This window comes from Candidatus Competibacter phosphatis, assembly GCF_012939995.1.
GTDB classification, from domain to species: Bacteria; Pseudomonadota; Gammaproteobacteria; order Competibacterales; family Competibacteraceae; genus Competibacter; species Competibacter phosphatis.
The window spans coordinates 1-101,308 of the sequence record NZ_SPMZ01000022.1 but is presented as its reverse complement, the minus strand read 5'-3'; the positions used below and the strand labels follow the sequence as shown (position 1 = coordinate 101,308).

The following is a 101,308-nucleotide window of genomic DNA, read 5'->3' as shown; positions in this document are numbered from 1 at the left end:
CAGCCGCCGCTGGTGTTCATTCAAGTGCCCGGCTATTAACTCGTAGCGTTGCTTAATCGGATTAGGCATCATGACGGCGCCCCTCTCCATTGATCGCCTCTAACTCATTAGACAATAAATTGTTTTTTATTTCCGGACAGACCCCAAGAACTGCGTATCCCAAAACACCTTACTGGGCTTGATGTTCCAATGGGCGCCGATGGCGGAACAGAGTTGGCGCAAGCTGGGCGGTTTCAAGCGCTTGCCCGAGGTGGTGCGAGGGGTTCGTTTCCAGGATGGCATCGCCGTCGTCGATCCACCCGGCAAAGCCGAGAACGCTCAGCAGAAAATCGCCGCTTGATTCAAACCGCTTATCCACCAGATTTGACTATGGCTCTTCCGTTCGGTCCATTCCGGTGGTCGAACAGTATTTTCACCGGAGGGAAACGCTGCTATTTGGATCAAAACCGGGGTTCGAAACGTGTCGACGCGTCAGCAATTGCGCAACGCGGTAAAAGTAGGTAGCGTACCGCGCTTCCCCACGGACAGCGATGACAATGCGACAACCCATCATGCGGATTGAATCCCCCCTGTGTTTGTATACCGACGTAGTGCCGCCCGAGTGGATCGACTACAACGGTCACATGAACGTCGCGTATTACGTCCTGGCATTCGACCATGCCACCGACGCGTTCATGGATTATCTGGGCATGGGGCAGAATTACCGCGACAGCCGACACTGCTCGGCTTTTGTCGTGGAAACCCATGTGAACTACCAACGTGAACTGGTGGCCGGCGATCCGATGCGGGTGACCACCCAACTGCTCGGTTTCGACAGCAAGCGCATTCACCACTTTCATCGTTTGTATCACGCCGATAAAGGGTTCGTCTCCGCCACCACCGAATTGATGGTGATCCACGTCGATATGACGGAACGGCACAGCATGGCGATGCCGCTGCCGGTATTGGATCGCTTGAGTGCATTGATGGCCGCTCATATCCAGTTGCCGCAGCCGCCGCAGTCGGGACGGGTGATGGGGGTGCGGGCCAAAACGCCGACCAGCCAACCCGGCACGCCGACGCTGCGTTGGCTGTCCCGATGACCGGCTTCAGGCACCCGCTCGGTTGATCGGTCAGCGCTCATTCAGTTTTTCTCGACTACGATGGTAAATAGCAGAATTATTCATCCATCTGAGGGGAGTGATGTCATGAATAGGGCGATACCTTCTTTATTGGCCGCAGTCATGTTCGGCGCACCGGCGGTGCTATGGGCCGGTCCGACGGCCGATGCGATGCTGGGCGGCGCGCTGGGCGGCGCATTGGGCGCGGGCGTGGGTTCCGAGTTGGGTGGGCGCGAAGGTGCGATCCTGGGCGGCGCGTTGGGTGGCGCGGCTGGAACCGCGATTACCACCAGACGTTACCGCCAGCCCGATGTCATCTATGTGGATCGGCCTGGCTATCGCGACTACGGTCCACCGCCTTACTATCGCCACCCTGGCCGGCACCGAGGGCACTACAAGCACCGCCACTATTACGATGATTGAGCGGGTGGTCGTTTCGGCCCGCCGAGAACAGCTTGGTGGAGTCGATTTTGGCTGTGCCGTGATGGTGAGCGTTCCGGCAGGTTCTGGAAGCGATTCCGCAACCATGACGGCAGGAATGGGTTTGGAGGGATTGCGCCGTTTGTCTCCGGCGTTCTAGCGCCGGCGTTCCGGGATTCCGGGGTAGCTGTCGGGTCGAAGGGAACGGCTCTGGCATTACCGGCCGAGTTGTGAGCGCCGGATCTGGAACGGGGTCTGAAGCGAAAAACTCAGGGTTGACGGCGGATTTTTTGTTATTCTCAAAACGTATCGAGCCCCCGTTTGCACCCAGAATCCTATCTTGACCGATTTTGCACAACGCGCCCTGCTGGCGGTAAAAAAACGTATGTGGCTGGCCTTGCCGCGACCGGAGGTCTGGCTGCCGGTTGCCGTGCGAGTGGTCAATGTCGTCCTGGTCATTTTGCTGGCCGGTTCCCTGGCGCAATTGACGCTGACTTTCCTATCCGGCCGGTTTTCGCCGGCGGTCCGGCCGGTGCCAGCGGGAGGCGCATCCACCGCCGAACCCGCAAGTTCCGCCGGGCAGATTGATTACAGCACCATCGCTGCCTGGCATCTGTTTGGACGGATGGAGGCGAGCCAGCCGGTGGTGGCGCCTCCACCCGTCATTCCGGCGACTCCGCTCGACCTACACTTGGCCGGCGTGTTTTTCATCGAGCAGGGCGATAGCAGGGCGCTGGCGCTGATCGCCGAAGGCAGCAATCTGGAGCGCGGCTATCGCATCGGCGACTCGTTGCCCGGTGGTGCCCGTCTGGAACAGATCCAGCGTGATCATGTGGTCGTGTCCCGCCAGGTCGGCAGGAAGTGCTTAATCTTCCCAAGCTGGGCACGGCTGCCCGCCCACCATCCCCCGTTCCGGAAGACCTGCCGCCCGTCGAGCCCATGCCCGAACCCGAACCTGAACCAGGGTCCGAACCCACCGGTGCTGGTGCGCCTCAAGTGATCGATGCGACCGCCGTGGCACAGCATCTGCGCGATGAGGCGGCGACTCGGCCGCAAGTCCTGGAAAATATCGCCTTCGCCAGCCCCTATGTGCAAAACGGCCAATTCATCGGGTTTCGACTGCGTCCGGGGCGGGACCGCGAGCTGATGCAGCGGCTTAACCTGAATAGCGGCGATGTGATTACCGAGGTCAACGGTACCCGCATCAACAATCCCATGCAGGGTTTCGCCATTTTGCGGGAAGTGTTGAGCGCCGATCGGATCAATGTGCGGGTGCTGCGCGGTGGCACCGAAATCCCCCTACTTTTTTCCCTGAACGGGCCAGTTCCCTGATAATCGGAGATTGGCGCCCAACGATCGGACCCCATAACGATGACGATGATCCACTGGCCCGACAGACCATCAATTTCCCGCAAGTGGCGCCCGCGCCGCAGGGTCCTGGGCGCGTTGCTGCTGGGCCTGTTGCTCACCGCGCTAGCGTGGGCCGCGCCAGTGACCTTGAACCTCAAGGATGCCGACATCAATGCCCTGGTCGAGAGTATGTCGGTGCTGACTGGCAAGAATTTCATCGTCGATCCGCGGGTCAAGGGCCGGGTGACGATTATTTCCGCCAAGCCGATGGACGAGAAGGAGCTTTACGAAGTATTTCTGGCGGTGCTGGGCGTGCATGGCTTCGCCGCTGTGCCCAGCGGCAAGGTGATCAAGATCGTGCCGGCGGCGGGGGCCAAGCAGGAAAGCATCCCCACCATCGATCAGCGGCAAGGTGTCGAGCCGGATCAGGTCGTTACCCGGGTCATCCAGGTTCAGAACGTTTCCGCCGCCCAGATCGTACCGATCCTGCGTCCGTTGATCCCGCCACAGGGACATCTGGCGGCTTACACCCCCACCAATGTCCTGATCGTTTCCGATAGTGCCGCCAATGTCGAACGTGTCGCCAGTATCATCAGCCGGATCGATCTGGCCAGCAACGAGGAAGTGGAGATCGTGGCATTGCGGCACGCCTCGGCCACCGAGGTGGTGCGAGTACTCACCGCCTTGGAACAGGGCAAGGCCCGCAACGATCCGGCCGCCACCGTCGGCACGCCGCCACGCATGGTAGCGGACGAGCGCACCAATAGCATTCTGTTGAGTGGGGACAAGCTGTCGCGGTTGCGGCTGCGGACCCTGATCGCCCACCTGGATACCCCGGTGGACAGCGGCGGTAATACCCAGGTTGTCTATCTGCGTTATGCCAAGGCCAAGGATCTGGTGACGGTCCTGCAAGGCGTCAGCAAGAATGTGAGCAGCGAAGCCGCGCGTAACGCGCCGGTGCCGGGTGGGCAAGCTGTGCCGCCGGGCGGGAGCAGTAGCGGAAGCAGCGCCAGCTTGGTGGATATCCAGGCCGACGAAACAACCAACTCGCTGGTCATCACTGCGCCGCCGGAGGCTATCCGTTCGATCCGTTCGGTGATCGCCCAACTGGATGTGCGCCGTGCCCAGGTGCTGGTGGAGGCGGTCATCGCCGAGATCTCCGCCGAAAAAGCGGCCGAATTGGGCGTGCAGTGGGTGATCGACGCCAGTTCGAATGGATTGGTCGGTTTCACTAATTTCGATGCTGGTACCTCCAGTCTGGCCAACATCATCGGGTTGGCGGCTCAAGCCGACAGCGGCGATTTAACCGCGATTTCGGCGGCGCGGATCCCGCAAGGGGCTCAGATTGCGGTGGGCGACTTCACCGGTAACAACCGCTTCGGTGCCCTGATCAGCGCCTTGGCCAAGGATGCCGATACCAATGTGTTGTCCACGCCGGTCGTGGTGACGCTGGACAACGAGGAGGCGGAAATCGTCGTCGGCCAGAACGTGCCCTTCGTGACCGGTACCTATACTACTTCGACCAGTAGTGGAAGCGACACGACTTCACAGGTTGGGAATCCATTTCAGACCATCCAGCGCCAGGACGTCGGTATCACCCTCAAGGTCAAGCCGCAGATCAACGAAGGCAACGCTGTCAAGCTGGAAATTGCTCAGGAAGTGTCCAACGTGGTGGCATCGGCCAACGCGGCGACCCAAGGACCGACCACCAACAAACGGGCCATCAAGACCAACGTCATGGTCGAGGATGGGCAGATTCTGGTTCTGGGCGGACTGATCGACGATCAGTTGACCGAGACCGCGCAGAAAGTGCCACTGCTGGGCGATATTCCGTTGTTGGGTAACCTGTTCCGCTACCGTAATACCTCCAAGCTCAAACGCAATCTGATGGTATTCCTGCATCCGGTGATCCTGCGAGACCCGGCACAGGGCAATCTGTATACCAGCAGTAAGTACAGCTATATCCGTCAGGAGCAACTGGCAGCACGCGATAAAGGCGTTTACCTGCTGCCCGACGTGCAATCGCCGGTGCTGAAACCTCAGGAGGAAGTGAAGGCGCAAGGGACGATTCTGAACACGGAGACGGAAAAACCGGCGCCGCCGCCGGTCGTCCCGCCCGCTGCGGAACCGGTGGACACCGGATTCAACAACCGATGAATGAGCCAGCCAGCGTCGAATCCCTGCCGGCTGACGTGGGTGAGACCTTGCCGGCTGGCGCGGGCGAGACCCTGGGCGAACATCCTTTGTTGCCTTACGCGTTTGCCAAGCGCCATGGCGTGTTGGTGGTGGACGAGGAGGATGGCAGGGTGACCGTCGCCTGCCGACAGGGTATCGGCACGCGCAGTTTGGTGGAACTACGCCGTTTTCTGAATACCCCCTTGCGGCCGGTGCTGGTGCCGGTCGAGCATTTCGAGCGGATGTTGCAGGACAGCTACGAAGGTGACAGCGACGGCGCGGCGCGCATGATGGAGGATCTCGGTGATGAGATGGACCTCAATCAGGTGGCGCAGAGCCTGCCCGAGCCGGAGGATTTGCTGGAAAGCGCCGACGACGCGCCGATCATCCGCTTGATCAATGCGCTGCTGACCGGAGCGATCAAGGAGAGCGCTTCGGATATCCACATCGAAGCATTCGAAAACCGGCTGCTGGTGCGGTTCCGGGTGGACGGCGTGTTGCGAGAGGCTCTGCAGCCGCCAAGGGCGCTGGGGCCGCTGCTGGTCTCTCGCGTCAAGGTCATGGCCCATCTTGATATCGCCGAAAAGCGTCTGCCGCAGGACGGGCGAATTTCGCTCAAGGTGGCCGGGCGACCGGTGGACGTGCGGGTCTCGACCCTGCCGACTGGTCATGGCGAACGGGTGGTGCTGCGCCTGCTGGACAAGCGCGAGGGCCGATTGGATTTGCGCCATCTGGGTATGCAGGCGCACGACGAATTGCGCCTGTTGAAGGTGATCCATCGCCCGCACGGCATCTTGCTGGTCACTGGCCCGACCGGTTCCGGCAAGACCACCACTCTCTACGCCGGCTTGACCCAGCTCAACGACCGCAAGCGCAATATCATGACCGTCGAGGACCCCATCGAGTATTACCTGGACGGAGTCAGCCAAACCCAGGTCAATACCAAGGTCGAGATGACCTTTGCCCGTGGCTTGCGCGCCATCCTGCGCCAGGACCCCGACGTGGTCATGGTCGGCGAAATCCGCGATCTGGAAACAGCCGAAATCGCGGTGCAGGCGTCGCTAACCGGTCATCTGGTGTTGTCCACCTTGCACACCAACAGCGCGGTCGGCGCCATCACCCGACTGCGCGATATGGGCGTGGAACCGTTTCTGTTGTCCTCATCACTGATTGGCGTGCTGGCTCAGCGCCTGGTACGCAAGCTGTGTCCACATTGCAAACAGCCGCATGTCGCCACTCCGGCCGATTGCGATGTGCTGTGCGTCGATCCCGCCGTGTTGCCGACGCTCTACGTTCCGGCCGGTTGCGGCCAGTGCAACCAGACCGGATTCCGGGGTCGCACCGGGATTTTCGAGTTGGTGGTGCTGGACGAGGCGATGCAAACCCTGATTCACGAGGGCAAGGGCGAGCAGGAAATGGAGCGCCATGCCCGCTTGTCCAGCCCCAGTATGCGCGACGATGGCCGCCGGCGAGTGCTGGCGGGCGATACCGCGTTATCGGAGTTGATTCGGGTGACCAAGGAGGACTAGGTGCCCGCTTTTCAGTACAGCGCACTCGACCTCAAAGGGCGTCAGCGCAAGGGTTTGATCGAAGCCGATACTCCCCGTTTAGCCCGGCAGGCGCTGCGCGAGCGGGGTCTGAACCCATTGGGCGTCGAGGAGGTGGCCAGTCGCGAGCGTCGGCGCGGTGGTCACTGGTGGAGCGGGCGGGTTCGGATCAGCGCCACCGATCTGGCCTTGATTACCCGGCAATTGGCGACTCTGGTCGGTTCCGGTTTGCCGCTGGAAGAAGCGCTGGGCGCGGTGGCTCAGCAGGCCGAGCGGGCACGCTTGAGCGGTTTACTGCTGGCGGTGCGCACCCGGGTGTTGGAAGGCCACACGTTGGCGACCGCGCTCGGCGATTTTCCGCAGGTATTCCCGGAGCTGTATCGGGCCACCGTCGCCGCCGGCGAGCAATCCGGCCATCTCGATGTGGTGTTCGAGCGGCTGGCCGATTACACCGAGGCCCGCCAGCAGATGCGCCAGAAGGTCGGGCTGGCGTTGTTCTACCCCTTGCTGCTGACCGGCGTCGCCATCCTGATCGTCGCCGGCTTGCTGACCTATGTGGTGCCACAGGTCGTGCAGGTGTTCGGCAGCCTCAACCAGCAGTTGCCGGCGCTGACCCGTGGCCTGATCGCCCTGAGCGATTTTCTGCGCCAGTATGGTTGGCTGATGTTGCTCGCGTTGGCGGCCGGCGTGGCTGGCTGGGTCTACGCGTTGCGTCGGGTCGGGTTCCGGCGGCGGGTACATCGCGTACTGTTGCGTTTGCCGCTGCTGGCGCGCTTGATCCGGGGGACCAATACCGCCCGCTTTGCCCGCACCTTCAGCATCCTGATGGCGAGCGGCGTGCCGGTGCTGGAGGCTTTGCGGATTTCCTCGCAGGTGCTCGGCAACCTGCCGATGCGGGAAGCGGTGGAGCAGGCGGCGGTGCGAGTCAAGGAAGGCGCCAGCCTGCACAAGGCGGTTAGCGCCAGTGGCTTTTTCCCGCCAATGACCGTGCAGCTCATTGCCAGCGGCGAGGCCAGCGGTCGCTTGGAGAGCATGCTGGAGCGGGCGGCAGTGCAGCAAGAGCGGGAGACCGAGACCTTGATCGCCGCGCTGCTGGGGATTTTCGAACCCATGCTGATTCTGGTCATGGGCGGCGTGGTGCTGGTGATCGTACTGGCGATTCTGCTGCCGATCTTCGATCTCAATCAACTGGTGCACTGAGCGGACGCCCGCAGCCCGTCGTAATCCAGGGTATAAGCACGGGCGAAGCCGCCGATAAAGCGGACCCGAACTGGGATCAGACGCAGCAGCAGAAAATCGCCGAACTCGAAGCGTGGCACCGAAGCCGGTAGCCGCTCCTGATAGCATAATGCCGCCGACGGGTAGTCCGGGTGGTCATGGGGAATGGTCGCGATTTCGCCTTGTATCGTTACCCGAGCCAGCGTCTGCGGATCTTCGTCGTCCCGTTCCGGTTCGCTGATCGTCAGCCCGGCGCGTGGGTGGGTCAGCAGATTGCGAGTGTGGGCGGACAGCGTGCTGAGGTGCAGCAGGAAACCGCTGCAATCCGGTTCCGGGACATAGGCGACCCAGGACGCATCCGGCCCATCTGGACCCTGAGTAGCGAGAGCCGCCCAGCGCCGGTCGCGAATCAGGGTTAGCATTAGGCGTTGTTCTTGGAGGTTCATCGGTCGCCACGCCCGCTCATGGTGCCGCCCAATCCACCGCGCGGTACTTCGGACTTCCCTGGCCTGTCTCCCATACCGGGGATAGCTCCCGCAGCCGGGTGACCGCCGCCGTTACCGCATCGATGGTGTAGTCGATTTCCTCGACAGTGGTGAAGCGGCCCAGACTGAAGCGGACCGCGCCACGCATCCGCATGGCATCGCAAGCCATCGCTCGCAGCACATGCGAGGGTTCGTGGCTGGCGGAGGTGCAAGCGGAGCCGGTGGCAAGGGCGATCTCCGGCAGGGCGTCCAGTAGTGCTTCGGCGGCAATACCGGCAAAGCTGACGTTGAGGATACCGGCCACGTTCCGCTCAGGATGGCCGTTCAGTTCGACATCACCCAACGCCGCCAATCCTTGCCACAGTCGGTCGCGCAGCCGCCGGATGCGGGCCTGTTCGGCTTCCATCTCGACGCGGGCGATCCGGCAGGCTTCCCCCATGGCGACAATCTGATGGACGGGTAGCGTGCCGGCCCGTAACCCGCGTTCCTGGCCACCGCCGTACAGCAGTGGCTCCAGCCGCACTCGAACCGGGCGTTGGCGCACGACCAACGCGCCGATGCCTTTGGGGCCGTACAACTTGTGCGCGCTGAGGCTCAATAGATCCACTGGCAGGGCTTGCAGATCGAGCGGCAGCTTGCCCGCGCTCTGGGATGCATCCACATGCAGCAGCGCGCCATGGTTTCGAACCAGCGCGCCGATGGTGGGCAGATCCTGCGCCACGCCGGTTTCGTTGTTGACATGCATCAGCGAGACCAGCACGGTGTCTGGCCGCAGCGCCGCCGCGACTCGTTCCAGCGGAAGCGACCCGTCCGAGTTCGGGTCGAGGTAGGTGATGGCGCAACCCTCGCGTTCCAACCGCCGGCAAACGTCAAGCACGGCCTTGTGTTCGGTCTTGCTGGTGACTAGATGTCGGCCCTTGCGGGCATAGGCACGCATGACGCCAAACAAAGCGAGGTTGTTGGCCTCGGTCGCGCCGGAAGTCCAAACGATTGCGCCGGGGTCGATGTCGAGCAGGGCGGCGACATGCGTCCGGGCGGTTTCGACCGCCCGGGCCGCCGTTCGACCGAAAGAGTGGGTGTTGGAAGAAGGGTTGCCGAAGATACCGTCCTGACCGAGATGCTGACTCAGGATGACGGCAACCCGCGGATCCGTTGGGGTGGTTGCCGCGTAATCCAGATAAACTGGCAGTCGCATTACGGCATGGGGAAGCCGATCAGGCTACGGCCGAAGCCGGCACTCGTTCGCTGGAGCGATCGCGTCGGCGCGAGCCATTTTGGCGGCGCACCACTTCGCAGACCGCCGGACGTTCGACGAATTGCGCCAGGGTGATGCCTTCCAGAAAGGTGAAAATCTGCCGGCTGAGGTCGGTCCACAATTCGTGCGTCAGGCAGCGCCGGCCTTCCTGGCAGTTCTCATGCCCGAAGCAGCGGGTGGTGTCCAGCCGTTCGTCGACCGCGCTGATGATGTCGGCGACCGTGACCTGATCGGGCGAACTCGCCAGCCGGTAACCGCCGCCCGGACCGCGCACGCCTTCCACCAGACTGCGCTTGCGCAGCTTGGCGAACAACTGCTCCAGATAGGACAGCGATATACCCTGGCATTGGGAAATCTCGGCCAGCGTGACCGGGCCATACTTGTCGTGAATGGCCAGATGCATCATGGCGGTAACCGCATAACGGCCTTTGGTCGACAGTTTCATAAGTATTACCCCGCAATTGGGCTGTACTGTGAAGTCAATTCCTGACTGTTGAGTAAGGAAACTATATTAACCTATCGGCCTAGTCAACTAATTTGGCAAAATAATGCCTTGGGTATTTCAGTAGATCATGGATATTTTAGACGAGGTGGGTGGATTACCCGGTAAATCGATGGCCCTGGCGCAGGCAGTAGGTGAGCCATTTAAAAAGAAAACGGTTGGTTTGCCAGCGAGCGTGAAGATGTGTGCTGTCCGCTTGGTGGTTGAGATGGAAGTCGGCAATGAAGGCAGCGCGATGCCGCAAGTGCGCGGCCATCACCTCGGCCATCCGTGCATCGTGATAGATCCGAATATGCAGATTGGGTTCGGCGGTGACCACGCCATCGTTTTGGCGAAATTGGTACGTTAAAATCAGGTCGCTGGTGTAGCGGCTACGCCCAATGATTCGTAAGTGCAAATCCAGGCCTCCGGCCACCCGCGAGGTACGCACGCTCGACGCGGGCGGCATGATCGGCAACAACCGGCGCAGGTTGATGTAGTTCCGCTCGTACAGGTCCATCAGTGCCGCAAAGCTGCCCGGCGTGTCGTGCGCGAGCAATCCGGTCCGGGGAGCGCGAAGCAGAATCATGAGCCTACACGCCGGGCAGAGGCAGGGATTCCAGGCGCCAGCCGGCCCTGTCGCAACACAGTACGCTGCCCTGTTCGTACCAGTCACCCAACACCGCCCGCCGCGCGGGCCGACCATCCAGTATCCATTGGTGAATGGCGGGTCGGTGGGTGTGACCGTGAATCAGATGGTCAACGCCATGCGTGCGCAGCGCGTGTTCCACCGCCATGGGGTTGACGTCGGTGATCTCGGTGCCTTTCGCTTGGGTGGCCTGCCGGCTGGTTTCCCGCAACTGGCTGGCCAGCATCCGCCGTTGCGCCAGCGGCCGCGCCAGCAGACCCGCCTGCCAGGCCGGATCGCGGACCTGGGCGCGAAACGCCTGGTATTCGACATCGTCGGTGCACAGCGTGTCGCCATGCAGCAGCAGCACGGCTTCGCCGACCAACTCGATTACCGCGCTTTCCGGTAATAGTTGGATTTGGCTCGCCGATGCGAAACCTTGGCCGACTAGAAAGTCCCGGTTGCCGTGCAGAAAGTAGGTCGGCACGCCGGATTCGACCAGTGCGCGCAGTGCGCCAGCGACGGTATGCCCAAGCTCCGCGTCGTCGTCATCGCCGATCCAGGCCTCGAACAAGTCGCCCAGGATATACAGGGCATCGGCCCGCCGAGCACGCCGTTCCAGAAAATCCAGGAACAGCGAGACGATGGTGGGCCGGCGCGGATCCAGGTGCAGGTCGGAGATGAACAGCGTGGCCATGAGATCTATTCGCCGACGACTTCGACTTTGGTGATCGTGATGTCCTCGGCTGGCACGTTTTGGTGGCCACGCCGATTGGTGGTCGGCGCGGCGACGATCGCATCGACCGCGTCCATGCCGGCCACAACCCGTCCGAACACGCAATAGCCCCAGCCTTGGCTGGTCGGACTGCGGTGGTCGAGGAAGTCGTTGTCCTTGACGTTGATGAAGAACTGGGCGGTGGCGGAGTGAGGGTCGCTGGTGCGCGCCATGGCAACGGTGCCCACCTGGTTTTTCAGGCCGTTTTCGGCTTCGTTGCGAATGGGAGCGCGAGTCGGCTTTTGACTCATGTCCGCTTCAAGGCCGCCGCCCTGAATCATGAAGTTGGGAATCACGCGATGAAACAAGGTGCCTTCGTAGAATCCGTCGCGGGCGTACTGCAAAAAGTTGGCGGTCGTGGCCGGAGCGTGGGCGTGATCGAGTTCGATGCTGATGATGCCGAATCGGGTATGCAGATTAACCATGATGGGTGCCTCACTGTTTGGTGGGTTCGGGCGCGGCGGACGGCGCGGGATCTGGGTTCGGCGTCGCGGGGGGACGATGTGGGCGTCGGGGCGGGTAGCAGCGTAACGGATTCGATGAGCACCGGGGTTACCGGTACGTCGCTGAATCGGCCGCCGGTGCCACCGGTGCCGGTGGGTACCTGACGGATCTTGTCCACCACGGCCATGCCGTCGATGACCTGACCGAACACCGTGTAGCCCCAACCTTGCGGAGTTGGGGCGCGGTGGTCAAGAAAGTCGTTGTCCTTGACGTTGATGAAGAACTGGGCGGTGGCGGAGTGGGGATCGCTGGTACGCGCCATGGCCACCGTGCCGCGCCGATTCTTGAGCCCGTTGTTGGCCTCGTTCGGCACCGGGGCGCGGGTCGGCTTCTGCTGGAAGTCGGGAGTAAAGCCGCCGCCCTGGATCATGAAGCCGTCGATGACCCGATGGAAGATCGTGCCGTTGTAGAAACCATCGCGGGCGTAGGCGAGAAAGTTTTCCACCGATTTCGGGGCCTTTTCGTCAGCCAGTTCCAGCGTGATGGGACCCATGCTGGTGTCCAGCCGGACTTGGGTGCCGGCTTGGGCGGCGGTGGCCAAGCCGAGAACGGCGGCGGCCACTAACGAAAGTCGTTTGTGCATGCGGTAATCGCCAAGTTGTGGGAATGACGGGGTCATGATAATCGGCTGGCCGGCATGCCGCCAGATTTGGCGGCTGTCGGCGCTTTCCGGTACCATGATTTCACTATGACCACCCAGACCGTCAAAACGCGCTTTGCGCCCAGTCCGACTGGTTACCTGCACTTGGGCAACATCCGCACGGCCCTGTTCAACGCACTGCTGGCCCGGCGCCAGAGCGGTCGGTTCGTGCTGCGGATCGAGGATACCGACCGGGAGCGCAGCCGCCCGGAATACATCGCGGCATTGTTGGACGATTTGCGTTGGTTGGGACTGGACTGGCAGGAAGGCGCGGGAGTCGGTGGTCCCCATGCGCCTTACGCCCAATCGGAGCGGACTGCGGTTTACGCCGAATACTACCAGCGACTGGATGCGGTCGGGCACGTTTATCCTTGCTTTTGCACCCCAGCGGAGCTGGCGCTGAGCCGCAAGGCGCAACAGTCCGCCGGTCAGCCGCCGCGCTATGCGGGTACCTGCGCCCATTTGAACGAAGTCGAACGGCGGGCACGATGGGAGCGGGGCTTGCAACCGACGCTGCGCTTCCGGGTGCCGCCGGGGCGGACGGTGGAATTCACCGATCTGGTGCGCGGCCCGCAGCGTTTCGCCAGCGACCACATTGGCGACTTCGTGATCCGCCGGGCCGACGGCGGCGCCCAATTTTTCTTCGTCAACGCCGTGGATGATTCCCTCATGGGAATTACTCATGTGCTACGCGGCGAAGACCATCTGACCAACACCCCGCGCCAATTGCTGTTGCTGGAAGCGTTGGGTTTGCCGGCTCCTGAGTACGGCCACATGGCCTTGATCGTCGGGGCCGCCGGTGGGCCGTTGTCCAAGCGCGAAGGCGACTTCAGCGTTCGCGAGTTGCGGGCCGCCGGCTATCTGCCGGAGGCCTTGTTGAACTATCTGGCCCGACTCGGCCATCGCTACGAGCACGATGAGTGGATGGAGCCAGCGGAACTGGCGGCCGGGTTTGCCGTGGCGCATCTGGGGCGCGCGCCAGCCCACTACGATGAGGCCCAATTGCTGCACTGGCAGACCGAGGTGGTGGGGCGCGCGGCGCCGGAACGATTGTGGACCTGGATGGGGTCGATGGTTCACGAACGGGTGCCGCCCGATCGACGGGAGGAATTCATCGCCGCGGTGCGGCCCAATACCCGCTTTCCCGCCGATGCCGTTTTCTGGGCGAACCGGCTGTTCGGTGGCGATTGGGCGCCGAGCGACGACAGCCGAACAGCGATCGCGGCGGCGGGGCCGGCGTTTTTTGCTCAGGCATTGGCCGTGTATGCCGAGTACGGCGCGGCCTATCGACCTTTGGTCGAAGACTTGAAGCGGCGCACCGGCGCAAAAGGGAAAGACCTGTTCATGCCGCTACGGGCGGCACTGACGGGCGAGACCCATGGTCCGGAATTGGCACGGGTTTTGGCCCTGCTGCCGCCTGATGTCGCGCGGCGGCGGTTGGAAGCCTGTTGTTGATTCTGGTGGATGTTTTCGGAGTGATCCCGTCTCGCTCTGTTCCGACCGACCTTAATATCGTCGAGATAACCGTTTATGTTGCAGATTTTCAACAGCCTGACCCGTCAAAAAAGAACCGTTTCACCCCATCGAGCCGGGCAAGGTGCGGATGTACGTGTGCGGCATGACCGTCTACGACTACTGTCATGTTGGTCACGCGCGGGTCATGGTGGTGTTCGACGTGGTATTGCGCTGGCTGCGGGCCAGGAGCTACGACGTAACCTACGTGCGCAACATCACCGATATCGACGATAAGATCATCCATCGTGCCCAAGAGAACGGCGAGGATTTTCACGCCCTGACCGATCGCTTCATCCAGGCCATGCATGAGGATCTGGAGGCGCTGGGCATCCTGCCGCCGACCCAGGAACCGCGCGCCACCGAAGCGATGGCCGACATGATCGCCATGATTCAAACCCTGCTGGACAAGGGTTTCGCCTATGTCGGCGCCACCGGTGACGTGTATTACGACGTGAGCCGGTTCGAGCGCTACGGGCAATTGGCCAACAAGAAGCTAGACGATTTGCGGTCGGGAGCGCGAATCGAAGTAGAAGAGGCCAAGAGCGATCCGCTGGACTTCGTGCTGTGGAAAGCCACCAAACCGGGTGAACCAAGTTGGAGCGCGCCGTGGGGCGCGGGCCGGCCCGGCTGGCATATCGAGTGCTCGGCGATGTCTACCCATTGCTTGGGCGAACATTTCGATATTCACGGCGGGGGCATGGACCTGAAATTTCCCCATCACGAGAACGAGATCGCCCAATCCGAGGCGGCCAGCGGTCATCGTTACGTTAATTTCTGGATGCATAACGGCTTCGTCCAGGTGAACGAAGAAAAAAATGTCCAAATCGTTGGGCAATTTTTTTTACCGTGCGCGAGGTATTGCAACGCTACCAACCGGAGGTGGTGAGGCTGTTCATTCTGGCGAGTCACTACCGGGGTCCGCTGAACTACGCCGACGAAAATCTGGACCATGCCAAGGCTTCGCTCAATCGGTTATACACCGCGCTCTATGATTTACCGATTATGGAGACTACAGTCTCCGAAGAATGGCGTGTTCGATTCGAACGAGCGATGGATGACGATTTCAATACGCCCGAGGCCCTCGCGGTGTTGTTCGAATTGGCTCGTGAAATCAATCGGCTGCGGACCGAGAATGAGATAGAGGCAGCACGGTTAGGTGTGACCTTGAAGCAGCTAGGTGGGATTTTGGGTTTATTGCAAGGTGATCCTGGAGAATTTCGTCAGGGAAAAACAGTTTATCTAACGGGCTCCGCGTATGTTGGTGTTACGGCTTCCGGTACCTTGTCAGTGGAAGAAGCCGTGGTTTCCGAAGAGAAAATTAATGCGTTGATTGACCAGCGTACCGCCGCGCGCAAGGCCCGGAACTGGGCGGAAGCGGATCGGGTTCGGAATGTGTTGCAGGAGGCTGGAGTCGTCCTGGAGGACACCCCGAAAGGAACGATCTGGCGGCGAAATTGAAGAAGCAGCTTGACGTCGACGCTAGCCAAAAATATAATTTCGAATCCTGCACGGAAACGCGGGTCGCCAATGTCGGCTGATCGCGAACGGGGTATAGCGCAGTCTGGTAGCGCACCTGCTTTGGGAGCAGGGGGTCGTGGGTTCGAATCCCTCTACCCCGACCATATACGGGCCGGGCGTCCTGTTAGGCTGTTTCCCCGCGGCAACGCGCCCGTAGCTCATGTGGATAGAGCATCAGCCTTCTAAGCTGAGGGTAGCAGGTTCGAGTCCTGCCGGGCGCGCCAAATCCCGGCGAGGTTAATGCGGATGCAATGGTGGGCGTAGCTCAGTTGGTAGAGCCCCGGATTGTGGATCCGGTCGTCGTGGGTTCGAGTCCCATCGTCCACCCCAATCGATCTTGGATTTTCGGGATGGCTTGTAATCCCGTTAAGGTTCTTCTGGGCCGTTAGCTCAATTGGTAGAGCAGTTGACTCTTAATCAATTGGTTGTAGGTTCGAGTCCTACACGGCCCACCATCTTTATTCAGACATCCAGCGTTGCCGCAGTCCCCGCGCCATCCCATGCCGAGCGAAAACCCGCTCCCTGTCTTGGGCGGCGTGTTGTCCTGTATACTCGTTGCCAGCGGCGGCAATCATGACGTTGGGCGGGGTTCTTTTCGCCGTTGTTCCACGGCAACGCTGTCTTCTCGCGAAAGTGGCGGAACTGGTAGACGCGCTGGATTTAGGTTCCAGTGGGGTAACCCGTGAGAGTTCGAGTCTCTCCTTTCGCACCATTCATCGCCGCGCGCCCGCGGAATGATTGCCCGATTTCTGTTTCTTGAAAAACAGGCAGCGGGTGGTGCGGGTGGCTCGCCCATATATCAACGATCAACAGATTTGAGGTGCATCGATGCAGGTTTCAGTTGAGAGGCTGAGCGATCTGGAGCGCCGGGTGACCGTGCAGGTCCCCGCCGAACGGCTCGCCAAGGAAATCCAGGAGCGCTTGCAGTCCCTGTCCCGGCGGGCCAAGGTGGATGGCTTCCGTCCCGGCAAGGTGCCGCTCAAGTTGATCAAGCAGATGTACGGTGACCAAGTACGGTATGAAGCCGTGAGCGAGGTGATGGAGCACAGCCTGCGCGAAGCGCTGCTTCAGGAAAAGCTGAGCCCCCTCGGCGGCCCGAAAGTCGAGCCAAAACCGCTGGAAGAAGGACAGGATCTCGAATATTGCGTCACCTTCGAAGTCATGCCCGAGTTTGAACTGGCTGGCTTTGAGAGTATTGCGGTCGAGCGACCGATGGCGGAGGTGACTGAACAAGATGTCGATCACATGATCGAAACCTTGCGCGAGCAGCGAGTGGCCTGGAATGCGGTGGAACGCTCGGCTCGCGAAGGCGATCGCGTTCGGATCGATTTTCTGGGGCGGATCGACGGCCAGGATTTTCCGGGTGGCAAGGGTGAAAACACCACCGTGGTGTTGGGCAAGGCGGCCATGCTCAAGGATTTCGAGGATCGGCTGGTGGGTCTGAGCGCGGGCGCGGAGACTGAGTTCGATATCGTGTTTCCAGACGATTATCACGTCGCGGACATGGCCGGCAAGACCGCTCGCTTCCAGGTCACGCTCCATGCGGTGGAAGAGGCCAGCCTGCCCGAGGTAAATGAGGCTTTTGCCGAAAGCTTCGATGTCAAGGAGGGAGGGATCGCCGGTCTCCGGCAATCGCTGCGCGACAACATGGAACGCGAGTTGCATGATGGCATCAAAGCCCGCATCAAACAACAAGTGATGCAGGGGCTGTTGGAAGCCAACGACATTCCGCTACCCCAGGCGTTGATTCAGTTTGAAATCGAGAATCTGGCCCGTCAGTTGCATTTCCCGACTGGTGGCGATGATGAAAAGATCCGCGAACTCAAGGTGCAATTGCTGGGATCCGAGGCACGCCGGCGGGTTGCTTTGGGCCTGCTGGTTTCCCAGCTAGCGACCGAGCAGGGGATCAAGGTCGATGACCAACGGGTCCAAGCTTATCTGCAATCGCTTGCCGCCACTTATCAGGAGCCGGCCGAGGTGCTGCGTTGGTACGGGCAGACACCCCAGGCGCTCGACGGGGTGCGCGCGCTGGTGCTTGAAGAGCAGATCGTGGACTGGTTACTCGAACGGGTGCGGGTGACCGATAAATCCAGCACTTTTGCCGAAATCATGGCGCCCGGCAAACCGGCCGGAAGCGTCGTTCAGGAGTCTTCCGAATGAGTGAAAAAGGCGCCTTCGCTGGCATTCAGGCCCTCAACCTCGTGCCGATGGTGGTGGAGCAAACCGCGCGCGGCGAACGGGCCTACGATATCTATTCCCGTTTGTTGAAGGAACGAGTGGTGTTCCTGGTTGGGGCGGTCGAGGATTACGCCGCCAATCTGGTGGTCGCGCAACTGCTGTTTCTCGAAGCCGACAATCCAGATAAGGATATCCATCTCTACATCAATTCGCCGGGTGGTTCGGTCAGTGCCGGCTTGGCGATTTACGATACCATGCAGTTCGTCAAACCGAGCGTCAGCACCATGTGCGTGGGCCAGGCGGCCAGCATGGGCGCGTTGCTGCTGGCCGGCGGTGCGCCAGGCAAGCGTTTTTGCTTGCCGCACTCGCGCGTTATGATTCATCAGCCGCTGGGCGGTTTTCAGGGGCAGGCCACCGATTTTGACATCCATGCCCGGGAAATTCTGCTGGTTCGAGACCGGCTCAACCGGATTCTGGCCAAACATACGGGTCAGCCCATTGAAAAGATCGCGGTCGATACCGACCGCGATAACTTCATGGGCGGCGCCGAGGCGGTTGAGTATGGTCTGATCGACGCGGTGCTGAACCAGCGTGTCCCGTTAAGCTGACGCAATTCGCGCGTGATTTCCGGCGTCGGGCCGACATCTTGACTTCGAGCCGCGATACCCGCGGTACCTATTGCGCGGTGAGTCACGGCATCCTATACGGATCCAACGATCGCGCGATGACGAGGAAGGCATTATGAGCAGAGATCGAAGTGACAGGAGCGACGACGACAAGCTGTTGTATTGTTCCTTTTGTGGCAAAAGTCAGCATGAGGTGCGCAAACTGATCGCGGGACCGAATGTGTTCATCTGCGACGAATGCGTTGAGTTGTGCAACGACATTATCCGCGAGGAGATGGAAGAGACGGCGCCCGCTGCCTCCAGCAAACTGCCTAAGCCACATGACATCAACCAAGTTCTCGATGAGTACGTCATCGGCCAGGAACGCGCCAAAAGGGTGCTTGCCGTCGCCGTCTACAACCATTACAAGCGGCTGGAGCTACAGCGTGCCGTCCGCGCCAAAAATACTGAAGTAGAAGTCACCAAGAGCAACATTCTGCTGATTGGCCCCACCGGTTCCGGCAAAACGCTGCTGGCCGAAACCCTGGCCCGGTTTCTGAACGTGCCGTTTACCATTGCCGATGCCACGACCCTGACCGAAGCGGGCTATGTCGGCGAAGACGTGGAAAACATCATTCAGAAGCTGCTGCAAAAATGCGACTACGATGTCGAGAAAGCCCAGACCGGCATCGTCTATATCGATGAGATCGACAAGATCTCGCGCAAGTCCGATAATCCCTCGATTACCCGCGACGTGTCGGGCGAAGGCGTGCAGCAAGCCTTGCTCAAGCTGATCGAGGGCACCATGGCTTCGGTACCGCCGCAGGGCGGGCGCAAGCACCCCCAGCAGGAATTTCTGCAGGTGGATACCACCAACATCCTGTTTATCTGCGGCGGTGCCTTCGCCGGGCTGGACAAGGTCATTCGCAGCCGCTCCGACAAGGGAGGCATCGGGTTTTCGGCGGAGGTCAAAAGCAAGGATGGCGGTAAGAACGTCGGCGAGGTACTGATGGAGGTGGAACCGGAAGATTTGATCAAGTACGGGCTGATTCCAGAGTTTGTCGGCCGGCTGCCGGTGGTCGCCACGTTGACCGAACTGGATGAAAACGCGCTGGTGCGGATCCTGACCGAACCCAAGAACGCCGTCGCTAAACAATTCAACAAATTGTTCGAGATGGAAGGCAGCGAGCTGGAGTTTCGTGAGGAGGCTTTGCGGGCGGTCGCTCGTAAGGCCATGGAACGCAAGACGGGCGCCCGTGGCCTGCGCACTATTCTGGAGCATATCTTGCTCGACACCATGTATGACTTGCCGAGCATGCAGAATGTCCGCAAAGTGGTGATCGACGACTCTGTGGTCGAAGGTCACGCCAAACCGTATTTCATCTACGAGAACATCGAGCGGCGCGCGGCCGCGCACGATTGATCCACCCTTGTTCCACTCCGGTCCGGCGTTCGCCGTCGGACCGGTTCGGTCGACCAGTTGTGCGCAACTTGGCATGGCTGGGTGCGATTTCGCTGTCAGACAACAAACTCGCTGCGTCCGGTCCGCTGGATCGCCCCGCCAATTTGCCCGGCTCAACCGCGGAGGGTCTGCCATGAAGCAGAACGAAACCACGCTCGATAGTTTGCCCGATCATGCGCCAATGCCGGTATTGCCGCTGCGCGATGTGGTGGTTTATCCCCACATGGTGATCCCGCTGTTCGTGGGCCGGGAAAAATCCATCCATGCGCTCGACCTGGCCATGCAGGGTAACAAGCGCATTGTCCTGGTGGCGCAAAAGAGCGCCGAGATGGACGACCCCCAAGCCGACGAGATCTACGCGATCGGGACGCTATCGAACGTCTTGCAACTGCTGCGACTGCCGGATGGTACGGTCAAGGTATTGGTGGAAGGCAGCCAGCGGGTGGGTATCCACCGCTTTACCGAAACGCAGGCCTGCTTCATCGCCGAGGTCTCGTTGCTGGAATCCGTGCTGGACGAGAGCGAATCGCAGGAAATCCAGGCGTTGGCGCGCTCGCTGCTCAGTACTTTCGACCAATATGTCAAGCTCAACAAAAAAAATCCCTGGCGAGGTGCTGACTTCCGTATCCGGCATTGATGATCCCAGCCGTTTGGCCGACACCATCGCCGCGCACATGGCGCTCAAGCTGGATGAAAAGCAAAAGGTGCTGGAAATACGGAACCTACGTGAGCGGCTGGAGCATCTGTTGGGTTTGGTGGAAGGCGAGATCGACATCCTCCAGGTCGAGAAGCGTATCCGTGGCCGCGTCAAGCAGCAGATGGAAAAAAAGCCAGCGCGAGTATTATCTGAACGAGCAGATGAAGGCGATTCAGAAGGAACTCGGCGATCTGGAAGACGCGCCCAACGAAATCGAGGAGCTGGCGCAACGCATCGAAAAGGCCGGGATGCCCAAGGACGCCAAGGCCAAGGTACAGGCGGAGCTGAACAAGCTGAAAATGATGTCGCCGATGTCGGCCGAAGCCACGGTGGTGCGCAACTATATCGACTGGCTGGTCAGCGTGCCCTGGAAAAAACGCACCAAGATTCACCATGATCTGAGCTTGGCCGAGGGCATTCTGGAAGCCGACCACTACGGCTTGGAGAAGGTCAAGGAACGCATTCTGGAATATCTGGCCGTGCAGCAACGCGCACGCAAGCTCAAGGGGCCGATTCTGTGTCTGGTCGGGCCGCCGGGCGTGGGCAAGACTTCGCTGGGGCGATCCATCGCCCGCGCCACCAATCGCAAGTTTGTGCGGATGTCGCTCGGCGGGGTGCGCGACGAGGCGGAAATTCGCGGCCACCGCCGCACCTACATCGGCTCGATGCCGGGCAAGATCGTCCAGAACCTAGCCAAGGTTGGCGTGCGTAACCCATTGTTTTTGTTCGACGAAATCGACAAGATGTCGATGGACTTCCGTGGCGATCCTTCATCGGCGCTGTTGGAGGTGCTGGACCCCGAGCAGAACAACACCTTTAACGACCACTACCTGGAAGTGGATTTCGATCTGTCGGACGTGATGTTCGTGGCGACCGCCAACTCGCTCAATATCCCGCCGCCGTTACTGGATCGCATGGAGGTGATTCGGATCCCGGGCTACACCGAGGACGAGAAGCTCAATATCGCAGCCCGCTATCTGGTGGCCAAACAGCTTGCCAACAACGGTTTGCGCAAGGAAGAACTGGAAATCGTCGAAGACGCCCTCCTCGATATCATTCGGTTCTATACCCGCGAAGCCGGTGTGCGCAATCTGGAACGAGAGATCGCCAAAATCTGTCGCAAGGTGGTCAAGGAAATTACCCTGAAACCGGCCGAGGGCAAGATCGTGGTCATGCCCGACATGCTGGACAAGTATTTGGGCGTGCGCCGGTTCCGCTACGGTTTGGCCGAGGAGCGGGATCAGGTCGGCCAGGTGACCGGATTGGCTTGGACCGAGGTCGGAGGGGAACTACTCAGTATCGAGGCGGTTCTGGTGCCGGGCAAAGGCAAGCTGATTCATACCGGACAATTGGGCGAAGTGATGCGGGAATCCATTCAAGCGGCGGTGACCGTGGTCCGCAGCCGCGCGGAGGAGCTGGGCGTCGATCCGGAATTCCATCAGAAATACGATCTGCACATTCATGTGCCGGAGGGAGCGACGCCCAAGGATGGCCCCAGCGCTGGTATCGGCATGTGCACGGCGCTGGTATCGGCGTTGACTCGGATTCCCGTGTGTTCCAGCGTGGCGATGACCGGCGAGATCACCCTGCGCGGCGAGGTTTTGCCGATCGGCGGACTCAAGGAGAAACTGTTGGCGGCGCACCGGGGTAGTATCGCGACGGTGCTGATTCCAGAAAACAATCGGAAGGATTTGGTGGAAATCCCGGAAAATATTTTGGCCAAACTCGATGTGCGGCCGGTCCGCTGGATCGACCAGGTGCTGGAAATCGCTCTGCGGTCTTTACCGGTCACTCAAGCCCCGGATGGAGCAGAGGAAACGGTGGCGTCGGCGGCGCCGGCCAAGGCTGGCAATGCCTTGGAAAACGTGCGTGCCCACTGAAATCGCTGGGCCAATTGACAGTGCTTCGAACGCCCTGTTATAAGGGCGAAATTACCATTATACGCTTGATACGGCTAGCGTGAGCCCTGCTCCGATACCGTACGGATCAAAAACGCACAAGACTGCACAGGAAGGGGGATCCATGAATAAGACTGAACTGATTGAAACCATCACCCAAGCGACCGATCTATCCAAAGTGGCGGCTGGCAAGGCGGTTGACGCCATGTTGGCGGCCATCGGTAAATCCCTGCAAGGCGGAGATAGCGTGGTATTGACGGGTTTCGGCACCTTCTCGGTGCGGGAACGTCCGGCCCGAACCGGGCACAATCCAAAAACCGGCGCGGCCATGGAGATCAAGGCCAGTAAGTCTCCGGTCTTCAAGGCTGGTAAAACTCTCAGGGACGCGATAAAATAGAAAGCCTTTTTTCGAGGGTGCTTAGCTCAGTTGGGAGAGCATCGCCCTTACAAGGCGAGGGTCGGGGGTTCAAACCCCTCAGCACCCACCAAGTTTGGATGCTGGAGCGGTAGTTCAGATGGTTAGAATACCGGCCTGTCACGCCGGGGGTCGCGGGTTCGAACCCCGTCCGCTCCGCCAGATTTACTGTATTCTCGTTGTATTTCGCCCGATTTGTCCCGTTTGGAGCGGTAGTTCAGATGGTTAGAATACCGGCCTGTCACGCCGGGGGTCGCGGGTTCGAGCCCCGTCCGCTCCGCCAAATGTCCAGGGGTGTCGTTCAGACACCCTTTTTTCATGGGCGCTCGCCGCGCGCCGACTCCGTTGCGTTCCGAGTGATCCGACCTGAAACCGGGTAACCGCCATGCTGCTACAGAAAATCCGCGACCACGCCCAAGGCTGGTTCGCCTACACCATCATCGGATTGCTGACCGTCCCGTTCGCTTTGTGGGGCATCAATCAATATTTCGAAGCCGGTGGACCCGCGGATGCCGCCGTGGTCGGTGGCAGCAAGATCTCTTTGCAGGAATTTCAGCGGACCTACCAGCAGCAACGCCAGCGTATGCAGGCCATGTTGGGGGGTAACGCCGATCCGGCCCTGCTGGAGGGAGCGCGCATCAAACAGCAGGTGCTGCGGCAATTGATCGACGAGCGGGTGTTGAACCAACTGGCCCACGATCAAGGGCTTCGCATTGGCGACCAGCAGTTGCACGATGCCTTGGTCGCGTTGCCGGTATTCGAGCAAAACGGTGGGTTCAACAACGATCTGTACGAGCGGCTATTGCGCAATCAGGGATATACCCCGGCGGCGTTCGAGGAAGGGATGCGGCAATCGCTGGCGACCGCCCAACTGCGTGATGGCGTCGTGGCGTCGGCCTTGGTCACTCCAGCCGAATTGACGCAAGTGATCGCCTTGCTCAAACAACAGCGCGACCTGCAATACACGACGCTGTCGCTGGAGAAATACCTGGCCGGAGCGAGCGTGGACGATGCGGCCATCCAGGATTATTTCGAGAAAAACAAGGACCGTTTCGTTAATCCCGAACAGGTGCAATTGCAATTCATCGAGCTGAAACTGGCGCAGATTGCCGAGGGCATCAAGATCAGCGAGGAAGAGTTGCGGACGAGCTACCAGGAGCAGATCGCCAAATATGGTCGGCCCGAGGAGCGCGCGGCTTCGCACGTTCTGGTCAAGCTGCCGCCGAATGCCGGCGAGGCCGAAGTGGAACAGGCCCGTACCAAGGTACAGCAGATTGCCGATAGCATTCACTCCAGTGCCAAGAGTTTCGATCAGGTTCTACAGGACGCGCAAGCCGATCAATCCGGCACGTTGGAAGGTGCCAACTTGGGTGTCATTACCCAGGGTATGTTTGCCAGTCCCGCGTTCGAAAATGCCTTGTACGCCATGAAGAAGCCTGGCGAAGTCAGCGACCCGGTGCGGATGCCGTCAGGGTTCCACATTATCCGCCTGGACAGCGTTACCCCAGCGCAGGTCAAATCGTTCGAGGAAGTGCGCGAGGAGGTGGCCAAGGAACTACGTCATCAACAGGCTGAGAACCGTTTTTACGAAATCAGCCAAACGCTGGCCAATCTGAGTTACGAACATCCCGATAGTCTGGAACCGGCGGCCAAGGCGCTGGATGTGCCGGTGCGGGAGAGCGGCTGGTTCAGTCGCCAAGGTGGGGAAGGGATCGCCGCCAACTCCAAGGTGGTTGACAGTGCGTTTGGCGAGGACGTGCTCAAACGCGGCCTGAACAGCGAACCGATCGAACTGGAGCCGGGGCATGTGGTGGTGGTTCGGGTGAAAGAGCACAAGGACACCACCCCACGTTCGCTGGAGGAATCGCGCGAGGATATCACCAAGCTGCTGCGCCAACAGCAAGCCCGCGAAGCCCTGGCCAAGAGTGTCGAGATGCTGAAGGCGCGCGCCGCCAAGGGCGAGCACTTGCAAACGCTGGCGGCGGAGTTTGGCGGCGAGTACAAAAATGCCGGTCTGGTGGGTCGCGATGCCGCCTCGGTGGACAGCACAATACTGGCCGCCGCGTTCCGCCTGCCGCAACCGCAAGCCGACCAGGTGGCGCTGGGTTCGACGGTACTGGCCAGCGGCGATCAGGCGGTGTTCGAAGTCGTGCGGGTGGTGCCCGGCCAACCGGATGCGCTGGCCGAGGGCGAGCGCAAGACGTTGGTGCAACAACTGGGACAGCAAACCGGGTCAGGGCAGTTCGAGCAACTGCTGGGCAGCCTGCGGGCCAAGACCAAGATTGTGGTTTATTCCGACCGGTTGTGAGCGGCCGGGTCCGAGCGGCGTGCCGGCCGCGCGTTTGGTCGGCGCGGCCGGCGGCGTGCTTATTCGAGAGCTCCCAGCGCGACGGTGTTGAAGCCGCCGTCCACGTACACGATCTCGCCGGTGATGCCGGAGGCCAGGTCGGAACAAAGGAATGCCGCCACATTGCCGACTTCCTCGATGGTGACGCATTTGCGCAAGGGCGCAACGTGCTCGAAGGTATCCAGCATCTTGCGGAAATTCTTGATGCCGGACGCCGCCAGGGTACGGATCGGCCCGGCGGAAATGGCATTGACCCGAATCCCTTCCGGTCCCAGCGTCTGCGCCAGATAGCGGACGTTGGCGTCCAGACTGGCCTTGGCCAAGCCCATGACGTTGTAGTTGGGCACCGCCCGCGCTCCACCCAGATAGGTCATGGCGATCAATGCGCCATTCCGTCCCCGCATCAACGGCCTGGCGGCCTTGGCCAGCGCCGCCAGGCTGTAGGAGCTGATGTCGTGGGCGATACGGAAGTTTTCGCGGCTGATCCCCTCCAGAAAATCGCCTTCCAGCGCTTCGCGCGGCGCGTAGGCGAGCGAATGAACGACGATATCCAGCCCGTCCCAGTGTTGTTGGAGCGTCTCGAATACCGCCGCGATTTCGGCATCGCTTTCCACGTCGCAGGGTAGCGTGATGGAACTGCCCAATTCCTCGGCCATCTTCTCGGCGCGGGGTTTCAGCTTGTCGTTCTGGTAGGTAAAGGCGAGTTCGGCACCTTCCCGGCGCATGGCTTGAGCGATGCCCCAGGCGATGGAACGGTTGCTGGCGACTCCCAGGATCAGGGCGCGTTTGCCGGCAAGAAAGCCCATAATGAACTCCTATGTGTTTTAAGTATCGTTTAGACGGGTCACTGAATTCGCGAACTGTAAAGGATATTGGATGACGCGCGCAAAATACCGTTGTCGCCACAGGCTGGCGGCTGGCTGGTTCGGCTGGGTCTGCGCCCTGCTCGCGACCGTTGCCGTCGGGGCACCGCTGCACGGCATCGCCCTGCACGGCCAACCGAAGTATGGGCCGAACTTCGAGCATTTCGATTACGTCAACCCCAGCGCCCCGAAGGGCGGCGAGGCGCGCTTCGCCGCCATCGGCAGCTTCGACACCTTCAATCCCTTCAACATCAAGGGTCAGCCGGCCGCCGGCATCGGCCAGTTGTTCGAAACGCTGTTGATCGGCAGCGCCGATGAGCCGTTCAGCGAGTATGGCCTGATCGCCGAGAGCGTGGAGATACCGGAAGATCGGAGTTCGGTGACGTTCAATCTGCGACCGCAGGCGAAGTTCCACGACGGCACGTCGATCACGGCGGACGACGTGTTGTTTTCCTTCGAAATCCTGAAGACCAAAGGCACGCCGCTCTATCGGTTCTATTACGCCAACGTCGCCAAGGTCGAAAAGCTGGGCGAACGGCAAGTGAAATTTACCTTTGCTCCCGGCGAGAATCGCGAATTGCCGCTGATTGTGGGCCAAATGCCGGTGCTTTCCGAGAAATACTGGCGGGATCGGGATTTTGCCGCGACGACGTTGGAGGTGCCGGTCGGCAGCGGTCCTTATCGAATCGAGCGTTTCGAGCCGGGGCGCTTCATCGTCTACCAACGCGATGAGAATTACTGGGGCAAGGATTTGGCGGTGAATCGAGGTATGCACAATATCGATCGGTTGCGTTACGACTACTACCGCGATGTCACGGTGGCATTGGAGGCATTCAAGGCCGGTTCCTACGATTTGCGAGTGGAAAACGTCGCCAAGCAGTGGGCGACCGGCTACGATTTTCCGGCGCTGGCCAAGGGCTTGGTGAAGAAGGAAACCTTCTCCAACCAAATGCCGTCGGGAATGCAGGGCTTTGTCTACAATCTGCGGCGGCCCTTGTTCCAGAATCCCAAGGTCCGCGAAGCGTTGGCCTACGCCTTCGATTTCGAATGGAGCAATCGGAACCTGTTCCACGACCAGTACAAGCGAACCCGCAGCTATTTCGACAACTCCGAACTGGCGGCGCGGGGCTTGCCGTCACCGGAGGAATTGGCGGTGCTGGAGCCGTTGCGCAAGGAGTTGCCGCCGGAAGTGTTCTCTGCGGTTTATGAGCCGCCAACCGCCAACGACGATGCCCAGCTCCGCGCCAATTTTCAGAAGGCGCTGCAACTGTTGCAAGAGGCCGGCTGGACCTTCCGCGACCGCAAGCTGGTCAACGCCAAGACCGGTGAGCCGTTCCGTTTCGAGCTGTTGATCGCGGAACCGACCTGGGAGCGAATCGCGTTGCCTTTCGCCCGCAATTTGGAGCGGCTGGGTATCGAAATGAGCGTGCGCTCGGTGGACTCTGCCCAGTACGAGAATCGAGAGCGAAGCTTTGATTTCGACATGATCGTGAACGTCTGGGGTCAATCGTTGTCGCCCGGCAACGAGCAGCGCGAGTTCTGGAGCAGCGCCGCCGCCGGTCAGCCGGGTAGTCGCAACATTGCCGGCCTGAAGAGTCCGGCGGTGGATGCGTTGGTGGATCAGGTGATCGCCGCCCCGGATCGCACCAGTCTGGTGACGCGAGTACGGGCGTTGGATCGGGCGTTGCAATGGAACTTTCTGGTCATTCCGCACTGGCATCTTCCCTACGCCCGAATCGCCTTTTGGGACAAGTTCGGCTATCCGTCGGTGACACCGTTGCAGGGTGTGCAATTGGATGCTTGGTGGATCGATCCCGCCAAGGCGGCGGCGCTGGCGGGAGGCGGCCAGACCGATAATCGGCCGTAATCGGGCATCGCTGTTACTTGGGAGCAGCCGTCATACGCTTTTTCAACACCGCCGGGCCGATCAAACCCGACTTGCACTATTGTCTGCCGCCACTGACCCGTTTCGATCTGGGTGAAGTGCTGCAACTGATCGAGCAGCAGAAATATTTCGTGTTGCACGCACCTCGCCAGACGGGAAAAACCTCCTGCTTGCTGGCATTGATGGAGTATCTCAACGCCTCCGGCCAGTACCGCTGTGTCTATGTCAATGTGGAAATCGCTCAGGCGGCGCGGGAAGATGTGGCGGGCGCGATGCAGGCGATTCTCAGCGAATTGGGTTCGTGGGCGCGCATCGTTCTGAACGACGAGTATCTCAACTCGGTTCGTACCCGCATTTTGGCCGACAGTGGTCCCTTCACGGCGTTGAGCGAGTTGTTAAAGCAGTGGGCGGCGCAGGATCGTCGTCCACTGGTGGTGCTGATCGACGAAATCGATGCGCTGGTGGGCGATACGCTCATTTCGGTGTTGCGGCAATTGCGGTCCGGCTATCCACAACGGCCGGGTCATTTCCCGCAGAGCATCGTGCTCTGCGGTGTGCGCGACGTGCGGGATTACCGTATTCACTCCAGCCGGGAAAAAGCCATCATCACCGGCGGCAGCGCGTTCAACATCAAGGCCGAGTCGTTGCGATTGGGCAATTTCAACCGCACGGAAATGGAGACGCTATATCGCGTTCACACCGAGGAGACCGGACAAATCTTCACCTCGGAGGCACTGCAACGGCTTTGGGAATTGAGCGGCGGACAACCCTGGCTGGTGAATGCCTTGGGTTACGAAACCTGTTTTCGCATGAAGGCGGGGCGGGATCGACAACAGCCGATTACGGCGGACTTGGTCGATACAGCCAAGGAAAATCTGATCTTGCGCCGGGACACCCATCTCGATCAACTGGCCGACAAGCTGCAAGAAGAGCGGGTGCGGCGAGTCATTGAACCGCTGTTGGCGGGTAATGATCTAGCCGTCGAGTTTCGTTCCGATGATGTCGCTTATACGCAAGATTTGGGGTTGATTCGGCAACAGGTGAACGGTCGAATTCAAATAGCGAATTGCATTTATCAGGAAGTGATCCCCCGAGAACTGGCTTGGAATATACAGTCGGGGATGAGCCAACAAACGCAATGGTACATCGACCCGGAAGGTCGCTTGGATATGTTCAAATTGCTGGGGGCTTTTCAAGAATTCTTCCGCGAACATTCCGAGCACTGGGTCGAACGATTTCAGTACAAGGAAGCCGGTCCGCAATTGTTGTTGCAGGCTTTTCTGCAGCGCATCGTCAACGGTGGCGGGCGGATCGAGCGGGAATACGGGCTAGGGCGAATGCGGACGGATTTGTTGGTGATGTGGCCGCTACGAAGGGTTGAGGGCGAGAGTGAGATTCAAAAAATCGTCATCGAACTCAAACTCCTGCATAAAAGCCTGGAGCAGACGCTGGCGGTCGGTTTGGAGCAAACTTGGGAATATCTCGACCGTTGCGGCGCGAAAGAGGGTCATCTGGTGATCTTCGATCGGACACCGGGCAAAACTTGGGAAGAAAAACTGTTTCGGCGGCGGGAAACGGTACGAGGCCGACAGATAACCGTGTGGGGAATGTAGACGGCGGCCAAGCTCGCAATCGGCTTCCAGTCCGGGCAATCGAACCCGCGCGCCGATCGGCTCCGAATGCACGGGTTATAAACCGGAGGTGATCCATGCAGGGCAAGCTGTTCACCCAAGATTTTCTGCGCGAAGGCATCAAGGAAACGGACGCTTGGAAGTGTCTGGATAGCAACGAGCTGACCCGATTCCGTGCCCGGATCGGCGCGATCTTCGACACCTTTCCCCCCGATAGCCAAGCCAACGAAGCAGTTACGGAAACCGAGATCGTTTTCCAGGTGCTGGAAGCTTTGGGCTGGGCATCTCTGCCGCAGCAAACGGCTTCCGGCAAAGGCCGTCAGGACGTGCCCGATGTGCTGCTGTTCGCGGATACCGCCACCAAGCAGGCGGCGCTGGCGGAGCGGAAGGACGAACAACGCTATCGTCACGGCGTCGCCATCGTCGAATGCAAACGCTGGAGACGCCCGCTGGATCGCGGCGACCGCACCGACCCCCTCGACGCCAATGCGCCGTCGAATCAGATGTTGCGCTATCTGAGCCGGGTGGAAGTGGCCTCGGAACGGGCGATTCAGTGGGGTCTGTTGACCAACGGCCGATATTGGCGGCTGTATTTTCAAGGCGCGCGTTCGCGTTCAGAGGAGTTTTTGGAACTCGATGTGGCGCTGCTCGCCGGCATGAAAGGATTGCAAGTGGAGCTGTTCGATGCCAGCGGTCAGGACGCCGAACATTTCCTCGCCGTGTTCTACCTGTTATTCGGCCGGGCCGGTTTCGTTCCCCAGCCCAAGGACCCCGAAAACCGGGCTTTCCTCTTTATCGCCCTGGCGGAAACCCGGCGCTGGGAAGAGCGCGTTTCCCAGGATTTGGGAGAGCTGGTTTTCGAGCGCTTGTTCCCGCGCCTGGTCACGGCGATGGCCCAACGCGATCTGACGGCATCCCAACCGCCTACGGTGGATGATCTGGACGCCGTGCGCCGTGAAGCGTTGATCTTGCTTTACCGGCTGTTGTTCGTTCTCTACGCCGAGGATCGCAACCTGCTGCCGGTTCACGACCGCCGCTACGACGACTATTCCTTGCGCAAGATCCGCGAGGATGTCGCGCGGCGTCTGGACGCGCACGATGTCTTCAGCACCAGTGCCCGGCGTTACTGCAACGATCTCAAGGACCTGTTCCGCATCATCAACCAAGGCGATGCCTCGCTCGGCGTGCCGCCCTACAACGGTGGCTTGTTCGACGACCGTGCGCATGAGTTGTTGGCGCGCTTGGCGCTGTCCGACGCCGTGCTGGCCGAGTTGATCGATGGTCTGTCGCGTCGCCCGGTGGGGCAGGAGCGCCGCTGGATCAATTATCGCGATCTATCGGTGCAGCAGTTGGGTTCCATCTACGAACGCCTGTTGGAATATCGGGTGGTCGGTGACGGCGCCGGCCAAATCCAGGTTAGTCCCACCGTTTTCGCTCGCAAGGGCAGCGGCAGTTATTACACCCACGACGATTTGGTCCAGATGCTCATCCGGCAAACGGTCGAGCCTTTGCTCGACGAGCGCGCGGATGCGTTTCGGCAACGGGTGGATGCGCTGGCCCGTCTGCGTTCCCCCAAGCCGCAACGCTTGCGCGAATTGCAGGACCACGATCCGGCCGCCGCCATCCTGGAATTGAAAATCTGCGACCCCGCGATGGGTAGCGGGCATTTCCTGGTCAGCTTGGTGGATTACTTGGCCGATCAAATCCTGGAGCGCATGGCCGACAGCACCGCGCGAGTGAGTTGGGCGGATGCCGTCGAACCCTACGTATCGCCCCTGGCACGGCGCATCGCCGACATTCGCGAGCGCATTCTGGCCTCGTCGCGGGCGCACGGTTGGACCGTCGATCCCGCGCAGCTCGACGACCGCCATATCGTGCGGCGCATGATCCTGAAGCGGGTGATCTTCGGGGTGGACAAGAACCCGATGGCGGTGGAGTTGGCCAAGGTCGCGTTGTGGCTGCACACCTTCACGGTCGGTGCACCGCTGTCGTTTCTCGATCATCATCTGCGGGCTGGCGATGCCTTGTACGGCGAACGGGTCGATAAGGTGCTGGACGAGTTGCGCGCGTTCGGTGCGTTGTTCCAGAAAAACGAACTGGCCCGGATCGCGGTGGCCACCGCCAGCATGAACCAGATCGCCGATCTGACCGATGTGGACATCGCCGAGGTGCACCAATCCCGGCATCTGTTCGAGCAGATCGACACGGAATTGGCGCCGCTGCGCAAGCTGCTGGATTTTTGGCAGGCGTTGCGCTGGCTGCCCGCGAACGATCCGGTTCGGCAACGCGGTTGGGCCGATCTGGTGTCGGGGCATTTCGGGGATGTCATCGACGTGATCGACGCCGGTTCGGTGGTCACGGGAGATTCCGCCAGCGACGAGGCAGGGGCTATCCAGGCATTGCTTCGGCAAACCCGCGAACGGGTCGAGCAGGAAGGTTTCTTGTCCTGGGCCATTGCCTTTCCCACGGTTTGGCGTCATTTGGAAAGCGGTCAAGCGCAGGGTGGTTTCGATGCCATCATCGGCAATCCGCCGTGGGACCGGATGAAACTCCAGGAAGTCGAATGGTTCGCCGCGCGCAAGCCGGACATTGCCCATGCTGTCCGCGCCGCCGACCGCAAGCGACTGATCGGTCGGTTGGAGAAAACGGGCGATGGCTTGTGGTTGGATTACCAGCAAGCCAGGAATCGGGCCGAGACCGCCGTTCGGATCGCGCGGGACAGCGGTGACTATCCGCTGTTGTCCGGTGGCGACGTGAACCTGTACTCGCTGTTCGTGGAACGGGCGCAAAGCTTGGTGAATGCACGAGGCATCGTCGGGTTGCTGACGCCTTCCGGGATTGCCTCGGACAAGGGTTCCAGCGCTTTTTTCAAAAGCATCGCCACCACCGGACGATTGGCGGCATTGCTGGATTTCGAGAATCGGAAAGGTTTTTTCCCCGATGTCGATAGCCGTTTCAAGTTCTGCGGCTTGGTATTCGGTGGGGCCAAACGCAGGTTTCCCGAAACCCGCTGCGCCTTTTTTCTCCATGCCGTGGCGGAACTCGACGACCCGCAACGTTCATTTACCTTGAGCGCGGACGACTTCGCCGCCGTCAATCCCAACACCGGCACCGCGCCGATTTTCCGCTATCGGCGGGATGCCGAGATCACCAAGGCGATTTACAGCCGTTGCCCGGTGCTGGTGGATCGGCGCGGCAATCCGCCCCAGCCGGTTTGGCCGGTGCGTTACGCAACCATGTTCCACATGACCAACGATTCCCACCTATTCAAACGGCGGGATGAATTGGATGCGGCTGGATTCTATCCGGTGAAGGGCAATCGCTGGAGCAATGGGCAGGAGGATTATGTGCCGTTGTATGTGGGGCGCATGATTCATCAATACGACCATCGGGCGGCGGGTGTCGAGGTCAATGAGACGAGCTTGCATAATCCGGCGCTAAGCAGTGCCGTAAGCTTTCAGGAAAAACAAAATGTTATGTTTGTGCCGGCTCCTCAATATTGGGTTCCTCGTAACAAGGTGTCTTGCAATTACCAAAGATGGGTTATTGGCTTTCGCGATGTGGCTCGCGCGACGGATATGCGAACTTTGATATCTGCTCTCATCCCATTTCCAAGTGCGGGCAACAAATTACCTTTACTTCTGCCGTTAGATAATGAGTACGAAAACTACAAGAATTTTATGCCATTACTTTTGGCGAATCTAAATTGCTATCCACTCGAATTATGTTTTGCGACAAAAAGTTCAAGAGCACTAATGTCAATTGGTATATCCTCGAACAAATACCGGTGATTTCACCTCAAAAATTTGAAAACTCCATCGGCAACCAAACCATCGCCGACTTCATCCGCGAGCAGGTCCTTCGCCTCACCTACACCGCTGTAGACATGCGACCCTTCGCCGCCGACATGGGCTATGGGGGCGAGCCGTTCGTCTGGGACGAAGACGACCGTCGTCACCGTCTGGCGCGGCTGGACGCCTTGTTCTTCCATCTCTACGGCCTGGATCGCAACGACGCCGATTACATCCTGGCGCAATTTCCCATCGTCCGCGAGCAGGACGAAAAGCAATTCGGCCGCTATCTCACCCGGGATCTGATTCTCGCTTACATGAACGCGGTCGCGGCGGGGGATTTGGAGACGGTGGTGGAGGTTCGCTAGATATCACTCGGGTTGGCGGCCGCGATGGCGCTGAATCGGGACCGGGCGCGTCGCCGGCACCCAGCGACATGGGTGCCTATCGCGGCGCGCGCGGGCTGGTGGTATCGGATAACTTGATAGCAGAATATGCTATCATTTAACTAATGAATAAACGCCATCGCGACACCCTCGATAAGGTTTTTCAAACACCGGTACCCGCCTCGTTGGCATGGCGTGATATCGAAGCGCTTTTCCTGGCGGTGGGCGCACGGACGGTGGAAGGGAGCGGGTCGCGGGTGCGTTTCGAGCTACAGGGTGTTGTAGCGACGTTCCATCGGCCCCACCCAGGGAAAGAGGCGAAGCCCTACCAGGTGCGCGATGCGCGATGTTTCTTGGAGCAGGCAGGCATCAAACCATGAACAAGATGATTTACAAAGGGTATGCGGCCCGAATCGAATACAGCGAGGAAGATCGATGCTTGATCGGTCATATCGCTGGCATTAAGGATGTGGTTGGGTTTCACGGCGAGTCGGTGGGCGAACTGCGCACGGCGTTTGAAGAAGCGGTGGAGGATTATCTGACCACCTGCGAGAAGCTGAATCGCGCGCCGCAGAAGCCCTATTCAGGCCGGCTCATGCTGCGCGTGTCGCCTGAGATCCATGCGGCGGTCGCCATGGCCGCGCAAGCGAGTGGTAAGAGTATCAATCAGTGGGCTGCCGAGGCATTCGCGCGGGCCGTGCACACCTAGACATTCAGGATCGGGACGGCTTCAAGCACGGGTTTTCGTGATAGCCTTGTAAGACCATCTGGCCTCTTGTTTCCCTCATGTTCGCCTACATCCTTCGCCGCTTGGCGCTGATTCCCCTGACCTTGCTCGGCATTATCGCCATCAACTTCGCCATCGTGCAGATCGCGCCCGGCGGGCCGGTGGAGCAATTGCTGGCGCAACTGAAAAATACCGCCGTGGCCGCCACCGCTCGGGTGGGCGGCGGCGAGAGCGCGGAAGCGGGACGCGGCAACGCGGCGACGGGTGGCAATAGCGCCTATCGCGGCGCCCAGGGATTGGACCCGGCCTTCGTGGCGGAGTTGAACCGCCAGTTCGGTTTCGACAAGCCGGCGTATGTACGGTTTGGCCTGATGATCCGCGATTACCTCACCTTCGATCTCGGCAAGAGTTATTTTCGCGATCGGGAGGTATGGGATCTGGTGGTGGATAAATTGCCGGTGTCGATTTCCTTGGGCGTGTGGAGCACTTTGCTGATCTATGTGATTTCGATTCCCTTGGGTATCGTCAAGGCGGTGCGCGACGGCTCGCGCTTCGACGTGTTGAGCAGCGCGGCGGTGATCGTGGGCTATGCGATCCCTGCTTTCCTGTTCGCCATCCTGTTGATCATCCTGTTTGCCGGTGGGCGCTATCTGGATTGGTTTCCGCTGCGAGGATTGACCTCGGACAACTGGGCGGATTTGAGCTGGCCGGCGCGGATCGTGGATTATTTCTGGCATCTGACCCTGCCGGTGACGGCGATGGTGATCGGCGGCTTCGCCTCGCTGACCATGTTGACCAAAAACGCTTTCCTGGACGAGATCAACAAGCAATACGTGGTGACGGCCCGCGCCAAGGGTCTGAGCGAACATCGCGTGTTGTACGGACATGTGTTCCGCAACGCCATGCTGCTGGTGATCGCCGGCTTTCCCGCCACGTTGGTCGGCATGCTGTTCACCGGCTCCTTGCTGATCGAGGTGATTTTTTCGCTGGATGGCTTGGGTTTGCTGGGTTTCGAGGCCGTGGTCAACCGGGATTATCCGGTGATGTTCGGCACGCTCTACATGTTCAGCCTGATCGGGCTGTTGCTGAATCTGGTCAGCGATCTGAGCTATCACTTGGTCGATCCTCGCATCGATTTCACGGCGCGGTGAGCCACGCCATGCGTTTCCTGCATGCCGCCGATCTGCATCTCGACAGTCCCTTGCGCGGTCTCGACCGTTACGAGGGCGCTCCAGTGGACGAGGTGCGTGGCGCCACCCGTCGCGCCTTCGAAAACCTGATCGCCGTCGCCCGGCACGAACGAGTCGATTTGGTCGTGATCGCCGGCGATTTGTACGACGGCGACTGGCCCGATTACAACACCGGGTTGTTTTTCATCAAGGGCGTGGCGCAATTGGCCGAGGAAGGCATCCCGGTCGCCATCGTCCGGGGCAATCACGACGCGGCCAGCCGACTCACCAAAGCCCTGCGTCTGCCGGCGAACGTGCATCAGTTCGCGGATGCCAGCCCGGAAACCAAGCCCTTCGCCAACATCGGTATCGCCGTGCACGGGCAAAGTTTCGCGACCGCCGCCGTGACGGACGACTTGGCCGCCGGTTATCCCCGCCCACTGACCGGCTATTTCAACCTGGGCCTGCTGCATAGCGCGCTCGACGGTCGTCCTGGCCACGACCCCTACGCCCCGACCACGCTCGATGTACTGCGTGGCAAGGGCTACGACTACTGGGCGCTGGGCCACGTCCACGCGGCGGAAATCGTATGCCGCGAGCCGTGGGTGGTGTATCCCGGTAATACCCAGGGCCGCCATATCCGTGAAATGGGTGCCAAGGGCTGCACGCTGGTGACCGTCGAGGACGAGGCGATTTCGCAGCGGTTCATCGCACTCGACGTGATGCGTTGGGACACCCTATCGCTCGACATCGATGGCTTGCCCGATCTGGATGCGTTGCTGGATGCAGCCAAGCTGAATTTGCGTCAGCGGCTCGCCGGGTCCGAGGATCGCGCGCTGGCGGCGCGGGTTCAGGTGCAAGGCAGTGGTCCCCTGCATCGCCAGCTCGCCTTGCAACCCGAAACCGTGGAGCAGCAATTGCGTGGCGTCGCGGTCGAGGCCACCAACGGGCGGGCCTGGATCGAGAAGATCGAGTTCCGCACCCGGCCGCTGCTGGATCTCGACCGCATCGCCGAACGCGACGATCCCATCGGTTTGTTGGTGCGCGAGCTGCGGCGGTTCGCCACGGACGAAGCCGCGCTGCGCGACATGGCTGACGAGGCCTTGGGCGAGCTGCGGCGGAAGTTGCCGGCGGAGCTCCGCGAGGACCGCGATGCCCTGGGTCTGGATACCGCCGATGCCTTGCTCGAACTGCTGGGCGAGGTGGAAGCCGATCTGCTGGCGCGACTGTCCGGGGACGAAGGCGCCTGATGAAGATCGAGCATCTCTATCTCAAAGCGTTCGGCGCGTTCTCGGAACGCCGGCTCGATTTTACCGGCGGACCGGATTTCCATGTCATTTACGGCCCAAACGAGGCAGGCAAGTCGACCACCTTGCGTGCCCTGATCGGTTTGCTGTTCGGGATCGAGGAACGCACCGCCGACGACTTCGTCCATTCCAAACCCAACTTGCGGATCGGCGCCGCGCTGGCGACCGCCGACGCCGGACGGTTGGCGGTCATGCGGCGCAAGGGGCGCAAGCAAACCCTGTTCGCGTTGGACGAGGTCGGCGGCGAGGAACGGACCGACCAGCCGCTGGCCGAGGATATGCTGACCCGGCTGTTGGGCGGTCTCGATGAAGGCTTGTATCGCGCCTTGTTCGGGCTCGATCACGATGAATTGATACGCGGCGGCGAAGCGCTGCTGGAAGGAAAAGGGGACATCGGCCAGAGCCTGTTCGCGGCGGCGGCGGGATTGGCCGATCTGCGTCAGTTGTCGGGCAAACTGGAGGTCGAAGCCTCCGACCTATTCAACCCGCGTGGCAAAAAAAGCGAAATTCAAGTCGCCCTCAAGGAGCTGGAAGAGCAACGCAAACGGGCACGGGAAGCGACGGTGCGTTCCTCGGCCTGGGAGCAGACCGAGCGGACCAAGCGTCAAGCCGAGGAGAAGCATTCGGAGCTGCGCGCGGAACTGAATCGCTGGCGCGAGGAACAGCGCCGCTTGTCCCGGATCATCGCTCACCTGCCGCTGGCCGCCGAGCGCGCGGCGAAACTTCGGGAACTGGCCACGCTGGCCACGATTCCTCTTCTGCCGCCGGAGGCCGGACAGCAACGCATCGAAACCGAGGAACGCCTGCGCACCGCCGCCGACAACCAACGGGAAGCCCGAGCAGCGTTGGAGGAGTTGCGCCGGCAGCGTGCCCAACTGGTGGTCCGCGAAGCGTTGCTGCGCCATGCGGGCGCCATCGAGCGGCTGCATCACGCCGCGAACGACTATCGGGGTACGCTGGAACGCCTGCCCCGCATCGAAGCGGATCTCGATGCCGCGCGCCAGTTTTGCGTTGGCCAGCTTGCCGAGATCGATCCGGCGCTGGCGGCGGATCTCGCGCCCACCGAACTGTCGGAGCGGATTCGCGCGCTGGCGCCTGTACCCACGGCGCGGGCGCGGGTACAAGCGCTGCTGGAGGAATACGACAAACGGTCGGTCCAGAGCGAGCAACTGGAAGAACGGGAGCGCGAGCTGACCGACATGCGCCAACGACTGCGGGATGAGCTGGAAATTCAGCCCGTGCCCGTGCCCTTCGAGGCGTTGGAACAGGCACGCGAGCAGGCGGCCGCGCCCGGCGACCTCACCGGCCAGTGCATCCAGTTGGCGCGAGAAATCGCCGCACTGGAAACCGCGCTCGTGCACGAGGCCGCGTCGTTGTGGGAGGGGACGCTCGATGAGTTGATCGCGCTGCGCGTGCCGCCCTTGGCCACGGTGACCGAGATAGCCGACCGCTATAGGCAGTGGGCCGAGGCGGAACGTTCGCTCAAAAACCAGGATGGAATCCTGCAACGGGATATCGGCGAGCGGGAACGCGAACTGCGCGCTCTGGCCGCAGCCGCCGAAATCGTGACCCACGATCAGGTACGGCAGGCCCGTCAAACGCGTGACGAAGACTGGCGGCGGATTCGTCGGGGTTATGTCGAGCGCACGATGGACCCCGTGCCGGGACAGTCGCCGCTCGATGCCTTCGAGGCCGCCATGCGGGAAGCCGATCGTCTGGCCGATTTGCTGCACGCCGACGCCACGCGGGCCGCCAACGTCGAGAGTCTCCGCCAGCGCATCGTCGACATGCAGCGGGCGCGCTCGGATTGCGCGGGCCAGTTCGCCGATCTGACCGCTGAACGCGACCGACTCGACACGCGCTGGAAGGTGATCGCCGAATCCTTGCGTCAGCCCGATCTTTCGCCCGGCGCGGCGGCGGAGTGGCTGGGCAAACAGGCGCTGCTGGTCGAACGTTCCGCTCATTTGGAAACGTTGCGGCGGGAACGACGAGAGATCGGCGCGGCATTGGCGGTGGTCCGTCAAACGCTGGATCGGGCCTTACGGAAATGCGGTTTACCGGCGTTGAGCGATGACGAAGCCCTGTCGGTCGCGCTCGGCCGTGCCAAGGTGGCCATCGAGCAGGGCCGCCAAACCGCCATGGCACGCGCTAAGCTCGATAGCGGCATCCGCCAATGCGAAGCCGAACGGCGTGAAGTTGCCGCGAAGCGTGCCGGACTGGCCGAGAAACAGGCGGTCTGGCGGACGCAATGGGACGCCGCCATGCGCGAATTGCGATTGTCGCCCCAAGCCTTGCCGGCGGAGGCGCGAGTCCGGCTCGATCAGTGGGATCGGCTTGCCCAGACCTTGCGAAAGCTGGAGAGCTTGTCTGGCGAGGTCCAGCGGGAACGGACGACCCGTGCCGACTTTGAAAGCGCGCTGGCCGAATTGACGCGCGCCGTCGGCGAAACCGCCACCGATCGAACGGCCGACCGGATCGCCGATACGCTGTACACCGCCTTGAACGAAGCGCGTGACGCCGACCGTCGGCGCAAGCAGGCCGACGCCGCCATCGTCCGGGAACAGGACGGACTCGACCGAGCGGAGGCCGCCGCCGCGAGTCAGCACGACCGCCTGGTCGAACTGCTGCGTCGCGCCGGGGTGGAATCGCTGGACGAATTGGCGGCGGTCGAGGAACAAGCGACGCACAAGCGGCGGTTGGCCGAGCGGGTGACCGAGATCGAGGAGCAACTGGTGCGCGGTGCCGCTCGCCCGCTGGCCGAAGTATTGACCGAGATCGAGGGCGAGGATCTGGATGCCACCCATGCCCGCTTGGATGAGTTGGAAACCACGATCCGCGAGGGTGAAGCCGAGCTGGAAACCGCGTATGCGGTCTGTCTGGACGCACGCCGCGCTTTTGACGTCATCGACGGCGGCGACGTGGCGGCACAGGCGCAACAGGGTGCCGAGGAGATGGCCGCCCGTATCGCCCGGCAATCCCGCGCCTACGCCCGCGCCCGGCTGGCCGGCGCCGTCGTGTCGCGGGTCGTGCAGGCGTACCGGGAGCAACATCAGGGACCGGTGCTGCGCCGTGCCAGCGAAATCTTCGCCCGGATCACCCTGGGTAGTTTCAGCGGCTTGGAAATGGATTACCAGGACGACCGGCAAATCTTGGTGGGGAAACGGCCGGATGCGGTCAAGGTAGGGATGGATGGATTGAGCCAAGCACGCGCGACCAATTGTTCCTGGCATTGCGCATTGCGGCCATCGAGGAACATCTGCGGGAGCGCGAGGCCGTTCCCATCGCCATCGACGATTTGCTGGTGCAGTTCGACGATGACCGGGCCGTGGCGACACTGGGGGTGTTGGCCGAATTGGCCTGCCGCGCGCAGGTGCTGTTTTTCACCCATCACGGCCATCTCTGCGAATTGGCGGCCGCCGCGCTGCCGCCGGACGCTTGGCGGCGGCACGATTTGAGCGCCGAACCAGACAGCCTTGCCATGAAGGCCCGCCCATGAGTTCGACCCACAATCCTCTCTCCTTGCGGGAGAGAGGACATGGGTCAGGGCGTATCATCTCACACGCCGTCCAATCCCTTGCCGCGTCGCGTGCCCAGCGCCTCTCCTAATTGATACCAGTCCACCTTGCGGGTTAGCGTCATCACCAGCGCCAGGGCACCAAACAAGGTCACCGAGCCGGCCAACAGCGCCAGATCCTCCAGGCTGATCAATACGTACAGAATCCCGAACACCGCGCCGATCAGCGCCCCGAAACCCAAACCCCAGCCCAGGCTACCCAGCACATAGCTGAGGTAATAGGCTAGCAGCGCCACGCAGCCGGCGGTGGCGGTCGCGTAGGCGATCCCGAAGTCCACATGTTCCGACAGTGACAGTAGCAGCAGATAGAACAACACCAGCGCCGTGCCGGCCAAGCTGTATTGAAAGGGATGGATCGCCAACCGCTTGAGTACCTCGAACAGGAAGAAGGCGGCGAAGGTCAGACCGATGAACAGCAGCCCGTATTTGATCGCGCGGTCGGTCTGGGTGTAACTGTCGGTCGGATCGACGAAGCGCACCCCGATCAAGGTATCGAGCGGGCGGTTGTTACGCAGATGTTCGAACAATTGATGGAGCATGTTGGTGGCCAGCCGAGTGGTGGACCAGGCGGCGGAAAAGCCGGCGTCGTTCACTTGGCGCGATTCCGGTAGGAACTGGCCATAAAAACTGGGATGCGGCCAGTTGCCGCGCACGTCAATGTGGGTGGTGTCGCCCACCGGCGCGACATCGAAGGACTGGGTACCGCGCAGGTCGAGCGTGAATTCGAACTCGGCCGACCACCCGTGCTGGAGGTCGAGACCCATAAGGCGGGCCTGAATACCGTTAGGCATTTTTTCCTCGGCGGTACCTGGCAGGAAATCGAGCCGCTGTCCGGCCCAAACCAGCGCCGGCGCTCGCAGGATGCCGCGCGGATCGCCGATCCCGACGATCAGGCGAGGATCGCCGAATTCGATCCGTTCGTTCGGACCGGGTTGCAGCAATTCGCCATCGGACGCGAAGCGGCCCTTGAGCGAAACGGCACCGCTAAACACCACGGCGTAATACAGGCTGCGGCGAATTTGTTCGGTGTTCAGGTTGGCCTGGACATCCAGCTCGGCTGGCGGCAGATACAGCCAGTCCGCATAACGTGTTTCGACCTCGATCATCTTGTTGTCGTCCTTCTCGCTGGGCTTCTGCGTCTTGACGATGCGAGTGTAGGGAATGACTAGCAACGGCCCGACCAGGATTTGGTCGCGAGCGGTGGCGGCGGCGATGCCGGCGACGACCTGATCGCGGCGTTGCGTCCGCTCTCGCACCAGATAATCGATTTGCGACAGGCCGGTGGCCAGCACCACCGTGACCAGGAACACTAGAACCACCTTGACGAACAGTGGGTTTTTCATCGGGGCTTCCTCGGGTAAATGAATGACGAGGCCAGCCTAAACCGGTGAATTGAGGCCCTGATGCGCGGGGAGTGAGGGAAGTGTGAGGATTGAGTGAAGCGGCCGGTAACGCTGATCGAGCGGGAGTCAGGCCGCCGGCAGGCTCAGTCGGGCAACCACTCCGATGATAGCGCCATCGGCATCTGGCACGTTATCCACCGTGACCGTTCCGCCGTGCAGTTGCGCGACTTCCCGGACGAAGGCCAGCCCCAGTCCGGTGCTCTTGCGGCCGGTGTCCGGGCGAGGTAGGGAATAGAAGCGCTCGAACAGCCGCTCGCGGGCATAGTCGGGAATGGCGCTACCGCTGTTGGTCACGCTCAGTCGCCAGACGTTGCCGGCCGGGTCGGCCTCGATCGTCACGGTCCCGTGCGCGGGCGTGAAATCCAGCGCGTTATCGAGCAGATTACCGATGGCCTGAACCAGTAGGAACGGTTCCCCCAGAAAGGCTGCACCCTCGGCAATCCGGTTGTCGATCTCTAAATCCTTGCGGGCGATGGCGGGCGCGCGGGCGGTCCGCCATTCCTCCACGGTTCGGCGCAGCTCGACCGGTCGCCGCTCCTGCGGTTCGCGCCGCTGCTCGACGGTGGCCAGCGCCAGCAGACGCTCGACCAATTGCTGGAGCCGTTCGGCCTCCCCGGCGACCAGGTTGGCGAAGCGCTCGCGTTGCGGTCCCGGTAGCTCGCCCTGCAACAATTCGGCGGCGCCGGCGATGGCTGCCAGCGGGCTTTTCATTTCGTGGGTCAGGGTATGGACGTAGCGCTCCACGTAATCCCGGCCATCCAGCTTGCTCCGCATGGTTTCCACCGCTTCCGCCAAGGCGCGCAATTCCGGTCCGCCGCCTTTCGGCACGAGCGCCCGCCGGCCATCGGCGGCGGCGCGGGCGTAGCCAGCCAGCCGGCCGATGGAATGGGCCAGCGACCAGGAGAACACCAGCCCCACGGTCAGCGACACCGCCACCAGCACGGCGGCGGCGCGATACAGCTTGGCTTCGGCCCGGTCCACAAAGGGCTGAACGCTGGCGCCGGGTTTGGCCACGGTCAGCACGCCGACGATGCGTTCGCCGTCCCGAACCGGCGCCGCCACGTACATCACCGAGGTCCGCTCGTCGTGTGGGTCGTCGCGGGTGGTGCGGGCACCGTACTGACCGCGCAGGGTCAGGTGGACATCGTTCCAGCGGGAATAGTCCTGACCAACATCCCGCCCGCTGGAGTCGAACAGCACTACACCTCGTTGATCGGTGATGTAGATGCGGTGATCGAAAGCCTGCTTGGCGATATCCCAAATCCGGGCATTGGGCGCGCGATTGGCGTATTCCGCCAGCCGCTCCTGGAAGCGGCCGTCGGCGATGCCGCCGTCGAGCAGGTCGTCGCGCACCAGCACCGCCAGCAGGTTGGCGGTGTCGATCAGCGTGTCCTCGGTGGCTTGGCGGAAGGCCGGCTTGAGCTCCTTGCCGAAGATGTTCAGGGAGAAATACACGCCTAGACCGACAATCAGGAAATAGCCGAGAAACAGCTTGAGACCCAGACGCATGGCGGCGCGGTTTCAGGGTCGGTCCGCGACTCGGATCGAATAACCCAAACCGCGATGGGTGCGGATCGGATCGAAGCGCGGTTCGATCTCGCGCAGCTTGGCCCGTAGCGTCTTGATGTGGGTGTCCACGCTGCGCTCGAAGCTGGCGGCGGGGTCGGACCAAACCCGATCCATCAGTTGGGCGCGGGAGAACACCCGTTCCGGTTGGGTCAGAAGCGTCTTGAGGATGAGGTATTCATACCGGGTCAAGTCCAGGGGCCGGCGCTGAAACCGAATCGTGGCGCGGGCCTCGTCGACCTCGAATCCGTTGGAGTCAGCGGGTTCGCCGGCGGCCGGCTCCGTCGCGATGACGTGGTTTCGAACGCTGCGCTTGAGGATGGCCTTGACCCGGGCAGCCAGCTCGCGCGGGCTGAACGGCTTGCTGACGTAATCGTCCGCGCCCAGTTCCAGCCCGAGAACCCGATCCAGTTCGGCGTTGCGAGCGGAGAGGATCAGCACCGGCATGTCCGAATCGCGTCTTATCCGCTTGAGCAGCTCCAGACCCGATCCATCGGGCAAACCGATGTCGAGGATGAGTAGATCGTGGGCATCGGCGGCCAGTGCGGCTTCGGCGTCGCGGGCCAGGGTACGCCAGGCGACCTGGAACCCTTCGCCGGTCAGCGCGAACTCGACGATTTCGGCGATGGTGGGTTCGTCCTCGACCAGCAGGATGCGGGCGGCCATGCCGGGTGAAATCCGCTCAGGGACGTTGCGCCACAAAAGTATTACATTCCTTGACGTCGCCGGTTTTCAGTCCCCGGCTGAACCAGCGCATCCGCTGTTCGGAAGTGCCGTGGGTGAAGGAGTCGGGCGTGACATAGCCGCGAGCCTGGCGCTGGAGGCGGTCGTCGCCGATGGCCGAGGCCGCCTTCATCGCCGCTTCGATATCGCCCGGTTCCAGCACGCCCCGCCGCTGTGCATAGTGGCCCCACACGCCCGCCAGGCAATCGGCCTGCAATTCCACCAGCACCGACAGCGCGTTGGCCTGTGCCTCAGGCAGTTGTCGCCGTTGCGCCTGCACCTTGGCGGAAATACCGGTCAGATTCTGGACGTGGTGTCCGATCTCATGGGCGATCACGTAGGCGCGAGCGAAATCGCCGGGCGCGCCAAAGCGCTGGGACAGTTCCTGGAAGAAAGACAGATCGAGATAAACTTGGCGGTCGCCCGGACAGTAGAAGGGACCCACGGCGGCGCTGGCGAAACCACAGGCGGATTGTGCGGCGTCGCGGAACAGGACCAGCTTCGGCCGCGCGTATTGGCCGCCCTGCGCCTGGAACAACTGGCTCCAGGTATCTTCGGTGTCGCCCAGGACGGCGGCGACGAAATCCGCGTTCGGATCGTTGGCGGGCGGCGCCTTGCGCTGCTGGGGTGCCGTCGCCGTCGATCCGCCGCCCAGCAGGCTCAGCACTTGCGTGGGATCGACCCCGAATATCAGGCTTGCCACCATCACCAGCACCAACCCGACGCCACCCAGCTTGATGCCGCCGCCGCCACGGACGGATGGCGACTCGTCCCGCCGGTCTTCCACGTTACTGCTGCGCCTCAGATCACGCCAACGCATGGGGAGTCCTCTTTCCGGTTCGATGGAGAAAAGTGTAGCGTGGTGAGTGTCGGTGCGGCCAACGGTTAGCACTTTTTCCAAAATCCGGCGTCCGCCAGGTGGCGCACCAGCGTGGTGCGCCACCGGTGCGGCACCATGAAACGTTGCGGTGTTTGCTCGAACTGTTTGCGGCTCGCATGCCGCTGGTAGGCTTCAACCAAATCAAATGGTGTAGTTCGGCGCCGCGCCGGGAATCTCGATACTGGTGAGCGTCGAGCCCTCGCACTGGACTGCGGCGGGTTTGCCAATGCAGTCATCCCCGTAGAGCGCGGTCAACGCCTCGGCCAGCAGGCGCGAATCGGCGTGTAACTGGTGCTTGATTCGGCCCGTGTCCAGAATCAGCGTCGCGGTGGCGCCGTCTTCGATCACGTCGGCGATGGTCCCGGAGAAGTACATCATGATGTGTGCTCCATGAGTCGGTTGCCAGCCGCTTCGAGAGTTCGGTATGGAAAATCGCGGGCTTGTTCGATGATCATGTCGCCAAGGTTCATGTGCGCCTCCGGTGGATGTCGATGGATTGAGCGATGGTACGAAAAGGGACGAGATCGGTTTTTCGATGGTCTCGCACGCGCGGCCACGCGGAGGCGGCATTGAGCTGGTCACCCCACATATTGCAGCGCAAACGGCACCATCTCTCCCAGAATTTTCTGAACAGCGGCGTTCGTCGCCCGGACCGCGCCGTAGGCATTTTCGCTGGGGGCCGGTTCCACCGCCTCGAACACCTGAGTTCCCAGTACGTGTCTACTTTTCATATCCAGCACTTTGATCCGCGCGGTCAACCGCACCTTGCTGGGTTGGGTCATGAACTCCTGCTGCAAGCGGATCACGTCCACGTCCACCCGCAAGTCGGCCAAGCCTGGCGCCGGCGGCGATACCACCGCCTTGAACGCCCCAGTGGTTTCGAACGCCCGCACCAGAATGGGCAGCAGCATCTTGGCCGGTGTATCGCTCCAGCCGCTGTCGTTGTAGTAGTCCAGTTTCAGCGGTTCTCGGCTGTAGGCGATACGGTTGGAATCGAAACCCGGCGCGGCCTTGGGCATCGCCACCAGCAGGATCTTGTCGCTGGCGCGTCGAGCTGGTGGTGACGCGAAGCTCGTGACCTCCAATAGATAGTCCTGTCGTGGCGGCGATTTGTCCTGCGGCAGCAGACAAGCGCTCAGCGCCAGCGTGGCCAGTAGCACTCCCCCAAATCGGATCCAGCATCGCCCGCGTTCGCCTTCGAGGCACCCTACGTTGTGATTCCGCACATTCCGTCCTTTTCGACTTTTTATTCGTTGTTGACCCGCTTTTCGCGCCCTTACTTTTCCCCAGGACCCGGTCGGCCGCTGGGCTTGCCCACCAGCAGGGCGCGCGGGTTCTGTTCCAGCAATTCGGCCAACCGCCGTAGGACTACCACCAGTTCGTTGGCTTCCACCAGCAGGCTATTGAATTCCGGCACGGTATTTTGCCCCAATTGTCGCAATTCCCGTTGCCCGACCTCAGCCAGGCCGCTCAGGTCCCGGCTGGTCTGGTTGAAGGTGTCGGCCGTTCGACGCACCGCTTGGGCACCCGCGCGAAAATCGCTCAGGGTGGCCCGAACCCGTGCACTCAAGTCGCCGGTGCCCTGCAACATCGTTGTCAGTTGATCCAGTGCCTTGCCCAATTGCCCCGAGCGATCCGCCAAGGTGCCGGTGAAGACTTCCACATGATCCAGGGTCTGGCGGATGCGGTCGGAGCGGTCGGCCACCGCGCCGGTGATCGTGCTGAGATTTTGCAGGGTCTGGGTCAGGGCCGTCTGATTTTGATCGCCCAGCAAGCGTTCGAGGCGCCGCGACAGGTTGTCGACATTGGTAATGATATTGTTGAAAGCGTCGTCCAGGCGGGCCACCAGCGACGGTCCGGCTTGAATCACCGGCAGTTCCTGCCCCGGTTGCTTCTCCAAGGGCAGCGACTGACCGCCGCCACTCAGTTCCACCGACGCCACGCCGGTCAGGCCCTGCTTGGACAGGGTTGCGATGGTGCCGCGCCGGATTGGCGTGCCGCGTTCGATGTTCAGCACCACATCCACCTGATCGGGGTTGGCGGGATCGAGCCGGATGGATTCCACCTGTCCGATCTGAACGCCGCGATAGCGGACCGCCGCCTTGAGGCTCAGACCGGCCACCGATTCGTGGAAATACACCCGGTAGCGGTCGTAGGTTTTGTTCTCGACCCCAATCGTCAGCCAGAACGACACGCCCACCGCCGCCGCGCCAAACAGGACGACGAACAGGCCCACCAGAGCGTAATTCACTTTGCTGTACATATTTGTCCCCGCGCCGCGCGGCCGCGTGGTCCCTCGAAATAGGCCCGGATCAGCGGATGTTCGGCCGTCACCAACTCCGCCATCGGCGCGTAACCGATCACCCGCTTTTCACCCAGAAACGCCACCCGATCGGTGGCGTGCCACAGCGAATCCAGGTCGTGGGTCACCATGACCACCGTCAATCCCAGCGATTCCTTGAGCTGCACCACCAGCTCGTCGAACGCGCCGGCGCTGACCGGATCGAGGCCGGAGGTCGGCTCGTCTAGAAACAGCAGCGCTGGGTCCAGCGCCAGCGCCCGCGCCAGGGCCGCGCGTTTGAGCATGCCGCCACTCAGTTCGCGCGGCAGTTTGTTGCCGGCGTCGGCCGGTAGACCCGCCAGCGCGATCTTGAGATCGGCGATTTCCGCGATTCGCCGGGCCGGCAACCGGGTGTGCTCGCGCAGCGGCACCGCCACATTCTCCCGCACCGTGAGCGAACCGAACAGCGCTCCTTGCTGAAACAGCATGCCGAAGCGCCGCCGTAGCCGAAACGCCGGACCGTCGCCGATCCCGACAATCTCTTCTCCAAACAGTTTGATGGAGCCTGCCGCCGGCTTCAGCAGCATGATCACCGCTCGCACCAAGGTGGTCTTGCCGGAACCGCTGCCGCCGACCAGGGCCACCACTTCGCCTCGGGAAATATCGAGATCCAGGTTGTCATGAATGATCGTCTCGCCGAAGCGCGTGTGTAGGCCCCGGATTTCGATCACTTTCTCCGCCGAACCCATGCTCAGCGCCATAAGCCGACACTACCCAACATCACCGAGAACACAGCATCGGTGGCGATCACCAGAAAAATGGATTGCACCACGCTGACCGTGGTTTGCCGGCCGACGCTGTCGGCGCCGCCGCGCACTTGGAAACCTTGATAGCAGCCCACCAGAGCGATGATGGCGGCGAATACCGGCGCCTTACCGATCCCGATCAAGAACGAGGTCAGTGTCACCACCTGCGGGAATCGATCAAGAAAATCGCCGTAACTCACATCCAGCATGATTTGCGCCATGACCATGCCGCCGAACACGCTCAACGCGTCGGCGAACAGTGTCAGCAGCGGCAGGGCCACCACCAGGGCTAGCAGTTTGGGCAGCACCAGCAGATTCATGGGCGGGATGCCGATGGTGCGCAGCGCGTCCACTTCCTCGGTGACCTGCATGGTACCGATCTGGGCGGTGTAGGACGAACCGGTGCGGCCGGCGACGATGATCGCGGTGATCAGCGGCGCCAGCTCGCGTAGCATGGTCAGTGAGACCAGTTCAACGATGAAAATATTGGCACCGTAGAATTCCAATTGGCGACCGCCTTGATAGGCGATAACCACGCCCATCATGAAGGCTAGCAACGCGACGATGGGTAGGGCATGAATGCCGGCGGTTTCAACGTTGCCGAACAACGCCCGCCAGCGAAACCGCCTGGGATGCAATAGCAATTGACCCAACGCCAACGCCGCTTCACCGACGAAGGCCAGAAAATCGCCGCCACGCCTGAGGTGATGCCAGACCCAGCGGCCCAGTCGTTCCAGCCGGTTCCTCGGTGGCGTGGTCGGCGGCGGTTCTCCGGCGGCGGCGCGGCGCTCTCGCACCAGCTCCAACAGTTCGCGGTGTTCTTCGTGCAAACCGACCAGTTGCACTCGACGGCCGTCCCGCTCCAGCGCGGCGACCAGATTGAGCAATTGCAGCGCGCCGGTGGTGTCGATGGCCCGAATGCCGGAGCCGTCCAATTGCAGTGCGCCGCTCGCCCAGCGAACGTTTTGCAGTTGTGCGTCGAGCGTCTCGATGCCCGCCAGGGTCCAGCGGCCCTCGCAGCGGTAATGGCCCTGGTCGCGACGGACGGCGGCGGGTTCGGTGGTCGAAAGCGGGTTGGATGCAATCATGGTTTACCGTCAGTCATACCACCCTTGAAGGTGGATATGGACCGATGGTTATAGGTCAGCGCGGACAACAGGAGCAACCTTAACCAAGACGCGAGCCATTATGGTCGAGGTTGCTCCTGTTCAAGGACAAATAATAGGCGTTACGCAGCTAAAACTTTGGCTTGCTGATTTGCTATTGAAACTCGATTGTCCGTCGAGCGAGTTATACTCAAGATAAATCAATAGCTTGGCTATTAATCTGCGCAACACCTATTGTGGAGGATAGTAGGAGAAGCTGGCGGTGACGGTACATTCCTCGGTGATCGGGCCGGTGGTATAAGTGCCACTTAGAGAATCACCACTGTAGTTACCCCCGCAGCCGGTGACCGAGTTAACATAGTAATCGTAATAACTATCAGCGATAACGGTGAAGCTGGCGGTCGCGCCGTGTTCGACCATCTGCGAAGTTGGACTAATGGTGCCAGAACCATCGATGGCCGTCGTGACCAGGTAGGTTGCAAGGCGGAAGCTGGCGGTGACAGTGCAATCGGCGGTGATTGGGCCGGTGGTGTAGGTGGTGCCGCTGAGGTGACCGCCACAACCGGTGACCGAGTCGATTTGGTAGCCGCTATTGGGGGTCACGGTGAAGCTGGTGGTCGCGCCCGCGTTGACCGTTTGCGAGGATGGATAGATAGTGCCGCCGGAACCGGCGGTGGTCGTGACCAGGTAGGTCACGGTTTGTTGCGCTTGAGCATAGCCATCGTCGGGTTGGCTAAGACCGCCACACCCCTTGGCGTTGCAGGCTCTAATCGTGTAGGCATGGGTAGCCCCGGGCGTCACATGGGTATCCTCGAAGACGATGTCGGTCAGCGAAGCGACGAGCAAGCCATCACGATACACCTCATAGGCGATCGCGCCGGCCACGGCATCCCAGGTAACCCGAATGCGATCAGTGAAGGTTCCATCGCTGGCGTTAACCCCGGTCGGCGCCAGCAGGATGACGCCATCCGAGGGCTCCTCCCGAGGCAAGGTGGGTAGCTGGGCGGACTCGTCCTGACGGGTTTGCAACTGGGTGGCGACCGGTTCCAGACAGGACACGCCCCCACCGGCTGGACCGCAGGGCGCCTCGACGACATCGGCATCGGCCTGCAAGGCCTGCTGCACCAGCGGATCGATGCTGGACGTGGGCGGTTCGGCCGCCGCGCCGCGGCGAGTGGCGGCTCGGGCCAGGAATGCGGCGATCAGCGGCGACTGGCAAGCCGTCGGGGCGACTAAGCCGCTCACGCCGGCCTGCTCGGCGGCGGCGCGCACGGCGCACAGGGTATCGCCGGCGGCGACGCTGCCATACCAGTAGCTGTTGACCAGCAGCGCGCTCAGGGTAAAGCGCGACAGGTTGGCATCTTGCGTCTGCCGGGCGGACGCCGTGCTCACCGTGGGCGCCACCTGCCGGCTGGTGCTGGCCGACGCGCCTTGCACCGCCAGGCGTACCCGCTCGGCCATGGTCTGTAGCGCGCGCAACCCGGCGCCGTCGACCGGCACGGTCGCCGGATTGCCCATGGCGGCGCCGTTGCGGAAAAAACTCACCGTCACGCTGGACGTGGCATCGGTCAGTTGGTAATCGCTGAACCGCGCTTCCATGCCGCTGGAATCGGTATAGGCGGCGGGCAGACCGTCGGTCGCGAGGCTCAGATCGGCGGACTGGCCGGTTTGCGTGTTGGCCCAGGTGAGGCCCTCCAACTGGGTGGGCACGCCGTCGCCGCGCTTGGTGGCGATCACCCCGGTGCTTTCCCCCAGCGCCGCGCCGGTGCCGTTGCCGGCCACGGCCATCGGATTGAGCACATCGGTGATGGCGGCGATCAACGCCAGCCGGGAGGGCGTGGCGGTGCTGCGGGCCACGATGAAATTCTGATTCGACTCGGACCATTCGGCGGTGGTGGTCTGGCCGGTCTCGGGGAAATCGGCGAAGACGAACTGGCGACTGAGCCCGGTCAGGTACTCCGCCCCCAGGGTGGTGACGGCGAAGTTGACGTTGGCGAATTCCACCCCATCGAGATACGCGCGCAGGTTATGGGTGCCCTCGCTGATCCGGTTCCAGTTATAGGTAAAACCGAAACCGTTGTTGCTGTCCCCACAGGTGGCGACGGTATCGGGTCGGTCGGTGCCGTAGGCGATGGCTTGCCGTGCGCCGCCGTCGATGCTGAACTCGACCTGCTGCCCTTCGCAGGCCCAGCCCCGAATCAACTCGACCCCGCTTTGGTACGAGCCTTGGGTCGGCGATTCCAGCGCCGCTCGGGGGTGGGCCGGCGGCGGGGTATTGGCCGGGATCGCGACTGAGCGGGCGAATACGAAGTTCTGCTGCGGCTCGGACCAGCGCACCTGGGGTTCGTTGCCGGCGGCGGGGAAGTCGCGTAGAGTGTATTGCGCCACCAGGCCGGTCAGATAGGCCCGGCCCAGGGTGGTGACCGTGAAGTTGACGTCGGCGAAGGCCACCCCGTCGGCGAAGGCCCGCAAGTTGTGGACGCCGTCACCGAAATTGTTCCAATTCTGGGTAAAGCCGAAACCGTTGTTGCTGTCACCGCAGGTGGCCGCTGTGTCGGGCCGGTCGGTGCCATAGGCGATGGCTTGCAACGCCCCGCCGTCGATGCTGAATTCGATCCGTTGCGCCGCGCAGGCCCCAGCCTCGGATCAGCCCCACCCCGCTTTGCACGAACGCCCCCGCCGTGGGGGATTCCAGAGTCGCTAGGGAGGATTGTGCTCGCGAGGAAGCGCTCAATAGTGCGAGACACAATCCGAGCAACAAGGCAAGAAGGTTGACTGATAAACAGAAATGATCATGTCTATAAGTCATTTCAATATCCTCATGATGGTTGGTTGAGCCTGCCGGTTAAGCTGAAAATCAAAGCATCAATGATGCTAGACTGTTGGAAGGGCTCATCAGTTTGACAATAAGATAAGTAATTACGCTATTTTTGATAAATAGTACATGGATGTGTATAAAATAATTACACTTAAAAGCACCATGCTTGTCTATATGTCTCAGCGCGGGTTCAGTCGCCGCCAAGCGGCCGGGTCCTGCTGACTGCCGGGTTTTTCCCAGATGCCGCGCCGGTCCCGTTTCGCCTCGGTTTGGACCTGCCAGTAGACCGGCGAGTCGTTGTATTGCTCGTACACGACTGCCCGTCCCTGCCGAACCATTTCCAGACCGACGTCGCGCTCGCCGGCAAAGACTTGGGCAACGGTCCGGCCATAGCGGTCCTGATCCATCACCCGCAGGTTGATCGAGCCGAATCGAGGCAACAGACCCCGCAGCGCCTCGCGCGAACGACCGCCCCAAGGTTCCTGCTTCATTTCCGGGGCATCGATGCCGAACATCCGCACTTTGACTTCGCCGCTGGGACAACTGGCGGTGAGGGTGTCACCGTCGTAGACCGATTTGACGGTGCAAACCAGTTCCGCTCCCTTGGTGGTCGCCGATGATGGTGCTTTGGGTTCATGCAAAAAATAACTGACTGCGGCGACGGCGACCGCCAAGCCGCCGATCATCCAGGGCGAGCGATTCTTGCGGCGGCGGTTGCGATTGAGTTCACCGCGCAGCAGGCTTTGTAGCAGTTTCAGTAGTTCTTGTTTCACGGAGCTTGTCGGCGTGATAGGCGAGATGCTCGCCGATGAAGGTGGCGATGAAGTGATAGCTGTGATCGTAGTCTTCTTGCCACCGCAGGGTCAGCGGAAAATCGCGGGCGGCACAGATCCGTTCGAGCGACGCCGGATGCAACTGCTGGGCGAGGAATTCGTCGGCGGTGCCTTGATCGATTAGTAAGGGAATGGCTTGCGCGCCTTCCTCGATCAATCGAACGGCATCGTAAGTCACCCAATCCTCACGGTTAGGGCCGAGATAAGCCTTGAAACAGCCTTGCCCCCAGCCACAGGCCATCGGGTGACAGATTGGCGCGAAGGCGGAGACGGAGCGGTAACGTTCCGGTTCCCGCAACGCGCAGATTAGTGCGCCATGACCTCCCATCGAGTGGCCGGTGATGGAGCGCGCTTCGGTAATCGGCAGATTTGCTTCCACCAGCGCCGGCAGTTCGCAGGTGACGTAGTCGTACATCCGGTAATGCCGCGCCCAGGGTGACTGCGTGGCGTTGACGTAGAAACCGGCGCCTTGACCGAGATCGTAGCGTTCCGGTACATCCGGCACCTCCGCGCCGCGCGGGCTGGTGTCGGGAATGACCAGCGCCAGCCCCAATTCCGCCGCGTAACGCTGCGCCCCGGCCTTGACCCGAAAATTGTCGTCGGTGCAGGTCAGGCCGGACAGCCAGTAGACCGCCGGCACCTTTTCCTGCGCCGCCGCGGGGGGCAAATAGACCGAAAAGGTCATGTCGCAATCGCAGGCTTGCGAACGGTGGCGGTAGCGGTTCAACCAACCGCCGAATTCCTTGATCGCTTCGATGTGCTCCACCGGCGGAATTCCCCTAGAAAATGATGACGGAACGAATGCTTTTACCTTCGTGCATGAGATCGAAGGCGGTGTTGATGTCTTCCAGCGGCATGGTATGGGTCACCATGCGGTCCAGTTCGATCTGACCCTGGAGATAGTTTTCCACGTAGCCGGGCAACTGACTACGGCCCTTGACCCCGCCGAAGGCCGTGCCTTTCCAGGTGCGGCCGGTGACCAGTTGGAACGGCCGGGTCTGGATTTCCTGGCCGGCTCCGGCCACGCCGATGATGGTGGAGACGCCCCAACCCATGTGGCAGCACTCCAGGGCTTGCCGCATGACCTTGACGTTGCCGATGCACTCGAAGGAGTAGTCGACGCCGCCGTTGGTCATCTCCTTGATAGCCTCGACCGCATCGCCGCCGGTTTCGGCTGGATTGAGCGTATCGGTCGCGCCCAAGGCGGTGGCCATGGCGAATTTGTCGGGGTTGAGATCGACGGCGATGATGCGTCCGGCCTTGGCCATCACCGCACCCTGAATCACCGATAGACCGATGCCGCCCAGCCCGAACACCGCGACCGTCGAACCCGGTTCGACCTTGGCGGTGTTCAGCACCGCGCCGATGCCGGTGGTGACGCCGCACCCCAGCAGGCAGACCTTATCCAGCGGCGCGGCCGGGTTGATCTTGGCCAGGGCGATTTCCGGCACCACCGTGTATTCGGCGAAGGTCGAGCAGCCCATGTAGTGAAACAAGGGCGTGCCCTTGTGGGAAAAGCGGCGGGTATGGTCGGGCATATAGCCGGTCCACACCGTGGCGGCGATGGATTGGCACAGATTGGTTTTGGTGGAGTGGCAGTATTCGCACTCGCCGCATTCGGGGATGTAGAGCGGAATGACGTGGTCGCCGGGTTTGAGCCCCTTGACGCCGGGGCCGCATTCGACCACCTCGCAGCCGCCTTCATGGCCGAGAACGCAGGGAAACGCGCCTTCCGGGTCGTCGCCGGATAAGGTAAAGGCATCGGTGTGGCACACGCCGCTGGCCACGACTTTCAACAGCACCTCGCCTTCCTTGGGGCCTTCCACATCGATTTCTTCGATCACCAACGGTTTCTTCGGCTCCCAGGCCACGGCCGCGCGTGCTTTCATATGAGCAGTTTCCTCTAGAGGGGTTGGGATGACGACGCGCTTACTTTGCCGCTGCCAGTGCTTGTTCCAGATCGGCCAAGATGTCGTCGATGTGTTCGATCCCGATGGACAGCCGTACCAGATCCTCGCTGACGCCGGCTCTGGCCAACTCGTCCGGCGACAATTGCCGATGCGTGGTTGTCGCCGGATGGCAGGCCAGCGACTTGGCGTCGCCGATGTTGACCAGCCGGGTCACCAGTTGCAGCGCGTCGATGAACTTGGCGCCGGCTTCGCGACCGCCCTTGATGCCGAAACTGAGGATGCTGGAGCCGCGTCCGCCCATGTATTTGTCGACCAGCGGTTTTTCCGGGCTGTCCGCCAGCGCCGGGTATTTGATCCAGGTGACTTGCGGATGATCGCGCAGATATTCGGCGGCCTTGACGGCGTTCTCGCAGTGGCGGTCCATCCGCACCGGCAGCGTCTCGATGCCTTGGAGGATCAGGAAGCTGTTGAAGGGCGAGATTGCCGCGCCGGTATTGCGCAGCGGTACCACCCGCGCCCGGCCGATGAACGCCGCCGGTCCCAGCGCCTCGACGTAGACCACGCCGTGATAGGACGGATCGGGCTCATTCAGCCGGGCGAAGCGTTCTTTGTGCTGGTCCCAAGGGAAATGGCCGGAATCGACGATGATGCCGCCCAAGCTGGTGCCATGGCCGCCCATGTATTTGGTCAAGGAATGGACCACGATGTCGGCGCCGTGTTCGAACGGCCGGCATAGATACGGGGTCGGCACGGTGTTGTCCACGATCAACGGTACGCCCTGGGCGTGGGCGACGGCGGCCAAGGCACCGAAATCCACCACGTTCGCCGCCGGATTGCCGATGGATTCGCAAAATACCGCCTTGGTCTTGCCGTCGATCAAGCGGCCCATGGCGTCGATATCGCGATAGTCGGCGAAACGCGCTTCGATACCGAAGCGCGGCAGGGTATGCGCGAACAGATTGTAGGTGCCGCCGTACAGGGTCGAGGTGGTGACGATGTTGTCGCCAACCTCCGCGATCGTCATCAGCGCGTAGGTGATGGCCGCCGAACCGGCGGATACCGCCAGCGCGCCGACCCCGCCTTCCATGGCCGCGACGCGCTGTTCGAGCACGGCGGTGGTGGGGTTCATGATCCGGGTGTAGATGTTGCCCGGCACCTTCAAATCGAATAGATCGGCGCCGTGCTGAGTGTCGTCGAACGCGTAGGACGTGGTTTGATAGATGGGAACGGCAACGGCCTTGGTGGTGGGTTCCGGGGTATAGCCGCCGTGGATGGCGATGGTTTCGATTTTCATTGGTTTGTATTCCCTTCAGTGGTCGTGGGCCTGCAAAGTCTGGACGGGGGAATCAGGAAATGTCCAGTAGGACGGCGCTGCTGGCAAACCGCGCGTTGGCTCGATACAGTATAACTGATCAGATTTTCTGATTTGCGGAGGGGCAGAGACATGACCATACAGACCATCACCGCCACCGAGGCCGCACGGGCTTTCTCGGAATTGTTGAATCGGGTGCGCTACGCGCATCAATCTTTTGTCATTCTGCGCGGTGGCGAGCGCGTCGCGCGCATCGAACCCGCTTCCGCGCCCACCGCGCCCACCGGTGCCGAACTGGATCGTCTGTTGGCCGACGCCATTCCTCATCTGGGCATGGAGGAAGCCGCCTGCTTCGATGCGGATATTCGGGCGGCCAGGGCGCAACTGGACGGATCGGAACGATCATGGGATTGATTTTGGATACCAATGTTCTGATTCAGGCCGAACGCCAGCCGGGCGGTTTCCGTTTCGGTGATTACGAGACGCACGGCGGCTTGTATCTCAGCGCGATTACCGCTTCGGAACTGCTGGTCGGCGTCCATCGCGCCAATACCGCCGAGCGACGGTTGAAACGTCTCGCATTCGTGGAAAGCATTCTGGCGGCGATACCCGCCTTGGCGTTCGATCTGGAAACCGCGCGGCTTCACGCCGGCATGATCGCCGCGCTGCCCAAAAATCTCACGGCGAGCGCCTTCGATTCGCTGATTGCCGCCACGGCCTTGCGGCATGGGTTCGCCGTGCTCACCGCCAATCCCGCCGATTTCACCATTTTTCCCAGCCTGACCGTCATCGCAGTCCAGCACTGACCACGCCATCGAACGACCGCCTTGTTGGCGGTATCTCAGGGGGTGGTCGTGAACAACCCAGCCAGCGCCTGCAACACCAGCCAGGCGTAACCGGCCGCCAGCAGGTCGTCGAACATGATGCCGAAGCCGCCGCCGATGCGTTGATCGGCTCGCCGGATCGGCCACGGTTTGAGAATGTCGAATACCCGAAACAGGACGAAGCCGATCACGATCCACAGCCAACCGGCTGGCGCGGCGATCATGGTGACGAAATAGCCGACCACTTCGTCCCAGACGATGGCCGGGTGATCGTGGACGCCTAAGTCACGCGCGGCGCGATCGCAGATCCAGATGCCCACTATGAAACCGATCGTCGTCAGCAACAGATAAGCCCACAGCGGCAGCGGTTGCGCCAGCAGATACAGCGGAATCGCCGCTAGTGTGCCGAAGGTGCCGGGCGCCTTGGGCGCGCAGCCGGAGCCAAAGCCGAGGGCGAGAAAGTGGATGGGATCGCGAAAAACACGGGCACAGGGATTTACGGCTTTGTTTCCCTGAATAGGAGAAGATGGGGTTTGATTCATGGTTATAGTGACTCCGGGCCTTTGGCGGGTGACGATATGTCAGGCTTAAGTAAGATGTGGCGATCTTTTTCGGCGGAGGGGATAAATGATGGGTCCGTTAGCGTGGCTAGGGATTGTTTTCGCTTGAGTGTACACACTTATTTTGCAGTGTGATCATGGAAAAGAACTTCAAGGCCGGGCTGCATGGTTTTAATGCCTGGTTTGTATAAATAGCAGCTTATTCTTGCGTAATTGTCTAAGTCACTATTGACAAGGCAGGTTTGCTCGTAGCTGTCACCATCTTCTGTGAATCTGATCCGCAATACTTGCGCATCACCACCGGCCGCAGACTCGATAGCTGCCGAGCCTTTGACTGATTTTCCGTTGATCTTACGCTCAACAATCAAATGATCTTTGATGGACCTGATTTCTACTTTGCCAAGATACGTCTTATTCGTATCCAATTCTTTGCCCACGAGTATGTATTTCCCTTGGACCATCATTTCCATGGGTGCCGTGTCGCCTAAGGAAAGTGACGAATAAATGACTAATAAGAATGTAATGTTCTTTTTTCATATCTCGTGTGTGATGCCAAAAATTAATCAATTAAAAATTAAATGTATAAACGAATTTTTTCGCAGGCCAAATTGACTGCTGAGTTCATCTCTACAGGTACATAGTTCGATTAGTCCTTTTGCGGTACCCTTGCTTACAGTGAAGGCTGAGCCTCTGTGTTCCGGTTTGGGATGAATACCGGCAGCGAGGGCTTGGGCATTCATTTGGTTGCGCAATGGCTCAAGGTCTTTGCCGTCGAGTGGTGGAATGTGATGGAGTACCGTAAACCACCGACCATCGGCTAGTGGTAATGAGAATAAGTGTGGATGAGGTAAATTGCTCAAAAGTGCGGGATCATAATGGGATACAGGTGTGATGTAGCATTCCAGTGAGACGCTGTGGCCTGTGGGAGGAATAGGTAACCACTCGACAGCATTCAAGTTCTCGGTCGCGTTGATAACGCGTAGCTCTGTTTCTGGAATTCGAACTTGAAAGATATGTAATGCACTTGTTCCATGTGGGCGAGGGATAGACCACTTGATGATATGACGATCGGCGTTTCGTCTGCCAGGCACTTTTTTTAACTGTCAGGTCCCGCGAGATTATATTGACATTAGGAGCCGCCGTTTGCTGGAATCGCGGCGGTTCTTACACGATCTGATTCTCGCGCTACGGAGGCCCTGATGGAGATTCGCCTGCACGCCAACGCCACCACCACGCCCAAGCAACGAGCGTACATCCAGCAATCGACTCGCCCGGCGGCCGAACTGGCGGTGGAGATCGGAGTGAGCGAGACCACGATTCGTCGCTGGCGAGCACGGGACACGGTGCGGGATCGCCCGCACACGCCGCACCGCTTGGCGACGATCCTGAATCCGCTGCAAGAGTTTGTGGTGGTGGAGTTGCGCAAGCTCTTGTTGCTGCCGCTGGACGACTTGCTGGTGGTGGCTCGCGAGTTCGTGTGTCCCGAGCTGTCGCGCTCGGCGTTGGATCGCTGTCTGCGCCGCCACGGCGTGGCCCGCTGGCGGACCTGTTGCCGGAGGCGGAAGACCAACCCCCGTTGCCCAAGACCTTCAAGGATTACGAACCGGGCTTCGTGCATGTGGATGTGAAGTACCTGCCCCGAATGCCCGACGAGGCCGAACATCGCTATCTGATCGCCGCCATCGATCGCGCCAGCCGCTGGGTCTATTTCGAGATCCAACCCGACAAGTCCGCCGCCACCGCCGCCGGCTTCCTGGAACGCCTTTTTTGCGTGCCAAGGCACCGTTCGTCATTCGCACCGTGCTGACCGACAACGGGAAAGAGTTCACCGACCGCTTTTGCGCCACCGGCGAGCGCGAACCGACGGGCCAGCATCGCTTCGATCGCAGGTGTGCCCAACACGGCATCGAGCATCGCTTGATCAAACCCAAGCATCCCCAGACCAACGGCATGATCGAACGCTTCAATGGTCGCGTCGCCGAGGTCTTGAAAAGCACCACGTTCATCTCCGCTCGCCACTTGGAAACGACCTTGCAACAGTATCGGCATCTCTATAATCAGTACATTCCTCAGAAGAATCTCGGCCATGTCACCCCGGTCGACAAACTGAAGGAGTACTACCGCGTTAAACCCGAACTTTTTCAAAAAAAAAACCTATTAATCATCCGGGACCCGACAGCTATGAATGAAACAGTTGACGGCGAAGGAGTGGGGCCATGATCTACGATGCGTTGGATCCATCCATCGCGCTGGACCGGACCGCCGATATAGCGATCGTCGGATCGGGTCCGGCCGGCATCACGCTGGCACGCGTGCTGGGCACTCAGCGTGAGGTGTTGCTGCTAGAAGCCGGGGGCAGCGAAACCAGTGCATCTAGCAACGATTGCCTAGCTGGGGAGGTCAGCGGTCTTGACTATCCGCTGAATGAAACGCGAGCGCGACAGTTTGGTGGGGCAACTGCACTTTGGGCGGGGTATTGCGCGGTGTTCGATCAGATCGACTTCGAGGCTCGACCGTGGGTCAGCTACAGTGGCTGGCCGTTTGACATAGCGGAACTTACGGAACACTACCCGGATGCAGCGAAACGCCTTCACATTGCGGACGCCTGTTTCGACCTCAAAGCCTTCGAAGAATACGGCGAACCATTCCTGTCGCGACTCAATGCTAATCACTATCATCTAGATATCTGGCGATTTGGTGAATCAAAAGCCGATTTTGCCCGTGAGAACAGGGATTTTCTAGATCGTTCCTATTCGGTACATGTGCTGACTAACGGATGCGTGATCAGCATTAATCTGACCGACGACGGCGGATCCGTCTCCAGCCTGAGTATCCATACCCTGTCAGGAGCTTCAGGCACTGTTCGTGCTAAATATTTCATTCTTGCCGCCGGAGGCATTGAAACCCCGCGGCTGATGCTGGCATCGAGAGACCTATGTGATAAAGGTGTCGGAAATGCGCACGATCACGTCGGACGATGGTTCATGGAGCATCCACACGTTTCCATTGAAGGAATAGAAATGGCACCGAACCCAGCGCTTTCCAGGTGGACCGGGGTTACGCAGACCGGCGATGGCCGCAAGTTCACGTACTGCGCTGGGCTGCGTCCCGACGCGCAGGCTCGGCTCGGCGTATTGAATGCCAGGGCGCATTTCTACAGGACACCCGCTATGGCTGCGGATGCGGCACCGAGAGTCGGGTTGTTCTTCGAACAGGCTCCCAACCCGGCCAGCCGCCTGACCTTGACGAACGATAAGGACGGGTTCGGGCTGCCGCGCGTGTGCCTGCATTGGGACGTTTCTAATATCGACAGGCGGTCACACCGGATACTTGGCGATTTGCTGGCTGACGATCTGATACACAGCGGCTCCGCCATTCGCATAGGCCCGATCCATGTATCCGACAGAATTCTGTATTCTAATCATCAGCTGGGCACCACCCGGATGTCAAAGCACCCGCGTGATGGCGTCGTCGATGAGAACTGCAAGGTCCATGGCATTGATAACCTCTATATCGCTGGTGGGAGCGTGTTCCCAACGGTCAGCTGGGCTAATCCCACCGTCACTGTGCTAGCCCTGACGTTGCGCCTCGCTTGGCACTTGGTCAACCGCATTTTGCGTAGTTGATGCGCTTCTGGTGATCGCAGGTTGCGTAGCTTACCTCTTGCGGATCACGAGGTCTCCGATGATTAGATAATGTAGTCACGAGATATTAGCCCATAGGGCGATACACCTGATCTGGACTGCCGCGAGGAATGATTTTGAGTTTTTGGCATATCTTGTGGCGATGCCGCGCCATCTTTTCAGGTGCAGGAAAGCGTTTTTCGACCAGATGGCGGAGTTTATAGAGCTCCTCATCGTAAGGCCGTTGTTCGGTTCGGTTTTTCCTTGGCGGGATAACCGGCTCCATGCCCTGGTCTTTGGCCTGTTTTTATGACGGCGTCGCTGTCATAGCCTTTATCGGCCAGCAGATAATCGGCGTTTATGCTTTCGATCAAGCGGCCTGCCTGTGTGCAATCCGCTGTGGTACCTGGTGTAATAAGGACTCGGACCGGCAGACCATGCGTATCCACGGCCAGATGTATTTTCGTGTTGAGCCCCCTTTTGTACGGCCCATCTCCTGATTTCCGCCTTTGGCTCCGGCGGCGTGGGGGTGGACTTTGCAATGGCTGGCGTCGATCATCAGCCATTCGTAATCTGGATCGTCGATCAGGATTTCCAGTAGCTTTTCCCAAATTCCAGCATCCCGCCACCGGATAAAACGGCGGTGCGTGTTGCTCCACCCGCCCAGATCTGGCGGCAAATCGCGCCACGGCGCGCCCGTGCGCAAAATCCAGAAACGGCGTTGATGAACAAATGGTTGTCTTTCACAACGCCGCCCCATACGCCCTCGCGACCCGGAAGACGCGGCTCCAGTAACGCCCAGACCTTGTCCGAAATATCGTGCCTTCTATGCATTGCTTTCATGCCAACCTCCTTTCCGGTCAACATGATTCTCTCATATTTCAAATCTCGTGACTACAATATCAGGGCAATCGCGCTATGTGGGGAGTTGACAACGGATGGAGAGACTGGATAAGGGGTGCTACCGATCTTGTGGAGCTTTCCCATGCAACCTTGCCTACTCGACCCACGCCCCTATTTTGCCGATCTACCCGATCCGCGTCGCGAGACTCGGAACAACCTGCATTCCCTGCAGGATATTTTGATGATTGTGCTGTGCGCGGTACTCAGCGGGGTCGAGGATTGGGTGGGCATGGAAGCGTTTGCCGAAGAGAAAGTCGCGTGGCTGCGGGGCGGTCTAGGGTTATCGTTGTCCAATGGGATTCCCTCGCACGATACCCTGAGTGAGGTGATGGGACGAATCGATCCGGTCGCGTTTCGGGCGGCGTTCACCACTTGGGCAACGACCGCGTTGCCACGTTTGGCCGGTGAGCAGGTTTGTATTGATGGTAAAACCCTCCGGGGCAGCCGCGAGGGGACAAACCCGGCGGTCCATCTGGTCAGTGCGTTTGCCGGACAAGCCCGCTGGGTGTTGGCGCAGCAGGCCGTCGCCGAGAAGTCCAATGAGATCACTGCGATTCCCGATCTTTTGACGTTGCTCGATCTGCAAGGTGCCATCGTTTCCATTGATGCGATGGGTTGCCAAAAAGCCATTGCGCAAACGATCATCGAGGCCGGGGCGGATTATGTCTTGGCGTTGAAGGATAACCATCCGACCTTGTGCGAAGACGTCCAACTCTGGCTCGATACCGAAATTGCGCGCGGGCGCCTGCCGGTCCAGGAAACCATCGAGAAAGCTCATGGGCGCATCAAGATTCGGCGCTATGCCCTCAGTCGCCACCTTGACTGGCTGGACGCCAAACCCCATTGGGCGGGACTCCAGGCGGTCGGGCGCGTCGAGTCGACGCGGATCATCGGCGAAGACGTTAGCACCGAATGTCGCTACTTCCTGTGTTCGCTCATCAACACCGCTTCGCCGCCGCGGTCCGTGGCCACAGGGGCATCGAAAACCAGCAGCATTGAGTTCTGGATGTGCAATTTGGCGAAGATGCCTGTCGGACACGGCGCAACCACGCCGACCAAAACTTGGCGCTCGTCCGCCGCATGGCCCTGAATGTGCTACGCCATAACGGTCCCTCGCGCGATAGCCTCCGCCGTCGCAAACTCCGCGCCGCCCTCAACGATGAGTACCGGTTGTGCCTGCTCCTCGGCCAGCCCAGTCCAACGACCACATAGCGCGATTGCCCTGTGGAAACCCCTTACCACCTATCAGTTCCTCATGACGGGGCAGATCCGGTAGAAGGCTGTCCATTACACAGATCTTGATCCGGGGTTTAGGGAGCAGTGGATACTGCTGGCGAATTCGCTGAGGGGAAATCCTTAAGCCGTGCCCGCGAGGGGAGCCGGGCGCTGATCGCGAGACCGAACGATCGGGATTGGACGCGCGTGTACAGCCGAATCCGCGGTCCGATCTGGGTCCCCCGCGACAGCGGCTACCCAGTCGGACTCCCGGTCTTTCCCGATCACGTCCACCAGTTGAACTGGGGTCTGGCCGGGATGGCCATGTTGAACGGAGCCGACGCCAAGATCAGGCGATTCAAGTTCAGCGCGCAAAACGAAGGGCTGTTTCCACCACCGGCCTGAACGGACAGGCGTCAACGCTCGCGAGCCACCAATTGGGTCATTATTACATAATACGTAACACGTTATTTATCAACAAAAAAGCCGACCTCTAGAGTTCTGATAATTCATTTTATCGGAACTAATGAGGTGCGCTCAGCGCGCCAGCGGGACCGGGTCGGGCACAACCCTGCGGTGGACCTCTGGCCGTCCATCCCTGAGGTTTCGGGTTGACCCCGGCCCCGAAGGCCAAGGGCATTCCCGCCGATAGCCGATGCTGATGCCTTTGATGACGATGTAAACACTGGGTTCATCCAACCCTGGGGTGGTGAGTCGGCGTCGATCCCCGGTCTCGCCGAGGGTATCGCCGAGCCGGCACGGCGGTGGTTCAGCCGAAATGCCGCGAATCCCTCAGGCGTCCGGATCAAAGAAGTAGTGCCAGGGTTCGTCCGGCGCGGTCAGGGGGCCGTGGAAATGGGGCGCCACCGCCATCGCCGCCTTCAGCTGGGCGGCGAAGCCCGAGGAACGCCAGTTCGCCGCGCCGCCCGCGCCGTGCAGTTTCTTGCCGGAACGGTCGTGTACCCGAAAGTCGATTGCCCGCCCGGTCCCGTGCGCCGAGAGTCCCGGCGCCGCCACCGTAATCGTGCCGGAGCCCTTGAAGCGCTTCTTCAGGAATTCGATGAAGCGGGCCACCGCCTGGAAACGCTCCGCCTCGATCAGCCCAATCGTCGCCGGCAACAGGGCCGCCGGCCAGAACAGCAGCGCCGCCGCCGAGAGGGCCACCAAGTCCGGCCCGCCATGCCCGATCTGGAAGGCGTGCTGCCCCGTCACCGGGTCGATCACGTCACCGAGGTCGGGATAGCGGGGCGTGCCATCCTTGGCCTTGCGCTTGATCTCGACGCGGGCCTTGGTCAGGTATTCCGGCGCATTGGTCTTGACACCGGCATTGTGCGTCCAGCCCCAGATCTGATCACCGAGATCGCGATGCTCGGAGCCCGCCTTCAGGCGGTGGCCTGGATTGGCGTCGTTGAATTTTTTGATCACCTGGGCGATCTCGCTCGCCTGGAGTGCATGCGCGGGCGTGGTTTCCCAGTCGCTGACCTCGTCCTTGGACCAGACCCAGCGGTCGGCGATGAACGCCGCGCCCCGATCGGGATCGCTCAGCACGTGCACGAAGCGGTGCAACGCGAGTAGCCTTTGGTCAAGCGCCTTGATCCGCGGAAACAGGTCCCGGATTTCACCGGCAAACAGCATGAAGCGCGCCGCGTCGAGGTAGTGTCCGATCAATAGATCGTTGGCTTTCGTGCCCATGGCGATCCCCTCCGGGTCTGGTGGTGGAAGGCGTTAGGAGTTGTCATGGAGCCAAAGGTAGACGAACCCGCGTTCCAGGTCTCCTCCGAAGCCAATAACGGTGCCACCTTCCTCGTATCCGACCTCCCGGATGGGTCCGGTGTTCTTCCAATCTTGACATTGCGCATACCCGACACTTAACTATCAAATGTCTAGTCAATATGCATCATATATTTTTTTTCTGCCACATCAGGTTATGGAAATTGCATAAATTTATATTATTTTTTGACCATTAGTTATATTCATGATACGCAAAATTTTTTATATTTGTGTTGGTGGTTTAGGAGCCTTGCATGATCCATAATCGGCCACAATCCTCAGACCCGACAGCCCCTGTTCAGCCATGAAGTCGTGGTGAATTTGATCGCAGGCACGACCACTCGGACGGGGCTGAAGATTGAAGCCGAACTCGATACCAACGCCTACCCGCAAGGAATCCATGTGACCGACTAAGAACTTGAAAAGATCAAAATTGAGAGGGCAGACTTTCACGGTGAATGGAATTACACCATCCTTCCGTCCACATGAAACTTGTACAGGTTATTTTTTGACAGGTCCATAATAAGTGGAGCTGAGCTACACTCGCTGGAACGGTAATCGGCCTAATCGCCTGCAAGCGCTCATGCGCTTTCCGGCATCAAACCAATTCCGCTTAGCTCCGCTACAAGGGCTTCCCGTTACGTGTTGTAAATTTCTTGCTGGAGCGATTCATCCATGGAGGGTCTCGGTAACATGGGTATTCAGTGGAGTGAACTGGACCCCGAGGCGGATCATTGACAGCGGACCCCTGGTCGTGGCCACTCGGAACCTGTCCACTGTGGCCCCTGATCCACGTCGGGGCGAACCGGCTTCAACAGTCTGGAATCCATATTGAGCAAATAATAACTCCGACAGGTTCCTAGAGCCCAAAAATACCTAGAGTTGGTAAAGAAGATGGGGTCTAAAGGGCGACCGCATCTCAATTGTTCTAGTGCTCCCATGTTTCGTGATCAAGCCTCACAATATGAAACGCTACGCGCGGCTGGAGGTTATATTTATGAAGACGAAAGAGTCTCCGCAACAGATCGCCAGTAAGCTATACCTCTCGATCGCGCTTCTCAAGGAATGCAACTACAAGTGCGCCTACTGCCACCCCATGGGAGAAAGCAAGGTGACTTACGGGGAGAACTTAACACAGCGGGAACTTGAGGAGGTGATTGATGCCGCCGTGCGATCAGGAATCAAGCGCTATCGATTCACGGGGGGTGAATGCACGCTCCTTGCCTGGTTTGAGGAAGCCCTAGTCTATGCTCTCAAGCGGGCCCCCGACGTTCATGTGAACATATGCACCAATGGTTCACGATTGGGACGGCACTTGGATCTCTTGGAAAAGTACCGGGATCGTGTCGGAATCCGGGTGTCCCTCGACTCGACGAATGAAAACCATCGGCAGGCTGGCCTATACAAGATTCTCACTCACAATCTGAAGGAAACCCTGGTTGAGCTGTCCCGCAGAGGCATCCGAACCCGATTTAACACCGTTATCACAAGCATCAACAGGAAGGAACTGGATGCTCTCGCCGATCTGGCAATCTCGCTGGGATTCGATCTTAAGCTGCTTGATCTTTACATGCAGGAGGAGTACATCGCCACTCGCGACGCTTCTGGTGCGCACGCGCAGGAAGATTCTAATCGCGCCATGGAGTACTGGCGCGAGAACTATGTGGATCTAAATGACCTCATCCCGGAAGTGCAGCGCATTTCCGACAGAAAGATCGATAAATACTGCGAAGATGGCGGCTTTGGGATCCCCATGTACGCCTACGAAACAGGCGGGGCCCGGATCATCTTTAAAGACTCGACGCGAGGAAGCTTCTTTCACCGAGAGGATTGCATGAACCGTTGCCGATACTATGGTTTGACCTGCCAGGAGGGCATCTACACACCGCACGTTTCCTCGAACATGATTCTGCACGTGAACGGATGTCATAATCCTGCTTTGCAGAAAAATCTCCGCAGCCGATCGGCAGACGAGATGCTGCAGGCGTTCCGCGAATTCCTCTCTCTGTTCACCAATCTGCAATACGTGCCGACGCCGCCGCCCCCTCTGTCATATCATGTTAATAGGGTCAGGAAAGAGGCGGCATGCTGAGGCCTTTCGACTATGTGTTGGCGCGGAACGGACTTCTGTTCGTCGTCAATAACCATGAGGAACAGGACGGACATATTGTGGCGGTTCCCAAGTACGCTCCGTTCCGGTTCGAGCCACAGAAATTCCAGGGCAAGACCTGGCACATGCTGGGAGAGGAATGGTCGCGTGTTTCGGATCCGTTCGCCTTCACCGCATCTCTGCCGGCCGGACTCCGGAATCGGATGCGGGATTTTCACTCCTGCGCCGGCGGATACCTCTTAACACGTATGGATATCGTGGAGACCTTCAGGGCAACGGATGGGCCCGCTCGTCTCCAGGCGCGCCCTAACAGTTCGGAAACTTCAATTAGCCGAGCGGCCAATCGGCTGGTGGATCTAGTAACGGAAGCCGTTCCGCAACACGCGCTCGGCCTAACCGGATCGCTGCTTTTTGGCGGGGAGATTGAGGACTTCTCGGATATCGACCTGGTCGTGTACGGTTCGGAACATTACCTAGCTCTCACCGACCATCTGCGCCGACAGACCAGTTCCGCTGTCCGATTTCGGACAATCAGGGAATGGAAGGAGTTCCATGACCGGTACGCGGTCCGTTCAAACCTGACCCGGGAAGAGTTCGCGCGCCACATGGCCAACAAGGCGGATCAAATCTACTTCGACAATATCTCGGTATCCATTTTCGCCGTGAGGACCTATCCGGCCGATTTCGAACATCTTGGTCGATTCCCATGGGAATCGACCGGCTCCCTGCAGCCACACTGTGTTACCGGTACGGTCCTGGACATTTCGGAGAGCATGTTCCTGCCGGCTGTCTATCTGATCCGGGAACAGGAGACAGGACAGATGCTAGCGTGCCGCTCGGATAACCGCGCCGAAATTTCTCAGGCACGGGTTGGCGACCGCATCGAGGTATCCGGACATGTAAATCCCGGCAACACTGTGGAATGGATCAGGACCGGATCGTCCGGATCCATTCGTCTGACCGAGCCGTCCAGCTATCCGGTACTAGTCTCTAGGAACATTGCCTACTCTCACCCGTTTCTTCGTGCCGAGAACGAGTCGGCCGAGGTGATCTACCGCCGCAGGAATCGGGATCTCGCAACACTGTTTGACCCCCGTCAACTGAAGCTTTACGAACTCAACAGGGGGGCGATGCTCATCTTCGAACTGTCCAAGGAGGGCCGGTCCGACCAAGAGATCCACCGGGCACTGATCGCGGAGCGTATCCACATTCCCGCACGCAGGATCGCGAACTTCATCGGCATGATTAAAGCTAAGGGGTTCCTGCCATGATCGTCTCCGAGTCCCCTTCCCGCCCGGTGATCAAAGCGTTGTTCCTCAGCCCCCCCTCATCCCCCTGAAGGACAGCTTCGCGACCCAGAGGCAGGCCCCCCTCTCGCTCCTGAACGCGATCCGGAAGGTGATCGGACTCTGCGAAGTTGTCCTGCTCGACCTGGCTTGCGGGGTCGACGCCCAGCGATTGGATGCCGTCCTGTGGGAATACAAGCCGGACCTCATCGGCATCACGACCATGACCTACAACTACGCGTCGACTATCCGTCTGATCGAAACTATCAAGACGAGGCGTCCTCAGGCCAAGATAGTGGTGGGTGGGATCAACATCAAGCATCTCGGAGAAGAGGTGTTCCGGACCACCTTGGCCGATTATATCGTTTTTTGGAGATGGCGAAGACGTCTTGGAGGAGTTCATTCTCAACGGGCTGTCTGCCGATGGCCTAGCAGGAATAGTCTCCCGCAGCGGCAAGGGGACCCCTACGATCCGGCACGCGAAGGATATCAACGGTATCCTGCCTTACATGTTCAGCGAGATCGACAACTATCGGGATACTTTCTTCCCGCTTCTCACCCAGAGAGGATGTGCCTTCCAGTGTGTGTTTTGCTCCATGTCCCGAAGCCGCACGCGATTCCGGTCGGACGATGCTACCTTTCACGAACTGAATTACCTGTACCGGAACGGAATCCGCAATATCTTCATCTCCAACGATACGTTCAACCTCGATTTACGTTGGGCGAAGTCTTTCCTGCAGCGGATCCACGAGGACTACGGGGGACTACTTCAAAATCGTCGTCAACCTGCGGGCTAATGCCATTGACGACGAACTGGTCGAGCTGCTGAAAAGCGTCTCTTGCAAGAGGGCGTTTCTCGGCCTAGAGTCCGGATCTGATCGGATATTGGAGAACATCCGTAAGGGGGAAACTGCGGCTGATATGGCTGACGGAGTGGCGAGACTCAAGAGAGGTGGGATAGAAACCAGCTGCTCTTTCGTGATCGGTCTCCCCGGCGAAACAGCCGACACCGTTCGCGAAACAATCTCCTATGCGAGGGATATCGATCCTCACATGGTCGTGTTCAATGTCTGTATCCCGTTTCCCGGAACTCCCATCTACGAGGACACCGACCAGTTCGATCTGATCATCCATGATCGGATGTGGTTCCTGAAAGGCATCCCGAACAAGCCGATCATATCAACCTCTGGCCTAAGTCGGACGGAGATTCAGCAGATGACTGCTCTCTGTTACAAAGAGTTCTACGGAGGATGAGAGGTGATCGACGCTGTTCTGTTCGACGCATATGGGACGATTTTCGACGAAGGCAAAGAGAGCATACCGGTCATATCGCGGGAAATCGTCGAAAAGCATGATCCCGGAATCTCCGCTGACGAGTTTTTCCAACAATGGAAAACGATCTATCTGGCAATTGAAAACACCGTCTTCTTGCAGAAACGCTCCTATCAGACCATCAGAAGCATGAACATAGAGAGCCTCTCGCAGATGTTCACAAGGCATGCAATCAAAGACAATCCAGAGTTGTATGTTGATCGGCTCTTTCGTCGGTGGAGCTACCCCGATCTGTTCCCCGAAGTACAATCTGTACTGGCCGAACTTCGTGCTTCGCATGTTATTGGAATCATATCCAATACCGACAACTTTACGTTGGTATCCGCCCTAAATCACGCCAGTATCGAAGTCGACTACGTGCTGTCGTCCGAGGACGCGCGATCTTACAAGCCCAATCCTGAGATCTTCCGTCGCTGCGAAGCGGATCTGGGTCGACGAGGAGAACGTCTCGCCTATGTCGGAAACTCGGCCCATGACGTGACCGGCGCCAAGGGCGCGGGCTGGTTGATGATTCATGTGAACAGGAGAGGCGATAACCTGAAGGATCTCGGTTATGTGCCGGACCATGAGATATCAACACTCGATCCGGTGTCTAGAATCATCGGGGAGATGGCTGGCTGAGTGTGTTTGAATGTCTTCGACAATCATGATCGTGGATAGAACCATACCCGCAGATCGAAGCTCATGCCGACCGATATTGACCATCGGCGTGGTCGCGTTGCGTCATGAGCTTCAACAGCTTCAGGAACTGATAGACAGCCTTGCGCCGGTGGATCCTCGCGAGGCGGAGATCCTGATCGTCGCGAATGAATTCGACCCGCCCGCCGGAATGCACGCTTCCGTGCGGATCATAAAGGAGTCCCGGCGGCTGAGTCTGGCAGCGGCGAGAAACCGGATCATCGAGCGGGCAATCGGCGCGTGGATTCTCTTCACAGACAGCGACTGCATCGCGGATCGGCAGCTATGGCAGAATGCGATTTCGGTTGGGCAGCGGGCACAGCCCCAGGTTGCAGCGATTCAAGCGCAAATCGACGGATCTGCCCAGACCGGAATCGCGCATTGGGAGCAGATACTAGATTTGCACGCTCTTTTCGCCCGACGCAACGGGCGTCATGTAGCGTGGCACGAGGAACCCGTCGAGCTTCAACCGGGTGGGCCAAAGGAAATACTCTGCCTGCACAACACGTTCATGGTTCGACGTCGGTCGGCGATGGTCTGCGGAGGATTCAATGAATGTCTCGGAGGAGGATCGGATCGCGATCTGGCCGCATCGATTTTGGAGTGCGGCGGCAAAATAGTCTTCGAACCTGCCCTAAGGGTCGTCCATCGATCCTCCTACACCGTCTGGTCGGTCCTCGCTCGGAAGTGGCGTCATGGGCGAGGCAGGGCCATCAATGCCATTGTTCACTCAAAGACCTTTCGTTCCCCGTTGCAGGATATGGACACTCTGGGTCAGATGCTGAGACCGCCCCCCTATCTGGCTGGTCCGTCATGGAGAATCTACTACGCGTTGACTGTCGCCCTGTCACGGCTCAGCGCATCGGGTCATTACCTCTATTTCAGATTGATTAGAAAACGTTTTAATGGAAACTACCCGTTCCGTCGGCATAGAGAATTATGATGGGGATTGCGGTTGGAATTCTGTGTAACGCCAAGTGCTCTGTCTCCGATTCCTGGACCGCTGACGCAACTTCTCAAGTTCCTGTAAAATCAAGTTTGCCATCGGGGTGGCAGGTCCACGAAATAGTCTTCGAGTCTTAACTGAGCGATCTTGACTGCAAAACGCTGGAACTTGCCGAAATCGGCTCCTTTTCCTAGCTTGCCCCGAAGAATCTCTTGTACTGCTAGCCACTGGTGATAGTCTGGCTCATCTGCATGAGACTTAAACATGACAGTTCCTGGTTTAAAGATTGCCAGTGTGGATTCTGGAGTGATGCCATCAAACAAATACCCATATGCACTTGGATTAGCATCTTCTGTCAATAGGCTTGCGACATCAACGATACAAGCTCGACAGACACAACAATTGCCTCCGGTTTCATCACGCCAGCAGCTTCTCAAACTCACTGGCTGTCGAAGCCTAACGATATAGCGAATCTTTTCCAAACGCGTCCAGTTGTCACACTCTGTCATTACTTCAGTGTTCGACCACTGAGTGAGGCCGTCTACGGTTGGATGTGAGCCCCATGGGAGGCCGTACACATATTCGTCAGTTGAGGCAAACAGTACTTTGTCGAATCCTTGGGCCACGGAGATTGGTGCCACCAGTCCTAAGAAACCTAGCCCATGCTGTAGGTAGCTCCACCAACACCATAGCCCCTTCTTAGCGAATTTCTTCCGCAAATTTGAATAGTTTAGAATTCTCTTGAAATTTGATGTAACTGAAATATAGGTCTTATCATGAATCCTGGCGAATGCAGCGTTTTGCCGAGAGACCTTTTGCCATGCCTTACGGTTCCCTAAGTCAATATCGGCACCATATACCGTTACGATAGCATCAAGCCAGCTTCGGTTTTGAAAAAAACGTGAAAGTTGAGTCGACACCCCCGCTGAACAGCAGTAACCCTCGGTTTCGCGGGTCTCTGGAGTCCGTCTCGAGAAGACTGTCTGCGACGATTGTGCCGGTAAATTGGTAGTTAGGATAAAGATTCGCAAACGCGTTTCGCAACTTTGGCAGCACCACCGCCAGCCTATTATCAAGAGAACTTACCCTCAGTTCCGCATTCGTAAGCCAAGCAAGATGACAAAGATTTAAGACTGTCGGAATGATCAATATCCCATCTGAGAGCGTCTCAATGCTAACCGAATATTCGTTAATCAATGTCTTACAGCGAAAGAAAAAAGTCCAAATCATCAGATGGTTCTATCCCTACGGTGACAGAATGCGAGTCTTTGGAACTGATCGTCAAGCAAATTCTAGGACGGTCTGGCGCGATCACGATCTGTACCACGTTTTGATATAAGACGAATTTTTTCCATAGCTATTGTCAACAAGAGTACAGTCCTTTCTCATTATCTGTGATAGTATAAATCCATGCAAACGGGAAGTGACAATATTTCTATATTGACTAAACAATTTAATAGCCATGTCAATTCCATAATCCATGAACTTATACCACTCTGTGAACCCATCCACTTGGCGCCGCAGTTCAAGCATTCTCTGTCGATCACCGTCTTTATAAAGATCTGGCCAATCCATGGGCGTTGCATTCGGACTAAGACCCGCATGGGCTTCGTAGTTAAGTTCATTATCGCGACGAAGGAGGTAGAGCGTATCGTTTCTTGCGAGACTTGTAGACGGAAAGAAGCAGATATGGTGCGCCATATCAGGCGCCAGGAAAACCTTCTGACTAAAGGCTTGCATAATCGACGCGCTGACAGAGTCCCGTGCGAACAGGACCAAATGCTGGTGTTTACTAAAGACTTTTTATCGACTCGAGTCGCTTGCGATCATCTTGAAAAAAAAGCAGTTTGTGGAAGAACGACAATTCTGTGGTCTGGAAAGCGGCGGACAACTGCCTCCCTGAATTTATGATTTTGGGGATAAAGATCCCCAAAATTGCCACCGCCCTGCAAAACGATAATGGTTTTTTCGTGAATGTCAATTTGGTCTGGGAAATCTATAAGATTGAAGCGGCCAACGACAGAAATAGTGTTATTTGCAAAGAAGCATTCCGTGCCCTTCGTAATCAGATGATCGCCAATATTCATGTGATGGGGGATAATCGAGGAAAAGCACCTTCGATCCTGGTGGTATGGCAGCAAGAAGAGTTTTAGCACATAGATTTAGATCCAATCAGGAATCCTCAAATTTTATTTGCTAACATTTATATTAGACACTTCCATTATCATATCCTCGTCTGCACGTATCATCCAATGATCATTGTATTGATTTATGTAAAAAAAAAGCGCCATTAGGCACTGAAAATCCAATCTGAAAAACGTCTGAATTTCCTCATATTATATTCGTTGACCTTATTATATCCCAAGAACTTAAAACAGAGCATAGCAAACCACGTACCATGTCCAAAAATTATGGTTTTATCTGGGTAATTTTGTAACTCATTATCTATAAAGCTGCAAACTCGATTGTTAAATTGCTTGAATGATTCATTATTACTGCCATATGGTGCATCTAAGTTAGATTTGCTCCAATATTCTTCTACATATTCATTTGCTTTGTCCTTATTCATGCCTAAGCTTTTGGGGCGTTCAAATTCGCTAATTATATCGCAAATATCATATTTTTTTTCGAATCCTTTCACAATAAAATTTGGCAGTTGCCTTAGCTCTTTCAAGAGGAGATACAATTATCTTTGATGCGTCTTCTGGTAGCAAGGCAGCTATCAGTCGAGCTTGAGATTCTCCTATTGGTGAAAGTGGATTTTTTTGAATACTCCATTGTGACATCAATATCAGCGTTACCAGCGTTATAAGGGCTCTGACCATGCCTGACAAAAGTGATTGTTTTAGACATCTAAACCTCCAGTTTCGTATTGCCTAACATTTGTACCCGTCATTAATTCCGTTAAGCTTTCAAGACAGCATTAATTCATGACCAATTCGAGAGTCGCTTCATGCTCGGCTTATAATAATCTGCCCACCACAAATCCAATTGCATTTGACAGGTTTGAGTTTTTGCTTTCGTTAATTAAGCTCGTTGGGTTTGTCTCAATTACCATTGTCCCTAGAGATTATACAGACCGCCAAGCCGCCTGCCTGTGTATGACGGTGCCGCAGTCGCTCCCTTTCTTGCCGCAAGTGGCGAAGGGCTGCTAATAATTGTGGTGTTGACAAATCCATGTAAGTTTTATAACTTTAAAAACAAATGTATACAAGAGAAAATGGCTACCCTTTCAAAACCAAAAAACCACCTGCTGTCAGCGGAAATTTTCATGAAGCTATCTTTTTGCACCACTTGTAAAGGACGTACTTTTCATCTAAAGCAAACGCTACCACAGAATCTGAAAGTTGTGCGTCAATTCTCTGAAGTTGAGCTGATTGTACTGAATTATAACAGTCCCGACGATTTAGATGAATGGATTAGGATGACCTTCAAAAAATGATTTTGGTTATGCCTTACAGTACTTCGTTTGCGCAGTACCATTGTACTTTCACATGACCCACGCTAAGAATGTTGCGCATCGCCTGGGCAGTGGAGACGTATTGTTTAACCTTGATGCTGACAATTTCATATGTACTGATCTGGTAACTTCTTTGCTGACCATGTTTCGCGATGATGCGAAGTTCTATGTCCGTGGCTACTACCGCGGTGGAGGTGCGGGGCGCATCGGTATGCGCCGCGAAGATTTCTATAGCATAGGAGGGTACAACGAGGAGCTAATTGGCTGGGGCATCGATGACCGAGAACTCTGTAATCGTGCGACCAGAGACCTTGGCCTTGAAGAGAGATCAATTGCCGAATTTGATTCATTTCTAAACCATCCGAACAGCGCACGCATCGAATATTTGTCCCCACAGGCTTTTGAAATCATTGGCCCTCCAGAACTTTGTGACGACAAAGAGCAGCACAGCTGGAATGTATATGCAAAATCCTCAGAGAGGTTAGCACAGAGTTGGTTACGTAGTTACCGCACAGCCTCCGAAAATAGTGTAAAAGGGTTAGCCCAAAGCCGATGGGGCATTGCCGAACTAGAAGACTTCCGCGGTGAAAGGATTAGTTTAACTTAGATTAGATTAGATTTTGTAGGTCCGCCCGTAATAATCTTGGACAACAGACGTCCCCCCAATTCCGGCCTTTATTCGCAACCTGCTGATTGGATGTCGTCTTTGCTTTGAAGAGCAGGTTGTTTCGCAGCCAATGACGACCAAGTGTCTCATTGCGTGTACAGAGCGTATTATAAAAGGTAATGTCATATTCATCAAGCTCGTCCAGGGCGTTTGCATCCAAATCGAAAGGTCCATATTTATGAATGCGCAGTTCATCTGAATGATCGATATAATCGTCGAAGCGGCCAACATCCACTTCTTGTAATTTATGGGTTGCCAATGCACGGTACATAAACTCCTTATCAGCACGACCCCACCCGTAAAAAATCTTCATCGTAGCCACCAATCTCAAGAAAGCGGCGCTTCGAAAGACCAATTCTACCCATCGCCCCTCTCTTTATACTTCCATGGGCAAGCACATTGTCGTCTTGAAATACCGAAAAAAAGGGTTTTAACAAGTTCTGTTGAAATAAAGTTGTCAGCATCAAGATTAAAAAACAAAATGTCCAGAGCCAAGCTTATGACTAACATTCTTAGCATGGGACATGTGAAAATAGACAGGGGACTTTGTTCGATAATATTTTAAAATCCCGGCCTTGATGGCGGGAAGGAACTGCTCAGAAACCAAGTCCCTTAGTTGCTCAGGACAGTTATAATCGAGAAGAACAAGCTCAGCTTCCCCTCTAAACTGTCGTAGCACCTGCAAATTTACCGGTAACGTCGATTCGAGAAATTGTCTTCTCTGCATACAAGTTGAACAAAATGAAATGTTCATATTCCCAACTTTATACCTACTGTTCGCTCATCTCTTATCCAAAAAGTTAGCGCAATTGCGCCGAAGTTATTATAGATGAGAACAGGGTCTGGAGCTATAGTCAAATCTAATGGAATGGTCGCCCCTTTTCCGAACGGCATCGATGTGCCAAGGTGGAGATAGCTAAGCTATCCCCTTCACGAAAGAGGCGACCACGATGAAGATGACGACGATCGGACTGGATTTAGCAAAGAACGTGTTTCAACTTCATGGCGTTGACGAGCGGGGCCGAGTGGTACTCAAAAAGCCAATGAAGCACGCACGAGTTTTGCCGTTCTTCGCCCAGTTGGAACCGTGTCTGATTGCATCCGATTACCCACAAATCCCAACTCATTGTTAAGATGTAATTTTTCATCAAGCGATAGGCGTGCGGCATGAGTTGGGCACAGGCCGAGTTTCACGATCTGGAGCTGGGGGATGCGCGGCGGACCCAGCGCTTGATCAAATTGGTGGACGATCTGTCGGCCCAGCCGACCGGGAGTATCCCACTGGCCTGCGGGGGCTGGCCCGAGACCAAGGCGGCCTACCGGTTGCTGGACAATCCGGCGGTGGAGTGGCGGGAGATTTTGGAGGTCCATACCACGCGGACGGTGGAGCGGATGGCCGGTCAGCCGGTGGTCTTGTGCATTCAAGACACGACCCAAGCGGATTTCACGTCGCAACCGGGGATTGCCGGGCTGGGACGACTCAGCTACGAGGCCCAGCATGGACTGTACGTGCATCCGACCTTGGCGGTGACGCCGGCCGGGGTGGCGTTGGGGGTGCTGGATGCCTGGATCTGGGTGCGCAAACCCAAAGACCAGCCCGACGTCAAGGAAAGCACCCGCTGGGTCGAAGGCTACGCGATCGTGGCCGATCTGGCGGAGACCCTCCCCGATACCCGATTGGTGTACGTGGCGGATCGGGAAGGCGACCTGCGGGCGCTGATCGATGCCGCCGCCCGGCGCGGCACGCCGGCCGATTGGCTGATCCGGTCGAAGCACGACCGCAAAACCACCACCGGCGAGAAGCTGTGGGCGCGGCTGGCCCGGAGCGAACCGCTGGGCGAGGTCGAATTCACCCTGCCGGCGGCGTCGGATCGCCCCGCCCGGTCGGTGCGGCAGACGCTGTATCGCACCGTGGCGACGCTGCCGGCCCATCACGGCCAACCCGCCGTGACCGTGACCGCGATCCTGGCGCGGGAGGAACAGCCGCCGGCGGGTGAGCAGGCGATTGAGTGGCGGCTGCTGACCAACCGGACAGCGGAAACGCTTGAGGCGGTCGTGGAACTGATTGATGGGTATCGTCGCCGCTGGCTGGTGGAAATTTTTTTTCCGGATTTGGAAATCCGGCTGCCGGGTCGAGGCCCTGCAACTGGGCACCCTGGAGCGGTTGGAACGGGCTTTGGTCCTTTACCTGATGATCGCCTGGCGCATCCTGCATCTAGTCACCTGGGGCCGGGACTGCCCGAATCTGCCCTGTGACGTGGTGTTCGATCCCGAGGAATGGCAGGCCGCCTGGATCGTGGCCCATCGCACCCCACCGCCCGAAACACCTCCACCTCTGGGCCAGATGGTGCGCCTGATCGCCGGCTTCGGCGGCTTTCTCGGCCGCAAACATGACGGTCATCCCGGTCCCAAAGCGATCTGGGAAGGGATGCAAAAAGTGAGAGCGTTTGCCATTGCCTTTGCGGCTACCCGTGCCGTGTATGTGGGGGATGGATGAATTATGGGTAATCGGATGGTGTCTGATTGGCATGGAAGCCTGCGGCGGGGCACATTATTGGGCGAGGGCGTTCGAGAAACTCGGGCACACTGTCAAGCTCATGGCTCCACAGTTCGTCAAACCCTACGTGAAAACCAACAAGAATGACGCGGCGGACGCCGAAGCGATCTGCGAAGCCGTGGACCGGCCGAACATGCGTTTCGTGCCGATCAAGACCGGCGAACAACAGGCGGTGCTGGCGCTGCATCGCGCCCGGCAAAGCCTCGTCAAGGCACGCACCGCCCAGGCGAACCAGATGCGCGGCTAGTTGGCCGAGTACGGGATCGTCATCCCGCCGGGCATCCATCAGATTGCCCAACGCCTGCCGGCGATTCTGGAGGACGGCGAGAACGATCTGCCCGGGGTATTCCGTGGGTTGCTGCTGCGCCTGGGAGAACATCTTAGAACCTGTTCACAACGCCATGAAGATAGGCGCGACTCTGTCCATCAGGAGGACAGAGCGATGGGGTATCCCAGCGACGTGAGCGACCGGGAATGGGCGGAGATCGAACGGTTTTTCGAACCCGAGCACATCGGACGGCCCCGCAAACATCCGGTGCGAAGCCTATATAACGTGATCCGGTACGTGGAGCGCAGCGGTCGCCCATGGCGGATGTTGCCGAAGGATTTTCCGCCCTGGCGCGCGGTGTCCATGACCTTCTGGCGTTTGCGTAACGCCGGAACCTGGGTGGCGATCCATCACCACTTGCGGTGCCAGGTGCGCATCAAGGCCGGACGTGATCCCGATCCCACCGTAGCCATCATGGACAGCCAGAGTGTGAAGACGGTGCAAAAAGGGGGCAACGCGGCGACGATGCCGGCCAGCGGATCAAAGGCCGCAAGCGCCACATCGCCACTGACACGCCAGGCCACCTCCTGACGGTCGTTGCGCACTCCTGCGGTATTTCCGACACACGGGGCGGTCATCGGGTGCTGATTCGATTGTTTATCCGCCTGCCCCACCTGCGCAAAATCTTCGTCGATGGCGGCTACAAGCAGGGCGTCATCGATTGGGCCAAAGCCCTGTTCGGCTACTGCCTTGAAGTCGTCAAACGACCCGATGTTCCCCAGTTTGTCGTCCTGCCCAAACGCTGGATCGTCGATATCACCCAACCACACTGCCCTCATAGAAGCATCAAGTTCCGATTGTCCTATCATTGACATCACGGCCCTGCTGAAACTTGTTGAGGTGGTTGGCAAGTTGCGGGCCGCTCCCTGCTTGCCCGAAGAGGAAGGTACCCCCGAACGGTTCCCCCCCCGCCTATAATCCGCCAACCTCTCCCGGTGTGGTCGCAGTTGCCGCCGGCCAGCCGACAACGGGTGGTGACGCTGCTCAGCCAGCTGGTGGAACGGTGGCTCGCCGCCCGCCCCCGACCGGAGGAGAACCGTAATGGTTCCGCAACCGGTGGTTGAGTGGGCGCCGCAGTGGCGGTCGGAGAAGATTCAGTCGCGGCATCTGGAGCGGTTGGCGGTGGTTTACGTGCGCCAATCCACCGTTCAGCAGGTGCTGGATCATCAAGAGTCCACCCGCTTGCAGTACGGCCTGGTCAACCAGGCGGCGGCCTTGGGCTGGCCGGCGAGCCGGGTGTTGGTCATCGATGACGACCTGGGCAAATCCGGCGCGAGCGCGGCGGGCCGGGCGGGCTTTGGCCGGCTGGTCAGCGAAGTCGGCTTGGATCATGTGGGACTGATCCTGGGCTTGGAGATGTCGCGGCTGGCCCGTTCGTCCAAGGATTGGTATCAACTGCTGGAAATCTGCGCCCTGTTTGGGACGCTGATTGCCGATCTCGATGGAGTCTACGATCCGAGCCAGTACAACGATCGCTTGCTGTTGGGGCTGAAAGGCACGATGTCGGAAGCCGAACTACATGTCCTCAAGCAACGCTTGCACCACGGCAAGCTGAACAAGGCGCGCCGGGGCGAGTTGGCCTTTGCCCTGCCGATCGGCTACGTCCGCCACCCCTCGGGCGAGGTGGGCTTCGACCCGGACGAGCAGGTACAGCACGTCGTGCGCCTGATCTTCCACCAGTTCGGCGAGTTGGGCACCTTGCATGCGCTGCTGCGCTACCTGCTCCACCACGACATCCGCCTGGGGGTACGGGTTCGCGAAGGCGTCGCTAAAGGGACGCTGGAGTGGCGCCGCCCCAGCCGGATGACACTGCAAAATCTGCTGAAAAATCCCATGTATGCGGGCGCCTACGCCTATGGCCGCCGGCAGGTGGACCCGCGCAAACACCAGCCCGGCTGCCCGCGCACGGGGCGGATGACCTGCGGACCCGAACGCTACCATGTGCTGATTCCGGATCGCGTGCCCGCCTATATCAGTTGGGCGGAGTACGAACGCCATCAAGCGCAACTGGCGGCGAACCGGGCCCGGGCCGAGGCGCGCGGGGCGGCGCGGCCGGGTGCCGCGCTGCTGGCCGGTCTGCTCGTCTGTGGCCGCTGTGGCGCTCGGATGTTCGTGCGCTATGGGGGAACCCCGCCGCTCCACAGCTACACCTGCAGTCGCCGGTCGACCGACTACGGCGAACCCGCTTGCCAGTATCTGCCGGGGCCGGCCCTGGACGCGTTCGTCAGCCGGCAGGTCCTTGAAGCGCTGGCGCCGGCGGCGCTGGAGTGCTCCTTGGCGGCGGCGGCCCACCTGGAGCAGGAACGGGCGGCGCTTGATCGGCTGTGGCGGCAACGGCTGGAGCGCGCGGCGTTTGCCGCGGACCGCGCCGCCCGTCACTACCGGCTGTGCGAGCCGGAAAACCGGCTAGTGGCGCGCTCGTTGGCCCAGGAGTGGGAGGCCGCGCTGGCCACCCAGCAGCGCCTGCAAGAGGATTACCGGCGCTTTTGCTCCCAGCAACCGCCGACGCTGTCGGCGACCGAACGGGAAGCCGTCCGCCAGCTCGCGCAGGACCTGCCGGCGCTCTGGCAGGCGCCCACCACGACGGCGGTGGAACGCAAGGCGCTGATCCGCGAGGTGATCGAGCACATCGACATCGCGAATGAGGGCCACAGCGAACGGCTGCACGTGACCCTGCAGTGGGCGGGAGGCCATCAAACCAATGGGGTCGTCATTCACCCGGTGGGCCGGTTGGCACACCTCAGTCATTACCCCCAACTCTGCGCGCGCGTCCGTCAGTTAGCGCAACAGGGCTATAAAGGCCCCAGCGATCGCCGACCGCCTGCGGCAGGAAGGCTATCATCCGCCGAAAACCGCCGAACGGTTCCGTCCCGAGACGATCCGCGCCTTGCTCCAGCAACTGGGTACCCGCCAGCCACGCCCCCGACGCGCGGTCCCGCTCCCGCCGGACGACTGGTGGTTGGCCGATCTGGCCCGCACCCTGGACATGCCCGGCACCACGTTGCACCATTGGATTCAATGCGGCTGGGTCATCGCCCGTCGCCATGAGGCGAACCGGCGCTGGATCGTCTGGGCCGATTCCGCCGAACTCGAACGGCTCCGCCAGCGCCGGGCGGTACCGGTCAGCGACACCCGCCGCCAGCGCTGGCTTGACGCCCCACCGCCCGAGACTATTACACGGGATACCCTTCGCCGATCTTAACGCTCGAGGTCATTCGCATGCCCTACCCGACGCCAAAATCATGCTTGTATGACAGCAGTGTGTTGAGCCATCGAGCGCACCTTCGCATGGTTTGCATGGCACCGAAGGCTCTCCAAGGACTTCGAGCATTCCCCCCAAGTCCTCCGAAGCGATGGTTTACATCGCTTCCAGCTCCATCATGCTCAGAAAATTATACCCTTTGTGAACAGGTTCTAAATGCAGACAATTTTGGTAATGACAAACCCTTGATGGCGTAGATTTGACGATTTGGCCATATCGAGATTGGCCGTCAATACGTGGCTGCTCCTCACGCGCCCCTGCCTCAAGACACTTGAAATTCGAGCACGGCTCTGGCTAATCGATGGTGCCGTTCTGTGGGAGAATCTGCAAGACTTGGCAATTCAAATTCAACGTCTGCATAGGAACGGCAATGGCGGAGCCTGATGGCGACATCCTGACCTTGGACGAGGTTGCGGCTTACCTGAAGGCGGGCAAGCGCACGATTTATCGGCTCGCAGCGAGCGGGGAGATCCCTGCGTTCAAGCTCGGCGGGACATGGCGCTTCTCGCGCAGCGACATCGAGAGCTGGATCAAGCAGCAATCGGCGGGCAATCCCGAACGCGCCGCGGGCAAGGCATCGAACAAGAGGGATCGGAAGTAATGCTTGGACTGACGCTACGAGAAGAATTCCGGGGCAAGCGCCTCAAGGGCACAGCCATCGAGTTATCCAACGACCAGCACACGGGCGCGACCCAGATCGCGGCCAAGCAGTTTCTGGAGATCACCTATCCCACACACGACCTGCTGAAGGGCATCGAGGCCGTCGGCCCCAACCAGGGACGCCCCGTGGTCGTGATCGGCGAACGCGGCCTCGGCAAGTCGCACTTGATGGCCGCGCTCTACCACGCGGTGACCGACCCGTCCTCGACGAGCTCGTGGCTCAATGCATGGGCAACCACGCTGGCCGAAGCCAGCATCGGCAAAATCGCCCTACGCGACGGAATGCACGTCATCGGTGAAAGCCTGCATCGACACCGCTACAAGTTCCTGTGGGATGTGTTGTTCGAGAACCATCCCCATGGCACCTACATCAAGGGCAAATGGGAAGGCCAAGGCGCATCCAAGACCGAAATCCCGTCCGACAAGCTCATCATCGAGCTGCTGGAGAAGAAGCCGACGATGCTACTGCTGGACGAATTCCAGACGTGGTACGACGGTCTCACCAACACCAAGCAGTACCCGTGGAAGAACTGGGCATTCAATTCCATCCAGATTCTTTCGGAGATCGCTAAAGAGCGCCCCGACCTGCTGGTGCTGGTGATCTCGGTGCGCAACGGTGGCAGCGATGCCTATCAGCAGGTGCATCGCGTCAACCCGGTTGCCATCGACTTCAAGGCAGGCGGCAGCGCCGAGCGCATCCAGCAGGACCGCCGTCGGATGCTGCTGCACCGCTTGTTCGACAACCGCTTGCAGATCGCCAGCGGCACCATCGAGTCGCTGGTCGAGCAACACGTCGCTGAATCCTTTCGTCTGCTGGGTGTGCCGCCCGCCGAGCAGGATCGCAAACGCCGCGAATTCACTGAATCGTGGCCCTACGCGCCGCACCTGTTTCGCCTGCTTGAAGAACAGGTGCTCATCGCCACAGATGCACAGGAAACACGCGATCTGATCCGCATCCTCGCCAACCTCTACAAGAGCCGTGGCGAGGCCGTGCCGGTACTCACCGCAGCCGACTTCCGGCTGGACGATGACGCCTCTGGCATCGGCGCGCTGCTCGAAGCCGTCGCCAACCAGCACCACCGCACGCTGCGCGAGAAGGCCCAGCAGAACATCATCTCGGTGCAGGAAGCGCGGCACGACCACGCCGCCATCGCGCCGCACCTGCAAGAAATCATCGGCGCGCTGTGGCTGCGCTCGATTGCCGTAGGCAACCTCGCTGGCGCCGAACCCGCCACGCTGCAACTGGACATCACCCGTGGCAAGCCGGTGGACGACAACGTGTTCCAGGTCGAGCTGGCGACCATCGTCGAGAACAGCTTCAACATCCATCAGGAAGGCACCAAGCTGCTGTTCCGCGAGGAAGACAACCCGCGCGCCAAGCTCATGGCCTACGCGCGCAACGACAAACTATTCACTAACGGCGTGGATCAGGCGCAGCTCGCCAAGCAGGTGCGCTATGTCATCGGCGGCAGCGACGAAGTCGCCAAGACCTTCCGAGTAATCGCCCTGCCGAAGTCATGGGTCACCGATCCGTGGATGTCGCTCAACGAAGCCGAGCAGCCCGACAAGTGGGACGACCGTCTGCCCATCCTCGTGTTACCCGAAGAGCCGGAAAAGCTCGACGCCACGCTGGGCCGCTGGCTCAAAGACCAGATGCAGAAACGCCGCAACACCGTGCGTTTCCTCTTGCCGCGCGCGGGCGGCACCAACGTCTTTCTGGATCGCGACCTGCTCATCCTCGCCCGTGCCGAAATGAAGGCGCAGGAGTGGAGCAGCCAAAACCCAGAATACAAGAAGCTACACAAGGAATTCGAGAACACCCTGCGCGACAACCTCATGAAGCGCTTCGACCGCTTCGCCGTGTTGCATCGCTGGAATTTCGCCGACCCTGCGCAATGCAAGTTCAGCGTCGAGCGCCTCGACAAGCAGGGTTCGCAGATTCCCGAAGCCATAGAAGAGGCACTGACCAGCGATCTGTTCGTGCCGGAGGACTTCGAGGAACTAGTGCTGGAATATGCTAACAACAACGAATCGGTAGGCAAGCTGCTTCGCGAATTTCAAGAGCCGCGACCGGCTGGGCAAGACTGCATCCCGTGGCTGGGCGAGACGGCGATGAAGGAGCGCCTGCTGCGCCTGTGCTCCAAAGGCAAGGTCGCCATCAACGTGCGTGGCATGGAATACCTGCAAACCTATCCGGGCGAGGACGAGGACTCGGCGTGGCGGCGGTTGCGGCCCAAGCTCTCACTCACGGGCCGCCACCTCGACGACGTGTTTGTAATGTTGCCCTCGGCAGTGCCTGCGACGGGCGGTTCCACACCGTCCGCGCCAGCACCCGCACCAACCAATGGTGGCGGGTTGTTCGGCGGCGATGGCGGGACGACACTCGCGCCCGGAGGCGACGCGCCTCCCGGCATCCCACCTGCGCCCACGCCGGGTGGAATCTTCGGTGGCGACAGCAGTACTGCCAAGCCTCGCATTCCGCTGTCGAACCCCGCCACGTCGCCGCTCAACCTGATCGGCAAGATCGAAGGCTGGGGCATTGGCCCGGCCACGAAGGTGGCAGAGGTATCCATCAAGGTCTCCACCGCCACCGGCGCGCAGCTCAAGGAACTGCTCAAAAAACTGCCCGAAGGCATGACCTTCGAGCTGAACCTTGAGAAGGAGGACGACTGATGGCACTGACCGCTGCCGCACTGCACGCCTTTACACAAGGCTCGGATGCCGACGCTTGGCGCGTCATCGTCGGCCATGCTGTTGAAATTGCCCGCAAGCCGCTGGCTGCGGGCAACGCGCCCAGCGAGGTCGTCAAGCGCGACCGCGAAATCGGCGAGCTGGATTTGTTTCTCTCCTCCAGCGGCTGGGATTTGTGGCAAGTCTTCGGCACCAGCGTCGAGCGCACCTCGGATCGCTTGGTTCGCTGGTGGGGCGAGCCGTTCAGCGCCAAAGCCGTGCTCATCCTCGATGGCTTGTCCCTGCGTGAACTGCCGTGGCTGTTGCAGGGCGCGAAGGAACGCGGCTTCACCGCGCACGAGGTTGCTGCGTGCGCCTCCGAGCTGCCCGGCGAAACCGATGAATTCGCCCGCGCTCTCGGTTTCGCCAGCCGCAGCAAGCTCCAAAACAACGGCGGCGGCCTCGCGCACAAGCTGCAAGTCGCCAGCACCGAATCAGTGGACCTGCCGTGGAAGGACTGCGAAGCCCTGATCGGCAGCGCGCCGAACCAGATCTTTTGGCACCACTGGCCTGACGCCAAGCTGCACGACGGCTCCGGCGCGGGCCAGGGGCTGGAGCCGCTGACGAAGGATGTGGCCAAGCAACTGTCTAGCGATGACTTCTGGGCTTTCGTCAAGCGTCTGGCGACTGGACGGCGGCTAATCATCACCTCCGACCACGGCTACGCGGCCACCGGCTACTTCCCCGACGCGGATGGCGATGTTGGCCAGTTCCTCAAGCAGACATTTTCCAGCGGACGCAGCAAGACGGGTACGGGGAATACCGGCCCCTTCGTGCCGCCCGTGGCATTGCAGATCAACAGCCCTCATGGCGCACACCTGCTGGCCTTGGGCCGCAGGAAGTGGCGCAACCAAGGCGGCTATCCGACGCTGACGCATGGCGGCTTGTCGCTACTGGAAGTGCTGTCGCCTTTCGTCGAGCTGACCAAGTAAGGATTGCGGCTGATGGCCACCAAAAAAGAACTACTCGCACAAGAGGTCGCCAAGGCCGTCGGCGCAGGCAAGGCCGTCGCGCTGGAAACGGTGGACTTCAACGATCCGAATCGCCCCAAGACCTGTCTGGAGGTGGATTTCCCTATCCTGCCTGTCAATCAGGTGGCGGTGATCGAGGGCAACGCGGGCAAGCCCATCTACCAGATGTCGAAGTGGTGGGCGCGGCGGCGCTCCAGCGTGTTCCGCTCGATGCTAATCGCGGCGGCAACCAAAGCGCCGGAAGATCCCTCGCACGCGGCCAAGCTGGTGTGGGACAACTACTACGCCAACCACCAGAAGAAAGGCGCGTTCAAGCACCTGAAGGTGGCGGACATCTTCATGGGCGGCGGCACCACGCTGGTGGAAGGCTCACGCCTCGGGATGCAGATGATCGGCAACGACCTCAACCCGGTCGCGTGGTTCGTGGTCAAGCAGGAACTGGCCAATGTCGATCTGGAGCGAGTGAAGAAGCTCCTCGCCGACATCGAGGCCGAGGTCAAGCCGCAGATCATGCCGTACTACTACTGCGACGGCCCGCAAGGCGAGAAAGGCAAATGGACGCATCTGCCCACGGGCAAGGCGATGCCCGCCGACTTCGACCCGCTCGCCGTCCCGCGCGATGAGCGCAAGGACTACCGCTACGAAGGCCCGGAAATCATTTATACCTTCTGGGCCAAGCATGGGCCGTGTCAGGTGACAGGGTGCGGCCACCGCACGCCGATCATGACCAGCCTGGTTATGGCGGTGAAGACATTGGCGGTGAAGTCGTGGGAACACACCTGCGGCAAATGCGGCGAAGCCTTTGATGTGGAAGAAGAAGCCGCGCGCATGGCTCCCGACGTACCGTTCTACGTTGCCCCCACCGAATCGCCGTATTCCGTGCTCGACCGCCGAAAGGGCGTGATCTGCCCCCACTGCGGCTACACCGCGCTGGCGAACCTCGACAAGGGCAAGAACAAGAAGGTGGAGCTGAGTCTGCTGGTGCATCCGCAATGGCTGGCGGGTGAGGCGAAGCAGGATGCGAACGGCCAGTCCTACGGTGGATCGGCGCAGGACGACGTGGCGGCGACCACGCGGTGGGATGCGGCACGCGCCGCGAAGATTCGCCTGCTGGAAGTGCGCGGCGCGCTGCCAGACGAAGTGACCGACCCGGAAACGGAAATCACGTTCGCGCCAGAGAACGGCACGGTGCCGAAAGCGGCAAACTTCACATGCGCTGCTTGTGGCGCGGTGCAACCCATCGTCGTTGCTATTGAGGCAACGAAGAAGACTGCGCCATCAAGCATGTATGCCATCCAGGGTTATGCGCCCAAGCGTGATGCCGCAGGCAAACCCTACGGTGGCCGCTTCTTTTCCGCTGCAGACGGCGCTTTCGCCAGGCAATACGACGCAGCTTTTAAGGAATGGGAGGAGCGTAAAGAGTCCGACTTGAAGGACTACTGGCCCCGGAGCGCCATTCCGTTCGGGCACATGACTCACCAGCGGCAGCCGCTGCCGCAGCATGGCTGCCTGAATTGGATGGACATGTTCAATCCGCGCCAGTTGCTGGTGCATTCGCAGTTGCTTAAGGCTATCGTCGAGGTCGGGAACTACGACTGGGCTGTCCGTGAGTATGTGCTTGGGGCATTCCAGAACTACCTGCGCAACCAGAGCGTTCTAGCTTTCTGGCACATCAAAAAGGATCACTTTGTTCCAGCGCTGTCGAACAACAACTTTCACCCGAAATCGACACTGATTGAGGTTGGTGTCTTCACCCCGATGGGCTACGGCCCTTGGAATTCTTGTGTTCCCGTTCTCCTTGAGGGCCGCGATTGGGCGATGCAGCCGTGGGAGGCGGTGAGCGCAGAAAGCTTGAAGCGCAAGGATGCCGCGCTTGCTGGGGCGATCGGTGGCAAGAGCGAGAAGGTTTTTCCGGGCGACTCGGTAAACGGTGCAGACCTTTTCTGTGGCTCCTCCACGGAATTGGCGACGGTTGCTGATTCCAGCCTCGATTTGGTCATCACCGACCCGCCTTTCGGTGGCCTGCTGCATTACTCGGAGCTGTCCGATTTCTTCTACGTCTGGCTACGCCTCGCGCTGAAGGACAAGTATCCGGATTACTTCCGCGCCGAGTACACGCCCAAGTCACTGGAGGCGGTGGCCAACCGCGCCCGCGAGCCGGAAGACCCAGATGGTTTCTATCAGCGTCTGCTCACGCAATGCTGGCGCGAAGCGCATCGCGTGCTCAAGCCCAGCGGCATCCTGGCCTTCACCTTCCACCACAGCGAGGACGAGCCGTGGGTGGCGGTGCTGGAGTCTCTGTTCGACGCGGGCTACTACCTCGAAGCGACGTACCCCATCCGCTCCGACGAAACCAAGGGTGAAGGCGAATTCGGCTCCAAGACCATCGAGTACGACATCATCCACGTCTGTCGCAAACGCACCGAGGAACCGAAACCGGTGAGCTGGGGTCGCATGCGCCGCGAAGTGATGGCCGACGTGCGTCAGTTGCAGGCCATGCTGGAGAACCACGTGAAGGAAGGTCTGCCCGCCGCCGACATTCAGGTCATCCGGCGCGGCAAGGCGCTGGAGTACTTCTCGCGCCACTACGGCAAGGTGTATGTGGATGAAGGGCGCACCATCTCCGTCAGGGACGCGCTGGTCGGCATCAACCAGCTTATCGACGAAGACGCCGACAAGGGCAAGGAAGCGCCTCCGGTCAACGCCGAGCCGATGACGCGCCAGTTTCTGCGCACCTTCGGCAATGCCGCCGAGCTGAAGCGCGACCAGTTGCAGAAGTTCCTCAAAGGCTCCATCACCACACCGGACGAGTTCGTGCAGCGCGGTTGGTGCGCGGAGAAGAACAAAGTGTTCACCCGCACCGATCCGCTGGATTTCGCGCGCGAGTGGTCTGGCAGGCATCGCCGCAAGCTGACGTCCGATCTGGATCAGGCGCTGGTGCTGGTCGGCGCGTGCTTCGACAACAGCGGCATCAATGCATCGGACACGCTGAAGAACGAAAACTTCAAGCCGCACGTCGCATTGAAGCCACTGCTGGAATGGCTACATCGCAATGGCCCGGATCAGGCCACCCGCAATGCGGCATCGCGTGCGACGACGATCTACAACACATGGGCATCCAGCCAAGGGCCGCAGCCTTTGCAGGCTTCTCTGTTCGATGACGATGGGGAGTACGGGCGATGAGGCAACTGCTCGATACGGTGTGGCAGCGTCGCGGCACCAGTTGGGTGTGGGACGAGGAAGCGCGCAACCAGATCTGCGCGGCCAGTGAGGTCTGGAGCCTGCGCCAGTTCCTGCGTGCTGCCAGCGTGCCGGGCGACTGGCCGGACGACCTGCCCAGCAATGGCAGTAAAACGCTCGTGGTCGCCGGGCTGGACGGCAGCCTCGATCTACTGACACCGACGGATGCCGAAGCGTGGCTGGCCGATACGATCAAACCCGCCATCCTGTCGTTTCAGGACGAGTACCAAGGCGATGCGGCGCTGGTGTTCTGGTTGCCCGGTGGCCATAGCCGTATCAAGGTGCAGGCGGCCACTGACGAGGTGGGCTGGCTGTGCCACACGCCCCACGGGCATCAGCTCGACTTCGGTCGCGTCCTGTGGGGACAGGCCAACGAATACCCGCAGGAAATCCTGCTGGCCCCCGGCGCGAAGGCTGCTGGGCTTTTTCATTTGCGCATTACCTAGGGTCACTGCATGACTTCAATCCTTCCGATCAACCTACAGGACCTGCTTTATTTCCGGGGCGTTGAGTCGTCACGCGTGGAGTTCAAAGCCTCCTGGAATGAGGAGTTCACCGGCGCGCAGGTGATCCGCACCATCTGCGCCTACGCCAACGATTTCCAGAACCTCAACGGCGGCTACATCGTGATTGGTGTGGCCGAAGCCGACGGAGCCGCCGTGCTGCCCCCCCAAGGGCCTGACCACCACCGAGCTGGAAGACGCTCAAAAGTGGATCAGAGGGCGCTGTAACACAATAGATCCGGTGTATCAGCCAATCGTCTCGCCAGAGGTGGTGGACGGAAAACACCTGCTGGTGATCTGGGCACCGGGCAGCCAGGTTCGTCCGCATCAAGCCCCAGAGCATTCTGGGAAAGGGGCGCAGCGCAAGTATTACATTCGCATCGAGTCCAGCAGCGTGGATGCCGATAGCAAGCCAGAACTGAAAACCCAGTTGGTACAGCTCACGGCTCGCGTTCCGTTTGATGACCGTCGCGCCTTGCAGGCGAGCATGCTGGACATCCGCGAAACCAAGGTACGGGAGTTTCTGCACGATGTGGGCAGTGGCCTGGTGGAAGAACAGGACACCCGCAGCCTGTATCGAAGCCTGCGCATCGCCGAGCCGGTCAATGGACACGATGCACCGCGCAATGTAGGTCTGCTGTTCTTCAGTCAAAATCCAGAACAGTGGTTCCCCGGCGCTCGAATCGAGGTGGTGCAGTTTGCCGACGATGCCGCCGGCAACATGCTAGAAGAAAAGGCGTTTGAGAAGCGCCCCATTCACGAGCAACTCCGGGAGTGCCTGACTTACCTGGAGAGCCTGTCGGCGCGACTGATTCAGAAGCTGCCCAGAACCTCTAAGGCGGCACACTGGGTCAGCTTCCCCTCGCTCGCACTGCGCGAGACTTTGGTGAACGCGGTGTATCACCGTTCCTACGAAGGGACTAGTGAGCCGATCAAGGTGTATTTGTATTCGGATCGACTGGAAATCATCAGCTACCCCGGCCCTGTGCCCGGCATCGAACAAACGCATCTCGACGGCAGGGCGCCGATCCCGCCAGTGCCCGCCAGGAATCGGCGTATCGGCGAGCTGCTGAAGGAGCTACGACTGGCCGAAGGACGTGGAACGGGAATCCCGAAAGTGCGCCGCTCTATGACGCAGAACGGCTCAGAACCACCACGTTTCGATTTTGATGCGGATCGCAGCTATTTCAGGGTAACGCTTCCCGCTCATCCCGAGTACCAGGCCATACTGGCGATTCAGGACGTGGCGAACCTGCGCGCAGTTGGCGACAACAGCGGCGCGATGCGGCGCTTGAAGGAGGCCCACGCGCGACATCCCAGCGCAGTTGCCATCGCAATCGAACTGGTGAAAGAGCAGTTGGTGCGCGATGACATCCATGCTGCCGAAGAGGTGTATGAGACGGTCAGGAAGGCCAACCCGACCGCGAACCTTGCCGCGATTATCACGCAGATCGCCGCCGCCTACCTCGACAACAATCGCCAGAAAGATGCGACCGCTTGGTTGGATCGTCTGCCGATGCTGGACGCCGTTGAAGAAGCTTTCGACGCGGCGATTCAGGAGAAGCGTGCAGGCCGCTTGGAGCGAGCGCATAGCTACTTCAAGGCCGCCGGCGATGCGGTGGCCACCGATGTCAAAGCCTTGCATGAGTTTGCGCAGGTGAAGATGAAGCTGGCCGAGAAAGTGCGCCCAGGCGGCCCCGCTGGGAACAAGGGGGCCTATCTGCGGCAGCTCAGAGAAGCCGAAGAAATGCTGCGCCGTGTGGTGCAGATGGATGCCCCGCGCACCCGACACGCCTGGGCCTGGTTCGACCTGGGCCGCGTGTTGAATTGGAGCAGAGCGCCGAAGCAAGAGATTCGTGCTGCCTTCGAGAAGGCGGTAGAGATTGATCCTAGCGAAAAGCGGTTTCAGGAAGCCCTCGGTAGGCTCGACAGGGAAGGACATGCTGGATAGTCCTGCCCCGTTCGCGCCTGGCGAGCGCATCACCCACCATGAGTATGGCCAGGGCGTGGTACTCGACCTGGAGCGTGACGGCTACCTCCGCGCATTTTTCAGCATTGGCGAACGCCGAGTGCCCGTCGCCTCGCTACGGCGCGAACTCACGCGCACTGAGCGCATCCTGCGTGCAGTGGATGGCGGCGCGGAGCGCGGGCGCAAGGCGTGGCTATCCTACGAAGCGCACGCACTTCCGGTGATGGAAAGCGCCTCGGCGCTGACCTCGGCCAAGATTGACCTGCTGCCGCACCAGGTGGTGCTGACGCATCGCATTGCTACCGCGTCGCCCCGGCGCTACCTGATCGCCGACGAGGTGGGCTTGGGCAAAACCATCGAAACTGCGCTGATCCTGCGTGAGCTGGCCAGCCGCGGCGAATTGAAGCGCGCGCTGATGGTGGTGCCCGCTGGTCTTGTGAACAACTGGCACCGCGAATTGAACGAGGTGTTCAATCTCGACTTCGAGGTGTTCGGCTCCGAGGGCGACATCACCGACCGCAAGACCAACGCCTTCGCCAAGCATGACCGGCTGATCGCCAGCATCGACACCCTGAAGCGCCCGGCGCGCATCAAGCGCCTGCTGGATGCGCCGCGTTGGGATCTGGTGGTGTTCGACGAAGCGCACCACTTGACCGCCTACCGTACCGGCGGCAAGGTGCGCAAAACGGAGAACTACAAGCTGGCCGAGGCGTTGAAGGATCATTCGCGCGACCTCGTGTTGTTGTCAGCCACGCCACATCAGGGCAATCACTTCCAGTTCTGGATGCTGGCGCAACTGCTGAACCCGACGCTGTTCCATAGCCCGGAGGAGATGGTGGAGGAGCGGCACCGGCTCAACACGGTGATGTTCCGCCGCACCAAGGCGGACGCCTGCCAGCCCGATGGCTCGCCGCTGTTCGCGCGGCGCTGGGTTCACACCGAATCCTTCGTGATGAACCAAGCCGAGCGGCTGTTCTACGAGAAGCTGCGCGAGTATCTGGAGGACGGCTTCGACCTCGCGCGCCGCCAGGGCAATCAGGGGCGCGCGCTGGGCTTCCTGATGGCGATCTTCCAGAAGATCGCGGCATCGAGCTTTGCCGCCGTGCGCCGCACGCTCAAGCGCCGCTTGCTGATGCTGACACTGCACGAGGCGTTCCTGCGCGACAAGGAACTGGACATCGAAGGCCGCGAACGGCTGACCGAAGAAGCGCGCAATCTGATTCACGAGGAATTCGGTTTGCCGCGCGACAGCGTCGGGCGTTGCGAGGTGGATCGTGTGCTGGCCGATCTGAAGTACCGGTTGGTCAAGAAGCTGGACGAAAAGGCGCTGGAGATGGCCTCCGACCCCTACGGCAGCGAGTATTCGGCCACGCACGCGGAAGAAGCCGCTTCGGCGGTGGTGAACCTGCATCTGCCCGAGGAGCGCCTGCGCGTCGGCGACCTGCTGCGCGTGTTCCCGGCAGAGCGCGAAACCAAGATGCAAAAGCTGCTCAATGGCTTGGGCACGCTGTGGCGGCAGAACCCCAACGAGAAGATCGTGATCTTTGCCACCTACCTCGGCACGGTGAACATGATCGCCCGTGAGACCGAACAGGCCTTCCCCGGTCAGGGCGTCGCCGTGCTGCGCGGCGGCGACCACGGCGCGAAGGTGGCGGCGGAGCGGCGCTTCCGCCACAAGGACGGCCCGCGCGTACTGGTCTGCACGGCGGCCGGGCGCGAAGGCATCAACCTGCAATTTGCGCGCGTCTTGTTCAATTTCGATCTGCCGTGGAACCCGATGGAAATGGAGCAGCGCATCGGGCGCATCCATCGCTACGGCCAGAGCCACACCGCGCAGGTCTACAACCTTGTGCTGTCCGACACCATCGAAGGCCGCATCTTCCTGCTGCTCGACGAAAAGCTGACCGAGATCGCTCGCACTGTCGGCAAGGTGGACGATCAGGGCAACGTGGCCGAAGATCTGCGTGCACAGATTCTTGGGCAGTTGTCGGAACGCTTGAACTACGACCGCCTGTATCAGGAGGCGCTGTCCGACCCGGAGCTGAAACGCACGCAGGTGGAGCTGGAGGCGGCGCTATCGAATTCCCGCGAAGCGCGGCAGGTGGTGTTCGACTTGTTCCAAGACCTCGACGGCTTCAGCCTCGACGACTACAAGCCCTTCTCGGACGTGTCGTCCAGCCTGGATCGGCTGGTGCGCTTTCTGTCGGCAGCGGTCGCGGATCACCAGCAGAAACTGGTCAAGGTAGACGATGCAACCTACGACCTCGTTACCGTCGAAGGCACGCACCGTGCCCGCTTCACCCTGAGCCGTGAAGCCGCGACCAATCAGGACGATCTGCAACTGATGGGCTTGGATCACCCTTTGGTACAGGACGAGTTGGGCCGCTGGCGCAGCGTGCCGCCGGAGGAAGTCGGCATCGCCGTGTCCGGCGACGTCGACGAGCTGGTGCTGCTGTCGCTGTGGATGGTTGAAGCATCGGCTGGCAAGGGCGAACGCCGCGTGGTCGTGCAGCCCATTGCCGTCAAACAGGACGGCACGCGCGTTCCGGCGGTCGAGCGCCTGTGCGAGAAGTTCCTGCAAGCGCCGCCTGCCAAACCGATGTTCCGGCCCGAACAGCGGAGCGACCTGTTCACCCACGCCGTTGAACCGACCCTGCAGCGGGAGCTGAAACACAAGGGAGCCGCGAATGGCGATGGCAGCTATTCGGTGGAACTGATCAGCTACGTCGAAATCATCGGTCGGGAGGCGTGATGCTGGACGAATACTCCATCGAGCAAGGCGCAACGCAGATCTTCGACGCCCGCAGCAAGGAATACTTCTCCGAGGTGTTGAACTGCTACGCGGCGGGCGACTACCGGTCGACTGTCGTGATGCTGTGGTCGGTCGTGGTCTGTAACCTGCTATTCAAGCTCCAGCATCTCGTCGATCTCTACGGTGACGACAAGGCCAAGACCATTCTGGTCGAGATCGGCAAGCTGCAGCAGGCCAACGAATGGTCTTCGGAATGGGAATCGAAGATGGTGGAGTCGGTGGCCGAGCAGACACAGTTGCTCGACATCGCCGAGCGGGAGAACCTGCTGCACCTGCAACGTCAGCGCCACCTTGCTGCGCACCCAGTGGTCAACGCCAATTTCCAGATGCATCGCCTGAACCGTGACACGGCTCGTGCCCTGATTCGCAACGCGCTCGACAGCCTGCTCATGAAGGCGCCGATCTTGTCCAAGCAGATCGTGGGTGACCTGGTCGAAGATCTTGAGTAGGTGTCCGGCATCCTGATCGACGACAAGAAGCTGAAGGCGTACTTGGAAAGCAAGTATTTCTCGCGCTTCAATCCGGAGGTCGAGAAGGGTGTCTTCAAGGCTCTGTGGAAGTTCGTGTTCCGGCTGACGGACGAGCGGTGCGAGAAGAACCGCGCCATCAACTACAGCGCATTGACCCTGCTGTATGGCCGCAACCCCACGCAGTTTCAAGCGCAGGTCGAGGCCGACAGAGACTATTTCAGCACGATTGCCACAGGTGGCTCACCCCCTGTGTGCCTAATACACTTCCTGTCGCGCTCGGCGGGCATCTACCGGTCTCTGGCGGATCACGCGAAAACGGGGTCTGCTCGGGATATGTGTAAATTTTTATCACTTCTTACTGGTTGAAGGGATGGTGTCCGAAAAAGGGTTTGCGGCTATGATTTTCAACTATTTGTTTTTAAAAAGTTTATTATGCGAGTAAGCGTGTCCAATAAAGGTTTACCTTTCAGGACACTCGCGCTATCAAAAGCAGCATGTTGTCCTTTGACATCGGAAGATTTTAACCTAGTCAACTAGTTGATTTATAAATCGTTACGATTGATAAAACTGCCGTGTGATAAAAATTTACACGTATCCCGAGCAGACCCCTATTACGGTATCATCGGTAACATGCGTGCACTGGATCGGTTCCACTTCTGTGTGGGGCGGTTGTGGATTAAATGGCTGGGACGCCGCTCACAACGGGCACGGATCAACTGGGACGAAGCCCGGCGATTACTGGAACGTCAGCCATTGCCAGTACCCCGCATACTCCAGGCGCGCTAACGTCACTAAGCGAATCTTGCTTTCGAGGAGCCGGATGCCTTAGAACGTGTTCACGATCTCCTGAGCAGCAATGCCAGGAATGCCAAGTGGACGAACTGCAGGCTGGTATTGAGCCAGCGCTCGCGGTTTTTCGATAGTCTGCGATTCTTGTCCAGCCAAGCAAAGCTGCGCTCCACCACCCAACGCTTGGGCATGACTTTGAAGGTGTGCAGCTCGCTGCGTTTGGCAATCTGCACAGTGACCTGCTCGCCCAGCACCTCGCGCACGCCCCGCGCAAAGGGCTCGCCCGTGTAGCTGCTGTCGGTCAGTACGCTTTGCACTCGGTTCAGCGCTGCCTTGCGGCGCTTGAAGGCCTGCAAGGCTCCCTTGCGGTCCGTGACCTCTGCCGTGGTCACCGCCACCGCATGCGGCAACCCCTGGGTATCCACCGCGATGTGGCGCTTGATGCCCGAGACCTTCTGGCCGGCGTCATAGCCCTTCAGGTCCGCTGTGTCCGTGTTCTTCACACGCTGTGCGTCCACGATCAAGAGCGTGCTGGAGGCGTTACGCCCCTGTCGCTCGCGGGCCGCGCCAACCTGATTTTTTAATGCCCGCTCCAGCAGGCTCACGCCATCCTGGCCCGGCTCGCTCCACTGGGCGAAGTACGAATGCACCGTGCGCCACTTGGGAAAGTCACTGGGCAGCGCTCGCCACTGGCAGCCCGTGCGTAGCAGGTACAGCACGGCGCAAAACACCTCGTACAGGTCTACCGTCCTGGGCTTGGTTTTGCGCCTGGCCTGCTCCAGCAGCGGCAAAAGTTGCCCAAACTGTTCTCTACTGATGTCACTGGGGTATCTCTTCGTACGCATCCCCCGATGTTCGCAGACTCAGCAGGAGATCGTGAACACGTTCTAATACTACAGTTGTAGATAATACAAGTTTATACTTCATCTGGATTTTTTGCCGAGAGAACGGTTGGTGATGGGTGAAGCGTGGCAGGATGAATGGGAAGGAGACGCGAGGGATTGGGAAGCGGCCTGGGCCGAGTGGGTTGCGGAACTGGGTGGTTACGCGAAACGGTTCGAGACGCGCGAATGGCTGGCGGCGTATCTCCAGGGGTTGCTGGGTGGGGTGGAACGACGCAATTGTTGGCAGTTGGCGGAAGCACGAGGGGAGGCCCATCCCTATGGATTCCAGCACTTACTGGGCCGTGCCCGATGGGATGCGGACGGGGTGCGGGATGCGGCGCGGGCTCGGGTGATCCATGCGCTGGCGGATGCGGAAGGCGTCTTGATCGTCGATGAAACCGGCTTTTTGAAGAAAGGCCGCCATTCTGCTGGGGTGCAGCGCCAAGATAGTGGCACGGCGGGCCGGATCGAGAACAGTCAGGTCGGCGTGTTTCTGGCCTATGCCAGTTGTTGGGGACAGGGGTTGATCGACCGCGCCTTGTTTCTCCCGGAAGCGTGGTCGGCGGATCGCGCGCGCTGTCAGCGGGCGGGCATCGATGACGACGTGGCGCACCAGCCGAAAACCGAACTGGCGCGTGAAATGATTCTGCGGGCTTTGGACGCGGGCATCCCGGCCCGTTGGGTCACCGGCGATGCGGTGTATGGAGAGAGCGATCGCCTGCGCGCCAGTCTGGAGGAGCGGAATCAACCCTATGTTCTGGCGGTCAGTGGTAAAACTTATTTCTGGCAGGGTGGGGTCCAATACGCAGTGCGGGACGTCTTGGCCGCCCTCGCCACCGACCCGCAGACCGCGTGGGCGCGGCTCAGCGCGGGGGCTGGCGGCCAAGGACCCCGTGAGTACGAATGGACTTGCCAACCGATCAACACGCCGCCCGAGGCGATCGGCCAACGCTATCTTCTGGTCCGCCGCACCTTGGATGAGGGGCGTCTGACCGCCTATTTGGCCTTCGCGCCCGTGACCTGTTCCTTGGCCGAATTGGCCTTGGCCGCCGGTGCCCGTTGGGCCATCGAACGCTGCTTTCAAGAAACCAAGTCGCAACTGGGCCTGGATCAGTACGAAGTGCGGACCTGGCACGGCTGGTACCGGCATATCACGCTGGTCATGGCCGCTTATGCCTTCCTCGTCGGTTGTCGACAGCGTGTGTTGAAAAAAAACCTCTACCGCTTCCAGATAGACCCGTCACGGTCACGGTCTCCTTGGCCGACCTTCGCCGTTGGTTATGGTTTATCACCCCTCTGACCGGACCGTTTTCTCACCGAAACTGTATGCTCCATTGGTTCCGTTGGCGACGCCGTCATCAGCGCATCGCCCAGTATTTTCATTGGCGGCGACGACAACGTGCAAAGTCCTGTCCTCTCTCCATGACTTTATGGGAGTTTCTACAACTGTAGTACTAATTCCATTTCCAATTCTATAGTGAAGCTATAATCCAGGGCCAAGCGACGATGGAGCTGTTGAGGGTCGTTGCGGTTGCATCGCCACGGCAAAGCCCGCCGTGTAACCGGCTGCGTAACCTTGCTGGCGCCCGAAACCCAGGGCGACCGCGCCGGTGAGGATCAACGCCGCCGCCATCGCCACCGCGCCACCCAGCACCCAGGGCCAGCGGGCGGCGAAGCCGGCCGCGAGCGCGATCCGGCGGGCGGACTGTTGAATAGTCTTCTCCAACGAGGCGTGCGCCGCGACCGCCGCTTGCGCCACCTCGACGGCGGCGGCTTCCGTCCGCTGTTGGACCTGCTGTTTCGCCTGGGCGATATGCCGGTCGCTCTCGTTTTTACACTCGATCAGCAGTTCGCGCGCGGCGCCCCGGATCATCGCCGGAAACCGCTCGTAGAGGTTCAGGTAATACTCCAGCGCCACGAAGAGGGTCCACACGGCATCGTCGTCGCGCAGCCGCAGGGCATTGCGGATCGCGTCGAACCGCGCCCGTTCCGCTCCGTTCGGCAAGCGGCCCACGACCTGTTGAAAGGCGCTCTCGTGGAGAGCGGGGCCGGGCGGGACATCGGCGGCTCGGGTCACGGATTCAGTCGGTGCGTTCATCAAGACCTCCAAGATCGGGAAAGCGGGGTCGCATTGACGAGGGCCGCGTTCAAGCGGTCGCCGCGTGGGTTTCGTCGTCAGGCCGATCCGCCGTGGGGCGTCCGGCCATCGGCACGATGGCGTCGAAAACGAGCCGGGTTTGCTCGCGCCAACGCTCCAACTCGATGCGGCCGCCAAAATCAAGCCCATCGTTGCGTTGCTCATCCAGCGCCGTGGAGATGGCCAGCCGCCCCAGGCGCAAGGCATCGCTCACCCGGTCGGCCAAGTCTGGAAAGGTCAGCGACCGGCCGCCGCGCGCCTCGATCCGCTGGCGATGCGGCGAGGTGTTGTACAGCTCGAACTTCTCGGTCGGGCCGAAATGTCCGTTGCGGACGACATGCGTTTGTGCGTCGGGCATGATCTTCAGATAGTCTTCCAGCAGCTCCAGGCTGTCTCGCTGGCGATTGATCACCCACAAGGTGACCAAGGGACGGTTCAGCTTAGCCAGAGCCTTGGTCAGCAGGGGACCGTGGGCCACGATCCCTCGGTCGTTCCGGGCCGCCGTATTGATCACCACCACATGATGCGGGTGCTGGGAGAGCGTGGTGCTCAGGACGATCCAGCCATCGACCTCGTCCAGGTCCAGGGTCAGCGCCTGGACACCCGATACGTTTTGGTAGGCCCGCCACACATCCGGTACCGAGATATCCGTTTCCACCAATAAGACCGGTAGGCCGCGTTGCAGGAGATCGTCCACCAGCGCCTCGCCGACCATCGATTTGCCGACGCCGCCCTTGCAGCCGCCGATCAAGAACAGGGGGGAGGATCGATTCGTTCATCGTGCGTGCTCCTTGGAGTTAGGAAGACGGTTTGTACCAGTCGATGGGTCGTTCGGGCCGTGGCGTGAAGGTACCGGGCTCGGCCGCTGGCGGATCGGCGGGCCGCTCACCCGACGGATCGCGCGGCGGCTGGACGGGCGGTTCCGAGGGCGTCTCCGCCCAGGCGGTGTCCAGCCGGACAATCGCATCGGGCGATCCCCCGCGCGGTGGTGCGTTCGGCACGGGTGACGGTTCGCCCACGGGCGGTCGATCCGCTGGCGGGACCCTCCGTGGCGAGACCCTCCGGTTGGGGTCGACCGGACCGAGATAGCGGCGCAGGGTATCGGGGCGGATATCGATGCCCCACTGGCTCAAGACCTCGGCCAAGGCCGCGAATGAGTAGTGGCGATCCACCAACGCCTCGATCAGCGGCTCGCGTAACTGTTCGATCAGATCCCGCTGGGTACGTGGTCGCGCCGTCGGCGGAACCGCCGGCAAGGCGGCCAGTTCGCGCGAAAGGGCGGCGACATCCACGGAGCGGACCGGAGGGACGGAGGGTTTTCGGTGCTCGATATTATGTTTCTTCATATCAAGGAATATTGGATTGCACGGAACCTCCCCTCTCAACCGTGGCGTGAGGATTGGAGGAATCACGCGACCGCCAGGCCCACCACGGAGTCGAAGGTCATCCGCCGGAAACGGTCCGTCGCGCCGACCGGTCGATGGGACCAAGATAATGACGTAGGGTCGTGGGGTGGATGTCGATGCCCCGCTGACCCAAGACCTCGGCCAAGGCCGCGAACGAGTAGTGGCGGTCCACCAACGCATCGACCAGCGGCCCGCGTAGCTGTTCGATCAGATCCCGCTTGCTGCTCTTGCGTGGCGTCAACCGGGCGGGTGGCAAGGCGGCAAGTTCCCGCGCGAGGGCCACCAAGTCCAAGGCGCGGGGTTTTGGCTTTCTTTTTGAGGGTCGCTCGCTCATTGAATCCACTCCGTGTGAGGCGCGAAAATATTTATGTTATAATCTATAACAAATAATATATTTTGCAAGCAGCCGGGATGTTCGCATGAAGAGCGTCCGGTTTGGAGATGGACTGTCCGCTGAACGGTCAGCGGATTCCCAACGGATTCCGGGCGGATTCCCNACGGATTCCCAACGGATTCCCAACGGATTCCGGGCGGATTCCGGGCGGAATCCCAGCGGATTCCGGGCGGATTCCAAGGCTGGCCCACACGCGGCGGAGGGTCATCGAGGGTGGTCAATCGTGATTACAGGATGGGAGTTGTCACACATGCTGCGCTCGTGACAACTCACAAGATCCGGCTCGGCGCTGCGCTTCTCGCCGCTGGCGGGGATCATTCGACCAGGCATCAGGCTGTCCGCTTGCGGGTGGCGCCATCGAACGCAGTGAGGAGCCGATGACGATGAAACCAGAAACCAGTGTTCAGAAAGCGTGGCGTGGACCGGAAGAAGCGACCGGTATGGATAAAGTCATCAACGTGCGGCTGCCGATGGCGGAGAAGGTGGCTTTACAGCAGATGGCGTTTCAGGCGGGTCTGTCGTTGAGCGCGCTGGTCCGTCGGTGCTGCTGGGGCCGCAAGGTGGTGACTGACCCTGCCCTGGGCATCATGGAATACCTGCGTCGAGGGAGCGAGGAAATCCGTGCCGCGCACCTCCAC

At 59.9% G+C, this 101,308-nt stretch carries 85 protein-coding genes, 8 tRNA genes and 13 pseudogenes; 69 read left to right on the top strand and 37 right to left on the bottom strand.

Annotation, left to right across the window (positions count from 1 at the left end):
- Positions 1-145: 145 nt before the first annotated feature.
- The 8 genes and pseudogenes from E4P82_RS08545 to gspF all read left to right on the top strand — a co-directional run.
- Positions 146-340: pseudogene (locus E4P82_RS08545) on the top strand (IS256 family transposase); the annotation flags it as partial.
- Positions 341-551: 211 nt separating this feature from the next.
- A complete protein-coding gene (locus tag E4P82_RS08540; protein WP_169248485.1) occupies positions 552-1,082 on the top strand; it encodes a thioesterase family protein in 531 nt (176 codons plus the stop codon).
- Between the two features lie 105 nt (positions 1,083-1,187).
- Entirely contained in the window at positions 1,188-1,523 is a 336-nt protein-coding gene (locus tag E4P82_RS08535; protein WP_169248409.1) for a hypothetical protein, read from the top strand.
- 337 nt (positions 1,524-1,860) lie between these two features.
- Positions 1,861-2,520 carry a type II secretion system protein N gene (locus E4P82_RS08530; protein ID WP_169248484.1) on the top strand — a complete coding sequence of 220 codons (660 nt, stop codon included), beginning with the start codon at positions 1,861-1,863 and terminating at the stop codon, positions 2,518-2,520.
- Entirely contained in the window at positions 2,517-2,852 is a 336-nt protein-coding gene (locus E4P82_RS08525; RefSeq protein WP_169248483.1) for a hypothetical protein, read from the top strand. The genes E4P82_RS08530 and E4P82_RS08525 overlap by 4 nt, the downstream gene beginning before the upstream one ends.
- 39 nt (positions 2,853-2,891) lie before the next feature.
- On the top strand, positions 2,892-5,027 hold the full coding sequence (gspD, locus tag E4P82_RS08520) for a type II secretion system secretin GspD (RefSeq protein WP_169248482.1): 2,136 nt from the start codon (positions 2,892-2,894) through the stop codon (positions 5,025-5,027).
- Positions 5,024-6,574 carry a type II secretion system ATPase GspE gene (gene gspE / locus E4P82_RS08515; RefSeq protein WP_169248481.1) on the top strand — a complete coding sequence of 517 codons (1,551 nt, stop codon included), beginning with the start codon at positions 5,024-5,026 and terminating at the stop codon, positions 6,572-6,574. Before gspD ends, gspE begins: the two co-directional genes overlap by 4 nt.
- Positions 6,575-7,792 (top strand): type II secretion system inner membrane protein GspF, encoded by a 1,218-nt coding sequence (gspF, locus tag E4P82_RS08510; protein ID WP_169248480.1) that lies wholly within the window; start codon positions 6,575-6,577, stop codon positions 7,790-7,792.
- On the opposite strand, the gene E4P82_RS08505 is transcribed toward gspF, so the two are convergent.
- The 7 genes and pseudogenes from E4P82_RS08505 to E4P82_RS08475 all read right to left on the bottom strand — a co-directional run.
- A complete protein-coding gene (locus E4P82_RS08505) occupies positions 7,777-8,256 on the bottom strand; it encodes a HugZ family pyridoxamine 5'-phosphate oxidase (RefSeq protein WP_169248479.1) in 480 nt (159 codons plus the stop codon). The genes gspF and E4P82_RS08505 overlap by 16 nt on opposite strands.
- Before the next feature lie 16 nt (positions 8,257-8,272).
- Complete coding sequence (locus E4P82_RS08500) at positions 8,273-9,490, bottom strand: aminotransferase class V-fold PLP-dependent enzyme (RefSeq protein ID WP_169248478.1); 1,218 nt, start codon at positions 9,488-9,490, stop codon at positions 8,273-8,275.
- Between the two features lie 19 nt (positions 9,491-9,509).
- Positions 9,510-9,995, bottom strand: a complete 486-nt coding sequence (locus E4P82_RS08495) for an Rrf2 family transcriptional regulator (RefSeq protein WP_169248477.1) — start codon at positions 9,993-9,995, stop codon at positions 9,510-9,512.
- A gap of 154 nt (positions 9,996-10,149) precedes the next feature.
- The gene (locus E4P82_RS08490) at positions 10,150-10,620 is read right to left on the bottom strand and encodes a DUF1249 domain-containing protein (RefSeq protein WP_169248476.1); all 471 of its coding nucleotides are present in this window, start codon (positions 10,618-10,620) and stop codon (positions 10,150-10,152) included.
- Between the two features lie 4 nt (positions 10,621-10,624).
- Positions 10,625-11,356, bottom strand: a complete 732-nt coding sequence (locus E4P82_RS08485) for a UDP-2,3-diacylglucosamine diphosphatase (protein WP_169248475.1) — start codon at positions 11,354-11,356, stop codon at positions 10,625-10,627.
- A 5-nt stretch (positions 11,357-11,361) separates the two neighbouring features.
- On the bottom strand, positions 11,362-11,859 hold the full coding sequence (locus E4P82_RS08480; protein ID WP_211203077.1) for a peptidylprolyl isomerase: 498 nt from the start codon (positions 11,857-11,859) through the stop codon (positions 11,362-11,364).
- A 95-nt stretch (positions 11,860-11,954) separates the two neighbouring features.
- Positions 11,955-12,521 (bottom strand): annotated as a pseudogene (locus tag E4P82_RS08475) (peptidylprolyl isomerase); the annotation flags it as partial.
- Between the two features lie 105 nt (positions 12,522-12,626).
- Here E4P82_RS08475 and gltX point away from each other — a divergent pair.
- From gltX to E4P82_RS08395, 18 genes and pseudogenes are all read left to right on the top strand, one after another.
- On the top strand, positions 12,627-14,033 hold the full coding sequence (gene gltX, locus E4P82_RS08470; protein WP_211203076.1) for a glutamate--tRNA ligase: 1,407 nt from the start codon (positions 12,627-12,629) through the stop codon (positions 14,031-14,033).
- Positions 14,034-14,108: 75 nt separating this feature from the next.
- A pseudogene (gene cysS, locus E4P82_RS08465) lies at positions 14,109-15,551 on the top strand (cysteine--tRNA ligase).
- Between the two features lie 87 nt (positions 15,552-15,638).
- Positions 15,639-15,715 (top strand) — tRNA-Pro (locus tag E4P82_RS08460).
- Positions 15,716-15,758: 43 nt separating this feature from the next.
- Positions 15,759-15,835 (top strand) — tRNA-Arg (locus E4P82_RS08455).
- A 30-nt stretch (positions 15,836-15,865) separates the two neighbouring features.
- Positions 15,866-15,941, top strand: a tRNA-His gene (locus E4P82_RS08450).
- Positions 15,942-15,990: 49 nt separating this feature from the next.
- Positions 15,991-16,066 (top strand) — tRNA-Lys (locus E4P82_RS08445).
- 172 nt (positions 16,067-16,238) lie between these two features.
- Positions 16,239-16,323: transfer RNA gene (locus E4P82_RS08440), tRNA-Leu, on the top strand.
- A 116-nt stretch (positions 16,324-16,439) separates the two neighbouring features.
- Complete coding sequence (tig, locus tag E4P82_RS08435; RefSeq protein WP_169248471.1) at positions 16,440-17,771, top strand: trigger factor; 1,332 nt, start codon at positions 16,440-16,442, stop codon at positions 17,769-17,771.
- The gene (gene clpP, locus E4P82_RS08430; RefSeq protein WP_169248470.1) at positions 17,768-18,397 is read left to right on the top strand and encodes an ATP-dependent Clp endopeptidase proteolytic subunit ClpP; all 630 of its coding nucleotides are present in this window, start codon (positions 17,768-17,770) and stop codon (positions 18,395-18,397) included. The genes tig and clpP overlap by 4 nt, the downstream gene beginning before the upstream one ends.
- A gap of 133 nt (positions 18,398-18,530) precedes the next feature.
- The gene (clpX, locus tag E4P82_RS08425; RefSeq protein WP_169248469.1) at positions 18,531-19,817 is read left to right on the top strand and encodes an ATP-dependent Clp protease ATP-binding subunit ClpX; all 1,287 of its coding nucleotides are present in this window, start codon (positions 18,531-18,533) and stop codon (positions 19,815-19,817) included.
- Positions 19,818-19,989: 172 nt separating this feature from the next.
- The gene (locus E4P82_RS23610; RefSeq protein WP_420887080.1) at positions 19,990-20,493 is read left to right on the top strand and encodes an LON peptidase substrate-binding domain-containing protein; all 504 of its coding nucleotides are present in this window, start codon (positions 19,990-19,992) and stop codon (positions 20,491-20,493) included.
- Positions 20,435-20,554: pseudogene (locus E4P82_RS23605) on the top strand (hypothetical protein); the annotation flags it as partial. The gene E4P82_RS23610 and the pseudogene E4P82_RS23605, both read left to right, overlap by 59 nt.
- A gap of 100 nt (positions 20,555-20,654) precedes the next feature.
- Positions 20,655-22,433 carry an endopeptidase La gene (lon, locus tag E4P82_RS08420; RefSeq protein WP_420887079.1) on the top strand — a complete coding sequence of 593 codons (1,779 nt, stop codon included), beginning with the start codon at positions 20,655-20,657 and terminating at the stop codon, positions 22,431-22,433.
- 94 nt (positions 22,434-22,527) lie between these two features.
- Positions 22,528-22,848, top strand: coding sequence for an HU family DNA-binding protein (locus E4P82_RS08415; protein WP_420887081.1), 321 nt, complete (start codon positions 22,528-22,530; stop codon positions 22,846-22,848).
- A gap of 15 nt (positions 22,849-22,863) precedes the next feature.
- Positions 22,864-22,939 (top strand) — tRNA-Val (locus tag E4P82_RS08410).
- Positions 22,940-22,951: 12 nt separating this feature from the next.
- Positions 22,952-23,028 (top strand) — tRNA-Asp (locus E4P82_RS08405).
- A gap of 44 nt (positions 23,029-23,072) precedes the next feature.
- Positions 23,073-23,149: transfer RNA gene (locus E4P82_RS08400), tRNA-Asp, on the top strand.
- A 102-nt stretch (positions 23,150-23,251) separates the two neighbouring features.
- Positions 23,252-25,174, top strand: coding sequence for a SurA N-terminal domain-containing protein (locus E4P82_RS08395; protein WP_169248467.1), 1,923 nt, complete (start codon positions 23,252-23,254; stop codon positions 25,172-25,174).
- A gap of 59 nt (positions 25,175-25,233) precedes the next feature.
- Here the strand turns inward: E4P82_RS08395 and E4P82_RS08390 are convergent, their stop codons facing one another.
- On the bottom strand, positions 25,234-26,019 hold the full coding sequence (locus E4P82_RS08390) for an enoyl-ACP reductase FabI (protein ID WP_169248466.1): 786 nt from the start codon (positions 26,017-26,019) through the stop codon (positions 25,234-25,236).
- 70 nt (positions 26,020-26,089) lie between these two features.
- Between E4P82_RS08390 and E4P82_RS08385 the strand changes: the two genes are divergently transcribed.
- The 9 genes from E4P82_RS08385 (at position 26,090) to E4P82_RS08345 (ending at position 40,427) form a co-directional block, all read left to right on the top strand.
- Positions 26,090-27,943 carry an extracellular solute-binding protein gene (locus E4P82_RS08385; RefSeq protein ID WP_169248465.1) on the top strand — a complete coding sequence of 618 codons (1,854 nt, stop codon included), beginning with the start codon at positions 26,090-26,092 and terminating at the stop codon, positions 27,941-27,943.
- A gap of 17 nt (positions 27,944-27,960) precedes the next feature.
- A complete protein-coding gene (locus E4P82_RS08380; protein ID WP_211203075.1) occupies positions 27,961-29,574 on the top strand; it encodes an AAA-like domain-containing protein in 1,614 nt (537 codons plus the stop codon).
- A 95-nt stretch (positions 29,575-29,669) separates the two neighbouring features.
- Positions 29,670-33,383, top strand: a complete 3,714-nt coding sequence (locus E4P82_RS08375) for an Eco57I restriction-modification methylase domain-containing protein (RefSeq protein ID WP_169248464.1) — start codon at positions 29,670-29,672, stop codon at positions 33,381-33,383.
- Positions 33,380-33,751 carry a hypothetical protein gene (locus E4P82_RS08370; protein ID WP_169248463.1) on the top strand — a complete coding sequence of 124 codons (372 nt, stop codon included), beginning with the start codon at positions 33,380-33,382 and terminating at the stop codon, positions 33,749-33,751. The genes E4P82_RS08375 and E4P82_RS08370 overlap by 4 nt, the downstream gene beginning before the upstream one ends.
- A 143-nt stretch (positions 33,752-33,894) precedes the next feature.
- Positions 33,895-34,149, top strand: coding sequence for a type II toxin-antitoxin system HicA family toxin (locus E4P82_RS08365; RefSeq protein WP_169248462.1), 255 nt, complete (start codon positions 33,895-33,897; stop codon positions 34,147-34,149).
- On the top strand, positions 34,146-34,478 hold the full coding sequence (locus tag E4P82_RS08360) for a type II toxin-antitoxin system HicB family antitoxin (RefSeq protein WP_169248461.1): 333 nt from the start codon (positions 34,146-34,148) through the stop codon (positions 34,476-34,478). Before E4P82_RS08365 ends, E4P82_RS08360 begins: the two co-directional genes overlap by 4 nt.
- A 77-nt stretch (positions 34,479-34,555) precedes the next feature.
- Entirely contained in the window at positions 34,556-35,647 is a 1,092-nt protein-coding gene (locus E4P82_RS08355) for a microcin C ABC transporter permease YejB (protein WP_169248460.1), read from the top strand.
- Positions 35,648-35,655: 8 nt separating this feature from the next.
- The gene (locus tag E4P82_RS08350) at positions 35,656-36,915 is read left to right on the top strand and encodes a metallophosphoesterase family protein (RefSeq protein ID WP_169248459.1); all 1,260 of its coding nucleotides are present in this window, start codon (positions 35,656-35,658) and stop codon (positions 36,913-36,915) included.
- Complete coding sequence (locus E4P82_RS08345) at positions 36,915-40,427, top strand: YhaN family protein (protein ID WP_169248458.1); 3,513 nt, start codon at positions 36,915-36,917, stop codon at positions 40,425-40,427. Before E4P82_RS08350 ends, E4P82_RS08345 begins: the two co-directional genes overlap by 1 nt.
- Before the next feature lie 100 nt (positions 40,428-40,527).
- Here the strand turns inward: E4P82_RS08345 and creD are convergent, their stop codons facing one another.
- The 14 genes from creD to E4P82_RS08275 form a co-directional block, all read right to left on the bottom strand.
- The gene (creD, locus tag E4P82_RS08340; RefSeq protein WP_169248457.1) at positions 40,528-41,889 is read right to left on the bottom strand and encodes a cell envelope integrity protein CreD; all 1,362 of its coding nucleotides are present in this window, start codon (positions 41,887-41,889) and stop codon (positions 40,528-40,530) included.
- Between the two features lie 126 nt (positions 41,890-42,015).
- Positions 42,016-43,458, bottom strand: a complete 1,443-nt coding sequence (gene creC / locus E4P82_RS08335; RefSeq protein WP_169248456.1) for a two-component system sensor histidine kinase CreC — start codon at positions 43,456-43,458, stop codon at positions 42,016-42,018.
- 12 nt (positions 43,459-43,470) lie between these two features.
- On the bottom strand, positions 43,471-44,181 hold the full coding sequence (gene creB / locus E4P82_RS08330) for a two-component system response regulator CreB (RefSeq protein WP_169248455.1): 711 nt from the start codon (positions 44,179-44,181) through the stop codon (positions 43,471-43,473).
- 16 nt (positions 44,182-44,197) lie between these two features.
- The gene (ypfJ, locus tag E4P82_RS08325; RefSeq protein ID WP_169248454.1) at positions 44,198-45,058 is read right to left on the bottom strand and encodes a KPN_02809 family neutral zinc metallopeptidase; all 861 of its coding nucleotides are present in this window, start codon (positions 45,056-45,058) and stop codon (positions 44,198-44,200) included.
- A 201-nt stretch (positions 45,059-45,259) separates the two neighbouring features.
- The gene (locus tag E4P82_RS08320) at positions 45,260-45,496 is read right to left on the bottom strand and encodes a hypothetical protein (protein ID WP_169248453.1); all 237 of its coding nucleotides are present in this window, start codon (positions 45,494-45,496) and stop codon (positions 45,260-45,262) included.
- A gap of 200 nt (positions 45,497-45,696) precedes the next feature.
- A complete protein-coding gene (locus tag E4P82_RS08315) occupies positions 45,697-46,278 on the bottom strand; it encodes an ABC-type transport auxiliary lipoprotein family protein (RefSeq protein WP_169248452.1) in 582 nt (193 codons plus the stop codon).
- A 116-nt stretch (positions 46,279-46,394) separates the two neighbouring features.
- Positions 46,395-47,381: an MlaD family protein gene (locus E4P82_RS08310; RefSeq protein WP_169248451.1), complete on the bottom strand. Its 987-nt coding sequence runs from the start codon at positions 47,379-47,381 to the stop codon at positions 46,395-46,397.
- On the bottom strand, positions 47,366-48,160 hold the full coding sequence (locus E4P82_RS08305; RefSeq protein ID WP_246327450.1) for an ABC transporter ATP-binding protein: 795 nt from the start codon (positions 48,158-48,160) through the stop codon (positions 47,366-47,368). The genes E4P82_RS08310 and E4P82_RS08305 overlap by 16 nt, the downstream gene beginning before the upstream one ends.
- Positions 48,151-49,293: an ABC transporter permease gene (locus E4P82_RS08300; protein ID WP_169248450.1), complete on the bottom strand. Its 1,143-nt coding sequence runs from the start codon at positions 49,291-49,293 to the stop codon at positions 48,151-48,153. Before E4P82_RS08300 ends, E4P82_RS08305 begins: the two co-directional genes overlap by 10 nt.
- A gap of 249 nt (positions 49,294-49,542) precedes the next feature.
- Positions 49,543-51,900, bottom strand: coding sequence for an InlB B-repeat-containing protein (locus tag E4P82_RS08295; protein WP_169248449.1), 2,358 nt, complete (start codon positions 51,898-51,900; stop codon positions 49,543-49,545).
- Between the two features lie 408 nt (positions 51,901-52,308).
- Positions 52,309-52,902, bottom strand: a complete 594-nt coding sequence (locus E4P82_RS23160; RefSeq protein ID WP_169248448.1) for a thermonuclease family protein — start codon at positions 52,900-52,902, stop codon at positions 52,309-52,311.
- Positions 52,856-53,728, bottom strand: a complete 873-nt coding sequence (fghA, locus tag E4P82_RS08285) for an S-formylglutathione hydrolase (RefSeq protein WP_169248447.1) — start codon at positions 53,726-53,728, stop codon at positions 52,856-52,858. Before fghA ends, E4P82_RS23160 begins: the two co-directional genes overlap by 47 nt.
- 13 nt (positions 53,729-53,741) lie before the next feature.
- The gene (locus tag E4P82_RS08280) at positions 53,742-54,851 is read right to left on the bottom strand and encodes an S-(hydroxymethyl)glutathione dehydrogenase/class III alcohol dehydrogenase (RefSeq protein ID WP_169248446.1); all 1,110 of its coding nucleotides are present in this window, start codon (positions 54,849-54,851) and stop codon (positions 53,742-53,744) included.
- Positions 54,852-54,891: 40 nt separating this feature from the next.
- On the bottom strand, positions 54,892-56,166 hold the full coding sequence (locus E4P82_RS08275; RefSeq protein WP_169248445.1) for a bifunctional O-acetylhomoserine aminocarboxypropyltransferase/cysteine synthase: 1,275 nt from the start codon (positions 56,164-56,166) through the stop codon (positions 54,892-54,894).
- A gap of 150 nt (positions 56,167-56,316) precedes the next feature.
- Here E4P82_RS08275 and E4P82_RS08270 point away from each other — a divergent pair, with 150 nt between their 5' ends.
- Together E4P82_RS08270 and E4P82_RS08265 are read left to right on the top strand one after the other, a co-directional pair.
- Positions 56,317-56,598 carry a type II toxin-antitoxin system Phd/YefM family antitoxin gene (locus E4P82_RS08270; RefSeq protein WP_169248444.1) on the top strand — a complete coding sequence of 94 codons (282 nt, stop codon included), beginning with the start codon at positions 56,317-56,319 and terminating at the stop codon, positions 56,596-56,598.
- Complete coding sequence (locus E4P82_RS08265; RefSeq protein WP_169248443.1) at positions 56,589-56,990, top strand: PIN domain-containing protein; 402 nt, start codon at positions 56,589-56,591, stop codon at positions 56,988-56,990. Before E4P82_RS08270 ends, E4P82_RS08265 begins: the two co-directional genes overlap by 10 nt.
- A 35-nt stretch (positions 56,991-57,025) precedes the next feature.
- Here E4P82_RS08265 and E4P82_RS08260 read toward each other — a convergent pair whose 3' ends face one another.
- Together E4P82_RS08260 and E4P82_RS08255 are read right to left on the bottom strand one after the other, a co-directional pair.
- Positions 57,026-57,550 (bottom strand): phosphatidylglycerophosphatase A family protein, encoded by a 525-nt coding sequence (locus tag E4P82_RS08260; protein WP_169248442.1) that lies wholly within the window; start codon positions 57,548-57,550, stop codon positions 57,026-57,028.
- Between the two features lie 137 nt (positions 57,551-57,687).
- Positions 57,688-58,005 (bottom strand): hypothetical protein, encoded by a 318-nt coding sequence (locus E4P82_RS08255; protein WP_169248441.1) that lies wholly within the window; start codon positions 58,003-58,005, stop codon positions 57,688-57,690.
- A 762-nt stretch (positions 58,006-58,767) separates the two neighbouring features.
- On the opposite strand from E4P82_RS08255, the pseudogene E4P82_RS08250 reads away from it, so the two are divergent.
- Together E4P82_RS08250 and E4P82_RS08245 are read left to right on the top strand one after the other, a co-directional pair.
- Positions 58,768-59,757: pseudogene (locus E4P82_RS08250) on the top strand (IS481 family transposase).
- Between the two features lie 27 nt (positions 59,758-59,784).
- Positions 59,785-61,194: a GMC oxidoreductase gene (locus tag E4P82_RS08245; protein ID WP_169248440.1), complete on the top strand. Its 1,410-nt coding sequence runs from the start codon at positions 59,785-59,787 to the stop codon at positions 61,192-61,194.
- A 75-nt stretch (positions 61,195-61,269) separates the two neighbouring features.
- Here the strand turns inward: E4P82_RS08245 and E4P82_RS08240 are convergent.
- A pseudogene (locus tag E4P82_RS08240) lies at positions 61,270-62,034 on the bottom strand (IS5 family transposase).
- Between the two features lie 142 nt (positions 62,035-62,176).
- Between E4P82_RS08240 and E4P82_RS08235 the strand changes: the two are divergent.
- Together E4P82_RS08235 and E4P82_RS08230 are read left to right on the top strand one after the other, a co-directional pair.
- On the top strand, positions 62,177-63,184 hold the full coding sequence (locus E4P82_RS08235; protein WP_420887078.1) for an ISAs1 family transposase: 1,008 nt from the start codon (positions 62,177-62,179) through the stop codon (positions 63,182-63,184).
- Positions 63,185-63,516: 332 nt separating this feature from the next.
- Positions 63,517-63,714 carry a hypothetical protein gene (locus E4P82_RS08230; RefSeq protein WP_169248439.1) on the top strand — a complete coding sequence of 66 codons (198 nt, stop codon included), beginning with the start codon at positions 63,517-63,519 and terminating at the stop codon, positions 63,712-63,714.
- Positions 63,715-64,101: 387 nt separating this feature from the next.
- On the opposite strand, the gene E4P82_RS08225 is transcribed toward E4P82_RS08230, so the two are convergent.
- Positions 64,102-65,001, bottom strand: coding sequence for a M15 family metallopeptidase domain-containing protein (locus E4P82_RS08225; RefSeq protein WP_169248438.1), 900 nt, complete (start codon positions 64,999-65,001; stop codon positions 64,102-64,104).
- A 366-nt stretch (positions 65,002-65,367) separates the two neighbouring features.
- Here E4P82_RS08225 and E4P82_RS21960 point away from each other — a divergent pair.
- From E4P82_RS21960 to E4P82_RS08190, 8 genes and pseudogenes are all read left to right on the top strand, one after another.
- Positions 65,368-65,568: pseudogene (locus tag E4P82_RS21960) on the top strand (ISAzo13-like element transposase-related protein); the annotation flags it as partial.
- A 508-nt stretch (positions 65,569-66,076) separates the two neighbouring features.
- Complete coding sequence (locus E4P82_RS08215; protein ID WP_169248436.1) at positions 66,077-67,171, top strand: radical SAM protein; 1,095 nt, start codon at positions 66,077-66,079, stop codon at positions 67,169-67,171.
- Complete coding sequence (locus E4P82_RS08210; RefSeq protein ID WP_169248435.1) at positions 67,165-68,460, top strand: hypothetical protein; 1,296 nt, start codon at positions 67,165-67,167, stop codon at positions 68,458-68,460. Before E4P82_RS08215 ends, E4P82_RS08210 begins: the two co-directional genes overlap by 7 nt.
- 127 nt (positions 68,461-68,587) lie before the next feature.
- Positions 68,588-68,833, top strand: a pseudogene (locus tag E4P82_RS23600) (cobalamin-dependent protein); the annotation flags it as partial.
- 31 nt (positions 68,834-68,864) lie between these two features.
- Positions 68,865-69,272, top strand: a complete 408-nt coding sequence (locus E4P82_RS21955) for a radical SAM protein (RefSeq protein ID WP_246327449.1) — start codon at positions 68,865-68,867, stop codon at positions 69,270-69,272.
- Positions 69,154-69,729: a B12-binding domain-containing radical SAM protein gene (locus E4P82_RS08200; RefSeq protein WP_312914452.1), complete on the top strand. Its 576-nt coding sequence runs from the start codon at positions 69,154-69,156 to the stop codon at positions 69,727-69,729. The genes E4P82_RS21955 and E4P82_RS08200 overlap by 119 nt, the downstream gene beginning before the upstream one ends.
- A 3-nt stretch (positions 69,730-69,732) precedes the next feature.
- Positions 69,733-70,428 carry an HAD family hydrolase gene (locus E4P82_RS08195; protein ID WP_169248432.1) on the top strand — a complete coding sequence of 232 codons (696 nt, stop codon included), beginning with the start codon at positions 69,733-69,735 and terminating at the stop codon, positions 70,426-70,428.
- Between the two features lie 76 nt (positions 70,429-70,504).
- Entirely contained in the window at positions 70,505-71,428 is a 924-nt protein-coding gene (locus E4P82_RS08190) for a glycosyltransferase (protein ID WP_169248431.1), read from the top strand.
- An 89-nt stretch (positions 71,429-71,517) separates the two neighbouring features.
- Here E4P82_RS08190 and E4P82_RS08185 read toward each other — a convergent pair whose 3' ends face one another.
- The 5 genes and pseudogenes from E4P82_RS08185 to E4P82_RS23585 all read right to left on the bottom strand — a co-directional run bounded on the left by E4P82_RS08185 (position 71,518) and on the right by E4P82_RS23585 (position 74,217).
- A complete protein-coding gene (locus tag E4P82_RS08185; protein WP_169248430.1) occupies positions 71,518-72,351 on the bottom strand; it encodes a hypothetical protein in 834 nt (277 codons plus the stop codon).
- 391 nt (positions 72,352-72,742) lie between these two features.
- Positions 72,743-73,219: pseudogene (locus E4P82_RS23595) on the bottom strand (polysaccharide pyruvyl transferase family protein); the annotation flags it as partial.
- Positions 73,220-73,257: 38 nt separating this feature from the next.
- Positions 73,258-73,518 (bottom strand): polysaccharide pyruvyl transferase family protein, encoded by a 261-nt coding sequence (locus E4P82_RS23590; RefSeq protein ID WP_420887077.1) that lies wholly within the window; start codon positions 73,516-73,518, stop codon positions 73,258-73,260.
- 203 nt (positions 73,519-73,721) lie between these two features.
- A complete protein-coding gene (locus E4P82_RS08170) occupies positions 73,722-74,105 on the bottom strand; it encodes a histidine phosphatase family protein (RefSeq protein WP_246327448.1) in 384 nt (127 codons plus the stop codon).
- Positions 74,047-74,217 (bottom strand): histidine phosphatase family protein, encoded by a 171-nt coding sequence (locus E4P82_RS23585; protein WP_169248426.1) that lies wholly within the window; start codon positions 74,215-74,217, stop codon positions 74,047-74,049. Before E4P82_RS23585 ends, E4P82_RS08170 begins: the two co-directional genes overlap by 59 nt.
- Positions 74,218-74,925: 708 nt before the next feature.
- Here E4P82_RS23585 and E4P82_RS08160 point away from each other — a divergent pair.
- Positions 74,926-75,498, top strand: a complete 573-nt coding sequence (locus E4P82_RS08160) for a galactosyltransferase-related protein (protein ID WP_169248425.1) — start codon at positions 74,926-74,928, stop codon at positions 75,496-75,498.
- 1 nt (position 75,499) lies between these two features.
- Here E4P82_RS08160 and E4P82_RS08155 read toward each other — a convergent pair whose 3' ends face one another.
- Positions 75,500-75,871: a hypothetical protein gene (locus E4P82_RS08155; protein WP_169248424.1), complete on the bottom strand. Its 372-nt coding sequence runs from the start codon at positions 75,869-75,871 to the stop codon at positions 75,500-75,502.
- A 637-nt stretch (positions 75,872-76,508) separates the two neighbouring features.
- Here E4P82_RS08155 and E4P82_RS21950 point away from each other — a divergent pair.
- The 17 genes and pseudogenes from E4P82_RS21950 to E4P82_RS08080 form a co-directional block, all read left to right on the top strand.
- A pseudogene (locus tag E4P82_RS21950) lies at positions 76,509-76,655 on the top strand (IS110 family transposase); the annotation flags it as partial.
- A gap of 70 nt (positions 76,656-76,725) precedes the next feature.
- A pseudogene (locus tag E4P82_RS08150) lies at positions 76,726-78,055 on the top strand (IS4 family transposase).
- A 19-nt stretch (positions 78,056-78,074) separates the two neighbouring features.
- Positions 78,075-78,515: pseudogene (locus E4P82_RS08145) on the top strand (IS110 family RNA-guided transposase); the annotation flags it as partial.
- A 42-nt stretch (positions 78,516-78,557) separates the two neighbouring features.
- Positions 78,558-78,974, top strand: a complete 417-nt coding sequence (locus tag E4P82_RS08140; RefSeq protein WP_169248488.1) for a transposase — start codon at positions 78,558-78,560, stop codon at positions 78,972-78,974.
- Positions 78,923-79,255: a transposase gene (locus E4P82_RS08135; protein WP_169248487.1), complete on the top strand. Its 333-nt coding sequence runs from the start codon at positions 78,923-78,925 to the stop codon at positions 79,253-79,255. Before E4P82_RS08140 ends, E4P82_RS08135 begins: the two co-directional genes overlap by 52 nt.
- 229 nt (positions 79,256-79,484) lie before the next feature.
- A complete protein-coding gene (locus E4P82_RS22795) occupies positions 79,485-81,491 on the top strand; it encodes a recombinase family protein (protein ID WP_281383667.1) in 2,007 nt (668 codons plus the stop codon).
- A gap of 223 nt (positions 81,492-81,714) precedes the next feature.
- A pseudogene (locus tag E4P82_RS23580) lies at positions 81,715-81,807 on the top strand (IS5/IS1182 family transposase); the annotation flags it as partial.
- A 268-nt stretch (positions 81,808-82,075) separates the two neighbouring features.
- Positions 82,076-82,306 (top strand): helix-turn-helix domain-containing protein, encoded by a 231-nt coding sequence (locus E4P82_RS08125; RefSeq protein WP_169248423.1) that lies wholly within the window; start codon positions 82,076-82,078, stop codon positions 82,304-82,306.
- Positions 82,306-85,038: a DUF499 domain-containing protein gene (locus E4P82_RS08120; protein WP_169248422.1), complete on the top strand. Its 2,733-nt coding sequence runs from the start codon at positions 82,306-82,308 to the stop codon at positions 85,036-85,038. The genes E4P82_RS08125 and E4P82_RS08120 overlap by 1 nt, the downstream gene beginning before the upstream one ends.
- Positions 85,038-86,027, top strand: a complete 990-nt coding sequence (locus tag E4P82_RS08115) for a hypothetical protein (RefSeq protein ID WP_169248421.1) — start codon at positions 85,038-85,040, stop codon at positions 86,025-86,027. The genes E4P82_RS08120 and E4P82_RS08115 overlap by 1 nt, the downstream gene beginning before the upstream one ends.
- Before the next feature lie 12 nt (positions 86,028-86,039).
- On the top strand, positions 86,040-89,249 hold the full coding sequence (locus E4P82_RS08110; protein WP_169248420.1) for a DUF1156 domain-containing protein: 3,210 nt from the start codon (positions 86,040-86,042) through the stop codon (positions 89,247-89,249).
- Complete coding sequence (locus E4P82_RS08105; RefSeq protein WP_169248419.1) at positions 89,246-89,752, top strand: hypothetical protein; 507 nt, start codon at positions 89,246-89,248, stop codon at positions 89,750-89,752. Before E4P82_RS08110 ends, E4P82_RS08105 begins: the two co-directional genes overlap by 4 nt.
- 9 nt (positions 89,753-89,761) lie before the next feature.
- Entirely contained in the window at positions 89,762-90,037 is a 276-nt protein-coding gene (locus tag E4P82_RS08100) for an AlbA family DNA-binding domain-containing protein (RefSeq protein ID WP_169248418.1), read from the top strand.
- A 13-nt stretch (positions 90,038-90,050) separates the two neighbouring features.
- The gene (locus tag E4P82_RS08095) at positions 90,051-91,760 is read left to right on the top strand and encodes an ATP-binding protein (RefSeq protein WP_169248417.1); all 1,710 of its coding nucleotides are present in this window, start codon (positions 90,051-90,053) and stop codon (positions 91,758-91,760) included.
- Complete coding sequence (locus E4P82_RS08090) at positions 91,750-94,530, top strand: DEAD/DEAH box helicase (RefSeq protein WP_169248416.1); 2,781 nt, start codon at positions 91,750-91,752, stop codon at positions 94,528-94,530. The genes E4P82_RS08095 and E4P82_RS08090 overlap by 11 nt, the downstream gene beginning before the upstream one ends.
- The gene (locus E4P82_RS08085; protein WP_169248415.1) at positions 94,530-95,039 is read left to right on the top strand and encodes a hypothetical protein; all 510 of its coding nucleotides are present in this window, start codon (positions 94,530-94,532) and stop codon (positions 95,037-95,039) included. The genes E4P82_RS08090 and E4P82_RS08085 overlap by 1 nt, the downstream gene beginning before the upstream one ends.
- The gene (locus E4P82_RS08080) at positions 95,040-95,426 is read left to right on the top strand and encodes a hypothetical protein (protein ID WP_169248414.1); all 387 of its coding nucleotides are present in this window, start codon (positions 95,040-95,042) and stop codon (positions 95,424-95,426) included.
- A 470-nt stretch (positions 95,427-95,896) separates the two neighbouring features.
- On the opposite strand, the gene E4P82_RS08075 is transcribed toward E4P82_RS08080, so the two are convergent.
- Positions 95,897-96,694: an IS5 family transposase gene (locus E4P82_RS08075; RefSeq protein WP_169248413.1), complete on the bottom strand. Its 798-nt coding sequence runs from the start codon at positions 96,692-96,694 to the stop codon at positions 95,897-95,899.
- Between the two features lie 112 nt (positions 96,695-96,806).
- On the opposite strand from E4P82_RS08075, the gene E4P82_RS08070 reads away from it, so the two are divergent.
- Positions 96,807-98,033 carry an IS701 family transposase gene (locus E4P82_RS08070; protein WP_246327447.1) on the top strand — a complete coding sequence of 409 codons (1,227 nt, stop codon included), beginning with the start codon at positions 96,807-96,809 and terminating at the stop codon, positions 98,031-98,033.
- Positions 98,034-98,216: 183 nt separating this feature from the next.
- On the opposite strand, the gene E4P82_RS08065 is transcribed toward E4P82_RS08070, so the two are convergent.
- From E4P82_RS08065 to E4P82_RS08050, 4 genes are all read right to left on the bottom strand, one after another.
- Positions 98,217-98,831, bottom strand: a complete 615-nt coding sequence (locus E4P82_RS08065; RefSeq protein WP_169248412.1) for a hypothetical protein — start codon at positions 98,829-98,831, stop codon at positions 98,217-98,219.
- A gap of 49 nt (positions 98,832-98,880) precedes the next feature.
- Positions 98,881-99,621, bottom strand: coding sequence for a P-loop NTPase family protein (locus E4P82_RS08060; protein ID WP_246327446.1), 741 nt, complete (start codon positions 99,619-99,621; stop codon positions 98,881-98,883).
- Between the two features lie 46 nt (positions 99,622-99,667).
- A complete protein-coding gene (locus tag E4P82_RS08055) occupies positions 99,668-100,162 on the bottom strand; it encodes a hypothetical protein (protein ID WP_169248411.1) in 495 nt (164 codons plus the stop codon).
- 151 nt (positions 100,163-100,313) lie between these two features.
- Positions 100,314-100,610: a hypothetical protein gene (locus E4P82_RS08050; RefSeq protein WP_169248410.1), complete on the bottom strand. Its 297-nt coding sequence runs from the start codon at positions 100,608-100,610 to the stop codon at positions 100,314-100,316.
- 443 nt (positions 100,611-101,053) lie between these two features.
- On the opposite strand from E4P82_RS08050, the gene E4P82_RS08045 reads away from it, so the two are divergent.
- The coding region (locus tag E4P82_RS08045) for a plasmid mobilization protein (protein ID WP_420887076.1) at positions 101,054-101,308 on the top strand (255 nt) is incomplete at its 3' end.

What these genes read in the sequence shown, in the direction of transcription:
- gltX (WP_211203076.1), top strand. Translation starts at nt 12,627, where the DNA reads ATGACCACCCAGACCGTCAAAACGCGCTTTGCGCCCAGTCCGACTGGT.
- E4P82_RS08115 (WP_169248421.1), top strand. Translation starts at nt 85,038, where the DNA reads ATGGCACTGACCGCTGCCGCACTGCACGCCTTTACACAAGGCTCGGAT.
- E4P82_RS08160 (WP_169248425.1), top strand. Translation starts at nt 74,926, where the DNA reads ATGACCCACGCTAAGAATGTTGCGCATCGCCTGGGCAGTGGAGACGTA.
- E4P82_RS08540 (WP_169248485.1), top strand. Translation starts at nt 552, where the DNA reads ATGCGGATTGAATCCCCCCTGTGTTTGTATACCGACGTAGTGCCGCCC.
- E4P82_RS08260 (WP_169248442.1), bottom strand. Translation starts at nt 57,550, where the DNA reads ATGAATCAAACCCCATCTTCTCCTATTCAGGGAAACAAAGCCGTAAAT.
- creB (WP_169248455.1), bottom strand. Translation starts at nt 44,181, where the DNA reads ATGGCCGCCCGCATCCTGCTGGTCGAGGACGAACCCACCATCGCCGAA.
- E4P82_RS08070 (WP_246327447.1), top strand. Translation starts at nt 96,807, where the DNA reads ATGGGTGAAGCGTGGCAGGATGAATGGGAAGGAGACGCGAGGGATTGG.
- clpP (WP_169248470.1), top strand. Translation starts at nt 17,768, where the DNA reads ATGAGTGAAAAAGGCGCCTTCGCTGGCATTCAGGCCCTCAACCTCGTG.
- E4P82_RS08100 (WP_169248418.1), top strand. Translation starts at nt 89,762, where the DNA reads ATGACTTCAATCCTTCCGATCAACCTACAGGACCTGCTTTATTTCCGG.
- E4P82_RS08535 (WP_169248409.1), top strand. Translation starts at nt 1,188, where the DNA reads ATGAATAGGGCGATACCTTCTTTATTGGCCGCAGTCATGTTCGGCGCA.
- E4P82_RS23585 (WP_169248426.1), bottom strand. Translation starts at nt 74,217, where the DNA reads ATGTCACAATGGAGTATTCAAAAAAATCCACTTTCACCAATAGGAGAA.
- E4P82_RS08280 (WP_169248446.1), bottom strand. Translation starts at nt 54,851, where the DNA reads ATGAAAGCACGCGCGGCCGTGGCCTGGGAGCCGAAGAAACCGTTGGTG.
- E4P82_RS08225 (WP_169248438.1), bottom strand. Translation starts at nt 65,001, where the DNA reads ATGGGCACGAAAGCCAACGATCTATTGATCGGACACTACCTCGACGCG.
- E4P82_RS23590 (WP_420887077.1), bottom strand. Translation starts at nt 73,518, where the DNA reads ATGAATATTGGCGATCATCTGATTACGAAGGGCACGGAATGCTTCTTT.
- E4P82_RS08385 (WP_169248465.1), top strand. Translation starts at nt 26,090, where the DNA reads ATGACGCGCGCAAAATACCGTTGTCGCCACAGGCTGGCGGCTGGCTGG.
- clpX (WP_169248469.1), top strand. Translation starts at nt 18,531, where the DNA reads ATGAGCAGAGATCGAAGTGACAGGAGCGACGACGACAAGCTGTTGTAT.
- E4P82_RS08210 (WP_169248435.1), top strand. Translation starts at nt 67,165, where the DNA reads ATGCTGAGGCCTTTCGACTATGTGTTGGCGCGGAACGGACTTCTGTTC.
- E4P82_RS08085 (WP_169248415.1), top strand. Translation starts at nt 94,530, where the DNA reads ATGCTGGACGAATACTCCATCGAGCAAGGCGCAACGCAGATCTTCGAC.
- E4P82_RS08355 (WP_169248460.1), top strand. Translation starts at nt 34,556, where the DNA reads ATGTTCGCCTACATCCTTCGCCGCTTGGCGCTGATTCCCCTGACCTTG.
- E4P82_RS08235 (WP_420887078.1), top strand. Translation starts at nt 62,177, where the DNA reads ATGCAACCTTGCCTACTCGACCCACGCCCCTATTTTGCCGATCTACCC.
- E4P82_RS08155 (WP_169248424.1), bottom strand. Translation starts at nt 75,871, where the DNA reads ATGAAGATTTTTTACGGGTGGGGTCGTGCTGATAAGGAGTTTATGTAC.
- E4P82_RS08320 (WP_169248453.1), bottom strand. Translation starts at nt 45,496, where the DNA reads ATGATGTACTTCTCCGGGACCATCGCCGACGTGATCGAAGACGGCGCC.
- E4P82_RS08265 (WP_169248443.1), top strand. Translation starts at nt 56,589, where the DNA reads ATGGGATTGATTTTGGATACCAATGTTCTGATTCAGGCCGAACGCCAG.
- E4P82_RS08360 (WP_169248461.1), top strand. Translation starts at nt 34,146, where the DNA reads ATGAACAAGATGATTTACAAAGGGTATGCGGCCCGAATCGAATACAGC.
- E4P82_RS23610 (WP_420887080.1), top strand. Translation starts at nt 19,990, where the DNA reads ATGAAGCAGAACGAAACCACGCTCGATAGTTTGCCCGATCATGCGCCA.
- E4P82_RS08300 (WP_169248450.1), bottom strand. Translation starts at nt 49,293, where the DNA reads ATGATTGCATCCAACCCGCTTTCGACCACCGAACCCGCCGCCGTCCGT.
- E4P82_RS08105 (WP_169248419.1), top strand. Translation starts at nt 89,246, where the DNA reads ATGAGGCAACTGCTCGATACGGTGTGGCAGCGTCGCGGCACCAGTTGG.
- E4P82_RS08125 (WP_169248423.1), top strand. Translation starts at nt 82,076, where the DNA reads ATGGCGGAGCCTGATGGCGACATCCTGACCTTGGACGAGGTTGCGGCT.
- E4P82_RS08275 (WP_169248445.1), bottom strand. Translation starts at nt 56,166, where the DNA reads ATGAAAATCGAAACCATCGCCATCCACGGCGGCTATACCCCGGAACCC.
- E4P82_RS08500 (WP_169248478.1), bottom strand. Translation starts at nt 9,490, where the DNA reads ATGCGACTGCCAGTTTATCTGGATTACGCGGCAACCACCCCAACGGAT.
- E4P82_RS08305 (WP_246327450.1), bottom strand. Translation starts at nt 48,160, where the DNA reads ATGGCGCTGAGCATGGGTTCGGCGGAGAAAGTGATCGAAATCCGGGGC.
- E4P82_RS08375 (WP_169248464.1), top strand. Translation starts at nt 29,670, where the DNA reads ATGCAGGGCAAGCTGTTCACCCAAGATTTTCTGCGCGAAGGCATCAAG.
- E4P82_RS08215 (WP_169248436.1), top strand. Translation starts at nt 66,077, where the DNA reads ATGAAGACGAAAGAGTCTCCGCAACAGATCGCCAGTAAGCTATACCTC.
- gspE (WP_169248481.1), top strand. Translation starts at nt 5,024, where the DNA reads ATGAATGAGCCAGCCAGCGTCGAATCCCTGCCGGCTGACGTGGGTGAG.
- E4P82_RS08365 (WP_169248462.1), top strand. Translation starts at nt 33,895, where the DNA reads ATGAATAAACGCCATCGCGACACCCTCGATAAGGTTTTTCAAACACCG.
- E4P82_RS08490 (WP_169248476.1), bottom strand. Translation starts at nt 10,620, where the DNA reads ATGATTCTGCTTCGCGCTCCCCGGACCGGATTGCTCGCGCACGACACG.
- E4P82_RS22795 (WP_281383667.1), top strand. Translation starts at nt 79,485, where the DNA reads ATGGTTCCGCAACCGGTGGTTGAGTGGGCGCCGCAGTGGCGGTCGGAG.
- E4P82_RS08050 (WP_169248410.1), bottom strand. Translation starts at nt 100,610, where the DNA reads ATGAGCGAGCGACCCTCAAAAAGAAAGCCAAAACCCCGCGCCTTGGAC.
- E4P82_RS08140 (WP_169248488.1), top strand. Translation starts at nt 78,558, where the DNA reads ATGGGGTATCCCAGCGACGTGAGCGACCGGGAATGGGCGGAGATCGAA.
- E4P82_RS08090 (WP_169248416.1), top strand. Translation starts at nt 91,750, where the DNA reads ATGCTGGATAGTCCTGCCCCGTTCGCGCCTGGCGAGCGCATCACCCAC.
- E4P82_RS08350 (WP_169248459.1), top strand. Translation starts at nt 35,656, where the DNA reads ATGCGTTTCCTGCATGCCGCCGATCTGCATCTCGACAGTCCCTTGCGC.
- E4P82_RS08485 (WP_169248475.1), bottom strand. Translation starts at nt 11,356, where the DNA reads ATGGCCACGCTGTTCATCTCCGACCTGCACCTGGATCCGCGCCGGCCC.
- E4P82_RS08495 (WP_169248477.1), bottom strand. Translation starts at nt 9,995, where the DNA reads ATGAAACTGTCGACCAAAGGCCGTTATGCGGTTACCGCCATGATGCAT.
- E4P82_RS08395 (WP_169248467.1), top strand. Translation starts at nt 23,252, where the DNA reads ATGCTGCTACAGAAAATCCGCGACCACGCCCAAGGCTGGTTCGCCTAC.
- E4P82_RS08480 (WP_211203077.1), bottom strand. Translation starts at nt 11,859, where the DNA reads ATGGTTAATCTGCATACCCGATTCGGCATCATCAGCATCGAACTCGAT.
- tig (WP_169248471.1), top strand. Translation starts at nt 16,440, where the DNA reads ATGCAGGTTTCAGTTGAGAGGCTGAGCGATCTGGAGCGCCGGGTGACC.
- E4P82_RS08245 (WP_169248440.1), top strand. Translation starts at nt 59,785, where the DNA reads ATGATCTACGATGCGTTGGATCCATCCATCGCGCTGGACCGGACCGCC.
- E4P82_RS08120 (WP_169248422.1), top strand. Translation starts at nt 82,306, where the DNA reads ATGCTTGGACTGACGCTACGAGAAGAATTCCGGGGCAAGCGCCTCAAG.
- E4P82_RS08075 (WP_169248413.1), bottom strand. Translation starts at nt 96,694, where the DNA reads ATGCGTACGAAGAGATACCCCAGTGACATCAGTAGAGAACAGTTTGGG.
- creD (WP_169248457.1), bottom strand. Translation starts at nt 41,889, where the DNA reads ATGAAAAACCCACTGTTCGTCAAGGTGGTTCTAGTGTTCCTGGTCACG.
- E4P82_RS08310 (WP_169248451.1), bottom strand. Translation starts at nt 47,381, where the DNA reads ATGTACAGCAAAGTGAATTACGCTCTGGTGGGCCTGTTCGTCGTCCTG.
- E4P82_RS08505 (WP_169248479.1), bottom strand. Translation starts at nt 8,256, where the DNA reads ATGAACCTCCAAGAACAACGCCTAATGCTAACCCTGATTCGCGACCGG.
- gspD (WP_169248482.1), top strand. Translation starts at nt 2,892, where the DNA reads ATGACGATGATCCACTGGCCCGACAGACCATCAATTTCCCGCAAGTGG.
- E4P82_RS08345 (WP_169248458.1), top strand. Translation starts at nt 36,915, where the DNA reads ATGAAGATCGAGCATCTCTATCTCAAAGCGTTCGGCGCGTTCTCGGAA.
- creC (WP_169248456.1), bottom strand. Translation starts at nt 43,458, where the DNA reads ATGCGTCTGGGTCTCAAGCTGTTTCTCGGCTATTTCCTGATTGTCGGT.
- E4P82_RS08390 (WP_169248466.1), bottom strand. Translation starts at nt 26,019, where the DNA reads ATGGGCTTTCTTGCCGGCAAACGCGCCCTGATCCTGGGAGTCGCCAGC.
- E4P82_RS08270 (WP_169248444.1), top strand. Translation starts at nt 56,317, where the DNA reads ATGACCATACAGACCATCACCGCCACCGAGGCCGCACGGGCTTTCTCG.
- ypfJ (WP_169248454.1), bottom strand. Translation starts at nt 45,058, where the DNA reads ATGCGTTGGCGTGATCTGAGGCGCAGCAGTAACGTGGAAGACCGGCGG.
- E4P82_RS08110 (WP_169248420.1), top strand. Translation starts at nt 86,040, where the DNA reads ATGGCCACCAAAAAAGAACTACTCGCACAAGAGGTCGCCAAGGCCGTC.
- E4P82_RS08065 (WP_169248412.1), bottom strand. Translation starts at nt 98,831, where the DNA reads ATGAACGCACCGACTGAATCCGTGACCCGAGCCGCCGATGTCCCGCCC.